The 115,343-nt window shown below is 44.3% G+C and carries 105 protein-coding genes, 16 pseudogenes, 1 riboswitch and 1 other annotated feature (2 of these 123 only partly in view); of the genes and pseudogenes, 81 read left to right on the forward strand and 40 right to left on the reverse strand.

Going from position 1 to position 115,343, the window contains the following annotated elements:
- Positions 1-176 carry the 5' portion of a type II toxin-antitoxin system HigB family toxin gene (locus PXH59_RS03810; protein ID WP_047767331.1) on the reverse strand. 127 nt of this gene lie to the left of the window's left edge, so 176 of the gene's 303 nt are visible here — the first part of the coding sequence; its start codon is at positions 174-176; its stop codon lies beyond the left edge, outside the window.
- An 89-nt stretch (positions 177-265) separates the two neighbouring features.
- Here PXH59_RS03810 and PXH59_RS03815 point away from each other — a divergent pair, with 89 nt between their 5' ends.
- The 9 genes and pseudogenes from PXH59_RS03815 (at position 266) to PXH59_RS03855 (ending at position 11,179) form a co-directional block, all read left to right on the forward strand.
- Entirely contained in the window at positions 266-3,544 is a 3,279-nt protein-coding gene (locus tag PXH59_RS03815) for a tape measure protein (RefSeq protein ID WP_285810426.1), read from the forward strand.
- Between the two features lie 35 nt (positions 3,545-3,579).
- On the forward strand, positions 3,580-4,020 hold the full coding sequence (locus PXH59_RS03820; protein WP_285810427.1) for a GvpU-like protein: 441 nt from the start codon (positions 3,580-3,582) through the stop codon (positions 4,018-4,020).
- A 54-nt stretch (positions 4,021-4,074) separates the two neighbouring features.
- Positions 4,075-4,410: a phage tail protein gene (locus tag PXH59_RS03825; RefSeq protein WP_285810428.1), complete on the forward strand. Its 336-nt coding sequence runs from the start codon at positions 4,075-4,077 to the stop codon at positions 4,408-4,410.
- Positions 4,407-5,111 carry a phage minor tail protein L gene (locus PXH59_RS03830; RefSeq protein ID WP_285810429.1) on the forward strand — a complete coding sequence of 235 codons (705 nt, stop codon included), beginning with the start codon at positions 4,407-4,409 and terminating at the stop codon, positions 5,109-5,111. Before PXH59_RS03825 ends, PXH59_RS03830 begins: the two co-directional genes overlap by 4 nt.
- Before the next feature lie 4 nt (positions 5,112-5,115).
- Positions 5,116-5,828, forward strand: a pseudogene (locus PXH59_RS03835) (C40 family peptidase).
- The gene (locus PXH59_RS03840; protein WP_285810430.1) at positions 5,771-6,343 is read left to right on the forward strand and encodes a tail assembly protein; all 573 of its coding nucleotides are present in this window, start codon (positions 5,771-5,773) and stop codon (positions 6,341-6,343) included. The pseudogene PXH59_RS03835 and the gene PXH59_RS03840 overlap by 58 nt, the downstream one beginning before the upstream one ends.
- The gene (locus PXH59_RS03845) at positions 6,343-9,606 is read left to right on the forward strand and encodes a TipJ family phage tail tip protein (RefSeq protein WP_285810431.1); all 3,264 of its coding nucleotides are present in this window, start codon (positions 6,343-6,345) and stop codon (positions 9,604-9,606) included. The genes PXH59_RS03840 and PXH59_RS03845 overlap by 1 nt, the downstream gene beginning before the upstream one ends.
- Positions 9,603-10,637, forward strand: coding sequence for a DUF6453 family protein (locus tag PXH59_RS03850; protein WP_285810432.1), 1,035 nt, complete (start codon positions 9,603-9,605; stop codon positions 10,635-10,637). Before PXH59_RS03845 ends, PXH59_RS03850 begins: the two co-directional genes overlap by 4 nt.
- 17 nt (positions 10,638-10,654) lie before the next feature.
- On the forward strand, positions 10,655-11,179 hold the full coding sequence (locus PXH59_RS03855; protein WP_285810433.1) for a hypothetical protein: 525 nt from the start codon (positions 10,655-10,657) through the stop codon (positions 11,177-11,179).
- Between the two features lie 10 nt (positions 11,180-11,189).
- On the opposite strand, the gene PXH59_RS03860 is transcribed toward PXH59_RS03855, so the two are convergent.
- A complete protein-coding gene (locus tag PXH59_RS03860; protein WP_285810434.1) occupies positions 11,190-12,512 on the reverse strand; it encodes an IS4 family transposase in 1,323 nt (440 codons plus the stop codon).
- 137 nt (positions 12,513-12,649) lie between these two features.
- Here PXH59_RS03860 and PXH59_RS03865 point away from each other — a divergent pair, with 137 nt between their 5' ends.
- From PXH59_RS03865 to rlmA, 6 genes are all read left to right on the forward strand, one after another.
- Positions 12,650-13,336 carry a phage tail fiber protein gene (locus tag PXH59_RS03865; protein WP_285810435.1) on the forward strand — a complete coding sequence of 229 codons (687 nt, stop codon included), beginning with the start codon at positions 12,650-12,652 and terminating at the stop codon, positions 13,334-13,336.
- 593 nt (positions 13,337-13,929) lie between these two features.
- Complete coding sequence (uhpT, locus tag PXH59_RS03870) at positions 13,930-15,306, forward strand: hexose-6-phosphate:phosphate antiporter UhpT (RefSeq protein WP_285810436.1); 1,377 nt, start codon at positions 13,930-13,932, stop codon at positions 15,304-15,306.
- A gap of 159 nt (positions 15,307-15,465) precedes the next feature.
- On the forward strand, positions 15,466-16,074 hold the full coding sequence (uhpA, locus tag PXH59_RS03875; RefSeq protein ID WP_285811624.1) for a response regulator transcription factor UhpA: 609 nt from the start codon (positions 15,466-15,468) through the stop codon (positions 16,072-16,074).
- Entirely contained in the window at positions 16,075-17,613 is a 1,539-nt protein-coding gene (uhpB, locus tag PXH59_RS03880) for a signal transduction histidine-protein kinase/phosphatase UhpB (protein WP_285810437.1), read from the forward strand. It begins immediately after the preceding gene.
- 9 nt (positions 17,614-17,622) lie between these two features.
- The gene (locus tag PXH59_RS03885; RefSeq protein WP_285810438.1) at positions 17,623-18,951 is read left to right on the forward strand and encodes an MFS transporter; all 1,329 of its coding nucleotides are present in this window, start codon (positions 17,623-17,625) and stop codon (positions 18,949-18,951) included.
- Positions 18,952-19,136: 185 nt separating this feature from the next.
- Positions 19,137-19,952, forward strand: a complete 816-nt coding sequence (rlmA, locus tag PXH59_RS03890; RefSeq protein WP_285810439.1) for a 23S rRNA (guanine(745)-N(1))-methyltransferase — start codon at positions 19,137-19,139, stop codon at positions 19,950-19,952.
- Between the two features lie 139 nt (positions 19,953-20,091).
- Here rlmA and mntP read toward each other — a convergent pair whose 3' ends face one another.
- The 8 genes and pseudogenes from mntP to pabB form a co-directional block, all read right to left on the reverse strand.
- The gene (gene mntP, locus PXH59_RS03895) at positions 20,092-20,676 is read right to left on the reverse strand and encodes a manganese efflux pump MntP (RefSeq protein ID WP_152669775.1); all 585 of its coding nucleotides are present in this window, start codon (positions 20,674-20,676) and stop codon (positions 20,092-20,094) included.
- A 129-nt stretch (positions 20,677-20,805) separates the two neighbouring features.
- A riboswitch (yybP-ykoY riboswitch) is annotated at positions 20,806-20,948 on the reverse strand.
- Positions 20,949-21,101: 153 nt separating this feature from the next.
- On the reverse strand, positions 21,102-21,560 hold the full coding sequence (locus PXH59_RS03900; RefSeq protein ID WP_285810440.1) for a DUF986 family protein: 459 nt from the start codon (positions 21,558-21,560) through the stop codon (positions 21,102-21,104).
- Between the two features lie 88 nt (positions 21,561-21,648).
- Positions 21,649-22,498: pseudogene (locus tag PXH59_RS03905) on the reverse strand (PTS mannose transporter subunit IID).
- A 13-nt stretch (positions 22,499-22,511) separates the two neighbouring features.
- On the reverse strand, positions 22,512-23,312 hold the full coding sequence (locus PXH59_RS03910) for a PTS mannose/fructose/sorbose transporter subunit IIC (protein WP_285810441.1): 801 nt from the start codon (positions 23,310-23,312) through the stop codon (positions 22,512-22,514).
- 84 nt (positions 23,313-23,396) lie between these two features.
- On the reverse strand, positions 23,397-24,365 hold the full coding sequence (gene manX, locus PXH59_RS03915; RefSeq protein ID WP_047767943.1) for a PTS mannose transporter subunit IIAB: 969 nt from the start codon (positions 24,363-24,365) through the stop codon (positions 23,397-23,399).
- A gap of 510 nt (positions 24,366-24,875) precedes the next feature.
- On the reverse strand, positions 24,876-26,240 hold the full coding sequence (locus PXH59_RS03920) for an L-serine ammonia-lyase (RefSeq protein ID WP_285810442.1): 1,365 nt from the start codon (positions 26,238-26,240) through the stop codon (positions 24,876-24,878).
- Between the two features lie 169 nt (positions 26,241-26,409).
- Entirely contained in the window at positions 26,410-26,979 is a 570-nt protein-coding gene (locus PXH59_RS03925; protein WP_285810443.1) for a CoA pyrophosphatase, read from the reverse strand.
- Positions 26,976-28,346 carry an aminodeoxychorismate synthase component 1 gene (gene pabB / locus PXH59_RS03930; RefSeq protein WP_285810444.1) on the reverse strand — a complete coding sequence of 457 codons (1,371 nt, stop codon included), beginning with the start codon at positions 28,344-28,346 and terminating at the stop codon, positions 26,976-26,978. The genes PXH59_RS03925 and pabB overlap by 4 nt, the downstream gene beginning before the upstream one ends.
- 149 nt (positions 28,347-28,495) lie before the next feature.
- On the opposite strand from pabB, the gene PXH59_RS03935 reads away from it, so the two are divergent.
- The 4 genes from PXH59_RS03935 to pip all read left to right on the forward strand — a co-directional run bounded on the left by PXH59_RS03935 (position 28,496) and on the right by pip (position 30,907).
- Positions 28,496-28,678 carry a YoaH family protein gene (locus tag PXH59_RS03935; protein WP_047767936.1) on the forward strand — a complete coding sequence of 61 codons (183 nt, stop codon included), beginning with the start codon at positions 28,496-28,498 and terminating at the stop codon, positions 28,676-28,678.
- A gap of 101 nt (positions 28,679-28,779) precedes the next feature.
- A complete protein-coding gene (gene yebF, locus PXH59_RS03940) occupies positions 28,780-29,145 on the forward strand; it encodes a protein YebF (protein ID WP_285810445.1) in 366 nt (121 codons plus the stop codon).
- A 215-nt stretch (positions 29,146-29,360) separates the two neighbouring features.
- Entirely contained in the window at positions 29,361-29,816 is a 456-nt protein-coding gene (tnpA, locus tag PXH59_RS03945) for an IS200/IS605 family transposase (protein WP_047767579.1), read from the forward strand.
- A 137-nt stretch (positions 29,817-29,953) separates the two neighbouring features.
- Entirely contained in the window at positions 29,954-30,907 is a 954-nt protein-coding gene (pip, locus tag PXH59_RS03950; protein ID WP_285810446.1) for a prolyl aminopeptidase, read from the forward strand.
- Between the two features lie 63 nt (positions 30,908-30,970).
- Here pip and PXH59_RS03955 read toward each other — a convergent pair whose 3' ends face one another.
- Positions 30,971-31,201, reverse strand: a complete 231-nt coding sequence (locus tag PXH59_RS03955; protein ID WP_047767930.1) for a DNA polymerase III subunit theta — start codon at positions 31,199-31,201, stop codon at positions 30,971-30,973.
- Positions 31,202-31,659: 458 nt separating this feature from the next.
- Here PXH59_RS03955 and ftnA point away from each other — a divergent pair, with 458 nt between their 5' ends.
- From ftnA to PXH59_RS03975, 4 genes are all read left to right on the forward strand, one after another.
- Positions 31,660-32,151 carry a non-heme ferritin gene (gene ftnA / locus PXH59_RS03960; protein ID WP_285810447.1) on the forward strand — a complete coding sequence of 164 codons (492 nt, stop codon included), beginning with the start codon at positions 31,660-31,662 and terminating at the stop codon, positions 32,149-32,151.
- A 236-nt stretch (positions 32,152-32,387) separates the two neighbouring features.
- Complete coding sequence (copC, locus tag PXH59_RS03965) at positions 32,388-32,774, forward strand: copper homeostasis periplasmic binding protein CopC (protein ID WP_285810448.1); 387 nt, start codon at positions 32,388-32,390, stop codon at positions 32,772-32,774.
- On the forward strand, positions 32,774-33,697 hold the full coding sequence (gene copD, locus PXH59_RS03970; RefSeq protein WP_285810449.1) for a copper homeostasis membrane protein CopD: 924 nt from the start codon (positions 32,774-32,776) through the stop codon (positions 33,695-33,697). The genes copC and copD overlap by 1 nt, the downstream gene beginning before the upstream one ends.
- 85 nt (positions 33,698-33,782) lie before the next feature.
- Positions 33,783-34,133, forward strand: coding sequence for a YebY family protein (locus tag PXH59_RS03975; RefSeq protein WP_047767919.1), 351 nt, complete (start codon positions 33,783-33,785; stop codon positions 34,131-34,133).
- A 169-nt stretch (positions 34,134-34,302) separates the two neighbouring features.
- Here the strand turns inward: PXH59_RS03975 and PXH59_RS03980 are convergent, their stop codons facing one another.
- Positions 34,303-34,851, reverse strand: a complete 549-nt coding sequence (locus PXH59_RS03980; RefSeq protein ID WP_285811610.1) for an IS630 family transposase — start codon at positions 34,849-34,851, stop codon at positions 34,303-34,305.
- Entirely contained in the window at positions 34,820-35,143 is a 324-nt protein-coding gene (locus PXH59_RS03985) for an IS630 transposase-related protein (RefSeq protein WP_285808283.1), read from the reverse strand. The genes PXH59_RS03980 and PXH59_RS03985 overlap by 32 nt, the downstream gene beginning before the upstream one ends.
- Before the next feature lie 295 nt (positions 35,144-35,438).
- Here PXH59_RS03985 and PXH59_RS03990 point away from each other — a divergent pair, with 295 nt between their 5' ends.
- The 5 genes and pseudogenes from PXH59_RS03990 to PXH59_RS20175 form a co-directional block, all read left to right on the forward strand.
- Positions 35,439-35,936, forward strand: a complete 498-nt coding sequence (locus PXH59_RS03990) for a GAF domain-containing protein (protein ID WP_285810450.1) — start codon at positions 35,439-35,441, stop codon at positions 35,934-35,936.
- A gap of 95 nt (positions 35,937-36,031) precedes the next feature.
- Positions 36,032-36,742, forward strand: coding sequence for an RNA chaperone ProQ (gene proQ / locus PXH59_RS03995; RefSeq protein WP_285810451.1), 711 nt, complete (start codon positions 36,032-36,034; stop codon positions 36,740-36,742).
- A gap of 19 nt (positions 36,743-36,761) precedes the next feature.
- Positions 36,762-38,862: pseudogene (gene prc, locus PXH59_RS04000) on the forward strand (carboxy terminal-processing peptidase).
- Between the two features lie 180 nt (positions 38,863-39,042).
- A complete protein-coding gene (gene htpX, locus PXH59_RS04005) occupies positions 39,043-39,927 on the forward strand; it encodes a protease HtpX (RefSeq protein WP_047767911.1) in 885 nt (294 codons plus the stop codon).
- Between the two features lie 262 nt (positions 39,928-40,189).
- Positions 40,190-40,654, forward strand: a pseudogene (locus PXH59_RS20175) (transposase family protein); the annotation flags it as partial.
- 9 nt (positions 40,655-40,663) lie between these two features.
- On the opposite strand, the gene PXH59_RS04010 reads toward PXH59_RS20175, so the two are convergent.
- Complete coding sequence (locus tag PXH59_RS04010) at positions 40,664-41,632, reverse strand: IS110 family RNA-guided transposase (protein ID WP_285808913.1); 969 nt, start codon at positions 41,630-41,632, stop codon at positions 40,664-40,666.
- Between the two features lie 104 nt (positions 41,633-41,736).
- Between PXH59_RS04010 and PXH59_RS04015 the strand changes: the two are divergent.
- The 5 genes and pseudogenes from PXH59_RS04015 to PXH59_RS04035 form a co-directional block, all read left to right on the forward strand.
- Positions 41,737-42,254: pseudogene (locus PXH59_RS04015) on the forward strand (transposase); the annotation flags it as partial.
- A gap of 365 nt (positions 42,255-42,619) precedes the next feature.
- The gene (locus tag PXH59_RS04020; protein ID WP_285810453.1) at positions 42,620-42,910 is read left to right on the forward strand and encodes a hypothetical protein; all 291 of its coding nucleotides are present in this window, start codon (positions 42,620-42,622) and stop codon (positions 42,908-42,910) included.
- 216 nt (positions 42,911-43,126) lie between these two features.
- Complete coding sequence (locus tag PXH59_RS04025) at positions 43,127-43,936, forward strand: zinc ribbon domain-containing protein (RefSeq protein WP_285810454.1); 810 nt, start codon at positions 43,127-43,129, stop codon at positions 43,934-43,936.
- Between the two features lie 136 nt (positions 43,937-44,072).
- Positions 44,073-44,549 carry a DUF2846 domain-containing protein gene (locus PXH59_RS04030; protein ID WP_285810455.1) on the forward strand — a complete coding sequence of 159 codons (477 nt, stop codon included), beginning with the start codon at positions 44,073-44,075 and terminating at the stop codon, positions 44,547-44,549.
- Between the two features lie 124 nt (positions 44,550-44,673).
- On the forward strand, positions 44,674-45,558 hold the full coding sequence (locus tag PXH59_RS04035) for an IS982 family transposase (protein ID WP_285808690.1): 885 nt from the start codon (positions 44,674-44,676) through the stop codon (positions 45,556-45,558).
- A 14-nt stretch (positions 45,559-45,572) separates the two neighbouring features.
- Here PXH59_RS04035 and PXH59_RS04040 read toward each other — a convergent pair whose 3' ends face one another.
- Together PXH59_RS04040 and PXH59_RS04045 are read right to left on the reverse strand one after the other, a co-directional pair.
- On the reverse strand, positions 45,573-45,947 hold the full coding sequence (locus PXH59_RS04040) for a helix-turn-helix domain-containing protein (protein ID WP_285810456.1): 375 nt from the start codon (positions 45,945-45,947) through the stop codon (positions 45,573-45,575).
- 2 nt (positions 45,948-45,949) lie between these two features.
- Complete coding sequence (locus tag PXH59_RS04045; RefSeq protein ID WP_285810457.1) at positions 45,950-46,252, reverse strand: type II toxin-antitoxin system HigB family toxin; 303 nt, start codon at positions 46,250-46,252, stop codon at positions 45,950-45,952.
- An 89-nt stretch (positions 46,253-46,341) separates the two neighbouring features.
- On the opposite strand from PXH59_RS04045, the gene PXH59_RS04050 reads away from it, so the two are divergent.
- From PXH59_RS04050 to PXH59_RS04070, 5 genes and pseudogenes are all read left to right on the forward strand, one after another.
- Entirely contained in the window at positions 46,342-46,611 is a 270-nt protein-coding gene (locus PXH59_RS04050; protein ID WP_285810458.1) for a hypothetical protein, read from the forward strand.
- A 25-nt stretch (positions 46,612-46,636) separates the two neighbouring features.
- Entirely contained in the window at positions 46,637-46,984 is a 348-nt protein-coding gene (locus PXH59_RS04055; RefSeq protein ID WP_285810459.1) for a phage tail protein, read from the forward strand.
- Positions 46,981-47,721 (forward strand): phage minor tail protein L, encoded by a 741-nt coding sequence (locus PXH59_RS04060; RefSeq protein ID WP_285810460.1) that lies wholly within the window; start codon positions 46,981-46,983, stop codon positions 47,719-47,721. Before PXH59_RS04055 ends, PXH59_RS04060 begins: the two co-directional genes overlap by 4 nt.
- 100 nt (positions 47,722-47,821) lie before the next feature.
- Complete coding sequence (locus PXH59_RS04065; protein WP_285810461.1) at positions 47,822-48,358, forward strand: Ail/Lom family outer membrane beta-barrel protein; 537 nt, start codon at positions 47,822-47,824, stop codon at positions 48,356-48,358.
- Between the two features lie 63 nt (positions 48,359-48,421).
- Positions 48,422-48,871, forward strand: a pseudogene (locus PXH59_RS04070) (C40 family peptidase); the annotation flags it as partial.
- A 20-nt stretch (positions 48,872-48,891) separates the two neighbouring features.
- On the opposite strand, the gene PXH59_RS04075 reads toward PXH59_RS04070, so the two are convergent.
- A protein-coding gene (locus PXH59_RS04075) for an IS1 family transposase (protein WP_285808308.1) occupies positions 48,892-49,598 on the reverse strand; the annotation gives its coding sequence in 2 pieces (ribosomal slippage) (positions 48,892-49,349 and positions 49,349-49,598; 708 coding nt in all).
- A gap of 69 nt (positions 49,599-49,667) precedes the next feature.
- On the opposite strand from PXH59_RS04075, the gene PXH59_RS04080 reads away from it, so the two are divergent.
- Positions 49,668-50,282: a phage tail tip fiber protein gene (locus PXH59_RS04080; RefSeq protein ID WP_434223360.1), complete on the forward strand. Its 615-nt coding sequence runs from the start codon at positions 49,668-49,670 to the stop codon at positions 50,280-50,282.
- Positions 50,283-50,292: 10 nt separating this feature from the next.
- Positions 50,293-51,705, forward strand: a complete 1,413-nt coding sequence (locus PXH59_RS04085) for a pyocin knob domain-containing protein (protein WP_285810463.1) — start codon at positions 50,293-50,295, stop codon at positions 51,703-51,705.
- On the opposite strand, the gene PXH59_RS04090 is transcribed toward PXH59_RS04085, so the two are convergent.
- The 4 genes and pseudogenes from PXH59_RS04090 to PXH59_RS04110 form a co-directional block, all read right to left on the reverse strand.
- On the reverse strand, positions 51,645-53,066 hold the full coding sequence (locus PXH59_RS04090; protein WP_285810464.1) for an IS4 family transposase: 1,422 nt from the start codon (positions 53,064-53,066) through the stop codon (positions 51,645-51,647). The genes PXH59_RS04085 and PXH59_RS04090 overlap by 61 nt on opposite strands.
- A 96-nt stretch (positions 53,067-53,162) precedes the next feature.
- Positions 53,163-53,663: a phage tail protein gene (locus PXH59_RS04095; protein ID WP_285810465.1), complete on the reverse strand. Its 501-nt coding sequence runs from the start codon at positions 53,661-53,663 to the stop codon at positions 53,163-53,165.
- 210 nt (positions 53,664-53,873) lie between these two features.
- Positions 53,874-54,762 (reverse strand): annotated as a pseudogene (locus PXH59_RS20180) (IS982 family transposase).
- Positions 54,763-55,845: 1,083 nt separating this feature from the next.
- Positions 55,846-56,940, reverse strand: a complete 1,095-nt coding sequence (locus tag PXH59_RS04110) for a site-specific integrase (RefSeq protein WP_285810468.1) — start codon at positions 56,938-56,940, stop codon at positions 55,846-55,848.
- A gap of 160 nt (positions 56,941-57,100) precedes the next feature.
- On the opposite strand from PXH59_RS04110, the gene PXH59_RS04115 reads away from it, so the two are divergent.
- Complete coding sequence (locus PXH59_RS04115) at positions 57,101-57,580, forward strand: C40 family peptidase (protein WP_285810469.1); 480 nt, start codon at positions 57,101-57,103, stop codon at positions 57,578-57,580.
- Between the two features lie 149 nt (positions 57,581-57,729).
- Here PXH59_RS04115 and PXH59_RS04120 read toward each other — a convergent pair whose 3' ends face one another.
- From PXH59_RS04120 to ppsR, 7 genes and pseudogenes are all read right to left on the reverse strand, one after another.
- Entirely contained in the window at positions 57,730-58,524 is a 795-nt protein-coding gene (locus PXH59_RS04120) for a heme ABC transporter ATP-binding protein (RefSeq protein ID WP_434223341.1), read from the reverse strand.
- The gene (locus tag PXH59_RS04125) at positions 58,524-59,525 is read right to left on the reverse strand and encodes a FecCD family ABC transporter permease (RefSeq protein WP_285810471.1); all 1,002 of its coding nucleotides are present in this window, start codon (positions 59,523-59,525) and stop codon (positions 58,524-58,526) included. The genes PXH59_RS04120 and PXH59_RS04125 overlap by 1 nt, the downstream gene beginning before the upstream one ends.
- Positions 59,522-60,340 (reverse strand): heme/hemin ABC transporter substrate-binding protein, encoded by an 819-nt coding sequence (locus PXH59_RS04130; protein ID WP_285810472.1) that lies wholly within the window; start codon positions 60,338-60,340, stop codon positions 59,522-59,524. Before PXH59_RS04130 ends, PXH59_RS04125 begins: the two co-directional genes overlap by 4 nt.
- A complete protein-coding gene (locus PXH59_RS04135) occupies positions 60,337-61,410 on the reverse strand; it encodes a hemin-degrading factor (protein ID WP_285810473.1) in 1,074 nt (357 codons plus the stop codon). Before PXH59_RS04135 ends, PXH59_RS04130 begins: the two co-directional genes overlap by 4 nt.
- Positions 61,411-61,551: 141 nt before the next feature.
- Positions 61,552-61,695: pseudogene (locus tag PXH59_RS20020) on the reverse strand (TonB-dependent receptor plug domain-containing protein); the annotation flags it as partial.
- Between the two features lie 280 nt (positions 61,696-61,975).
- Complete coding sequence (locus tag PXH59_RS04145) at positions 61,976-63,022, reverse strand: 3-deoxy-7-phosphoheptulonate synthase (RefSeq protein WP_285810474.1); 1,047 nt, start codon at positions 63,020-63,022, stop codon at positions 61,976-61,978.
- A gap of 157 nt (positions 63,023-63,179) precedes the next feature.
- Positions 63,180-64,001: a posphoenolpyruvate synthetase regulatory kinase/phosphorylase PpsR gene (gene ppsR, locus PXH59_RS04150; protein ID WP_285811625.1), complete on the reverse strand. Its 822-nt coding sequence runs from the start codon at positions 63,999-64,001 to the stop codon at positions 63,180-63,182.
- A 244-nt stretch (positions 64,002-64,245) separates the two neighbouring features.
- On the opposite strand from ppsR, the gene PXH59_RS04155 reads away from it, so the two are divergent.
- Positions 64,246-65,214 (forward strand): IS110 family RNA-guided transposase, encoded by a 969-nt coding sequence (locus tag PXH59_RS04155; protein WP_285808913.1) that lies wholly within the window; start codon positions 64,246-64,248, stop codon positions 65,212-65,214.
- Positions 65,215-65,222: 8 nt separating this feature from the next.
- Here the strand turns inward: PXH59_RS04155 and PXH59_RS04160 are convergent.
- A pseudogene (locus PXH59_RS04160) lies at positions 65,223-66,189 on the reverse strand (IS30 family transposase).
- A gap of 412 nt (positions 66,190-66,601) precedes the next feature.
- Positions 66,602-66,838: a hypothetical protein gene (locus tag PXH59_RS04165; RefSeq protein WP_285810475.1), complete on the reverse strand. Its 237-nt coding sequence runs from the start codon at positions 66,836-66,838 to the stop codon at positions 66,602-66,604.
- Positions 66,839-66,911: 73 nt separating this feature from the next.
- On the opposite strand from PXH59_RS04165, the pseudogene PXH59_RS04170 reads away from it, so the two are divergent.
- Positions 66,912-67,575 (forward strand): annotated as a pseudogene (locus tag PXH59_RS04170) (ISAs1 family transposase); the annotation flags it as partial.
- Positions 67,576-67,591: 16 nt separating this feature from the next.
- On the opposite strand, the pseudogene PXH59_RS20185 reads toward PXH59_RS04170, so the two are convergent.
- Positions 67,592-68,480 (reverse strand): annotated as a pseudogene (locus PXH59_RS20185) (IS982 family transposase).
- Positions 68,481-68,576: 96 nt separating this feature from the next.
- On the opposite strand from PXH59_RS20185, the pseudogene PXH59_RS04185 reads away from it, so the two are divergent.
- A pseudogene (locus tag PXH59_RS04185) lies at positions 68,577-69,028 on the forward strand (ISAs1 family transposase); the annotation flags it as partial.
- A 33-nt stretch (positions 69,029-69,061) separates the two neighbouring features.
- Here PXH59_RS04185 and PXH59_RS04190 read toward each other — a convergent pair.
- A pseudogene (locus PXH59_RS04190) lies at positions 69,062-69,433 on the reverse strand (IS1 family transposase); the annotation flags it as partial.
- A 277-nt stretch (positions 69,434-69,710) separates the two neighbouring features.
- Between PXH59_RS04190 and PXH59_RS04195 the strand changes: the two are divergent.
- From PXH59_RS04195 to PXH59_RS04315, 26 genes and pseudogenes are all read left to right on the forward strand, one after another.
- Positions 69,711-71,222: an inverse autotransporter beta domain-containing protein gene (locus PXH59_RS04195; RefSeq protein ID WP_285810476.1), complete on the forward strand. Its 1,512-nt coding sequence runs from the start codon at positions 69,711-69,713 to the stop codon at positions 71,220-71,222.
- A gap of 4 nt (positions 71,223-71,226) precedes the next feature.
- The gene (locus tag PXH59_RS04200) at positions 71,227-73,314 is read left to right on the forward strand and encodes an Ig-like domain-containing protein (RefSeq protein ID WP_285810477.1); all 2,088 of its coding nucleotides are present in this window, start codon (positions 71,227-71,229) and stop codon (positions 73,312-73,314) included.
- Positions 73,269-74,255, forward strand: a complete 987-nt coding sequence (locus PXH59_RS04205; protein WP_285810478.1) for a hypothetical protein — start codon at positions 73,269-73,271, stop codon at positions 74,253-74,255. Before PXH59_RS04200 ends, PXH59_RS04205 begins: the two co-directional genes overlap by 46 nt.
- A 468-nt stretch (positions 74,256-74,723) precedes the next feature.
- On the forward strand, positions 74,724-76,481 hold the full coding sequence (locus PXH59_RS04210; protein ID WP_285810479.1) for a hypothetical protein: 1,758 nt from the start codon (positions 74,724-74,726) through the stop codon (positions 76,479-76,481).
- Positions 76,482-76,601: 120 nt separating this feature from the next.
- Positions 76,602-78,308, forward strand: coding sequence for a hypothetical protein (locus tag PXH59_RS04215; RefSeq protein ID WP_285810480.1), 1,707 nt, complete (start codon positions 76,602-76,604; stop codon positions 78,306-78,308).
- Positions 78,309-78,365: 57 nt separating this feature from the next.
- Complete coding sequence (locus tag PXH59_RS04220) at positions 78,366-79,628, forward strand: hypothetical protein (protein ID WP_285810481.1); 1,263 nt, start codon at positions 78,366-78,368, stop codon at positions 79,626-79,628.
- Positions 79,629-79,699: 71 nt separating this feature from the next.
- On the forward strand, positions 79,700-81,325 hold the full coding sequence (locus PXH59_RS04225) for a hypothetical protein (RefSeq protein WP_285810482.1): 1,626 nt from the start codon (positions 79,700-79,702) through the stop codon (positions 81,323-81,325).
- 346 nt (positions 81,326-81,671) lie between these two features.
- The gene (gene thrS / locus PXH59_RS04230) at positions 81,672-83,600 is read left to right on the forward strand and encodes a threonine--tRNA ligase (RefSeq protein WP_047771719.1); all 1,929 of its coding nucleotides are present in this window, start codon (positions 81,672-81,674) and stop codon (positions 83,598-83,600) included.
- 3 nt (positions 83,601-83,603) lie between these two features.
- Positions 83,604-84,143: a translation initiation factor IF-3 gene (gene infC / locus PXH59_RS04235; protein WP_072059829.1), complete on the forward strand. Its 540-nt coding sequence runs from the start codon at positions 83,604-83,606 to the stop codon at positions 84,141-84,143.
- A 94-nt stretch (positions 84,144-84,237) separates the two neighbouring features.
- Positions 84,238-84,435, forward strand: a complete 198-nt coding sequence (gene rpmI / locus PXH59_RS04240) for a 50S ribosomal protein L35 (RefSeq protein ID WP_006118955.1) — start codon at positions 84,238-84,240, stop codon at positions 84,433-84,435.
- A 44-nt stretch (positions 84,436-84,479) separates the two neighbouring features.
- The gene (gene rplT / locus PXH59_RS04245) at positions 84,480-84,836 is read left to right on the forward strand and encodes a 50S ribosomal protein L20 (RefSeq protein WP_010847342.1); all 357 of its coding nucleotides are present in this window, start codon (positions 84,480-84,482) and stop codon (positions 84,834-84,836) included.
- A 129-nt stretch (positions 84,837-84,965) separates the two neighbouring features.
- Positions 84,966-85,090 (forward strand) — a sequence feature (Phe leader region).
- On the forward strand, positions 84,969-85,016 hold the full coding sequence (gene pheM, locus PXH59_RS20025; protein ID WP_152669842.1) for a pheST operon leader peptide PheM: 48 nt from the start codon (positions 84,969-84,971) through the stop codon (positions 85,014-85,016). (Overlaps the previous feature by 48 nt.)
- Before the next feature lie 81 nt (positions 85,091-85,171).
- Positions 85,172-86,155: a phenylalanine--tRNA ligase subunit alpha gene (pheS, locus tag PXH59_RS04250; RefSeq protein ID WP_047771720.1), complete on the forward strand. Its 984-nt coding sequence runs from the start codon at positions 85,172-85,174 to the stop codon at positions 86,153-86,155.
- 14 nt (positions 86,156-86,169) lie between these two features.
- Positions 86,170-88,558, forward strand: a pseudogene (gene pheT, locus PXH59_RS04255) (phenylalanine--tRNA ligase subunit beta).
- A 4-nt stretch (positions 88,559-88,562) separates the two neighbouring features.
- Entirely contained in the window at positions 88,563-88,859 is a 297-nt protein-coding gene (ihfA, locus tag PXH59_RS04260; protein WP_010847339.1) for an integration host factor subunit alpha, read from the forward strand.
- Between the two features lie 96 nt (positions 88,860-88,955).
- Positions 88,956-89,951, forward strand: a complete 996-nt coding sequence (gene btuC, locus PXH59_RS04265; protein WP_285810497.1) for a vitamin B12 ABC transporter permease BtuC — start codon at positions 88,956-88,958, stop codon at positions 89,949-89,951.
- 51 nt (positions 89,952-90,002) lie between these two features.
- A complete protein-coding gene (btuD, locus tag PXH59_RS04270; protein WP_285810499.1) occupies positions 90,003-90,770 on the forward strand; it encodes a vitamin B12 ABC transporter ATP-binding protein BtuD in 768 nt (255 codons plus the stop codon).
- Positions 90,771-90,926: 156 nt separating this feature from the next.
- Positions 90,927-92,072, forward strand: a complete 1,146-nt coding sequence (gene arnB / locus PXH59_RS04275) for a UDP-4-amino-4-deoxy-L-arabinose aminotransferase (RefSeq protein WP_047771726.1) — start codon at positions 90,927-90,929, stop codon at positions 92,070-92,072.
- Positions 92,073-93,050: an undecaprenyl-phosphate 4-deoxy-4-formamido-L-arabinose transferase gene (gene arnC / locus PXH59_RS04280; protein WP_047771728.1), complete on the forward strand. Its 978-nt coding sequence runs from the start codon at positions 92,073-92,075 to the stop codon at positions 93,048-93,050.
- Positions 93,050-95,035: a bifunctional UDP-4-amino-4-deoxy-L-arabinose formyltransferase/UDP-glucuronic acid oxidase ArnA gene (gene arnA / locus PXH59_RS04285; protein WP_285810501.1), complete on the forward strand. Its 1,986-nt coding sequence runs from the start codon at positions 93,050-93,052 to the stop codon at positions 95,033-95,035. Before arnC ends, arnA begins: the two co-directional genes overlap by 1 nt.
- Before the next feature lie 37 nt (positions 95,036-95,072).
- Positions 95,073-95,978 carry a 4-deoxy-4-formamido-L-arabinose-phosphoundecaprenol deformylase gene (gene arnD / locus PXH59_RS04290; protein ID WP_047771732.1) on the forward strand — a complete coding sequence of 302 codons (906 nt, stop codon included), beginning with the start codon at positions 95,073-95,075 and terminating at the stop codon, positions 95,976-95,978.
- A complete protein-coding gene (gene arnT / locus PXH59_RS04295) occupies positions 95,972-97,633 on the forward strand; it encodes a lipid IV(A) 4-amino-4-deoxy-L-arabinosyltransferase (RefSeq protein ID WP_285810504.1) in 1,662 nt (553 codons plus the stop codon). Before arnD ends, arnT begins: the two co-directional genes overlap by 7 nt.
- Complete coding sequence (gene arnE / locus PXH59_RS04300; protein WP_047771735.1) at positions 97,630-97,980, forward strand: 4-amino-4-deoxy-L-arabinose-phosphoundecaprenol flippase subunit ArnE; 351 nt, start codon at positions 97,630-97,632, stop codon at positions 97,978-97,980. Before arnT ends, arnE begins: the two co-directional genes overlap by 4 nt.
- Positions 97,977-98,363 (forward strand): 4-amino-4-deoxy-L-arabinose-phosphoundecaprenol flippase subunit ArnF, encoded by a 387-nt coding sequence (gene arnF / locus PXH59_RS04305; protein ID WP_285810507.1) that lies wholly within the window; start codon positions 97,977-97,979, stop codon positions 98,361-98,363. Before arnE ends, arnF begins: the two co-directional genes overlap by 4 nt.
- A gap of 135 nt (positions 98,364-98,498) precedes the next feature.
- Positions 98,499-99,609, forward strand: a pseudogene (locus PXH59_RS04310) (ISAs1 family transposase).
- A gap of 201 nt (positions 99,610-99,810) precedes the next feature.
- Positions 99,811-100,710 (forward strand): IS982 family transposase, encoded by a 900-nt coding sequence (locus PXH59_RS04315; protein WP_285810357.1) that lies wholly within the window; start codon positions 99,811-99,813, stop codon positions 100,708-100,710.
- A gap of 94 nt (positions 100,711-100,804) precedes the next feature.
- Here the strand turns inward: PXH59_RS04315 and PXH59_RS04320 are convergent, their stop codons facing one another.
- Together PXH59_RS04320 and PXH59_RS04325 are read right to left on the reverse strand one after the other, a co-directional pair.
- Entirely contained in the window at positions 100,805-101,125 is a 321-nt protein-coding gene (locus tag PXH59_RS04320) for a SymE family type I addiction module toxin (RefSeq protein ID WP_285810509.1), read from the reverse strand.
- A gap of 82 nt (positions 101,126-101,207) precedes the next feature.
- Complete coding sequence (locus PXH59_RS04325) at positions 101,208-101,618, reverse strand: helix-turn-helix domain-containing protein (protein WP_285810511.1); 411 nt, start codon at positions 101,616-101,618, stop codon at positions 101,208-101,210.
- A gap of 122 nt (positions 101,619-101,740) precedes the next feature.
- Between PXH59_RS04325 and PXH59_RS04330 the strand changes: the two genes are divergently transcribed.
- A complete protein-coding gene (locus PXH59_RS04330; protein ID WP_285810513.1) occupies positions 101,741-104,455 on the forward strand; it encodes a CHC2 zinc finger domain-containing protein in 2,715 nt (904 codons plus the stop codon).
- An 85-nt stretch (positions 104,456-104,540) separates the two neighbouring features.
- Here the strand turns inward: PXH59_RS04330 and PXH59_RS04335 are convergent, their stop codons facing one another.
- Positions 104,541-104,675 carry a hypothetical protein gene (locus PXH59_RS04335; RefSeq protein WP_285810514.1) on the reverse strand — a complete coding sequence of 45 codons (135 nt, stop codon included), beginning with the start codon at positions 104,673-104,675 and terminating at the stop codon, positions 104,541-104,543.
- Between PXH59_RS04335 and xerC (PXH59_RS04340) the strand changes: the two genes are divergently transcribed.
- Positions 104,674-105,747: a site-specific tyrosine recombinase XerC gene (gene xerC, locus PXH59_RS04340; protein WP_285810515.1), complete on the forward strand. Its 1,074-nt coding sequence runs from the start codon at positions 104,674-104,676 to the stop codon at positions 105,745-105,747. The genes PXH59_RS04335 and xerC (PXH59_RS04340) overlap by 2 nt on opposite strands.
- A complete protein-coding gene (locus PXH59_RS04345; RefSeq protein ID WP_285810517.1) occupies positions 105,735-105,968 on the forward strand; it encodes a hypothetical protein in 234 nt (77 codons plus the stop codon). The genes xerC (PXH59_RS04340) and PXH59_RS04345 overlap by 13 nt, the downstream gene beginning before the upstream one ends.
- Positions 105,969-106,319: 351 nt before the next feature.
- Here the strand turns inward: PXH59_RS04345 and PXH59_RS04350 are convergent, their stop codons facing one another.
- Positions 106,320-106,550, reverse strand: coding sequence for a hypothetical protein (locus PXH59_RS04350; protein ID WP_285810519.1), 231 nt, complete (start codon positions 106,548-106,550; stop codon positions 106,320-106,322).
- A 164-nt stretch (positions 106,551-106,714) separates the two neighbouring features.
- Between PXH59_RS04350 and PXH59_RS04355 the strand changes: the two genes are divergently transcribed.
- Positions 106,715-107,221, forward strand: coding sequence for a DNA/RNA non-specific endonuclease (locus PXH59_RS04355; protein ID WP_285809887.1), 507 nt, complete (start codon positions 106,715-106,717; stop codon positions 107,219-107,221).
- Between the two features lie 3 nt (positions 107,222-107,224).
- The gene (locus PXH59_RS04360; protein WP_285809883.1) at positions 107,225-107,752 is read left to right on the forward strand and encodes an SMI1/KNR4 family protein; all 528 of its coding nucleotides are present in this window, start codon (positions 107,225-107,227) and stop codon (positions 107,750-107,752) included.
- Between the two features lie 264 nt (positions 107,753-108,016).
- On the opposite strand, the gene PXH59_RS04365 is transcribed toward PXH59_RS04360, so the two are convergent.
- The 3 genes from PXH59_RS04365 to PXH59_RS04375 form a co-directional block, all read right to left on the reverse strand.
- Complete coding sequence (locus PXH59_RS04365; protein WP_133813210.1) at positions 108,017-108,214, reverse strand: DUF7706 family protein; 198 nt, start codon at positions 108,212-108,214, stop codon at positions 108,017-108,019.
- A 14-nt stretch (positions 108,215-108,228) separates the two neighbouring features.
- Positions 108,229-108,549, reverse strand: coding sequence for a SymE family type I addiction module toxin (locus tag PXH59_RS04370; protein WP_046397397.1), 321 nt, complete (start codon positions 108,547-108,549; stop codon positions 108,229-108,231).
- Positions 108,550-108,627: 78 nt separating this feature from the next.
- Entirely contained in the window at positions 108,628-108,960 is a 333-nt protein-coding gene (locus PXH59_RS04375) for a helix-turn-helix domain-containing protein (RefSeq protein ID WP_046397400.1), read from the reverse strand.
- Between the two features lie 136 nt (positions 108,961-109,096).
- On the opposite strand from PXH59_RS04375, the gene PXH59_RS04380 reads away from it, so the two are divergent.
- The 3 genes from PXH59_RS04380 (at position 109,097) to xerC (PXH59_RS04390) (ending at position 113,755) form a co-directional block, all read left to right on the forward strand.
- Positions 109,097-112,009: a CHC2 zinc finger domain-containing protein gene (locus PXH59_RS04380; protein ID WP_285809884.1), complete on the forward strand. Its 2,913-nt coding sequence runs from the start codon at positions 109,097-109,099 to the stop codon at positions 112,007-112,009.
- Positions 112,010-112,338: 329 nt separating this feature from the next.
- A complete protein-coding gene (locus PXH59_RS04385; RefSeq protein WP_285809885.1) occupies positions 112,339-112,851 on the forward strand; it encodes a site-specific integrase in 513 nt (170 codons plus the stop codon).
- Positions 112,754-113,755 (forward strand): site-specific tyrosine recombinase XerC, encoded by a 1,002-nt coding sequence (xerC, locus tag PXH59_RS04390; RefSeq protein WP_285811626.1) that lies wholly within the window; start codon positions 112,754-112,756, stop codon positions 113,753-113,755. Before PXH59_RS04385 ends, xerC (PXH59_RS04390) begins: the two co-directional genes overlap by 98 nt.
- A 455-nt stretch (positions 113,756-114,210) precedes the next feature.
- Here xerC (PXH59_RS04390) and PXH59_RS04395 read toward each other — a convergent pair whose 3' ends face one another.
- Complete coding sequence (locus PXH59_RS04395; RefSeq protein WP_285809886.1) at positions 114,211-114,345, reverse strand: hypothetical protein; 135 nt, start codon at positions 114,343-114,345, stop codon at positions 114,211-114,213.
- 330 nt (positions 114,346-114,675) lie between these two features.
- On the opposite strand from PXH59_RS04395, the pseudogene PXH59_RS20030 reads away from it, so the two are divergent.
- The 3 genes and pseudogenes from PXH59_RS20030 to PXH59_RS04410 form a co-directional block, all read left to right on the forward strand.
- A pseudogene (locus PXH59_RS20030) lies at positions 114,676-114,759 on the forward strand (RHS repeat-associated core domain-containing protein); the annotation flags it as partial.
- 85 nt (positions 114,760-114,844) lie between these two features.
- Entirely contained in the window at positions 114,845-115,195 is a 351-nt protein-coding gene (locus PXH59_RS04405; RefSeq protein ID WP_285811627.1) for an EndoU domain-containing protein, read from the forward strand.
- Positions 115,196-115,202: 7 nt separating this feature from the next.
- On the forward strand, positions 115,203-115,343 hold the 5' end (the start) of the coding sequence (locus tag PXH59_RS04410) for a hypothetical protein (protein WP_285810522.1). Its footprint extends 177 nt past the window's final position; 141 of the gene's 318 nt are visible here — the first part of the coding sequence; it begins with the start codon at positions 115,203-115,205; its stop codon lies beyond the right edge, outside the window.

A 115,343-nucleotide genomic window follows, 5' to 3' on the forward strand; every position in this document is an offset into this window, starting at 1 on the left:
TTAAATACCACTCGATTATTTTTCAGAATGCTTGCGTTGCGGTATTGAGCCTTAATGTCAGCAGGTGTTTTCCAAGAGGCTTTTTTAGCCTCATCAAACCAAGCTCTTAGTGGCTGCTCTGCATCCGGGTACTTTTCCCAGAACGCTTTCAGTGATGCAACGGATATTATTTTCATAACTTTTACTCTAGTCCCATTTCGGGACTATGGCAAGAATTTATTGTTCAAAAATGAGTCGCTTTAGCGATTTTTTCAGGGGCTAGAAAATGGTAGAACATCAAGTAGGCAACATTGTTTATCAGGTATCAATGGATGTAGCGCAATTGCTGACAGCGCAACGGCAATTAGATTCGCGCTTGGGACAGGTGGAGCAACGTTTTAACCAAACAGGACAGGCGGTTAATGGAGCAGAAAAGGCGATATTGAGTCTATCAAGAGCTGCCACTGCGGTAACAGCAGCGTTATCTGTTGAGAAAATAGCTGGCTATGCTGATGCGTGGGTTACGGTGAATAACAAGCTGGTCAACGCCACGAAAGCAAATGAATCACTGGCAGAAGTATCTGAGCGCGTATTCACTATTGCTCAAAACTCCCGTGCCAGTCTGGATTCTACCGCCGCGTTGTATGGTCGCCTTGAAAGAGCTACCCGTGCTTATGGTACATCGGCTGATGATGTCGCAAAACTAACCGAAACTGTAGCAAAAGGTCTGGTCGTTTCAGGTGCAACTGCGGCGGAATCATCGAGCGTCATGATTCAGTTCTCGCAAGCTATGGCCTCTGGCGTTCTGCGTGGTGAAGAATTTAACTCCATGTCTGAGAACGGAAGTCGCTTAATTGCAGCATTAAGCGATCACCTTGGCGTGAATATTGGTCAGCTAAGGAAGATGGCGGCGGAGGGGAAACTGACGTCCACGGTCGTAGCTCAGGCTTTTCTAGCTCAGGCTGGAACTATCGCTAAAGAATTCGATAAAACCTCAGCGACTATGAGCCAGTCAATGGAAATGGCAGCTAACAATATGACTCGGTTCTTTGGTCAATCAACCACAGTTCAAACAGCGCTTAAAGCATTTAATAGCACTCTGGTTACTGTTAGTGAAAACATGGATCTTGTTGCTGGTGCTGCGACTGCTTTAGCCGTTGTGATGGGTTCGAGGATGGTTAGTGCGATGACATTAGCGGCGAGCCAAAAGATAACAAATGCTAGGGCTGCTATAGCATTAGCGCAAGCTAATAAAGCAGAAGCGCAAAGTGTACTCTATGCCGCCGAAATGACGTTGAGAAAAGCAGCGCTGGATAAGGAAGCTGCATTATCTGCCCTGCGTGTTGCTGAGGCTGAATATGCAGCAGCGAAGGGAACTGATGCAGCTACAGCAGCACTTGCCAGATTAACCGCCGCTCGCGCCACAGCAACGACAGCAACAGTCGCATATGGAACCGCACAAAATGCAGTCACTGCCGCTCAAACAGGATTCGCAGCAGCCTCAAGAGGCGCTACTATTGCAGTGAATGGACTCAAAGCAGCTATGTCATTTTTAGGTGGCCCACTTGGTGTGGTTATGCTGGCAGCAGCAGCGCTTTATTATTTCCACCAGCGAGCAGAAGAAGCGAAGAACGAGGCCAAAGATCTATCTAATACGGTCGAGAGTCTGACCGGTAACTTAAAGGAGTTGAGTAAGGCCAAACTTGAATCGAATAAAGTCGAATTAGAAAGAAAGCTAATTGAACAGCGCGAGCAGGTAAAAAAACAGGAAACAAAAGTAAGTGGTCTTCAATGGGATGTAGATCATAATGGTGGTTTCATTTATTCGAAAAAATCCAAAGAAGATATGGATAAACTCAAGGGGGACTTAGCTATAGCTAATGGGCAACTTGAGGACATGAAAACAGTCGAAAGTAATTACGAAAAAGCCATAGATCTAACCAGTAAAGCCATCGCTGAAAACACTAAGCTAACCAATGAAAACACTGATGCTAATAAGAACAGAAATGGAGAAGTTGATCAGGCATCTGACAAAGCGGCGGATTTTATCACCAAGCTTAAGAATGAAAATGAATTACTTAAGACTCAAAAGGGACTCAAAAGAGACTTAAAAGCCGCAGAGTTCAAGGCTGACGAGATAGGGGCCAGTCCTAAGCAAAAAGGAATTATAGCGGAGGAAACTAAAGAAAACGTAAAACTCAAGGAAGCTGAAAAGCAACGGGAGGATGCCGCCAGAGAAGCAGAAAACGCAGCTAAAAAGGCAGCTGATGAAGCCAAACGGCGATCAGATGATATTACCGCAGCACTCAAACGTCAGCGTGACGAAATAGACCGCCTCAAAACAGGCTACGAGGAAGCTAGCCGAGAAATGGCTATGTACGATGCGGCTAAAGCCATGCCGGAAGGTTCTGGCGAGGAACAGATTGAAAAAGCCAGAAGAAATGCAGCAGAAAGATACGATCTGGAAAAAGCTTACGAAGCCAGAAAGTGGGCGCTTGAACAAGATTCTTTAGCGAAATCCAAAAAGGTAATGGATGAAGAGCTTGAGCATTTGAGGCACGTCAAGGTTCAGGGCTTGATTGAAATAGAAGAGTTTAATAAGCGCGAGCAAGAGATAAGAGAGCGTTATAAGAATAAGCAAACGGAAGATGAAATTAATAAGAAAGTTGATTCATCGGTGGGCTTTAATGAAGAAATGTTGGGTAAAGTAGACCCTATCCAGCAACTCCAGAATGAATACGCTCAGAAAATGGCAATGCTGGATGCTTATAATGCTCATGATATTGGCGAGCATGAACGAATCTTGCAACTCAAATCTGAACTGACCCGTAAATTCAATGATGATATGACTACCGCTCAATGGGAGCAATGGAAAGGCCAGAATGAGATGTATCAATTTCTGGGCGATGCCGTTGAAGCATTGGGCCAGCGTTCAGCCAATGCTATCACAGGGCTGCTAACTGGTACTCAGACCGCCAATGAAGCTATGAGAAATCTGGCGCTTACTATCACGAATGAGGCGGTATCTGCACTGGTTCAGATGGGTATTCAGCAAATAAAGAACATGATTATCGGTAAGGCCGTGAATACTGCGGCGGCGGCATCGGCAGTTGCCACAGGCGCGACGATTACTACGGCAATGGCTCCTGCTGCTGCGGCTACCAGCGTAGCAACAATGGGAACAGCGGCTACAGTCGGTATGATGGCAATGGCAACTGCTGTACCTGCGATGATTGCGTTGCTCGGTGCTCGTAAAAACGGTGGCCCAGTCAGTCCTAACGGCGCTTATCGAATTGGCGAGAATAACAGGCCTGAGATATTCAAGGCCAACAATGGTAATCAATATCTGGTGCCGGGTGATAGGGGTAAAGTGATCAGTAATCGAGATATGGGTAAAGGGGGTAATGGTGGCATAGTTGTTAACCAAATTAATAATTTCAATGTCAGCAATAGCGGTCAATTTACGACGGAAGATGCTAAAATGTTGTCTGGTTTTGTTAGGCGGGAAGTTTACGATATATTGGTAAATGAAATTGCCCGTGAAAGAGGCCTGCTTAATCAATAGGATAATAAATCTAATTTCGATTGCGAGAGTGTATAATGGAAGAGAAGAATAATAACCAGCAAGAATTAAAGAGTATTGATAAAGTTTTTGCTCATGAATTTAAACCCAAGGATATATATCTTACAACCGCTGCTTATATTGCAGAAAAAGGATTTGAGGTTGGTGTTACTTTATTTTTAAATGGAATTATTGTTTCAGGGATGCTTGTTAGTAATAAGCGTTACTCAACGTTAATCGCTGGAAAGGTTTTTATGGCGTCGAATCAAGAGGCAGGGCAAGCATTTTTAGATGTCATTCTTAATATTGGTGATAGGATTAACGAAAAAGATAAAGAAATTAATGAAATAGAATATTTATACTTATCCGATGTTGAAATAACAACCTCAAACGGCAATAAATTAAAAACTGATTCAGAAATGAGAGTTAAACTTGCAGAGGTTAACGGTTTTATATTTGGTAAGTTCGATGATCGTTAATTTCGACTGAATTATTAGATAACCCTCTTCGGAGGGTTTTTTAATGGAGTAAATATGACAAAACCAAAATTTAAATGGCGACCGCAAGATAACTATGAAGTCAGCCATGAACCGCGAGTTAAAGTGATTAAGTTTGGCGATGGCTACGAGCAGCGTATCAAGGACGGTATTAACAATCAGCTCAAAAAGTACCAACTCAGCTTCGTTGAGTTGGCGGAAACGGGGCGAGCCATTGATGAGTTTCTGCGAGCCAGAGGTGCCGTCGAATCATTCGCATGGCTAACCAGTGATGATCACCAGTTACGTACTTTTGTGTGCCGTTCATGGACAGTGAATCGACAGCGGTTAATGTGGTCTATTAGTTGCGTCTTTGAAGAGGTGGTTGCGTGAGGGATATTCCAAAAGAGATGCGGATTGAGGTTACCGAACTGGCTCAGAATGCCATTCTCAATCTGTATGAGATGGATTTAACAGCCTTTGGTGGCGACATCTACCGTTTTCATGATGGAATGAACGGAAAGTTACAGCCGGTTATCTGGCAGGGTATGCGCTATGAGGCGTATCCGGTTGAAGTGACAGGGTTTGAGATGAGTGGCAAGGGGCCAAGTTCTCGCCCTAAAATGGTTTTTGCCAATATTAACGGGTTCATTACGGCAATCAATCAGGATTTCAATGATGCGCTAGGTGCAGTAGTAACACGCCATCAAGTGCCTGAGATTTATCTGGATGCAGTGAACTTCCCGAACGGCAACCCACAGGCAGATCCAACACGAGAAGCGGTGAGCAAATATTTGATAGAACAGAAACAAGATTCTAATGCGGACTTTGTGACCTATGTACTTGCTCTGCCCAGTGAAACTGACGGCGCATTAATTCCGGCTCGGGTGATTCAGGCTGATATTTGTAGTTGGCAATACCGTTCTGCTGACTGCGGGTATGATGGCCCACCCGTGGCAGATGAAAAAGACCAGCCAACGACTGATGCACTCAAAGATCGGTGCTCGAAGAAATATAGTGGCTGCATTCTCCGATTCCCTCGCCCTTTATCCATGCCCTTTGGCGGCTTTCTGGGTGCCAATAAACTAGGTTAATACTATGCTTGAACAAGATATTATCGCCCACGCGAAAGCGGAAGGGGTGAGGGAATCGTGCGGCCTGATTTCAGGTGGGCGCTATTTCCCATGCCGAAATATTGCGGTAGATCCTGAGAACTACTTTGAAATTAACCCTGATGACTGGATAACGGCAGAATGTTTTGCCGATATTGAGGCGATTGTTCACAGTCACCCAAATGGGCGACCTCGATTGAGTACCGGAGATAGAGAGCAACAAATCAGAACCAATTTACCGTGGTGGTTGGCCTGTGGTGATCGGGTGCATAAATTCCGCCCTGTTCCACGGTTATTAGGTCGGGAATTTATTCACGGTGTACAGGATTGCTATTCGCTCATCCGGGATGCTTATCATCTTGCCGGTATTGAATTAATAGATGCCGAGCGTGAGGATGAGTGGTGGAACAAAGGGCAGAATCTTTATATCGATAACAGCGCTGGTCAGGGGTTTGAGCAGGTTGATGAGATTCAGCCCGGCGACACATTCTTATTTGCTTAGGTAGCCAGACACCCTGTCACGGGGCTATCTATATCGACAATCAGCAAATACTACACCATAGACCAGACCGTATCAGTAAACGTGATATCTACGACGGTTACTGGCTCAGATACACGCATTCAATATGGAGACATAGACAATGGTCAAGTTACAGCTGGGAGGCCATCTTAGAAGATTTGGCCGTCGCTACGAATTAGAAGTGCGTGATGCAGCAGAAGCGGTCAGATGCTTGTGTTACCAGTTAACCGGATTCCAGCAAGCGCTTTCTGGCGGGCATATACGCATTCGTATTGCCGGGCGGGACATGACAGAAAAGAGCATTCCCGGAGGCATGAATCACCCGCTCAATGATGGTGATACCGTTACTATTGTTCCGGTCGTTGGTGGTGCTGGTGGAAATGGGGTTGGCATGGTGATTTTGGGTGTTGTAGCTGTAGCCGCGGCGTTCTGGACAGGTGGTGCATCTATCGCAGCATGGGGGGCAATGTCTACTGGATTAGCCATTGCAGGCGTTGCATTAATCGGTGCAGGGTTGGCATCTATGTTAACTAAAATGCCTAACGGCCCAGAGATAGGTTCCAGCAAAACCAATGGTAATCAGTATTTCAATTCACTGGAAAATCGCATCGGTCAGGGATATCCGGTGCCGATTGCCTACGGTGAATTAGTGGTGGGTTCAAATGTGATTTCGCAAGGTTTGGAGACGGAATAATGGGTAAGGGCGGAGGTGGTGGCAGTACGCCAACATTGGTTGATGATAACCTAAAAAACAAACAGTTTTTGAGAATTGTTGATCTGGTCGGCGAAGGACAAATAGAAGGGCCAGTAGGCGGGCTGCATGGATTCAGGATTAATGGAACTCCTATTGTTGATAAAAATGGCAATCCTAATATTAACGGCGTTACTGTGCAATGGCGTGCTGGCACTCAATCCCAAGAGCCACTCAGTGATTATCCATTCGTTGAGAGTGAAATTCCTGTCAGTGTTGAAGTGAAAAAAGACACGCCTATTCTCAGGTCTGTATCCAACCGTGATGTAGATAGAGTCAGGTTTACACTGGGTGTTAGTCAGCTCATTCAAACAGATAGTAAAGGCAATCAAAGCAATAGTTCGGTGCAAATGGCTATTGATGTGAATGATGGTTCTGGTTGGCAGCATGTTAAGACCGTTCAGATAGGGCCAGGGAAAATCAGTGGACAGTATTTAGAATCTCATACCATTGATGCACCCAAGAAAAAGCCATTCCAAATCAGAGTGAGCCGCTTAACAGATGACAGCAAGAACGACCAGCTCCGCAACGGTACAGTCTGGGCCAGTTATACCGAAATTACCGATACTTTGATGAGTTACCCCAATAGCGCTGTGGTCGGTATGCGTATTGACCGATCACAGTTTGCCGACACACCCAAACGCACCTATCACATCAAAGGGATGATTATTCAGGTTCCTGATAACTACAATCCAGAAACCCGTGAGTATAAAGGCGTCTGGACAGGACGATTTAAACCCGCCTACAGTAATAATCCGGCATGGATTTTCTACGATTTAGTGACCAATACCCGCTATGGCATTGGAAAATTAATGGGGTCATTTGGTTGTGATAAATTCGCTCTATATGCCATCGCGCAATATTGTGATAAGCCCGTTCCTGATGGATTTGGGGGGACTGAACCCCGCTTTACTTGCAATGCCTACATAGCCACTCAACGCAAAGCGCGGGATGTACTGGATGATTTGGCGTCCGTATTCCGTGGTATGCAGGTATGGGACGGTTTGAAACTGACTGCGTTTCAGGATAGGCCATCTGATCCAGTATGGACATTTACTAATGCCAACGTGATTGAGGGGAAATTTAACTACAGTTCTGCCGCAAAGAAAGCCAGACACACCATGATTGAGGTCACATGGACTAACCCCGATAATGGCTGGAAAGACGAGCGGGAAATTATTCAGGATGATGAACTGGTAGCTCGTTTGGGGATCAATGTCAAAAAAGTGACTGCCTTTGGCTGCACCAGTCGTGGACAGGCTCACCGTGTCGGTAAATGGATCATCGAAACCGAAAAGCTCGAAACCGATTCTGTGACGTTCAGCACAGGTCGTGAGGGAATTAACTGCATACCGGGCGATATCGTTGAGATTGCCGATAACACATTTGCTGCTGCGCGTATTGGTGGACGCGTACTTTCATTTTCAGGTAAAACCGTTCGCATTGACGCCCCCGCAGAATTCTCAAAAGGGGAATCGGGTTATTTTTCCTACATGGGGAGTGAGGGTAAATTTGTTCGGGTTGATATTGAGTCCGTCAATAGTGATGTTGTCACACTGAAAGATGAGCCTAAAGGATTGCGTCAATGGGGTGTGTTCTCCATTTCCAAGCGATCACTCGTCACACGCCTATTCAGAGTCATGAGTATTGCCGAGGACAGCAAAGCGGGTAATTACAATTTTACCTGCATTCAGCATGAACCCCAAAAAGAGGCAATTGTTGATAATGGAGCCGATTTTAAGGGTAATCCAGCTACGCAAAACGTGATCCGGATTCCCAACATTGAACGCCTGAGCATTGCTTATGTTCTGGATAGTTCACAGGTACAGGCACGGGCGATGTGGGCGACTACCACTGTTAGCCGCAATATCACCTTTGATGTGACGGTTTATCGTGACAATAAAGTGGTTTCCAGCGGCAATACGAAAGAGCTTGAGTATTACTTTAATGGGTTGGGAGCAGGAAACTACATGGTGGGCGTTCGCGCCCGTGATGACAGTGGAATGTTAGGCGATGAATCTAAGGTTCAGATGGTAATTGGTGCCCCTGCCGCTCCTTCCGCCGTTAACATTGAGCCAGGATTTTTTGAGTTAAAAGTTATCCCTCATATCAGCGCACCAAAGACACTGGATACTCAGTTTGAATTCTGGTTTTCAGAAAAACAGATTATCAATATCAACGAAATTGAGGCACAGGCCGATTTTCTGGGTATTGCGAAATTTTGGATAAAGGGCCAATTAAAAGCGGGAACGCCATATTGGTTTTATGTTCGCAGTGTAAATGAGTTTGGTAAGTCGCATTTCGTTGAAGCAGTTGGAGAACCCAATGACAACGCAAAGGAAATTCTGGATGAATTAGGTAACCAGTTCTTTTCTGCCGAAGCCGGAAAACGGCTGCAATCCCAGATTGATTATCAGGCCGAGGCCGCCCTTATCAACGGTGCGGCGATTCGGCAGAACAGCTTTGAATTGATGGCAAGAGATGGGGAAAATAAGGCTGAAATCAAACGCCTTGACCGTGTCTTTGCGAACACAGAAGAGGCATGGGCGCAATCTTTCAGCGAAGTGAAAGCAGAGATAAACACTGTCGCCGGGGAAGTCAGAAACGAGATTAAAGCCAGCGTACAGGAAAACCAGAAAGCCATAGCGAAAACAGATCAGGTCGTGGCTGACAATGAACGACGCACTCAGGTTCAACTGGGTAAACAATCCGCCATTATCAGCGAGAAAGCGACGGCAGTTTTCAATATCGACGGCAACGGCTATGCCATCAAGGATATCGGGGCAGGCGTGAACTACAGGGGACAATATTATGGCGCGGGAATGGTCATTGGGGCTGAGGTAAAGAATGGCAGGGTCGAAACGCATTTCGGCGTCAGGGCGAACCAGTTTACCGTGGTGAATCCGTCCAATGGGAAAATGGAGCCGGTGTTCGTGATTAAGAATGGTCAGGTTTTTATCAAGGAAGCCTTTCTTGGTACAGCGGTCATTGACGGGGCGAAAATTAAAGATGCCTCCATCACAATGATAAAAATCGCTGACGGGATGCGCTCAGATAACTGGCCTTCCGGTGGTTGGAATTTGCCAAAAAGTGGGGCGTTTGAAATGCGAAGCTCGGCAAGCGGGGCGCGGGTAGCATTAGATCATACCGGACTAACGGTTTGGGATAGCAGCGGAACAATGCGGGTTAAGGTAGGAAAAATATGAGCTGGGGCATGATGATACATCCCGGTGACGGGGGTAAACCGTACCATCTGGATTCAGATCGGGCGCAGACATTAAGCCTGATACAAACAGTGTCGGTGGCGTTATACGACGATTACCGTAAATACGGATGGCGGCAGACACGCCATATACCTGAGGCGCGGGATTTTAACATCGTCCTGATACCGACAAAAACTGTCATGGTCGGGCAGCGGGGAATGATTTCTGCCATTATTGATCTCAGGATTGAGAATATCAGAATGGAGGGAGAATACCTGCATTTTGAATACAGTGATATTCCTATCGGACATCAAACCGTACTGGGGGCCTTAATCGACGCGTTTATGCCTTATTCCGATGATGATGACAGACACTTCTATATTCAGGTTTGCGGCTACCCTAAGAATACAGGTTCATTTGGTATCCAACTGGCGGGCATGAATGGGATATCGACGATTGCAGACCAGAATCGGTTAGGCTATTGCGTCTATCGTGGGAAATTCACGCTGGGGAAAAACGGGCAGTGGCGGGTGCCGGATACTACTCCCAACAGGACGCAGTGTCTGGTATTTGCCCGGACAGATACTGCCGGGGCAGCGATAGGCATGACGCACGATAAAGTCATTGTAAATAATGATGTTGCCTGTGAGGTGCATGTCGTCATTTTCTCCAGCGGATTTCCGTTGCAACAGCCTGAATGGGGTGTCGCAATTTACAACGTATCAGGACAAATAACCTATTCCTCCTATTATGCCCCCTTTTTTACGGGTGAAATGATATCGGTGAGAAATGGGCGTGGTACAACTAAGACCATTGCAAAACCAATGGTACAGGTTAACCAGCTGGCGAAACTGGTCAAAAATGTCGGCGGGAACTCATGGCGATTTGCAGATTCGGGTTTTGTATTCTCAGGGAATGCAATTTCTATTAGTGAGGCTGGGCGTATGGAATTTAACTATGTTCAGGTGAATAACTTTAGCTACAAACCCATCGACTACGACATCTACGCGATTAACTTCGACGATTACTTCTAACCTCCCAGGAACACACTATGTACTATTCACAAGGCACAGCCTCAACTGTGTCCGGCTCGGCTATTGTCCGCGGTACGGGCACGAAATTTAAATCCAATATCAACGGCGTTGCACCCGGGCAGATGATGTTAATCCGGTCTGGCAGCAACAACTTAATCCACCTGATTCAGGCGGTGAACTCCGATACCGAACTGGTACTGGCGGATAACGCCACGGTCACCCTGAATAACGCGAAATACCAGATTCAGACCACCCTCCCCGATTCCGTCTCGGATGGCGTCCGACATATTGTGGCCAACACCAGCTACATCACCCGGTTTCTCCAGAACATGGACAAATGGATGTCGCAGAATGGCGTGGTTGACGTGACATTGCCGAACGGTCAGACGGTATCGCTGCAATCGATACGGGCGTTGCAGGCGGCATTAGAAGGAAAAGCAGATAAAACAGAGTTTCAACAGTCGGTACGGGCGTTGCAGGCGACGATGGAGGGGAAGCTGGATAAGAACCAGAACGGCGCGGATATCCCGGATAAAGACTAATACCGCTCGCTTAAGCACGAGCGGTTCTTTTTTTATAAGGGTAACAGGGTGCTTTGCAGAGCACTTGCCTTGGAACCGATGGGCGTTTTCGCTTTTGAGGTAAAATAAGCCGTTTGCCACTTTCTCTGAGGGCTTTTAATTTTTGCGGGATCGTGCCGGGGCTGCGTCCTGAACACCATAAAAATTCATCCTGTATCAGTCGTAACGCATTGATAAAGCTGATCCGAAGCGGTTCAACACGATAGTCCTTTGCCATCCGGCTCATCTCCAGCCGAACCAGATTGTAGGCGATCAGGATGCCCCATAACTCCTGATAGATACCTGCCCGTGTCTGGCTTCTCAGGAGGGCGGTATTATTGAGCTGTCTTTGTTTCAGCTCACCATAGCCTTCTTCGGTTTCCCATCGTTCCCAGTACACAGTGAGGATCTCTTTGAGGGGATACGTCACGGGACATTCCATAGAGGTAATAAACCCTTTAATTTCTCCCTTCGGTTCCGGGATCAGAACGAGGCGCGCCCGCCAGGTTTTTTCAAGGTGAGGATGCAGTTGCCGGGCTTGGGGAGAAACCGGCATATCGATAAGTTTGTCATAAGGACTGTATTCCTGAATGACGTCATAACGCATTTTGCTTTTTATCGGAGTGAGCCAATGGGTATTTTTGCCGGTGCCTTGCCAGGCCTGAAATAACTCCGCAGAGAGAAAGCCCCGATCAAACAACGTCAGGGTATTTTCGGGGGCAGAGCCCACCAGTCGCTGAGCGTAGCTAATCTCACTTTGGGTGATGGGGCCAAACGCCACATCGGAGATAAGATGTGTCCGGGCGGACATCAGGGTCACCGCCAGCACAGAGGGAAAGGGGGCTTTGCCTGAGGCATAACCCAGCTGTTGATTATCAGCCGTTTCGGGCACCTTAAACTGGGTGCCATCCACGCAGAAGATTTTCAGTCCACAGGCAGAATAAGCCGTATCTTCTTTTTCCCATTCGGTGGCCGTGGTATGAAAAAGGTGTCGCAAGGGTTCAATACCAAGACGATGTCTGGCTTTTGAAAGACTGCTTGACGCTAATGGCGGCAGTTTCCCTTTCGCGTCAGGAAACGCCAGATCTAATTTGTCACAAACATCATTGATCGAACGATTTCTCATGAGCCCAATACCCAGCACTAACCAGACGGCTTGTTCGGCGGGAAATCGACGTTTTCGCACAGTGGCTCGCCCCGTTTCTTTAACCGCTTCAGTCACCCATGCCATCGGAATGTGTTGACTAAAGGCATCCATGGATCCCGGGTAATTTAAGGCCGCAGTGGCTTGGAGTTCACGAGAAAATTCAGACATAAAAAAATTGGCCTCAGATGCTTGTCTAAGACCAATTATGACTTATCTTAGTTTTCTTAAGCGAGCGGTATTAGGATAAAGACGGGTTTATTAACAACCTCGGCTTGCGGGATACGGTAAATAGAGCCTCAAATGCAGTGGCACGGGATTTATCTAACGGGGGAGTACAAACCATTCAGAGCAACATGGTGATAGAAAACCCGTTGAATGCTGCACATGAAATTTCCTGTTTTACTGATGGTACCCGTATTAACCTAAAAACCCATGGTAATGACCCACATATTGTTTTCAAATGGAATGACTCTCAATGGTATGAAATGCGGCTCCCCAGAGGAAACGGCCATGTATTATCGTTGGGCGCTAATTGCTGGCGTGATAACAATGGCTACATACGACAGGGTTCCCCCATCATCCAAATCTACCCCGATGGTACATTCATCACCAACGACGAATCCGAAGGGGCCACCGTCACTAAACTCGGCACCGGTCATTATCAAATCTCCGGCGTATTGGGTTATAACGCTGACGGAGCATGGGGTGTCCACGGCGGTATCTCCTCGCCGAAGAACAACAACGGGCTGGAACTTATTTACATTGATGACACAGTGAAAAAATGCGGCGGCATTATCATTCGCACATTCCACCGTCAGCATCCCCATTTACCTGAGCGGTTCCAGAACAGGCGGATAAAAGACATCGTGGATGGTGAAAAAGTCTACTATGCCGATGCCGAACCCTGCGACATTCCCGAAGGTTGTCGCTTAGATGTCCGTGTCCAGATGCCGGCAGATTCGGTGTGGAATGTGGGGCAGGGGGAGGGGTGAGCGAGCTGTTTTGGTATATAATAATCATCGACCATAGATTTACCTTGTGAAGCACTTCTTTCTGGTGACGGTATTTTTGACGGTATATTAAATTTGATGTTTTTTTATTTTCTTTAAAATCAAAGTAATAAATAAAATATAAACAATTGAGTGGGAATGATTTAAAGCTTCCCCAAGACTCACCAAATCATCATGATTTTCTAATTAACGCCCTGATTTCAGGGCTTTTTTTACTCGTGGCTGGCCGTTAACAATGTTGATGATCTTGTTCAGTTTTTACTGGCCTAAATATCGTTGGACATCAAACACCAAAAAATAGCCCTTATTTCTCCCTGTACTGAGCAAAGAGTGTGATTTCTTTCACGCTTTATGCTCGAATAAGGCAAAAATAGGAAATATTCTTAGTTAAACTAAGACCATAGCTCAAGCCAACCTGCCTTTAGTTTTCTAAACTGACCGGATAATAACTATATCTGCGAAACTATATTTACGAAAACTATAACCACGAAAACTTTTGCTTTCTTGCAATTTGCCTTTTTTATTTTCACCTGCTTCAAAAGGCGCTTTTTCTCGTGGTTATTTAAGGATTTCAAATGCTTAAAATTTTAGAACAAATTCGTAAACCAACACTGGATCTGCCAGTGGAAGTACGCCGCAAAATGTGGTTCAAACCCTTTATGCAGTCGTATTTGGTGGTTTTTATTGGCTATATGGCTATGTATTTGGTACGTAAAAACTTTAACATAGCCCAAAACGATATGATCTCGACTTATGGTCTGTCGATGACACAGCTTGGGTTGATAGGGTTAGGTTTTTCTATTACTTATGGGATTGGTAAAACCGTTGTTGCTTATTATGCCGATGGTAAAAATACCAAACAATTCCTGCCATTTATGTTGATCCTATCTGGCATTGCCATGTTAGGGTTTAGCATGAGTATGGGAAATTCCGGCATCAGCATTTTCCTGATGATGGCATTTTATGCGTTGAGTGGCTTTTTCCAAAGCATAGGAGGGCCTGCCAGCTATTCCACTATTACGAAATGGACTCCCCGTAACAAGCGTGGAACCTATCTGGGTTTGTGGAATATGTCACATAATGTCGGTGGCGCCGCGGCGGCTGGGGTTGCCCTCTTTGGTGCCAATTATTTCTTTGATGGTCATGTAATAGGGATGTTTATTTTCCCTTCTATTATCGCCCTGATCATTGGTTTCATTGGATTGCGTTATGGTAGCGATTCTCCAGAAAGTTATGGTTTGGGTAAGGTAGAAGAGTTATTTGATGAATCTGTCAGCGAAGAAGATATCGCGGCAGAAAAAAACCAAATGACCAAACGTGAGATCTTTGTTGAATATGTCTTAAAAAATAAAGTCATTTGGCTACTCTGTTTTGCCAATATCTTCCTTTACATCGTACGTATTGGTATTGACCAATGGTCAACCGTGTATGCCTATCAGGAATTGGGGCAATCAAAAGAAACGGCCATCACGGGTTTTACCATGTTCGAAATAGGGGCGCTGGTAGGTACCTTAATGTGGGGGTATTTGTCAGATTTGGCGAATGGCCGTCGTGCCCTGGTTGCCTGTGTCTCGTTAGGGTTGATTATTGTCTGCCTTGAATTCTATCAACATGCAACCAGTGAATATATGTATTTGAGTTCCCTGTTTGTGCTTGGTTTTCTGGTATTTGGTCCACAGTTGTTGATTGGTGTGGCTGCTGTAGGGTTTGTACCGAAAAAGGCGATCAGTGTGGCTGATGGTGTTAAAGGAACGTTTGCTTATTTAATCGGTGACAGCTTTGCCAAGCTCGGTTTGGGAATGATTGCTGATGGTGTACCTGTCTTTGGTTTAACGGGTTGGAAAGGGACATTTGTTGCTCTGGATACCTCAGCCTTCGCATGCCTTACCTTGCTTGCTTTCGTGGCTATTGCGGAAGAGAAAAAGATTCGAAAAGCGAAGAGAGCACATTAAGCTGTATTAAAAACTTACTGATGCTGCTGTATAACCGCAGTAGCATCTTTTCATCACTTTTTGCCCTAATATCCCCTATTTTCTATCGATGACGTACTGTTGCGAAGCGATATCAATAAGAGTAGTTTAATCCGATGCTTAATTCGGTAATAAATGATGATGATTAAAGTAGCATTAGTTGATGATCATGTTGTTGTACGTTCAGGATTCGCACAGTTGCTGAATTTAGAGCCTGATATTGAAATCGTGGGGGAATTCAGTTCATGTGCTGAAGCCAGGCAAGGATTACCGGGATCGGGTGCAACAGTTTGTATTCTTGATATTTCAATGAAAGATGAAAGCGGACTTTCACTACTGAAAGATCTTCCCTCAGGTATTACCTGTATTATGCTGAGTGTTCATGATTCTGCCACAATGGTAGAGAAGGCCTTGAAAGCGGGTGCGCGTGGTTATCTCAGTAAACGTTGCAGCCCGGATGAACTGATTCAAGCGGTGCGGACTACCGCCAATAATGGTTGTTATCTGACACCGGATATTGTCCTTAATTTAACGTCATCAAAAAGCAATCCGTCTTCATTGGAATATCTGACTAAACGGGAACGGCAAGTTGGCGAAATGTTGGCGAGTGGTATGGATGTTAAAGCCGTCGCGGCTGAATTAGGATTAAGCCATAAAACCGTACATGTTCATCGAGCCAATGCGATGAGTAAATTAGGGGTAACGAATAACGTGGGTTTGGCGAATTATTTTGCCACTAATGATCTTTAAATGCGTCAATATCTGATTAATTCATTTTGCGGTGGGTTACTGTTTTCTTGTTGGTGGTTCTGCTTATGGGTCATCGCTTACTATTTTGTCAATGACTCTGAACTGGCTATCCTGTTTTTTCCTTTTGCTTTGCGTCTCGGCATTACTCTCCATACCCCCAAGCGTTATTGGACGACTATTTACGGCGCAGAATGGGGGCTTACCATCTGTTTGACGCTCCTCATGGGGCAGCTACAATGGCTGACGGTATTAACTGCCAGCATGGCCAGTTTTCCTCTTGTTTGGTTTGTCAGTCGCTATTATTGTGGCAGCCAATGGCAGCGATTTGCTGTTATGGCTGGTATTATTCTGGCAACTTCCATGATTAATGTCGCGGCGATCAGTAATCATAATTCTGCTTTAAGTATTGCATTTTTGGTGAGTTTAACCGGGGGTGTCATGTTAGTCCCTTTGTGTTACTTAGTATGGCATTACCTGTTCCAAAATATTTGGCTTCCCCTGACTGCTAATCTTGTATCACATCGTATTCAGTTTCATCTGAAACAGATTATTCTTTATAGTTCATTGTTTATAATAAATATTTTTCTTCAAGTTGGTCTTCCGAATGAGTTGCGTTATTTTGCCCCGTTTTGTCTGGCGATCCCTATTATCTTGCTGGCTTTTCGCTACGGCTGGCAAGGCGCAGTGATCGGTACTTTGCTAAACAGCATTGCTTTGATTGCCGCGCGCAATGGTGTTTCGAATAATGGTGTTTCGCATATCGAGATCACAGATCTCTTGTTATCACTGTTGGCTCAAACGTTAACGGGGATCATGCTGGGAATGGCGGTGCAGCGTCAGCGTGACCTTAATGCACAGTTAAAGCGTCAACTTCATTGTAATCACAGTTTGTCCCGCCAATTGGTGAAAGCAGAAGAGTCGGTAAGGCGGGAAATTGCATGTGAACTGCATGATGAAATTGGTCAGAATATTACGGCTATTCGTACGCAGGCCAATATTATTCAGCGGGTAGAAGTCGCACCGATTAGTGCTAATTGTGCGAAAACTATCGAATCGTTATCCCTCAATGTTTATGATACAACTAAAGGGTTACTTAGCCGGCTACGGCCTAAAATTCTTGATGACCTCGGTTTGAAAGAGGCGATTGAGCAATTATTGCGGGATATGGAATTTGAGTCCCATGGCATATTGGTAGCAGTTTATTGGGAAACGGATTCAGCTATGACCATTGCGCAACTCAGTGACACCACCCAAATTACGTTATATCGCCTTTGTCAGGAAGCACTGAATAATGCCGTGAAATATGCTCAAGCGGATTGTATTGAATTACATTTTTCCATCAGCGGAATGATCCACTTATTGATCAGGGATAATGGTATTGGCTGTAAATTTGAAGATCATATGAAAGGGTTTGGCTTGCGTGGTATGCGGGAGCGTGTGCAGGCGCTGGGTGGGACGTTCTCAATTCACAGTGGAAAACGACAAGGTGATTCGACTCCTTCGGGGACGGATTTGTCTATCATCCTGCCTAAACTTTAAGATACGATCATGACAGCTTCTTCTCAATCCAAGTCGGTACATGACAAACAGTTATCTGATGAAGAAACCCGGCAACAGTATCGCTACTGGCGGTTGCATATCATGCTGAGTCTTTATGTGGGCTATGCGCTATTCTACTTTACCCGTAAAAGTTTCAATTATGCGATGCCTGCCATGATAACCGATCTCGGCCTTGATAAGGGGGAAATCGGTCTTATTGGCACGTTGTTTTATATCACTTATGGTTGTTCCAAATTTCTTTCCGGTATTATCTCTGATCGCTCCAATCCGCGTTATTTCATGGGGGGCGGGTTAATTGCCACCGGGATCATCAATATCTTTTTTGGTCTGTCCAGCTCGATTGTGATGTTTACCTTTTTGTGGATATTAAATGCGTGGTTTCAGGGTTGGGGTTCGCCGCCCTGTGCCAAACTGCTCACCAGTTGGTATTCTCGCTCAGAGCGTGGTTTTTGGTGGTCTATATGGAATACATCACACCATATAGGGAGTGCTTTGGTTGCGTTGTTTGTCAGTTTCTTAACATTACATTTTAGCTGGCGAGAAGGATTTATTGTGCCGGGCTGTTTAGGTATTTTGGCTGGGATATTTTTATGTTGGCGGCTACGTGATAAGCCTGCAACAATGGGATTACCAACCGTTGGTCAATTTCGTAATGATCATTTAGAAAAGATACAGGAAAATCAAGGACAAGAGCTAACCCCCAAAGAAATACTGAAAACCTATGTTTTTTGCAATAAATATATTTGGTTGCTTTCACTGAGTTACGTGTTGGTCTATCTCGTCCGTACGGTGATTAACGATTGGGGAAACCTCTATCTGACAGAATATCATCATTATGATTTAGTGAGTGCAAATGCGGTATTGTCACTGTTTGAAGTGGGGGGATTTACAGGCTCACTGGTGGCGGGCTGGGGATCAGATAAAGTGTTTGGCGGTAATCGTGGGCCGATGAACTTGCTATTTGCGATGGGTATTTTCTTATCGGTGGCGGCTTTATGGTTGATGCCGGTGACTGATTTGATTTTTCAGTCAATTGGCTTTTTCACGATTGGTTTTTTCGTTTTTGGTCCACAATTATTAATTGGTATGGCGGCTGCGGAATGTTCTCATAAAGATTCTGCGGGGGCGGCAACGGGGTTTGTTGGACTCTTTGCTTATACGGGCGCTGCACTTGCCGGTTACCCTTCTGCGATTATTTTGAAGTATTACCATTGGACCGGGTTATTTATTACCATTTCTGTCTGTGCAGTAATGATAGGTTTGTTATTATTGCCATTCCTGCAAGCCCAGTTTTCTAGCCAGAGGATGCAGGATTGATGGTTAAGTTAATTTAATGAAAAATATCCCGGAATTCGCAGTCATATTTTCCTGAAACATACTCTTTTTCTTCTACTTTCCCCCGCGCAGCGGGGAAATATAAGGCCTCGCGTCGTCTTGCGGATTGCAACTTGAAGTTTATCGAGTATAGTATGCCCCTGATTTTTCCTATTCGTTGAAATGTTATGTCTTATCAATGTCCTTTATGTCACTCATCCTTATTGTTTGCAAACCACCAATGGCGTTGTGAAAACAATCACCAGTTTGATTGTGCAAAAGAAGGGTACGTCAATTTACTGCCCGTTCAGCATAAACGCTCAAAAGAACCTGGGGATAGTGTGGAGATGATGCAGGCGAGAAGGGCGTTTTTGCATTCAGGTCATTATCAGGCTCTGCAACAAAAAACGGTGGAGTTACTTGGGGAATATTTACCAGAAAGTGCTGAAACTTTGCTGGATATTGGTTGCGGCGAAGGTTATTACACCGCCGCAGTTCAGGAACAGTTGAATCCGCACCGGAAACTGGCGGTGTATGGATTAGATGTGGCGAAAATCGCCGTTCGTTATGGTGCCAGGCGTTACCCTGATGTTCATTTCTGCGTAGCATCTAGCCATCGACTGCCATTTGCGAACCATTCATTGGATGGTATTTTGCGGATCTACGCCCCTTGCAAGGCAACAGAATTGGCTCGAGTGGTGAAAACGGGTGGTATTGTTCTGACGGTAACGCCAGGGCTTCGTCACTTGTATCAATTGAAAGCGCTTATTTATCAGGAAGTGCATTTACATCCTGAAAATCAGGAACAATGGGAAGAATTTGAATTAATTTCAACTGAAACACTGGCCTATACAATGTCATTAAATGGTGAACAAGCGCATAATTTATTGCAGATGACGCCTTTTGCCTGGCGGGCATCAGACGAAGTTAAAAGGGATTTAATAGCGAGAGAACAGCTTAATTGTGAAGCCGATTTTACGTTAAAAGTATATCGACGTATTTGATAATAAGATAATTGCTGTCATCTTATAAACCATAGAAGTATGATGACAAGGGAACAACTCTCCGGAATATAACGAACTATATATCCCGGAGTAAATTGAGTTAATAAAACTACAACGTAAAAAACGTTAAATAATAGTGTTAGTCCACATACCAAAATAATTTAAGATGCTCGAATAATATATTGAAGCCAATGGCAATTAAGATCAATCCCCCAACCAACTCGGCTTTTTTACCCAATAGCGGGCCAATATAACGACCAATTAACATGCCTAATGTGGCCATAATCATAGTCATCAGGCCAATTGTCATGGCTGTGTGGAGAATATCAACTTGTAAGAAGGCAAGGCCGACACCAATTGCCATCGCATCCAGACTGGTTGCGATGGCAGTGAGAACCAATGCCGCTGAACTATGGCGTTGAGGTGTAGCTTGATAAGAAGTTTCAGGTTCACGTTTGAAGCTATCAATTATCATGCGGCAGCCAAGGATCAGGAGCAAGAAAAAGGCAATCCAATGATCCCATTCCATTATATATTGGCTGGCATACAAGCCTAATGACCAACCAATTAAAGGCGTACAGGCTTCAACCAGACCAAAGATGATACCTGTGCGAATAGCTTCGCTAAAATGAGGTCGGTGAAGGGCGGCTCCTTTGCTTACAGCAGCGGCAAAAGCATCCATAGACAGGGCAAGCGCGAGAATAAGTGTTGCATAGAGATTCATCAAAATAGCCTCGGCTGGGTGATTCCATACACACACAACACACCCCCAACCAACGGCGCTGTTATGTGTCTATGGTCTTGCCAACCGATTTATTCCCGTATCTTTCAAGCTGCGATTTTGTTAATTGTCACTTGAAATATAACGGGAATATAAAAACCTGGACGTTATTAGGTTCTTTAGGTATTCGTACCACGTTTTATTTTAAACGAGCATGTTGATACGAATTTTCCAGAAATTTTCTGGAACAGGCTACTCCCCAATGACTGCGACGGACAATATCATATTAAGAATAAAAGGCAAAAAATATTTTGCCATAATTTTAAATATGAAAATGATAATGCTTATCGTTATCTATATCTGTTTTGGGAGGGAAATAAGACTAATATGAATTATTGATCTTATTTAGTCGAATCTGCCAAGTGCAATCATCTGTTGTTAACCAGAAATTGATAAATTTTTTCTAAGTCATCCAGCTTTGTGACGGATACATATATTTTGTTTTGCTCTAAATCCATCATAAGAATGCCATCTTCAGATAAATTCATTGCGTTAATGCTTTCATAAGAAAAGAAACGGTTGGCATAATAAAAACCCTGTTTTTTGAATGTTAATTTTGGTGAGCGAATATAACCTAAATATAATGTCACCAGGATGATAAATGTTAACAAGTAAGTCGTGAACTGACTGCCATGTAATGTGACATTATTGTAAATAATAATAGCAATCAAAATGATAAATATCAGCGCATCAATTCGTTGCTTTCTTTTGAGTTTGATATTTAACAGCGTTTTTCCTTTGAGCTGATTGATAATAAATTCATCATAAATCGCAAAAGCGAGCATGAATACAATTAAAACGATCAGAACAATATCATTCAAACTCATTTTTAATCCCTATTTAATTTATTGTCTTAACAAAGAAAAGGGGAGGTAAACCTCCCCCGAATATTCAAGCCATGCAGGAATATCAGACCTAGCCGAGGAAACCAAAATGGAAACCGACGATCCCCAGCACGAAAAAGCCGATGATAATCCATAACGGATTGACTTTTTTCCGCAGTAGCCACATACAGCCAAATGTTAACAACAAGGGCATTAAGCCAGGCATTAACTGGTCAAGGATGGTTTGAACTGTAGTCACTTTCATCTCACCCGTGATGGGATCAGGCACTTCAGAAACCACGAGCGGAATATTCACTTTGGTCCATTTATTGACGAGGGCACCCATGACAAACAAGCCGAGAATTGACGCGCCTTCGGTCATTTTCTGCAAGAAGCCCCCCCCCCATATCTTTAACGATATCCAATCCTTTTTTGTAGCCATAAGCGACCCCCAAGTAACGGGTAAGTAATCGCACTAAATTAAACAGGAAGAAAAACAGAATAGGGCCTAACAGACTGCCACTCATGGCAATACCTGCACCCAGAGCAGCGAATACCGGACGAACAGTGCCCCAGAAAATGGGATCACCGACACCCGCTAAAGGACCCATTAACCCCACTTTGATACCGTTGATAGCCCCGTCATCAATGTCAGCTCCATTGGCCCGTTGCTCTTCCATTGCCATAGTGACACCAAGGATAGGTGCCGCAACATAAGGATGGGTATTAAAAAATTCCATATGTCGTTTGAGAGCTTGCTTCCTTTCTTCGGTATTCTCCGGGTACAGACGACGAATGGCAGGTATCATTGAGAAGCAGAAACCGATTGCCTGCATACGTTCAAAGTTCCACGATCCTTGAAATAGGTTAGAACGGAGGAATACACCACGAATATCGCTTTGTGTCAGTTTTTTCTGACCCATATTTGTTGCTTCTGACATGTTGTTCATCCTCTTAATCTAATTCGTTATCAAGGTCGTTTGGAGTATTGCCAGCAGAAGCGGCTGCCTGTGATTGATTATATTTAGGGCTAAGCTGGATATACAGGATTGCCATAACAATACCAATCACACCTAATGCCACAAGGTTGAAGTTAGTGAAGGCTGCCGTAACGAAACCAAGGTAAAAGAACGGCATCAGATAACCTGCGCGCATCATGTTAATCACCATGGCATAACCGACAACCACGATCATACCCCCGGCGATATTCAGGCCGCTGGTGACCACTTGTGGAATGGAATTCAACATATGCTGAACTTCAGACGTTCCTACTGATATCGCAACAATCAGGGCAGGGATGGCGATCCGCATCGCCTGGAGCAGCAAAGCGGAAATGTGAATGACGCTAATGGCACGAAGATTACCGTTTTCTGCGGCTTTGTCGGCTGCGTGCTGGAAACCCACAGTTAAGGTACGGACGATGATAGTCAGAACCTGGCCTGCTGCTGCCAGTGGAATAGCCAGTGCGATACCGGCACCGACATCTTGTCCGCCGGCGATAACCAGGATGGTTGAAATGATGGAAGCCAATGCTGCATCGGGGGCGATTGCTGCACCGATATTCATCCAGCCAAGGGCAATCATTTCCAGTGTACCGCCGATGATAATGCCGGTTTTTATATCGCCGAGTACTAAGCCGATTAATGTACAAGCAACTAATGGACGGTGGAATTGAAATTCATCAAGAATTGACTCCATACCTGCGATACAGGCAACGATGAATATCAACACAAGTTGAACAACGGTAATTTCCATTGTTTTTCTCCTGTAACCAAATGTAATTTGGTAAGAATTTTGTTATTAAGTAATGGTGAGTAAAATGACATCTGTTTTTTATTGTTAAACTTTTTTCAGTAGATCCATCATGTTCAAACGGGTATCGCTGGCAACTTTACGCGCTTCAAGTTCTATGCCCCGAGAGTTCAGTTTTTCAAAAGATTCAATGTCAGTTTTATCAACGGAAATCGCGTTGTTGATTTGGGTTTTTCCTTGGCGGAAAGCCATGCCACCGATGTTTATGGATTCGATAGCGACGCCACCTTCGACAATACGCAGAACATCTGTTGGATTGGTGAAGAGCAACATGACGCGTTCGTTAGCATATTTGGGGTTGTTGTAAACCCGAACACACTTAGCAACGTCTATGACATGTGCGCTGACGCCGGGAGGTGCAACTTGTTTCAACAAGGTAGAACGAACAGTATCCTGGGCAACTTCATCACTGACGACAATGATACGCTTGACGTTAGTTTCCTTCGTCCAACGGGTAGCAACCTGGCCGTGGATAAGGCGATCATCAATACGTGCAAGGGCAATCTTCATATGGCCGCCGGCAGGGGGTGATGAAGCTGAAATGGCTGAAACCGGTGCAGCGGGTTTTACGGGTTCAGGTTTGGCAGGCTCTTCATCTTGTTTTGCTTTAAAGGCTCGGATCCCTTCTTTGCCGGTTTCCAATGCAACAGCAACCAGCTCTTCCATCGTTGGATCATCGTCACGACACATGAAAGCTTCAACCAACATCGGAACATTGACACCAGTAACGATTTCATAGTTGTCTTTATCAATCACAATACGGTTTGCAGCATTGAATGGACTGCCACCCCAGGTATCGACGAAAAACAGTACGCCTTGTTCTGTATCAAGCGATGCCAGTTTTTGGTTGTATTTCTCGAATAACGTATCAGCATTTTCACCGGGCACAAAGTCGATATAAGAAACATTTTCCTGTTCCCCAATCAACATCTCTGTGGTACGAAGCAGTTGTTCCGCCGCGGCTCCGTGTGTGCCAATCATAATGGCTATACTCACTTGTTTTCCCCTTTCTATAACAATTGAACTCAGACTACTGCACGCTCATACTCAATATTTCTAATGTATTTAACTTCCTATCAATCAATAGGATAGTCGTGAACATAAAACTGTCATGGTTTTATATTTTGTTACATAAGTAAATATATAGTTAGAATATCATTTGCAGGCTTCAAGAAAATTGCTATCAGTCAGAAAAATTAAGATAGACTATTTTGACAGGCTAAAACAATATTTTATTCTAAGAAATTATCTTTGTTTGTCGTTAAACTCCGGTCATTCATTATAATTTAGTGTTTAAATCCGTTCCCGGTAACATTTTCTTAAATTTATTATAAAAAAATTGTGATGTTTTTGGCGAAAATAGAAAAAAATATACTTTAGTAATTCGTTTCAGCCAAAAAAATATCCCTGCCAAATGGCAGGGATATTTTTTCAGTTACCATTCAATGGTAGAAAAAACAGGCATAAATATCGCTTATTGTAAAATAAATGAACGATATCTTACGACTAGTCACATTGAACTTTTATCGCCAAACCACCGCGTGAAGTTTCACGGTATTTTGAGTTCATATCTTTGCCGGTTTCATACATGGTCTCAATCACTTTATCGAGAGAAACACGTGGTTCACTGGTACGGCGAAGTGCCATACGAGCAGCATTGATCGCTTTAACGGAAGCAATCGCATTACGTTCAATACAAGGCACTTGCACCTGGCCCGCGACAGGGTCACAGGTCAGGCCGAGGTTATGTTCCATGCCAATTTCTGCTGCGATACAAACCTGCTCAGGGCTTGCACCCAGTAATTCTGCAATGCCGGCTGCGGCCATAGAACAAGCAACCCCAACTTCACCCTGGCAGCCAACTTCGGCACCAGAAATAGAGGCATTCATCTTATATAAGATACCGATTGCACCGGCAGCCAGAAAATAGCGGGTGTACAGTTCCGCCGTTACAGGTTCAATGCAATGGTTGTAATAGGCCAAAACAGCCGGGACAATACCACACGCGCCATTAGTTGGCGCTGTCACAACCCGGCCACCCGCCGCATTTTCTTCATTGACGGCCAATGCAAACATATTGATTAAATCAACAACATTCATTGGGTCATTCGACAATTTGTTTGATGATGTCAGCATACGCTGCAATGCGGCGGCACGGCGAGGAACCCGCAAGGGACCTGGTAAAATGCCTTCTGTATTCAGGCCACGCTCAATACAAGCTTGCATCGTTGCCCAGATATCGGCGAAATACTCAGCAATTTCTTCTTTGCTGTGTAAATCCAATTCATTTTTCATCATCAAGCCAGAAACAGACAAGCCGGTTTTATTACAGTTCATCAGCAGTTCTGCCGCAGAGCTATAAGGATAAGAAACAGGTTTGGAATCTTGGGATGGCTTGCCAAAATGTTCTTCATCAACAATAAAACCACCACCGATAGAGTAGTAGGTTTTGCTATAAACTTTTTCATCACCAGCGAACGCATGAATTTGCATGCCGTTTTCGTGCAGTGATAAGTTATCGCTACGGAAGTTCATACCGCCATTGCGAGGAAAATCGACTTCGTGTAAACCATTTGCCAGCGGCAAACGTTCAGTTTGCTCAACATCACGAATAAAACCTGGAATTGAATCAATATCAACAGTTGCGGGCATATTACCTGCCAGGCCCATGATGATAGCGATATCCGTATGGTGACCTTTCCCGGTTAATGAAAGTGAGCCGTATACATCAACAGCTACACGCGTGATAGAGGACATTACCCCTTGGTTTACAAGATCATCGACAAATTGTTTGCCTGCTTTCATAGGACCAACAGTATGAGAGCTGGATGGGCCAATACCCACCTTAAACATGTCGAAAACGCTAATCACGCCAGACTCCTTTAAAGAAGAAAGAGATATAGTTATTTATATAAAGCGCGCTACTTTACTGTTATTTGATAGTGTTGATAAAGGAGTTTACAGTTTTTTTTTAATTATAATAGCAATTGATATGATTATGGATAAGTAATGCACAGTTTTGTGGTGTTTTGCGCCCAATTCAGAACGTTTTTTGCACTTGCTGTGCTAAGTGATAAATAATGGCTGCGGTTAATCCCCAAATCATATGCTCTTGGTGCCAATAAAAATAGACTCGGCGTTGTTGATTACGGCGTTTTATATCCAGATACCGGTAATGGGGAAGAGAAAGAGCATCAAACAGTGGGATTTCAAAAATGCTTGCTACTTCTGCTGGGTTGGTTCGAAAAGAGATGGGTTCGGAAATAAGCCCAATTACCGGAGTGACACGATAACCGCCAATGCTATCCAGGGGGGCTAATTGCCCCAGTATTTGCACCTTATCTTGCGGTAGGCTGACTTCTTCTTCTGCCTCACGCAGGGCGGTGGCAATCAGGGATGTGTCTTCAGGATCTGCTGCTCCGCCGGGAAAAGCAATTTGCCCGGCATGGGAGCGGAGGCTTGCAGAGCGTTGAGTGAATAACAGCGTGGGTTCTGGCTTACATATAATCGGTAATAATACTGCCGCATTGCGCGAGTTGCTGGCTGAGTGTATTGGTCGTGCAGGAAGCTGCAATTGAAACCGATGAATGAAGTCAGAGAGCGATGTCATGATAGAGAGAGTTTCCCTAATTGAGGTAAGATCCGTCCGAGTTTATCAAATGTTTCCTGATACTCTTTTTCAGCAATGCTATCTGCAACGATACCACCACCGGCCCAACAGTAAATTTTTCCTTTTTCTGTCAATAAGGTACGAATAGTAATATTGCTGTCCATTGTGCCACAGAAACTAATATAGCCAACAGCGCCACAATATCCGTGTCTGCGATGTGGTTCCAACTCTTCAATGATTTCCATAGCCCGAATTTTAGGGGCACCCGTAATTGATCCACCGGGAAAACAGGCACGCAGTAAATCTGTGACATGATATGTATCGGGCAAGGTTGCAGTGATAGTACTGACCAGATGGTGTACGGCCGGAAAAGGTTCAACAACAAATAATTCAGGGACTTTGACCGAGCCTGGAATAGCAACCCGCCCAATATCATTTCTCAACAAGTCAACAATCATCAGGTTTTCCGCACGATCTTTGCGTGAGTTTGCTAATTTCTCTGCTTGTCTTTGATCCTCTGCGGGATCTTGCAATCGGGGCAGCGTTCCCTTTATTGGGCGTGTCTGAATGCGATGGTCTTTCAAAAGAATAAAACGTTCAGGTGAAACGCTGATGATGCAGTGCTCAGGCAAGCGAATAAAGGCAGAAAAAGGCGCTTGATTACTTTCATTGAGCTGGCTAAATGCCTGCCATTCATCTCCCTTGTAATCAGCCTGGAACCGTTGTGATAAATTGACTTGATAGCAATCCCCTTCTCGTAGGTAGCGATGGATATGAGCAATTTTTTCGTGGTATTGCTGCTCTGTCATATTGGATTGCCACGGACTTGTCAGGGAAAAAACGTCTTTCCTGTTTTCTCGCAGAGACTCTAACCATGTCAGCCGTTGGTCAATATTGTGGTAGCTTAGTAACGTCGCTTTCTGTAGCTGATGATCAATAACTAAGCCCCAATCGTAGATACCCACAGCCATATCAGGAAAGCTCAGTTCATTGGCAGCTAATTCAGGTAGCGTTTCAATACGTCGTCCGAGATCGTATCCCCATATCCCTAATGCGCCTCCTTGAAAAGGGAGATCTGGATCAAATTGAGTATCAATACCACAGGCGTGAAGATGGTCTTTTAATAGCTGGAAGGGATCTTCTTTGGAAAGAAAAACCTTACCATGACGATTAATTTCGGTAGAGGCTCTTTGAGTGACAAGCGTTGTCACTGGTTCGGCGACGATAATATCAAATCGATTATGCGGATGTTCGGCAGCGCCAGAATGTAACAGCATGGCCCAGGGTAATGCAGAAAGGGGCGCAAAATAGTGAATGGCGAGATCAGGAGAATACGGCAATTGTCGTTTTTGTAATGCAATTTTCATGACGGAATCAATATTGGTGTTTAGCAATCCACAAGGAATAACATATTAATCTGCGGAGATTATCATACAATCTTGCTCCTGACTTGAGGTAAAACAGGCTATAATCGCCGCTTGCCATTAACTGTTATGTTTTGTTTGAGGTTATAACGATGTTTTCAGGTATGCCAGCATTATCCCATGAAGAGCAGCAAGCTGCCGTAGAAAGGATCCATCAGCTTATTTCCGAAGGAATGAGCAGCGGAGAAGCCATTGCTATTATTGCTCGGAAATTGCGCGAAAAGCACCAGCACCATGAGCAGATCCATGTTTTATTTGAAGACGGTGAAAACTAATCGCAACGCATTTTTAACAAAAATCACATAATTACTTTCTATTACATGTTAATTTACCGCAACTTTTAATCCATACTATTTGGATGGTAATAGGAGGTAACATGAAGTCAAGTCAATTCATTCGTCGTATTGGTTTATTGAGTGTCGGTGTCCTGTTTTCTGTTTCATTTACTGCAATCGCTGCTGATAATGAGCGTGTGGCGAAGTTTATTTCTTGTAAAAATTTAACCAAAGATCAAGTGGCGGCACAGGTTAAACAAGATTTTTTACAAAATCGTATTAATCACTGGGATGAAGACAGAAAGCAATTAGGCACTGCAAAACTGATTGCGTGGGTAAATGTCAATGATATTACTGGTGATAAGGACGCATTGCAGGTTCCTCTGGTCGTCCGGGGCACGAAAAAAGATAAAAGTTACAATGTCATCATTGATTGTCAAAAAGAGACTATCAATTATAGTAAATAATTTGTCGCGCTATCTTTTCTTTAAATATGTACGGGATACTGAGAAAGTATCCCGTTTTGTTTAGGGCTTTAGCCAGTTTAAGAAGCCCTATGCTTCTTAAACATAAAACCACCCGCTATGCGGGTGGAGATCAGGGGGTTATACCAAGAAAAACACCTTTCCGTTACGATATAGATGTTCAAGCTAATATGCGTAACTAAGAAGGAAAGGTGTTTATGGGAATTAAAGCACAAAGCTTGGCCCACACAAAGTGGCTCTGCAAATACCATATCGTCTTTTCGCCGAAATACAGACGTAAAGTTATTTTTGCAAGTTTACGTTCAAGTATAGGTGAGATTTTAAAAAACCTTTGTAAGTACAAAGGGGTAGAAATAATAGAAGGACATTTGATGCCAGATCATGTGCATATGTTGGTGAGTATCCCGCCGAAAATCAGTGTATCGAGTTTCATGGGATATTTGAAAGGTAAAAGTTCACTGATGATATTTGATAAGCACGCGAATCTAAAATACAAATTTGGCAACAGGAAGTTTTGGTCAGAAGGATATTATGTGAGTACAGTAGGACTCAATGAAGCCACGATCCGTAAGTATATCCGAGAGCAGGAAAAGCAAGATTTCATACAGGATAAATTGAGTGCACGTGAGTATGAGGACCCCTTTAAGGGGTAAGCCAAAGAGACAATGACATTTAGCTTGAACAAAGAGAAAGCGGCGTCATTTTGGCGCAGTCGGTAACATGCCCTTATAGGGCGAGAGCAAACCACCCGCTATGCGGGTGGTTTTGATTTGAACAGTGAGAGGGCTTTATGACGGAACAACGGAAACTCTATCCCGCTTATAACGCGTATCAAACAGGGTATCTGGATACAGGTGATGGACACCAGGTTTATTGGGAATTGTGTGGCAACCCAAAAGGTAAGCCCGCCGTATTCATTCATGGTGGGCCTGGTGGTGGGATAGCAAACTATCATCGTCAGTTATTCGATCCCGAACGCTATCATATTATGTTATTTGATCAGCGTGGCTGTGGGCGTTCTAAGCCCCATGCGAGTCTGGAAAATAATACCACATGGCATTTGGTAGCCGATCTTGAACGGCTGCGTAATCTTATGGGCGTTGAGCAGTGGCTGGTTTTTGGGGGTTCATGGGGATCAACGCTGGCTTTAGCCTATGCTGAGAAACACCCGAATAGCGTGTCAGAATTAGTGCTAAGAGGGATTTTCCTGCTTCGCCCACAAGAATTGCATTGGTATTATCAAGAAGGCGCTTCTCATTTTTTCCCAGAAAAATGGGAGCGTACATTATCTATCCTGTCGGAAGAAGAGCGTAAAGATGTCATCGCTGCCTATAACAAACGGCTGACCAATGAAGATGTGCAAGTACAGTTGGAAGCAGCACGTTTATGGAGTCTCTGGGAAGGCGAAACGGTAACGTTGCTGCCTTCTGCAAGTTCAGCTTCTTTTGCAGAAGATAATTTTGCTTTGGCATTTGCACGTATTGAAAGCCATTACTTTATCAATAATGGTTTTATGGATGAAACCCAGCAATTACTGGATCATATTGATGTGATCAGACATATCCCAGCGGTGATTATCCATGGCCGCTACGATATGGCATGTCCGGTACAGAATGCGTGGGATTTGGCAAAAGCGTGGCCGGAAGCTGAATTGCACCTTGTGGAAGGTGCGGGTCACTCTTTTGATGAAGCCGGTATTTTACACCAACTCATTAAGGCGACTGATAAGTTTGTTGGAAAATAGATTTACCGAAAATAGTTAAGATAACCACCCGCAAAGTGGTGGTTATCCTTTCTTATCATTCCGTTAACGGCTTTTAGGCTCATAAGGCAGGCGCGACAGTAATCTTGATTGCTGGCGGTAGTGCTGTAAGCGTTGTTGGAAATATTTCCGCAGATGTGCTGGTTGTGATTGTTCAACAGTGTCAGGAATGACAGGCATGTTATAACGTTCTTTAAAAGCAACACCGGATGCGGCTAAATCAACATTGACCTCATTCATCTCATCTTTAGATAATTTGGCTAAGTTATGTTCCATTTTGGCCTCTCTGAAAACGCATTTTTAATTTATCTAACATAACAGAAAATTAATAGACTCTTTTTCGTTTAGCAAGTTGTTTAAAAAAGGGCAAAAATTCACCTGATATACGCGATAAACGTCAAGTTGCAATCCGCAAGACGACGCGGGATCTTATATTTTCCCGCTGTGCGGGGAAATATAACACACATCTTGACGTTGTATTGGTATAAATATAAATAATATCAATTCTCATTTTTATTAAAAATGTTTTTCTGAATAAAAATTTAATTAAATAAAATTGATTCTTATTTTCTCATATTTAATGAGATTTATTCTTGTTGGTTTTTATAAATAAATCTTTATTTATCATATTATTATGTATTTTTATTTTGTTTTTGTATTATGTGATTTTAATTGGCATAATACGCCAGGTTTAATGAGTTATTAGGAGGGTTGTCCGATGTTAAAAAAAAGAAATGATCAAAAAATTAAATGAGCAATTAAATCTGGAATTTTATTCTGCGAATTTATACCTGCAAATGAGTGCATGGTGCAGCGATAAGGGATATGAAGGCGCAGCAGCGTTTTTAAAGACGCATTCACAGGAAGAAATGCAACATATGCAACGCTTGTTTGATTATTTGGGTGATACGGGTTCAATGCCTGTTTTAGGCGCTATTCAGGCCCCGCCTGTTGAATTTAAATCTATCTCCGATGTATTCAATCAGACTTATGAGCATGAAAAATTGATCACAGAAGAGATCAATAAACTTGCCCATGTAGCGATGACGACACAAGACTATTCCACTTTTAATTTCTTGCAGTGGTATGTGGCTGAACAACACGAAGAAGAAAAACTGTTCAAATCTATTCTGGACAAACTGGATATGGTGGGTGAAACGGGAAATGCCTTGTTCTTACTAGATAAAGATCTTAAGGGATTGTCTATGGCACCGGCACACGCCTGATATCGCCTTCGTCTTTCAACTTGATCTGTTTTTCCACCGTAACTCCCGTTTCTTTACGTATTTTTTCATGCATTGTGAAACCGGGGTTACGGCCCACCCTCTTTTATTCCCATTTTTGCGTAGTGTCTCACAGGTCAGGACATTCCCCGTCATTTACCGCAGATTAAACAGATTTTTTGATATAGAATCTCCCTTCAGGCATAAAAAATTCATCAACATATTAAAGGGTTATCTATATGTTTATTCTTAACATCCGTTCATTCTGGACCAAATTATCGACTCTTGTGGTTCTGTTTGTCGGTATGTCTTGTCAGCAGGCTTTGGCCCATGCACATTTGAAAGATCAGACTCCCGCAGAAAATACAACGGTTGAAGCTATCCCACAAATTATCACCTTGAACTTCTCAGAACGTATTGAACTTGGATTCAGTAAGGTAAAATTGATTGGCCCAGAAAAAAACGTAGTTAAAACAGGTAAACTGGAACTCGATCCTGAAACCAAAACCAAGTTAATCCTGCCGGTTGAAGGCAAACTTACGGCGGGAAAATACAGTGTTGACTGGAGTGTACTCTCTGTCGATGGTCATAAAACAAAAGGCGTTTATAGCTTTACCGTAAGATAATGATCTCTCTAGAGGTGCTATACATATTCTGCCGTTTCTCTCATTTTGTGGTCGTCATGTTGATGTTCGGCCTTAGCTTATTCACCGTAATGCTTGTTTCTGGGCATTTCTCGATCCTAATGAGAGAATGGTTAAACGTTGGAGTTTTAATCAGCACCGTGCTGGCTTTGCTAACCTCAATCATCTGGTTTATTGTACAGGCTGGATTAATGGGGGATGGCTGGCACGATGTTTATGCTCCGGATATCTGGCTGGCTGTCTTGGGAACCTCTTTTGGGCAAGTATGGCGATGGCAGTTATTGATAGCTGTACTTGCTGCTGGTGGATTGTTCCTTTCCGATATTAAAGTCAGAAATTTCCTGTTGTTAGGTTGCTCGATTATTTTACTTTCCAGCCATGCTTTCATTGGGCATGCAGCGATGTATGAAGGAAGCATCGGGCTATTATTTCAAGCCAATCAGGTTATCCATTTACTCAGTGCAGGTTACTGGTTTGGTGGATTGTGGCCATTCTTAGTGTGTCTGCAATGCTTGCGATTACGGCAGCCAGCAGAAACAAGCTTATCTCCCAATGTGACTATCCTGTATGCAGAGAGCGTAACAGCCATGAGGAAATTCTCTCTTTATGGGCATGTTGCCGTGTTTCTGGTGATTGTGACAGGAATTGTGAGTAGTGTGATCCTCATTCCAGACTGGCCTGTCTTCAGTCGAGTTCTGTCTGAATACCAATCCATGTTATGGTTAAAAATAGTGCTGGTTATTGGAATGGTACTTTTGGCTTTGATTAACCGCTATATTTTAGTTCCCAAGTTAAAGCAGAAAAGGAGCTATCAGCAATTGATAATCAATAGTTGGCTGGAAATTATTCTGGGTACAACCGCATTGTTATGCGTAGCGATTTTTGCAACGCAACCGCCTGCGTGATTCTTAAATGATTGGTGTAAATCTGGCTATATCAACAGGAAAATTAGCGATAAAATCACGGCATGTATCTATCAGGGGAAAGATAATGAAACGACTATTTTGGGCTTTGCCTCTTTTGCTTCTCTCTTTTCAGGGAGTGGCTGCACCAATAAAAACCATTAGCAAGCTACAGTTTGGCAAACAGTGGGCATTTACTCGCGAAGAGGTTATGCTTGATTGTCGAGGAGATGGCGCGTTGTTTGTGATAAATCCCGGCACATTGATGCAGTATCCGTTGAATGATCGAGCAACACAACTTATGCAAGCCAATAAAGTGATTGCATCATCATTAGAGACAATCCTATTAAATGACCCCGAACATCCCAATCAAAAAATGAGTGTTGTGCCATTCCAGAAAGCGGCATTGGCTTTATGTGACCCTCCATCCAACCGATAATGGTTGAAATTTGGTAAATCATTGTATGTAAACTACGCTTTAAATCGTAAGTTGTTCTACGTCTCAATGGCAACTTTTAGCGCAAGGCTCTTTGATAGAGCTATTTTTCCCTGGGTCGAGTTGAGGAGTGAACTCGGCCTTTTTTTGCTTGTGCTTACATATAGCAGAATCAACATAACCTGACACACTCGATGTGCTCGGTGAACACCTCATCAACTGAACATCTTTTTTGTCTTCTTATCGCTTTTGCCCCACCCCATTTGTGTTCTATGGGATTCAAGTCCGGACTATAAGCGGGCAGCCACTCTAATTGATATTGACTCTCTGCTATCGCTTGTATCGTATCAAGTCGTTTATGAAAACGCGCATTATCCATGACTATCACGGCACCGTGTGGGAGTTTGGGCAATAAATCCTGCGTCACCCACGCATGAAAGACATCGGCGTTAATGTTGCCAGTAAATAAGCTTAAGGTGATGAACGTATTTTCGAGAATGGCTCCAATCACGTTAATACGGCCTTTCGCGTGCCAATCCTGTGTACCAAAACAACGCTGCCCTTTCTCTGAATACCCGTATATCCGTGGCATTGACTGCGCGAAACCACTTTCATCCAAATACACAATCGGTTTGCCTTCCTGTTTATAGCCGCTGATGCGCTCGACAAACGCCTGACGAAGCTGAGGATCAGCGCGAGGATGTTTTAAGGTTTTTTTTATGAGTGAGGCGAAGCCGTTTCAACGCGTAATGAATCGCCGATTGTGAGACCCCTAAGCGCTTTGCTCTTTCCCATTGATAGTCATCAGGAAAATTTTGGACATCCGCGATGAGCACCTCATCAGGAATTTTCATGGGAGGCTTATCACGCGTCATGCAAGGTTCTATTTTATGACTCCACCGGAACAGGGTACGAATAGAAATCTCAAAATGGGCACTCGTTTGTTCGAAAGTCAACGAATGCTTATCTTTGTATGCCAGTACTCTTTTTCGAAAATCTAGACTGTAACCCATTTCACTTTATGCCTTGTCATTTTGGATTTGGATATTATGACATATTAGTATGATTTTGCTATAACAAAACACGCTAGTTTTTAAATAAGCTGTGATATCTCCCTAGATTTTATAAGTGAATATGGGTAAAAATAATTAAAGAAAATTTAAATTCAGGAAGAGAGGCAGTATTCTGAACGAAAATTTAAATCATAGTGGCAGATTATGCTTAGAAATAGTCTGTTAAATATGGTAAAAATTTTATGTGAAATCATTATTTCTATTTTGTTAAAAATTGTCTATTGCGTAGGAGTTTATGAATAAGAATGAATTTTATCAAGAGCTAGCAGATAGTCTGATGGCACTGCTATCAGGGGAGTACGATCTTATTGCTTCTCTTGCTAACACAAGCGCATTGTTATACGAACGTTTGGATAATGTTAATTGGGTTGGTTTTTATTTAGTTGATGATGATACTCTGGTTTTAGGGCCATTTCAGGGTAAGATCGCTTGCGTTCGTATTCCTGTAGGAAAAGGTGTATGCGGAACGGCTGTTGCAAATAAGCGTATACAGCGTATTTCTGATGTACATGCTTTCCCTGGTCATATAGCCTGCGATGCCACCAGTAATGCTGAAATTGTACTTCCTTTAGAAATCAATGGACAAATTATTGGCATTTTGGATATTGATAGCACGGTTTTTGATCGGTTTGACGAGAATGATGAAAATGGCTTGAAAGCGCTGGTTATCAGGCTTTGTAACCATTTGGAACAATGTGTTATGTCAAAATATCTACAACAGAACGTAACTTAACATACGTATAACGTGGCATTTATCAGCAACGCTATTATAATGTCGCCTGTTCATGCCTGCGCTGGTTGGCAAAACCGTTGTAATCAGGAAATTTCATGGAAAATCAACCTAAGTTGAACAGTAGTAAAGAAGTCATTGCTTTCTTGGCTGAGCGCTTCCCGCTTTGCTTTGTAGCAGAAGGTGAAGCACGTCCTTTGAAGATTGGGATCTTCCAGGACATCGTTGAACGTATTCAGGACGAGGAGTGTTTGAGTAAAACACAGCTCCGTTCTGCTTTGCGCTTGTATACCTCCAGTTGGCGTTATCTCTATGGTGTAAAAGAAGGAGCCCAGCGTGTTGACCTTGACGGAAACATGTGTGGGGCGCTGGAAATTGAACATATTGAACATGCGCGTCAGCAACTGGCAGAAGCGAAAGCACGGGTACAGGCTCAACGATCTGAACAGCGTGCCAAGAAACGTGAAACTGAAAACGTATCTGACAAGAAAAATGAACGCCCTGTGAATAAAAAGCCGGCTCCTCGTCATCAAAAGAGATCAGGTGATGGTGAAAAACGTCCGGTGCGTTCGCAAAACCACCCGCCACAATCGCGTAAACCAGCAGATAAAACCATAAAAAAAATGGCACAATCTGAGTTAAACTCAGTCACTGACGTATCCGCTTTGAAAGTCGGCCAGACTATTAAAGTAAACGTAGGAAAAAGCTTAATGGATGCATCTGTGCTTGAAATTGCAAAAGATGGTGTCAGAGTGCAGTTACCTACTGGTTTGGCAATGATTGTACGCGCAGAACACTTAAAGTTCTGATACGGAGGCCAACTTGGGCATGAACAAACTCATTACATTGGCTTTCGTTTTAGGTCTACCATTTTCTAGTATAGGTTATGCAGATACGATTAATGACAATGTCGCGGGTGGTAGCCACGCGACTAACGCCAATGTCATTAATGGTCACAATACGGCTGTTATCAGCCTGAGCCAACTGCCAGATTTAAAACCGGAACCACAGCACCCCACAGTAAGTAAGCGGATTGTTTCCCGCTTTCTCCGTTCTCATTATCGCCAGTTTTATCTGGATGCAGATTTTTCAGGAAAAATTTTTGATCGTTACCTGAATCAACTGGATTATGGACACAATGTTTTTTTGGCATCTGATATTGCCCCCTTCGCGTCTCAAAAGGGAGGATTAGGAAAAGAGCTTGAAAATGGCGATCTAAAGCTTCCTTATGATCTATTTAATCTGATGCAGAAACGCCGCTTTGAACGTTATCAATATGTGCTCTCCCGTTTAGAACGACCTGTTGACTTAAATGGTCATGACACCATTGAAACCGACCGTATCAAAGCACCATGGCCAAAGAGTGTTGAAGAGTTGGACAGGCTTTGGGATGCCAAAATCAAATTTGATTGGATAAACCTTAAGTTATCCGGCAAAAAAAGATGATAAAGAAATTAAAGAAACCCTGACTAAGCGCTATCGGACGTTATTAAAACGCCTTACACAAACCAAGAGTGAGGATGTTTTTCAAAGCATTATGATGGCTTTTGCCCGTGAAATAGATCCGCATACCAGTTATCTCTCTCCTCGTGATACAGAACAGTTTAATTCAGAGATGAGCTTATCTCTTGAGGGCATCGGTGCTGTTTTACAATATGATGATGAGTATATTACCATTCGTTCATTACTTGCGGGCGGCCCGGCTGCCAAAAGCAATTTATTGAAAGTTGGAGATAAAATCATTGGTGTTGGGCAAGTAGGCAAGCCAATTGTCGATGTTGTTGGATGGCGTTTGGAAGATGTTGTTGCGCTTATTAAAGGGCCGAAGGGGAGTAAAGTCCGCCTTGAAATCACGCCGAGTACAAAAGGGGCAAAAAACCACATTGTTACCTTAACCCGCGAGAATATCCGCCTTGAAGATAATGCTGTCAAGATGTCGGTGAAAACGGTAGGGAAAGAGAAGGTGGGTGTTCTGGATATACCCAGTTTCTATGTCGGCTTGACTAACGATGTAAAAGTGCAGTTGCAAAAGCTCACTAAACAGGGGGTTGCTTCGGTTGTTATTGATTTGCGCGGCAATGGTGGTGGAGCGCTCACAGAAGCTGTATCGTTATCTGGCTTATTTATTCCCACGGGGCCCGTTGTCCAGATCCGGGACAATACCGGTAGAGTCAAAGTGGAGGCAGATACAGATGAGGCAAGATATTATAAAGGGTCTCTGGTCGTTCTGATTGACAACAGAAGTGCTTCTGCATCTGAAATTTTTGCAGCTGCGATGCAGGATTATGGCCGTGGATTAATTGTGGGAGATCCTTCTTTCGGTAAAGGTACCGTTCAGCAATATCGCCCTTTGAATCGTATTTATGATCAAATGTTACGGCCTGAGTGGCCTGAAATTGGCTCTGTGCAATACACTATCCAGAAATTCTACCGGATAAACGGGGGGAGCACCCAGCTTAAAGGGGTAACGCCTGATATCATTATGCCGACAGGAGAAGAACCGTCTGAAATAGGGGAAAGTCAAGAGGATAATGCGTTACCTTGGGACAGCATTCAGCCTGCGCATTATACTTCCTTGAAAGTGATTTCAGAGTTAACCCCGCTATTGACTAAGCTGCATAATCAACGGATTGCTAATGATCCTGAGTTTAAATATATCAGACAGGATATTGCTTACTATAAAGTCATGAAAGAACGTAAGGGCGTTTACTCCTTGAACTATGCTCAAAGAGAGAAAGAAAACAAGGAATACGAAACAAACAAATTGAATCATCTTAATGAACGCTTTAAACGGGCAGGTAAAAAACCGCTCAAATCGCTTGAGGATTTACCAAAAGATTATAAAGGGCCTGATCCTTACTTAGATGAATCTGTAAAAATTGCCCTGGATTTGGCGCATCAGCCTGCTGAAATGGCTGTAACGAGATAGTTTTAAAATTCGTTATAGATAAAAGGTCGGCTTGTTAGCCGGCCTTTTTTTATCATATTGTAAAGTTATGTTGTTTACATCGCTTAACATCTTAAAAAACTTGAATAATATGGGGTTAATCCCCATCTTATGGCTTAACGCTTAGTTGAACTGTTTGATAATTAAAGGAAGCAAATTTATATGATGAGAATTGCCTTGTTCCTTCTCACAAACCTTGCTGTCATGGTGGTGTTTGGAATAATACTTTCACTTACAGGAGTTCAGCGGAGCAGTGTTGCTGGTCTCATGATTATGGCTGGTTTGTTTGGTTTTGGTGGTGCATTCATTTCTTTGTTAATGTCGAAGTGGATGGCTTTACGTTCTGTTGGTGGTCAGGTTATTGAAAAACCGTCCGATGAAACTGAAGCCTGGTTGATGGAAACTGTCCGTCGTCAGGCGGATCAGGTTGGAATCACGATGCCACAAGTGGCTATCTATGATGCCCTGGATATTAACGCATTTGCTACAGGGGCACGCCGTAATGCTTCTCTGGTTGCTGTTAGTACAGGGCTACTGAACAATATGAGCCGTGACGAAGCCGAAGCCGTCATTGCACATGAAATTAGTCATATCGCTAATGGTGATATGGTGACGATGACATTGTTGCAGGGTATCGTGAATACATTCGTTATCTTTATTTCACGGATCATTGCACAGGCTGCTGCGAGTTTCCTTTCCAGCAGCGATGATGAAAGTGAAAGCAGCAGTAATGGTAATCCAATCGTCTACATGGTGATTTCCATGGTATTGGAGATCGTATTTGGTATTTTAGCCAGTATTATTACCATGTGGTTCTCCCGTTATCGTGAATTCCATGCGGATGCAGGATCAGCGAAATTGGTTGGCCGCGAAAAGATGATTGCTGCATTGCAACGTCTTAAGACCAGTTATGAACCTCAGGAAGAGGGGAGAATGATGGCATTCTGTATTAATGGCAAAGCTAAGAGCTTCAGTGAGTTGTTCTTATCTCATCCGCCGTTGGATAAGCGTATTGAAGCCCTTCGTCGTGGTGAATATCTAAAATAATGCGATAACCCGTAGCCTAAACAGAATATACTATACCAATCCAACTTCAAGATGCGTGTTATATTTCCCCGCGAAGCGGGGAAATATAAGGCCTCGCGTCGGTTTGCAGATTGCAACTTGAAGTTTATCGAATATAAATAAGTACATTATATTTAATATTAAATAAACGCGATGCTCAACTTTCATGGTGAGTTGAAATGACATAGCCAGTCCTTTATAACTTTAAGTCGCCAAACTGAGAGAAATAAAGGAACAAAAGGCTATGTCACAGCAAGATTTTATCATTTGGGTGTTTTGTTGGGTAGACGATAATTTAGCGGCGTTACAACAAAGCACTCGATTCAGAAGCCGGGGATATCCACCACAGCTGAGCGATGCGGAAGCAACCACGATGGAAGTGGTGGGTGAATTCTTAGGTTTTTCAACAGATAAAGGGATTTGGACGTATTTTCGTGATCACTGGCGCGAGTGGTTTCCGGGACTGGGTTCACGCGCCAATTTTGCTAAACAAGTTGCGAATCTTTGGGTTGTTAAACAAAAGTTGCAAGAAAAGCTGGCGAGGTTATTGGGTGCGTTCGACAGGCCGGTACATATTATCGACGGATTTCCGTTACCCATCTGTGGACTCAAAAGAGCGAAAGGCAGTGCCAACTTTAAAGAACAAGCCGATTATGGGTACTGCGCCGCCAAAAACGAAACTTACTACGGCTTTAAAGCAACTGTCTTGAACGCGATTTTATGGCGTTATCTGATGATACGAATTATTCCATTCTTCATTTTTTCTAATCATCGCATTCAAGATGGTCAGCAGCTTGCGCATACAAGCCACAAGAGCCACTTTTTTGGCCTTACCCGCCGCCAGCAGGCGGTTGTAAAACGTCTTGATTACCGGGTTAAAACGGGTTGCCACGAGTGTGGCCATATACAACGCTGTCCGAACCCCAGCGCGCCCGCCAAAGATGGTTCGTCGACCCCGCATAGTTCCCGAGTCACGGTTAACAGGAGCAACGCCAACAAGTGCACTGATTTCCCGACGCGAGAGCTTGCCCAGTTCAGGGACTTCTGCCAGCAGGGCTGCTGTTGTCATTGCCCCAATGCCCTTGATGGCGCTGAGCCGGTCAGCCAGTTCCTTAAAATGAATCTGGATATGTTTATTCATATCTTCATCGATCCGCGCCAGCTCAGCTTCCAGTGCTTTAATGACAGTGTTGATGCTCTTTCTGCTCTGAGGATGCGCAGGATGTAGGCGATTACGCTCAGCAACCAGCATCGTAATCAACTGCCGTCTGCGCACCACCATGGCAGAAAGAATCTGACGTTCCGCATCTGGCAGCGCCCGAATAAACCGTTCTCGTTCGGGATGACGGTTTATCACTTCTGCCATCTGAGTCAGGACCTTGGCGTCAATGCGGTCAGTCTTTGCCAGATATCCCATGGCCCGGGCAAAATCTCGCGCTTGCCTGGGATTAATAACAACGACATCAAACCCTTCGGCCTGAAGCGAGCAGGCAACAGCAGATTCCAGTCCACCGGTGGCTTCCATCAGAATCAGGGACACGAGATGTTGCTTCAGTACGGACACAATGGCATCAAAACCATCAGGATCATTACTGGCGGTGAATGCCTCTACGCCAGTACTCACGGCGATATCTAATGAGGCTTTGGAAACATCGATGCCCACACAAAGTGGATTTGGCTGACTCATATTACCCTGCCTTGCAAATACGTTATGGATGACGGACAACTGTTCGGGTTTCAGATGAGTGGCTCAGTGTATGCGTCAATAGCTTTAAAACGGGCTTAAAACCCCAGGGCAACTCAGACTGCGTACACTGTGCCAAATCTAATCGTATTTATTTTAACCTACTTTTAAGATACAAGGGCATCTCATGATAGATGAAAATGGCGTCGTGGCGGGGTTCACGTTGACGCCTGCCAATGTGAGTGAACGTGAAGCGGCTTGGGATTTGATTAGCCCAATAAAAGGCTGTTTGCTCGGCGATAAAGGCTATTTAGGCGTTGAATTTCAACAGGAAATGAAGCAGTCGGGTATTGAAATGATAACCCCGGTGCGTACCAATATGCATGACCCCGTCCCCAGAGAAACGAGAAAGCGCATTAATGCCAAACGGCGCTTAATTGAAACCGTCATTGGTCAACTCGCTGGACAATTTGCTATCGAGAAGTGCTGGGCACGGGATTTGTGGCATTTGAGTAATCGAATAGCCAGAAAACTGCTTTCTCATACACTGGGCATTTTTGCTAATTTTAAACAAGGTAAAAGTCAACGCGACTGGCTTCAACAAGCCCATGTCATAGGAGGCTAGTCCTGAACAGGAAAATATCAATATTCCTGTGGAGGTGTTTAAAGGCAATCCCAAAGATGATGGGTGCTTTATTACGGGGTTGAGTCCTGATGCTCATATCATCTATCACGCAGAATTCAATGCTGATAAGCCGCTATCGGTGTACTTCAAAGAGGCTGAGGAGTACGCCGCCAGAACGATTAAAGAGCTAAACGAATAACAGCCACCAATCCGGCTGGTTGCTTTGGGCTGAGATGTAACCATAAACCAAATGAGAATATCTACTTATGTGTAGATCACATTGTGGCTTGTATTTTCGCGTTTTGCTTCATTTCGCGCCATACTTTGATTAAGATTTATGTATCTGATTAAACGTGGGGAGTGTGATGAAAAGGTTGGCATGGGTGGTGCTACTATTACCAATAGTAGTTCAGGCTGAACAGATAGATAAAGATTTTATTATTGAAGCAACAAATAATGTCTGTTCTCAACATACCGATCCTGAATTTTGTCGATGGCAATTGGAAAACATTACTGCAATTTCAGGGATAATTTCACTGAGCTATGCTAGTTGCATTCGTAATGATGAACACACAAAGGATTGTAGTAAAACAGTAGAGGCATTTAACTATATACAAGGTCAGTATGATAAAAATATGACTGAAATGAAAAAATAGTCACTATAAGCAATCTCTTATGCATTGATATAACCCAGCTTTACTGGGCTTTAAGCTCGAGTGTGTTTATTAATAACCCATCATGAACTGCACACCAAAGCTGGATGCCAACAGACTGATAAGCATGAAACAGAATAGCCCCAGTGGGGCTTTCTTTTGCTCATTTAGCATCGTGTATTGGGTAATGTTAAAAAGTTGACTGTGACGAGGGGAAAAATGTATTTTTTATTTACAGCAGTGATTCTTGGCTTAATTCCTGCCTTAATAGCAAACAGCAAAGGCAGATCATTCATTCTATGGTGGATTTATGGATTTTTGTTGTTCATTGTTGCGTTGGTGCATTCACTTCTGATAAGCAAAAATAATGCTGGCATAGAGCGAAAACAAATGGAAGAAGGTCTTGTTAAATGCCCTTACTGTGCAGAAATGATTAAGGCGGAAGCGCTCAAATGCAAGCATTGCGGTAGTGATGTTCAGGAAAAAATAGAAGAAATAACCCTTAAGAAATTTAAGCCATCTAGTGTCCCTCCTGAGTTTTTTTATAAAAGAAGGAAGGATGGGATAGAGTTAATAGATGATAGGGTTAAGGAGCTATCAGAAACGTTGATAAAAGCAAACATAGACAAGGACACTCAAGAAATAGAGCTTCATTATCAATCGGAAATAGAGAGCCTTAATAAAAGGTTGCCAAAAGCAATTCAGAAACAATTTCAAGACAGGTATGCATACTGGCTTCACAACATTGATTTGACCAAAATAAGCTCTGCTGTGGAAGCCGCAAAAAAGGCTGTTAACACAGAGGATCTTCTTATAAGAAAAAAAGATGGCTTCATGATAAATGATGATGGCGTGAAAATATTAGTTGAATCATTTTTTATTCAATCTCCAGACTCGACGAACGTGTACCAAGACTTTGAAGATGAGATCTCCACAATAAAGCGCACTCTGCCCAGTGAAGTTCATGAATCATTTATCAGAAAAATAAAGTATTGGAATAATGCATTAACAGATAATAACAATAAGTGACAGCCCCGGACGGGGCTTTAAAACCGTCCGTGGCTTAAAGAGAGATTTTAACTGGACACCCATCACTCAAACTCTATCTAAGCAACCTCAGTTGCGAGGTTATTTTTTTACTTTTATACAAAAGGTTCTGTTTTTTATGATGAATACCAAAAAATTACTTTTATCAGCTTCTCTTTTAGGCGCTTTGTTTCTCAGTGGTTGTGCCAGTGTACCTCTTGCAACTGAACAAGAATCAGTAAAAGCTAAAAGCTTTTCTGCCCCAGAGGAAAGCAAATCTGGCTTATATATCTACCGCGACAGCTTTGTTGGTAAGGCTCTAAAAAAAGACATTTATGTTGATGGGAAGTGTATTGGAGAAACAGCAGATAAAACGTTTTTCTACACACAAGTATCAGGCGACCAAAACCACAAAATATCAACTGAATCAGAGTTCTCTCCTAATGACCTAGTAATTTTCACCGAATCTGGAAAAAATTATTTCATAAGACAATACATAAAAATGGGAGTTTTCGTTGGTGGCGCTGGTTTGAGTGCCTCAACAGAGGAAGAAGGAAAAAGGGTAATATCTAAGGCAGGTGTTCGTCTTGCAAAAGAAGGGCATTGTGATAACTGATTTTCTCTGAAAGCCATAAATAACCTGAACTTCGCTTAAGAAAGGAAAGAAAAAAAGGAACTAAGCGCCTGAGGCACGATCAAAGTTTTTGCTTAGAAAACAAAATCGTGGGGATCCTCAGGCTATGACTACTTTAGAAGAACTTTTTTGTTGCGTCGATGATTTTTGCCAAAAATTTATTCCCCTTTGGGAACAACAGCTCATTGAGAATAATCAGCTCAAGCGTCATCGTGCCACTTCCCTGTCTCTCAGTGAGATAATGACGATCCTCATTTTATTTCACATGAGCCATTATCGTCATTTTAAAGCGTTTTATACTGAGCATGTGCAGCAATATCTCAACGCAGATTTCCCGGGTCTGGTCAGCTACAATCGAATAATTACATTGAAGAAAAGAGCCCTTATTCCGTTATGCGCTTTCCTTTCTTCACGCAAACAAAAATCACACGGCATTGCCTTTATCGATTCCACTAAAATCGCGGTTTGCCATAATCTGCGTATTCCTCGCCATCAAGTTTTCGCGGGTGTCGCCCAGCGAGGAAAAACCCGTACAGGCTGGTTCTATGGCTTTAAACTCCATCTGATTATTGATGACTGTGGGGAGATTTTATCCGTTAAATTAACACCGGGAAATGTTGACGATCGTCAGCCGGTAAAGGAATTAGTACAAGGTTTAACCGGGCATCTCTATGGTGACAAAGGCTATTTATCGCAAGTGTTATGCGATGAACTGAAGGAGGAAGGAATTACGCTGATCACGAATGTTCGCCGTAATATGAAAGCCAAATTTTTATCGTTTTGGGACAAGGCCATGTTAAGAAAACGGTTTTTGATAGAAACGGTGAATGACCAATTGAAAAATATTTCTCAGATAGAGCACTCAAGGCACCGAAGCGTAGTCGGCTTTTTACTGGAAATAGTATCAGGACTGATTGCTTATACATTCCAGCCGAAAAAGCCGAGCTTAGGTTTACGTGACCATGAAATTGCGATGCTTAAACAAAGTTGAGGTTAAATAGCCCCTTACGGGGCTTTATTTGTTTGTTTTATCAGGACATCGGCAGGTATTCCGAACATGCCATGTAAATTGCGGATCATGGGCAGTGTTAGATTGCGCTTTCTGCTCAGAACCTCATAGACACGATTAGACTTACCAATGGCTGGCTCTAAATCTTTTACAGTCAGGCCAGATTGTTCCATTCTGAATTTAATAGCTTCAATCGGATCTGGCGGGTCAATGGGGTAATGTTTTTCTTCATAGGCTTCAATCAGTAATACCATAACTTCCATATAATCAAACTCAGGTGTGCCAGTTTCGGGTTGGTTATCGAATAGTGGCGCAATGGCTTTCAGTGCGTCCTGATAATCCTGTTCTGTTCTGATAGGTTTAATATTCATTTTTACTCCATATCTACGGTATTAGCATCTATGGCATCGTACTGTTTGTGAGTACCGATAAATTTAACGTATACCCATCCAGCGGGGTAAAAGATGGAGACGATTAATCGATAATCATTTCCCTTAATGTTAAATACCACTCGATTATTTTTCAGAATGCTTGCGTTGCGGTATTGAGCCTTAATATCAGCAGGCGTTTTCCAAGAGGCTTTTTTAGCCTCATCAAACCAAGCTATTAGTGGCTGCTCTGCATCCGGGTACTTTTCCCAGAACGCTTTCAGTGATGCAACGGATATTATTTTCATAACTTTTACTCTAGTCCCATTTCGGGACTATGGCAAGAATTTATTGTTCAAAAATGAGTCGCTTTAGCGATTTTTTCAGGGGCTAGAAAATGGCAGAACATCAAGTAGGCAACATTGTTTATCAGGTATCAATGGATGTAGCGCAATTGCTGACAGCACAACGGCAATTAGATTCGCGCTTGGGACAGGTGGAGCAACGTTTTAACCAAACAGGACAGGCGGTTAATGGAGCAGAAAAGGCGATATTGAGTCTATCAAGAGCTGCCACTGCGGTAACAGCAGCGCTATCTGTTGAGAAAATAGCTGGCTATGCTGATGCGTGGGTTACGGTGAATAACAAGCTGGTCAACGCCGCTTAACTGCGGTTTTTTTATAGGTACTCATATGGCTATTGATGTATTTAAATGGCGAACTCAAATTCAGGATTCGCCCAGTGGTGAATTTAAACACCGAATTAAAGTCGTTGAGTTTGGGGATGGCTATAAGCAGGTCTCGGCTGACGGAATTAACCCCGAAACCCAGTCTTGGCCCTACTCCTACACCGGATTTAAAGAAGAAGTAATGCCTATCTTCCAGTTTATCCGCAGGCACACCTTAAAGTCATTTATCTGGACGCCGCCGTTTGGTGAGAAAGGGCTGTATCGGGTCAAAGCAGACTCAATAACCATGCTCCCTATGGCAGGTGGTGTTATGAAAATATCAGCAACATTTGAACAGGCATTCAGCGCATGAAAATTAATGCAGATCTCCAACGCCTTGAGTCGGGGAATAAGATTCTTTTGTTTTCTGTTGATGGTTCCGCCTTTGGTGGGCCAGAACTGTACTTCCATAATTACCCCACTCCTTATACAGAAAAGGAATTGGAAGGTGATATAGACAGCTTACCGATTAAATCTATCTGGTGGCAGGGTGTGGAGTATAAGCCGTGGCCTGTCAGAATTGAGGGACTGGAGGTGAATAGCGATGGTCGTTCAACTTCGTCCACACTCACTGTGGCTAACCTTGATGGCACCATTAGTGCAATGTGTCTGGCTTATCAGAATATGGCTCAGGCTCGTGTCACTATTCGTATGACATTTGCACATTATCTGGATGCGCGTAATTTCCCGGAGGGTAATTCAGAAGCTGACCCCACACAGGAAAAAATCGACGTCTACTATATTGATAGCAAAACTCATGAGGACAATGAAAGCGTTCAGTTTGCGCTGTCTTCACCTGCTGACTTGCAGGGGATTCAAATTCCTACCAGACAGATACACAGCCTTTGCACGTGGTGTATGCGTGGATTATATCGTAAATCGCCATGTGGCTACACAGGGACTCAATATTTTGATGAGGACGGCAACCCGACCGACGACCCGTCAAAAGATGCCTGCGGTGGACTGATGAGTGATTGTAAGGCCAGATATGGAGAAGACGCTCAATTGCCCTTTGGTGGCTTTCCGGGATCGGCTTTGCTGAGGCGATGAAAAATCTACAGTGATTCACATCAAATTTCAGGAAACACAAAAGGACATAAAAAATGATTTTTGTATACTGTTTGTGTTTTTTAATTATTAAAGGTTTTTTATGAAAAAATTAGTTTTAGCAACGCTGGTTGCTGTGGGAATATCGACCCTATCTATGAGCGTATATGCCGCTGGTGAAAGCACAGTCTCAGTAGGATATGCGCAAAGCCATGTTAAGGTTACCGACGAGGAATTAAAAGAAAACCCGAAAGGTTTTAACGTCAAATATCGCTATGAATTTGATAATGACTGGAGTGTCATTGGTTCGTTTGTTTACACTCACCAAGGGTATGATTTTTATTACGGTGGGCACAAGGTGGCTAACGCTAACTTGGATTATTATTCGTTAACCGCCGGGCCAGCATATCGTATTAATGAGTACGTAAGTGTTTATGGTTTAATTGGTTCAGCTTACGGCAAAGCGGAAAGAAAAGCAGGCGGGTATTCACATAGCGAGAGTAAAACAGAGCTTGCCTATGGTGCTGGCTTGCAGGTTAACCCAATTCCTAATATGGCTATTGATGCATCATATGAATATTCAAAATTTGGTGAAGTCAAAGTAGGTACATGGGTGATCGGGGTTGGTTATCGATTCTAATAAATTAATTTGAATATAACTTAACCCGCTTCGGCAGGTTTTTTGTTATATGGAGAATTTTATATGCGCCCACACATTATGCAGGCCATCCTGGATCACGCTAAAACCGAATACCCCAATGAATGCTGTGGGCTGGTGGTTCAACATAGCCGCAAACAACAATATATCCCCTGTCGCAATACCGCACCTTCACCCACCGAGCAATTCAGTATTCACCCCGAAGACTACGCCAATGCCGAAGACACGGGGACTATTGTTGCTATCGTTCACAGTCACCCCGACGCCACAACCCAGCCGAGTCAGTTAGACATTGCCCAGTGTGACCTGTCACAACTCCCGTGGGTGATCGTCTCCTGGCCGGAGGGGGATATTCGTACGCTGATGCCGGCTGAGGGAATAAAACCGCTCATTGGCCGCCCGTTCGTGCATGGTATATGGGACTGTTACGCCATTGTGCGTGACTGGTATCGGCTGGAGCGCAATATTGAAATCCCCAATTTTGAACGCTCGGAGAGCGGTCATGCACCCAATAGTTAGATAACCTTTGGAAGATAGTATTCACGCTCAATGAAAGTGCCTATCACTTTGTCATGCATTTCTTCGGATTTGGAATAACAGATCGTTTTCCGATTCAGTCTCTTGATGCGAGTACGTAAGGTCAGATTGGTTCTTTCGATACGTTGAGTAAATTTCTTCCCTCTAAAGTGTTTTTCCTCAGAAAGGCAATCGTAAACGGCATAATTATCGGTACAGAAAAATTGAATTTCGAAAGGAGCCAGAAGTGCCAGCAATTTGCTCAGTGTTTTCCTGCTGCGATCCCCCAATACGTGCGCGATTATTTGCTTTTGCTCCGGTTCCCAGGCATACCAAAGCCAGCGCTGATTCTTCTTGTTACCGACAAAAGACCATTGTTCATCAATTTCGCAGATAATATGAATATTATTTGCGGCCAGCGGCAGTGTAGTTACCTGTCTGGGTTCGAGTTTTTTAGGGTACGAAGAACGGTGTTGATACCCACCTTCAGGACACGAGCGGTGTCTCTGATACCGCCATTATTCGCAGCCATATCCACAATCTGATCTTTCATTCCGGGTTTGCAGGCTTGGTAGGTGTAATTCAGTTGAAAGGTTTTACGGCAGGCATAACAGTGATAACGCTGATGTCCGCTGCTTCCTTTTCCATGCCCTTTGACCTCTTCCGCTTTGTGACAGTAACGACAAACCACATCAACTTTAGCCATATCTCACCAGTAATAAAAAGTGGGGAGTTTACTACAACAATCTAATGATTGGGAGCATGACCCGGCAGCATTACTAACGCCAAAATCGGCAACTTCATTCAGTCCAGAAATTATGTCGCAGGTCGGGCGGGGTGGAAAATTGATAAAGGTGGCTCGGCAGAATTCCACAATGTGACGGTTCGCGGCACTGTTCATGCAACCAGCGGCACGTTCACTGGTACAATAAATGGGACTGATGGTAATTTCAGCGGCACAATATATGCGAACAAAATTGTGGGTGATGTTGTGTCTGTAACATTGGGAAATGTCTCAAATGGGTCCACTCTAGGCAATTACGGCCGGGAGACGATTTACTTTCATAAGCGGTTACATGAACACATGCCGTATGATCGTATTTTTATTTACGGCCCGATAATGACACAGCTTTATGTTGGCTCTTTGAGTGGAACTGGGAACGCGACCGTTTGTGTCTATGTTGATAACGTGCTTGTAACCAAACAGGGCTTCGATATGAAGCATACTGATAAGGGGCCGCAATGCATTTCTGGTACGTTATTTACACCCCCGGTAGTTATTCGCGCTAATACGACACCAACCATTAAAGTGACTCTTGAAGCAAGGGGACTCGGAATAACATATCACAACCCGGGTATTGGCTTACTGTTTAAAGCCAGCAGTCAGTGACCAATTTTTATTGACCACTTCAACTGTGTCCGGCTCGGCTATTGTCCGCGGTACGGGCACGAAATTTATCTCCAATATCAACGGCGTTGCACCCGGGCAGTTGATGTTAATCCAGTCTGGCAGCAACAACTTAATCCACCTGATTCAGGCGGTGAACTCCGATACCGAACTGGTACTGGCGGATAACGCCTCGGCCACCCTGAATAACGCGAAATACCAGATTCAGACCACCCTCCCCGATTCCGTTTCGGATGGCGTCCGACATATTGTGGCCAACACCAGTTACATCACCCGGTTCCTCCAGAACATGGACAAATGGATGTCGCAGAATGGCGTGATTGATGTGACATTGCCGAATGGTCAGACGGTATCGCTGCAATCGGTACGGGCGTTACAGGCGGCATTAGAAGGAAAAGCAGATAAAACAGAGTTTCAACAGTCGATACGGGCGTTACAGGCGACGATGGAGGGGAAGCTGGATAAAACAGGCGGGATCGTTACGGGTGAACTGGGTGCGAGTAGGGTCTCGGCACGAGCAGGTGATAAACGCTATATGTTAGGTGTACGAGACGGCGAGGCATTTCTGGATTATTGGAATGGTAATAAATGGACAGGCGAAGTCTATCATCCGATGAAACCTGGCACGATGGCGTTGACAGAAAATACAATAACGTCAGCGGGAGTTCATTTAGGAACCAGTTCGATTAATATTTTCCAGTCACCGAATTATTATTATCAACCGGATGGTGTTAATGCAACGCCAGAGAGGGGGTATCCCATAAAACAATTTGGTGTATTGGAAGTCCTGCCCAGTGATGTTGGGGATGGATATGTTATTCAGCGATATACCGGTGGGCATGATGGCCAGACGTTTTTAAGAAAATACAGAAAAAATGGCCCATCTTCATGGTATTGCCTATTAAGAGCCCCCGCTTCTACCGGGCTGAGTACTGTAACCGTTGATGGGAGCGGGATTGTAAGAAAAGCGTCCCCCATCATCCAAATCTACCCCGATGGCACATTCATCACCAACGACGAATCCGAAGGCGCGACTGTCACTAAACTCGGCACCGGTCATTATCAAATCTCCGGTGTGCTGGGTTATAACGCTGACGGAGCATGGGGTGTCCACGGCGGTATCTCCTCCCCGAAGAACAACAACGGGCTGGAACTCATTTACATTGATGACACAGTGAAAAAATGCGGCGGCATTATCATTCGTACTTTCCACCGTCAGCATACCCATTTACCTGAACGGTTCCAGAACAGGCGGATAAAAGACATCGTGGATGGTGAAAAAGTCTACTATGCCGATGCCGAACCCTGCGACATTCCCGAAGGTTGTCGGTTAGATGTCCGCGTTCAGATGCCGGCGGATTCGGTGTGGAATGTGGGGCAGGGGGAGGTGAATTCGGAGCCTTGACGATATAAAAAGCCCTCGCGGGGGTAATACCGCTCGCTTAAGCACGAGCGGTTCTTTTTTTTATAAGGATAACGGGATGTTTTACAAAGCACTTGCCTTGGAACCGATTGCCGTTTTCGCTTTTGGGGTAAGATCAGCCGTTTACCACTTTCCCTGAGGGCTTTTAATTTTTGTGGTATCGTGCCCGGACTGCGTCCTGAACACCATAAAAATTCATCCTGTATCAACCGTAACGCGTTGATAAAGCTTATCCGAAGCGGTTCAACACAGTAGGCCTTTGCCATCCGACTCATCTCCAGCCGAACCAGATTGTAGGCAATCAGTATGCCCCATAATTCCTGATAGATCCCTACTCGTGTCTGGCTTCTCAGCAGAGCGATATTATTGAGTTGCCTTTGTTTCAGTTCACCATAGCCTTCTTCGGTTTCCCATCGTTCCCAGTACACGGTCAGGATCTCTTTAAGAGGATAGGTCACCGGACATTCCAGGGAGGTAATAAATCCTTTAATTTCACCGTTGGGTTCCGGGATCAGGATCAGGCGCGCTCGCCAGGTCTTTTCAAGGTGAGGATACCTTTTCCGGGCTTGGGGAGACACCGGCATCTCGATGAGTTTGTCATAAGCACTGTATTCCTGAATGACGTCATAACGCATTTTGCTTTTTATCGGGGTAAGCCAATGGGTATTTTTGCCGGTGCCCTGCCAGGCCTGAAATAACTCCGCAGAAAGAAAGCCCCGATCAAACAACGTCAGGGTATTTTCGGGGGCAGACCCCACTAATTGTTGGGCATAGCTAACCTCACTTTGGGTGATAGGGCCAAATGCCACATCAGAGATCAGGTGTGTCCGGGCGGACATCAGGGTCACCGCCAACACAGAGGGGAAGGTCGCTTTGCCGGAGGCATAACCCAGCAGTTGGTTATCGCCGGTGTCAGGCACTTTAAACTGAGTGCCATCCACGCATAAGATTTTCAGGCCACACGTCGCATAATTTGTCTCTTCTTTTTCCCATTCGGTGGCGGTGGTATGAAAAAGGTGTCGTAAGGGCTCAACCCCAATGCGATATCGGGCTTTTGAGATACTGCTTGACGCTAATAACGGCAGTTCCCCTTTTGCATCAGGAAACGCCAAATCTAATTTGTCGCAAACCTCATTGATAGAACGATTTCGCATGAGACCGATGCCCAGCACTAACCAGACGGCTTGTTCAGCCGGGAATCGACGTTTTCGCACGGTGGCTCGCCCTGTTTCTTTAACGGCTTCAGTCACCCATTCCATTGGAATGTTTTGACTAAACGCATCCAGGGAGACTGGGTAATTCAATGCCGCAGTGGCTTGGAGTTCACGAGAAAATTCAGACATAAAAAATCGGCCTTAGACAATCATCGAAGGCCGATTATGCTTATCTTAATTTACTTAAGCGAGCGGTATTACCTCGCGGGGGAGGACTGATAGCTACTAAGCGGCTCTTACTATATAGTTGAATGCTATGTTGCGGGGGCGTGTTTCGTCACCGCCTGTATTGTTAGCAATTGAGTTTTCAGTAGCGCGTCCTATTACATCTCTGCCAATTGGGTAGCGGAGTTTATCTGGGAGGCCTTGGTATAAGGCTAGATAATTGCCACCGTTACCTTCCGCCAGTTGTATCTTTTTTGTTCTGTCAGCTTGCCACGATAAAACTTGGCGATTCGAGTCTACTCCGCGCTCATCATCCCAACCACGAATAAATTCCCCCCTTAAATCAGGCAATCTGCCCGATGGATAGGCAAGGGCAAGTTTCGGATATCTTACTGTATCAAATACTTCACCATTACATTTAAGCCAACCGTCCGGTGGAATTTCTGACGGCCAAGGAATAGGAACTCCAACGGGTAAGGCAGTATAACCAAAGTTTTCATAGGATTGTTGTGTTGGTACTGTGTCTTTTAAATTTGATACGTCAGGTTTTTTATCTTGCATAGCTATTCCCTCATTTAATCAACAATACACATTGCTAAGTAACATGAAGGCGGTGGGATACTGCTCCGCCTGTGAACATCAATAAAATCGGTTCATCAATACTGGAGAGTACGGCTTGATTAACTTTAATGGGTGAGATACATGTTTTGATGACAGGATGACATAAAATGACAGGCAGGGAATTAATAGAATTTAACGCGATGCTCGACTTTAACATCCTATAACGTTGGCTTGTTGAAGCCAGTCGCGTTGACTTTTACCTTGTTTAAAATTGGCAAAAATACCCAATGTGTGAGAAAGCAGTTTTCTGGCAATTCGATTACTCAAATGCCACAAATCCCGTGCCCAGCACTTCTCGATAGCAAATTGCCCGGCAAGTTGACCAATGACGGTTTCAATTAAACGGCGTTTGGCGTTAATGACCCTTCTCGTTTTTCTGGGGATGGGATCATCCCTATTGGCACGCACTGGGGTAATCATTTCAATACCCTCTGCCTTCATTTCCTGTTTAAATTCAACGCCTAAATACCCTTTATCACCCAGCAAATAGCCTTTTATCGAACCGATCACATCCCAGGTTGCTTCACGCTCACTGACATTGGCGGGCGTCAGCGTAAACCCGGTTACCACGCCGATTTCATCTATCATGAGATGTCCTTTGAAGCCGTAGTAAGTTTCGTTTTTGGCGGCACAGTACCCATAATCGGCTGTTGGCACTACCTTTTGCTCTTTTGAATCCACAGACGGGCAGCGGAAATCCGTCGATAATATGTACCGGCCTGTCGGGCGCGCCCAATAACCTCGCCAGCTTTTCTTGCAGTTGTTGTTTAACAACCCAAAGATTCGAAATCTGTTTAGCGAAATTGGCGCGTGAACCCAGTCCCGGAAACCACTCGCGCCAGTGGTCACGAAAGTACGTCCAAATGCCTTTATCCGTTGAAAATTCTAAAAATTCGCCCACCACTTCCATCGTGATGGCTTCCGCATCGCTCAGCTTAGGTGGATATCCCCGGCTTCTGAACCGTGTGCCTTGCTGTAACACCGTTAGATTTTCATCTACCCAACAAAATACCCAAATGATAAAATCTTGCTGTGACATAGCCTTTTGTTCCTTTATTTCTCTATTTTTGACGACTTAAAGTTATAAAGGAGCGGCTATGTCATTTCAACTCACCATAAAAGTCGAGCATCGCGTTAGAATTTATCATATGACTGATAAAACTCAGCACAGTAAAAGCGGGATTTCCCGACTTTTAACCCCTTGATTTTACTTATTTCCGGCACAGGACCGGAAATAAGTAAAATCAATCACTTACGTAAATAGGATAATTATCCCCTTTTAACCCGTTGATTTAATTGAATTCCTGTCCTGAGCGGGAATTGAGAAAAATCAACGGCTTAGCTAAAGGTGGGATTTCTCACCTTTAATTCAGCATTCTTCCGTCACAAACGGAGCAGTGAAATTAACTCTAGGGACTCCTTGAGTTTAAGGGGTCCTGTTGTCGAGGTCATTAGCTCAGTGACCTCGAAGAATACCGTGGTCCTCACTTTGGCCTACCCGATAATTTCGGGTTGTTCCAATCAGCCGAACTTTCGTCCGGTTACTCAGCGAAACTTTTCGCTCAGTCATCGGCTGAAATTTTAGCTGATGTGTATGCGAAAAATTTCTCACACCTCAATAACTCATTGATTTATTCGAGGCCGTCACTTTGGCCTGTCACTCAGCGAAACTTTCCGCTAATGGGATTTAAAAGCCCATTAAGGTGATAATTCATGGAGAGGTACACAAACTTTGCGCGTATCATTTAGCGACTCGGTTCATTTGCGGTCATCATTTGGTGGAGCGCAAAAAGAAAAGGTGCTTCGGAAATCGAAATAGCCAAAGTGGGATAGTCCACTTTAAAGATGACGCAAATTTGCGTCATGGTAAAAATCAATACGTTATATTTATTTGTACTCACTACCGACGAAATTCGTCGTTAGTCACTCAGTTACATTAAGCAACCCTGTGAGGGTAAAAGGTGTAGAGGAAATCACCATACCTAAAGTGGGATATCACATTTTGAAGATGATTGGAATTTCAACCATGATTCAGATTTGAGCCATCTACGGCAACTATAGGGATTTCCTCTATAGTTGATTACCCTGAGAGTTAAAGGGCAGATTCCCGCCCTTTGGGGAATTATTCTTCTTTCTGCTGCATAAGTTTGTTGAATTTTTCATGCAGTGATTGCGGGTACAGCTCGGTGTATACCTGCCATAATACATTCAGCGAGCGATGTCCTGTTACCTGCGCGACTTCTTCAATTGAGAACCCAGCCTCAAACAAGCGACTTGCCCCTTCCCGGCGTAGATCATGGTAGCGGAGGTCTTCAATGCCTAGTTTGACGCATGCCCTGTGAAATCCTTGAGATATACTTAACGTATTGTAGGGAAATATAAGCCCACTATCAGACTTTGGTTGTCTTTGAATAATATCCCAGGCATCCCCAAGTAAAGGAACGAACATATGATTTCCTACTTTTTTTCTGGGGTCTTTTCTGTCTCTTACGATCACAGACTTTTGCTTCTCATCAATGTCATCCCACCTGATTTTACATACTTCTCCTATACGCATGCAGGTTAGTATAGAAAAATTCAGTATATCCTCATAAGGAATTTTACTTTTCCAGTGGCCGCTCCGTTTGTGTAGTGCTTCAATTAATCGATCTAACTCTTCTCGTTCTGGTCTTCTGCTGCGCCGCTGACCTTTTCCGATCAATCCCATTTGGGTTAAAATTGAACGGGCTTCATATGCGGGATTTGAAGTATAATTTATATCGTAGACAGGCTTAGCTGATTTTAATACCAGCGACAAATAGATGACATCATGATTGATGGTGGCGGGAGTGGTTCCTGTAGAATGCCGCTGCTTGCAGTGCTCAATAATATGGCTTACTGATAATTTGGATAGCAATAATTTCGATAATTCGCTACGTAATAGCGTATTTAAGACAGATTTTTTTGTTTTCCCTGCCTTTCCTCCAAGATTGGGATCATTGATATACTTGGATAATAAGTCACCAACTGTAAAATCATCTATATTGCCACGTGTTGGGATTCCATTTTGTTCAAGTTCCGCCACTCGTTTAGCACCCCACGTTTTAGCGTGAGAATGTTTTCCAAATGTGCGATTTTCTCGATATATATATTTACCTCCAGATTTAACTCCAACAGTGCACCTGTAACGTAAAGTGCCGTCTGCTCGGGGACGCTTCTCTATGCTATAGTAAGCCATAATTGATATTCTCCAGTTTAGTTCTGTAACTGTATGCGGGGTGCTGAATGGGGTGCCTTAAATAAGAAAATAGCTTAAAATAACCTTAAATGCACGAAAATGAGCAAGAAATATAACTCATTTAATCAATGTAATAGTGAGTACTGGCGGGGGATTAGCAATGAAATTGAGGTATTTGTTTCTTTTATTTAGCCTGTTTCTTATTGGTTGTACCAACCCTGCTTCCAACCCTAATTCGTCTCCGCTGAAGGCCGCTCTCTCTGATCCGATAATGGTCATTGCTCAGTTGAAGGATCAACTTGAGCAATGGCAGAATACGCCGTATCGCTATGGTGGCATGGATAGGCATGGTATTGACTGTTCCGGCTTTGTGTACCGGACTTTTTCTGATCGTTTTAATATTCAACTTCCCCGGACAACAAGTGAACAAACCCAAATAGGTACACGGATAAACCAAGATGATCTGATGCTAGGGGATCTGGTTTTTTTCAAAACCGGCAGTGGAAAGAGTGGGTTGCATGTAGGTATTTACGATACTAACAATGCGTTTATTCATGCATCCACAAGTAAAGGCGTAATCCGTTCTTCTCTTAATAATGGATATTGGCGTCGTGTTTTTTGGCAAGCTCGTAGGATGTAACGCCACTTTATTCTTCGGGTTGAGGATGTCATGCAATCGGATATTATTTATTTTTCACGCATTAATGATAGAGGGAGTCATCGGTTTACTCTTTTTGGATGTTAACTATCCTTCTCTATTCATTATTATTTACCGGGATAAACAACCTTTTATTGCCGAAGATAGATCTGTGGCTGGTGGGTTTCAGGATGTTGCATAACACCCAAATCGGCTTGATACCATTGCTTAAGAATATCGTCACGCAATACCTCTTGTGGCGTGCCGGAAGCCACTAATCGGCCTTTATGCAACAGGATAATTTTATCGGCATAAAGTGAAGCCAGGTTCAAATCATGCAGTACACAACAGGCCGCAATGGGCTGCTGTCGTGTCAGTCGGTGAACCAATCGCAATGTATGTTGTTGGTGATAAAGATCCAATGCTGACGTGGGTTCATCCAAAAACAGACAAGATTCGGTAGGTTCAGGATGCCAAAGTTGAGCTAAAACTCTTGCCAGTTGCACCCGTTGTTGTTCCCCCCCAGATAATTGCTGATAATTCCTGTTTCTCAGTTCTTCACACTCTGTCAAAGTAATCGCTTCATCAATGGCGGTTCTTTTGTGGGTATTTTCATGGGGAACACGTCCCATAGCGATGACTTCCTCTACACTAAATGGAAAGGAGAGGGCGCTATATTGCCGCATGACGGCACGAATGCGAGCCAGTTGCTGAGTTGGCCAGCGGGAAATGGGCATTCCTTTTAACAGACAGTCTCCCGAACTGGGTAGGATATAGCCGGTCAATAGACGTAACAGTGTTGATTTCCCCGCTCCGTTTGGGCCGATAATTGCGACAACTTCTCCCTGATGCAGGGAAAGGGAAACATCTTTGATTATCTGACGCTGCCCGATGAAATAATTTAAATTTTGTGCTTCAAGTAAATTATTTGACATGTTCGGTTCCATTATGAACGGTCTTTTGATGGCTTAAGAATGAGCCATAAAAAATAGGGGGCACCGATCAAACCAGTGATAAGGCCTACTGGCATTTCAGCAGGAGAAACTAATGTTCTGGCTAATGTGTCGGCTTTTAACAGAAGACAGGCACCACCCAGGGCAGATATCGGCAGTAGCCAGATATGATCCCCCCCGAATCGTTGTCTGACAAGGTGTGGGATAACTAAGCCGATGAAACCAATGACACCGGTCAAAGCAACGGCACATCCAACTAACAAGGCACTTAACAGCAATAATTGATATTTGGTGCGTTGGACATTAATGCCTAAATAGTGCGCTTCTTCATCACCCAGTTGCAGCAAATTGAGTTTACGTGACTGACTGATTGTCAGCATACAAACAGGGATAATGAGTGATGTAGCAATCGCCAGGGTTGGCCACTCTATTTGACTGAGTGAACCCATCATCCAAATGGAAAATTGGCGTAATTGTTGGTCGTTACTGATATAGCTCAATACACCAATAAATGACGAACACAGTGCATTAATGGCGATGCCTGCAAGGAGTAGCTTTGACAGGTTGCCGTGGTTATATTTGTTGAGAATGAATATCAGAGATGATACCAATAAACTGCCAATAAAAGCGGCAATAATATGTCCGTACAACGCAATGCTGGCAGGTAGGGCGAAAGGCAACACAATAAACATTGCGACGGTAAGTGCTGCACCACTACTGATCCCTAATAATCCAGGATCGGCCAGAGGGTTACGAAATAACCCTTGCATTACGGCACCAGATATCGCCAGTGCGCCTCCAACGAGGATTGCCAGCAAAATACGTGGAAGGCGAATGTTTAACCATATCTGCCACTGTGGGTCGTCCAAAGAGGACTCCCACAGTGTTTTAAAAGAGAGTGGCAATGCCCCCATATTTGCTGAACTAATAGCCAGAAGGAACAGCAACAAACTCAGTACTATCATACCGAGACTGGGGGAGCGGGAATGGCTCATTGCACCTTCTCCGCAGCATTACGGACTTGCTTCATCACAGCAGGCGTTTGCAGACCAAACCCGAGCAGACCCATTTCATCAACAATCACGACCTGTTTTTTCTTTCCTGCCGGTGTGAAACTTAACCCGGGAAGCTGCCAAACTTTATCCATCCCGCCCAACGTTTTTAGCCCTTCGGTGCTGAGCAATAGTAAGTCCGGCTTGCTGGCAATAACACCTTCTTGAGATAAAGGCCGATATCCCTGGAAGCCTTGCATCGCATTTTTTGCACCAATGGCCCGAATAATGTGATCGGCTGCTGTTTTCTGACCAGCCGCCATTGGCATGATGCCACCATGACTCATGACAAAGACGACTTTGGCGGAAATATCTGACGTAGCGATATCTGCGAGTTGTTGCCGGTATTGGGCAATCAATGCTTCACCACGTTTTTCCTGGTTGACCGCCCTGGCGACGGTCATGATTTTTGCAGGAACGGCTTCTAACGAGGTTTCGCTGGTCACTTTAATAACTTTTACACCGGAATCTTCGACTTGCTTGAGTGCCAGGGAAGGTTGAGCCGACTCACTTGCAATCACCAGTGAGGGGCGCATAGATAGAATCCCTTCTGAATTCAACATCCTCATATACCCAATATCGGGTAAGGAAAGCAGCTCTTTGGGATTTTGGCTGGTACTGTCCCTTGCGACAACGTGCTGTCCTTCACCAAGTGCAAAAACAATTTCAGACACATCGCCACCAATGGTAACAATGCGTTCAGCAGAGAACACATTGAAAGAGATGGCAAGCATAAATGTTAGAAGCCATTTTTTCATGCTACACAAGTTTCCTGTTCTGGTTGAAGTTTAGGTAAAGCAGCAATTTGTTCACGCCATTGGGCTTGCTCAGGAGTTCCTTCAGTGCGTTGGCCGTATAACTGTGCGATTTGGTTGCCATCGGCATCAAACAACTCAAGGCTGGTAACGAAACCACAATCGGTGGGTTTACGGGTAACCCAGCTTTCTGTGACGGCACTTTCAATCAGGTGCAGAGTGAAATTGCGGTTGAAAATATTGAGCCACTTCTGGGAAGAATTTTCTTCCTGATAAGGCATCAGACGTTCCAGTTTACCCGTGAAAATCTGGACACAACCCCGGTTTCCGACAAAGATCATGATTTCGTTTTGATCTTTATGAGCAACATCAACAAGTTGAGTGAGTGCTGAATTATCCACACGATAAGCTAAATCATCTTTCACTGCGTTGAAAATTTGCTGGCGGTTTAGATTGTGGCGTTTCATCATGATGAAGAACTGATGAACATCCGTCATGGCACGCCATTCTTCATCTAACTGTACTTTCAGTTGTTCCGTAACTTCTGCATGTTCAGGCACTTCTTCCGATTGAATTTCCAGCGCGGGGTTTTCACTGGTCTGATATTTTTCGATCAGTGCACCCCATGCAACCATATCGGTGTTACTGGTGGCATAGACTTTATGCAATGCATCGCCTTGACGGTCAAAGAATTGAATGCTGTGACGCACGCCATTCCTGGCGGGTTCAACCAAAGAGAAAATGCTGCTCCAGTGTTCGAAGAATAGACGCAAGTCAAGCTCACGTGGATTAAGGATCAAACCAATATGTGGGCTAAATTTGGTATTTTCGTAGCGGCCAATATGCTCATGAACGGCAAAATCATTACGGGTAATCGCCTTGGTTTCGCCAACTGCTGCCAGTTCCTGAAGCAGGATAGGAGCGTCAATATTCAAACGTTCTGCATCGATACCGACACGGCTATGCAATAACTCTCCTTCGCTAACGTTAAGGTAAGCCGCCAGATCGCGTGCATATTTAGCTTTGTTTTCTGCCTTGGCTTGTAGGTAACGTTCATAAAGTGACTGATTCACAGTTGCTGGCTCCTTAAAAAGCGGTGTTTAAAAACAATTTTGTTCTAAAATCGGGATAATAATTTGTTTATTCTTTTACCACTGGTAGCTTACAAACAGTTTGGCATTACGGCCATGCTGTGGTGCTCCCAGCAATGAGTAAGCGGGATCGAGGAATACACCATTGAGGTGCCCGGTGTCAGTGCCTTGCCGAAGACCATCAACAAGCGTCAAAACCCCTTTTTGGGTGTAACCCCGAATGCTGATATCTTGTCCATTGGCGCGGCCAATACCAGCAACATCAATGGTGAAATAGCGTGTTCCTGTGGACACAATTAACGGGTATATCACTGTTATTCAGCAGTGAGTTTGTTAGATTTTTTATTGCGCCAGAGTTGACCATCAATGCAATTGATTTTATTGAACAGCAATTATTCTGATATTGAGAATAATTATCGTTTCAATGATGGTTAACTTCAAGCTCTTTTTTCTATGCCTGAAACTTTTAGTTAACATTTTGGCTTTAAAATATTTTTTTCGGATTATTGGCTCCCGGGAGTTGGGGGAGCCAAAATAAGGAAAGGATTCAGGAACGATTTTTCATGGCTTCGTCAAGAATATTGATAAATTTTTCCGTATCTTGCCAGCCGAGGCATGGATCGGTAATAGATTGGCCGTATGTCAAAGTTCCGCCCTGGATAACTTTTTGAGTTCCTTCGACCAAAAAGCTTTCAGCCATAACACCAGCAATCGCTGTTGAGCCAGATTGGATCTGTTCACCAATATTTTTTGCTATATCCAATTGACGATGATGAATTTTCTGGCAATTAGCGTGGCTGCAATCCACAATCAGACGTTCAGGTAAGTGAAATTCACGTAATTTATGGCAGGTTGCTGCAATATCTTCAGCACTGTAATTCGGTTTTTTTCCACCACGCATAATAATATGTCCATAGGGGTTGCCACTGGTTTGATAAATAGTCATCTGACCGTTTTTATCTGGGGACAAAAACATATGCTTGGCTCGTACCGCACGTATTGCATCAATAGCGATAAGCGTATTACCATCCGTCCCGTTTTTAAAACCCACTGGGCATGACAAGGCAGAAGCCATTTCCCGGTGAATCTGGCTCTCTGTTGTTCTGGCGCCAATCGCTCCCCAACTGATTAAATCGGCAATGTATTGACCAGTGACCATATCCAGAAATTCTGTCGCCGTCGGGATACCTAATTCATTGATATCAATTAACAGCTTACGGGCAAGGGAGATCCCTTTATTAACCTGGCAAGAGCCGTCCAACATGGGATCTGAAATCAAGCCTTTCCAACCAACAACGGTTCTCGGTTTCTCGAAGTAAGTTCGCATCACGATTTCTAGATTTTGCTGGTATTTTTTGCTCAGGGCGCATAAGTGAGAGGCATAATCAAGGGCGGCATCAGCATCATGAATGGAGCAGGGACCAATAATGACCAATAGACGTTGATCCTCGCCTGTTAGGATCGATTCAATACGCTTTCGTGACAATGTCACATTTTGTAAGATTTTGTCTGAGATAGGATATTGTTCTGCAAGCGCTTTAGGTGTGATCAGGCTATTAATGCGGTGGGTTCTTAACTCATCTGTTTTGTACATATACTTTCTTTCTCGGATTCTACTTCATATTGTGACAAAGTCTGGAATAACTGGGGGATCACAATAACTCAACCCCCAGTAAATTCAACAGACAATCATGATATTTACGCGAGAAAGTGTCGTGAATAAATATTGTTAAACATGTGATGTTTTGAAATCAGAACATACGACGTTTTAATCCCATGCTGTCAATAATTTTGGCTGAAATCTCTTCGACAGAATAATTAGTGGTATTCAGGTAATTGATCTTATTTTTTCGAAATAAAGCCTCAACTTCAGCAATTTCAACCCGACATTGTCGTAATGAAGCATAACGGCTATTTTCAAGCCGCTCTCTACGGATAGCAGCAAGCCTTTCTGGGCTAATCGTCAGACCAAATAATTTATGCTGAAAGGATTTTAAAGCGGCGGGTAACTGCAAATTATCCATATCATCTGAGGTAAAAGGATAGTTTGCAGCCTGAATACCAAATTGCATGGCAAGATAGAGGCTGGTGGGGGTTTTTCCACACCGAGATACGCCAAGTATAATGACTTGAGCCTGATCAAGATTACGTAATGAAATACCATCATCATGAGCGAGAGTGTAATCAATAGCAGCAATACGTGCATCATATTGCCCCAGATTTTTTTTCGATAAGCCGTGAGTTCGGTGTAATTCGGGTTTGGGTTCCAGGCCAATTTCTTGCTGTAATGGTGCAACTAATGTTTGAACAATATCCTGACAAAATCCGTTACTGCGAGTAATAATGCTTTTCACTTCATCCGAAATGATGGAATAAAAAACTAATGGCTTGATTTGGGTTTGCTGATATATCGCGTTTATTTGATCTCTGACTTCTTCTGCTCTGGCTTTGCTCGTCACGAAAGGTAAGGTATAGGAAGTAATAGTAATTGGAAATTGGGATAACACGGCATGGCCTAATACTTCTGCGGTGATTGCCGTTCCATCAGAAATAAAAAATACGCTGCGTTCCAGTATTTCATTTTCCGCTGTTTGGGAAGGATGGATTTCTATCATTGTCTCTCTTCTTTTATCGTTATGCCCTTGTATCTTAAAAGTAGGTTAAAATAAATACGATTAGATTTGGCACAGTGTACGCAGTCTGAGTTGCCCTGGGGTTTTAAGCCCGTTTTAAAGCTATTGACGCATACACTGAGCCACTCATCTGAAACCCGAACAGTTGTCCGTCATCCATAACGTATTTGCAAGGCAGGGTAATATGAGTCAGCCAAATCCACTTTGTGTGGGCATCGATGTTTCCAAAGCCTCATTAGATATCGCCGTGAGTACTGGCGTAGAGGCATTCACCGCCAGTAATGATCCTGATGGTTTTGATGCCATTGTGTCCGTACTGAAGCAACATCTCGTGTCCCTGATTCTGATGGAAGCCACCGGTGGACTGGAATCTGCTGTTGCCTGCTCGCTTCAGGCCGAAGGGTTTGATGTCGTTGTTATTAATCCCAGGCAAGCGCGAGATTTTGCCCGGGCCATGGGATATCTGGCAAAGACTGACCGCATTGACGCCAAGGTCCTGACTCAGATGGCAGAAGTGATAAACCGTCATCCCGAACGAGAACGGTTTATTCGGGCGCTGCCAGATGCGGAACGTCAGATTCTTTCTGCCATGGTGGTGCGCAGACGGCAGTTGATTACGATGCTGGTTGCTGAGCGTAATCGCCTACATCCTGCGCATCCTCAGAGCAGAAAGAGCATCAACACTGTCATTAAAGCACTGGAAGCTGAGCTGGCGCGGATCGATGAAGATATGAATAAACATATCCAGATTCATTTTAAGGAACTGGCTGACCGGCTCAGCGCCATCAAGGGCATTGGGGCAATGACAACAGCAGCCCTGCTGGCAGAAGTCCCTGAACTGGGCAAGCTCTCGCGTCGGGAAATCAGTGCACTTGTTGGCGTTGCTCCTGTTAACCGTGACTCGGGAACTATGCGGGGTCGACGAACCATCTTTGGCGGGCGCGCTGGGGTTCGGACAGCGTTGTATATGGCCACACTCGTGGCAACCCGTTTTAACCCGGTAATCAAGACGTTTTACAACCGCCTGCTGGCGGCGGGTAAGGCCAAAAAAGTGGCTCTTGTGGCTTGTATGCGCAAGCTGCTGACCATCTTGAATGCGATGATTAGAAAAAATGAAGAATGGAATAATTCGTATCATCAGATAACGCCATAAAATCGCGTTCAAGACAGTTGCTTAAATATCTCCTCCGGTGTACTATAATCACGTGTTTTTCGTGGCCGCTTATTTAAGCTGTTTGCCGCGAGATTTATCTCCAACTCTGATACCTTATTAAAATCGGTTCCTTTTGGAAAGTATTCCCTGATTAATCCATTCGTATTCTCATTTATACCCCTCTCCCAAGGCGAGTAAGGATGAGCAAAATAAATTTTTGCCCCTAAATTTTTACTGATAAGTTCATGTTCGGCAAATTCGAGGCCATTGTCAAAGGTAATGGTTTTAACTTTCTGTTTTAAAAGTGATAAGTGTCTTGTTATCGCTTTTGTGACTGCTTCTGCTGTTTTATTCTCAAGCTTAATGATAATGGTAAATAGCGATTTTCGTTCAACTAAGGTCAGCAGTGCACTTTTATGATCTTTTCCAACGAGGGTATCTTCTTCCCAATCGCCAAGGCGTTGTCTTTTGTCCACGATTTTAGGGCGTTTCTCAATACTGACTCTGTTTTTGATTTTTCCTCTACGCTCATAGCTGCCATAGCGTTTACGATAAGGTTTTTTAGCAATTCTGAGGTGCTGCCATAAATCACCACCATGACATTTATCCTGATAAATCAATCGATAAACCATTTCATGATGCAAAGAAATGATATTTTCTTTTTTGAGATAACCTACCGTTTGTTCAGGACTCAACCCTTTCCAAATTAACTGCTTAATCAACGTCTTTATCTTCAATGTCACTTTGATGACTTTTACGGCGGAATGGCGGCGTTCCAATGCGTTACACTGAGCCTGTTGAGGGCAGTATCCCTGTGCTGCCTGATTTCGTCTCAGTTCCCGGCTAATCGTTGATGGATGACGTTTAAGTGATGTTGCAATAACACGATGTTGCAATAACACATTGTGTAAAACCGGCTTCTTTTAAGCTGAAAATCTGATATCTTTCTGATTCGGTCAGTTGTTTATAGGTCATAGTGCATTTTCCTTTGGCGAGAAAGATGCTAACTATAGCAACTGACCACCTTTTTCAGAAATTGCACTTATCATGCGAATCCAAGGCTCTTTAAAATTACCGCCTTGTTATCTTTTCTTATGCAACACAGCCTCTTAATTAATTCGGTGTTATGAACCACAAAGAATGAGAAACAAAGATAAATAGGGAATTGGCGAAATTAAACGGGATTTCGCGGGAATAATTCCAATAAATTTACGGAGTTGAGATGTGGGATATAGAATGGCCTCGACTTCTCGTGCAGACTTACCAAAATGAGAAAAATTTTGAATTAGACGTTTTTGATTCACTTGTTTTGGTAAATGTAGGGCGTGCACGATCATCTGTTTAAATCATCTTTAAATACCTTTTAGCTAATGGGCCAGGCAGCCCATTAGCTGGCTTTGCTCTTTCCGCTTAAATGGCGGTCAGTATCCTTTTGCTCTTCTTCTCGGATAGATTCCAAATATCTCTGGCGCTGTTCATCCGTCAATGAATCGTACATGTGAGCGACGAATAGAGTATGGTTAGATATAGACTGATCTTCAGGCAAGTCTCTTGGCGATTGTTCTTGTTTGCTGTCTGTCGGTGATACTTGTAGTAACGAAGCAAGACCCCAGGGCGCGAGCATACTTTTAACGCCTATTGAATGAACAGTAATTACGTGATCTAATTATTCTTATTTCTTCTTTGAATGCTCGCCCATGAATCCGAACCAGACCCTGATTGAATATTTAACCGTTGTGAAAGAAACCCGTTCTGATATCAATCGTCAATACGAGCTGGTTGATGTCATTTTTCTTGTCATCAGTGCCATTCTGGCCGGCGCCGAAGGCTGGCAAAATATTGAAACTTATGGTCGTGCTAAAATTAAATGGCTGAGAAAATATCGTTCTTTTCTCAGTGGAATACCCCGTCGACACATGATGGCCAGGATAGTGCGCGCTATTGAGCTCGATTCCCTGCTGGACGCTTTACTCAACTGGATCAACGAGCAACGTGAACAGGGAGGAAAACCGGTCATTGCTTTTGATGGAAAAGTTCTGCGACACGCCTACCGTAATGAAAGGAAAAATGCCGTTCAGCTGGTCACGGCGTATGATACGGAGCGGGGGGTTAGTTCTGAGCCAGAAAGCGACCGCTACGAAAAACGGTGAAATCAGTATCGTACGGCAGATGCTAGAGCTTCTTGACCTGAAAGGCAGCATAGTCACGCTAGATGCCTTGCATTGTCAGCGCCAAACACTGAAGAAAATCAGTGAAAAAAAAGCCCATGTTGTTGTTCAGGTGAAGAAAAATCAGCCCCATCTGTGGGAAGCCGTCCAATCTCAATTTCAGGCGGTGTTTGATGCGGGTAAAGAGAAAATTAACGCGATGCTCGACTTTAACATCCTATAACGTTGGCTTGTTGAAGCCAGTCGCGTTGACTTTTACCTTGTTTAAAATTGGCAAAAATACCCAATGTGTGAGAAAGCAGTTTTCTGGCAATTCGATTACTCAAATGCCACAAATCCCGTGCCCAGCACTTCTCGATAGCAAATTGCCCGGCAAGTTGACCAATGACGGTTTCAATTAAACGGCGTTTGGCGTTAATGACCCTTCTCGTTTTTCTGGGGATGGGATCATCCCTATTGGCACGCACTGGGGTAATCATTTCAATACCCTCTGCCTTCATTTCCTGTTTAAATTCAACGCCTAAATACCCTTTATCACCCAGCAAATAGCCTTTTATCGAACCGATCACATCCCAGGTTGCTTCACGCTCACTGACATTGGCGGGCGTCAGCGTAAACCCGGTTACCACGCCGATTTCATCTATCATGAGATGTCCTTTGAAGCCGTAGTAAGTTTCGTTTTTGGCGGCACAGTACCCATAATCGGCTGTTGGCACTACCTTTTGCTCTTTTGAATCCACAGACGGGCAGCGGAAATCCGTCGATAATATGTACCGGCCTGTCGGGCGCGCCCAATAACCTCGCCAGCTTTTCTTGCAGTTGTTGTTTAACAACCCAAAGATTCGAAATCTGTTTAGCGAAATTGGCGCGTGAACCCAGTCCCGGAAACCACTCGCGCCAGTGGTCACGAAAGTACGTCCAAATGCCTTTATCCGTTGAAAATTCTAAAAATTCGCCCACGACTTCCATCGTGATGGCTTCCGCATCGCTCAGCTTAGGTGGATATCCCCGGCTTCTGAACCGTGTGCCTTGCTGTAACACCGTTAGATTTTCATCTACCCAACAAAATACCCAAATGATAAAATCTTGCTGTGACATAGCCTTTTGTTCCTTTATTTCTCTATTTTTGACGACTTAAAGTTATAAAGGAGCGGCTATGTCATTTCAACTCACCATAAAAGTCGAGCATCGCGTAAAATTATCACGGAAGTTAAACAAGAAGCCCATGGCCGACGTGAAGAGCGCTATGTGTTTCAGTTAAAGGCAAAATTCGAGCCAGAACTGGCCGACAAGTGGCTAACGATCCGCAGTGTGATTGCGGTTGAACGTCACCGGACACAAAACGGCAAAGGAACGGTGGAGACTTCTTATTACGTGAGTTCTCTTTCACCCAAGCATAAGTTATTGGGGCACTATATTCGTCAACATTGGCGAATTGAGAATGGTCAGCACTATATCCTTGATGTAGTTTTTAAAGAAGAGATTCAAGAATTGTTCTGGATGGTGCGGTTGAGAATCTGGCATTATTTCGGCGAATTGTGTTGAATCTGGTCAAACAATGCGATTGTGGGGCACCCAGCCAAAGGAACAAACTTAAAAAAGCGGGTTGGTGTGATGATTATAGGGCAAGAGTTTTCTTTGGTTGAATATTCATCAAAGCATGCTCGCGCCCTGACATATAGCCCGCGTTGGCATTTTTTATTCCCGACAAACGACCACAGTTCGTCAACTTCACTGATGAGCTGAACGTTGACATTATCCAGGGGAAGTGTTGTTACGCATCGCGGTTTGAGTTTTTTAAAACACGGACAACGGCATTAATACTGATATGCAGTGCTCGGGCAGTATCACGAATCCCCGAGTTGTTCATAGCAAGGTCAACGACGTGTTCTTTTATACCCGCCTGGCATGCTCGATAGGCGTACTCAAGTTGAAAGGTTCGTTTACAGGATAAACAGCGATAGCGTTGGTGGCCAGCATCGGCTTTACCGTATTTTTTTGACGAATTCGGTTTGTTGACAAAATCGACATTTTACTTCAACCGTCGCCATTTAATTCCTCCGAAAAAAGGGAATTATATACCACTATCAACGGGTTGAATACGTGACCAAAATAGTTAAAGGTGATATTTAATGTTTAATCAAAACCATCATTATTTCAAGTGATTGCGTTATTAAAAATAGTTATCATGTGATAACTATTTTTAATAACGCAAAAACAAAATATGCAACTAATATCATATTAGAAGTGGGATTGAGTCATTTCATGGGTAAGTATGGGCATAACTATAAAGCTGAGTTAATATCAAAATTTATAAGGTGTTTGTATATGTTATCATATATTGGTAAGGGCATTATCTTCTTCCTTTTTCTTTGTACATTAGTGATACCCTATACGATAACGAACTCCTTTGCAGATAATCATCTAAAATCTGAAAAAATATACACGCAAAAAGCAGATGACAAGGATAATATAAATGTTCGAGTTAATGAATTAAGTAAAGAAAAATTGAATTTAAGTATTCATGAAAAAAATAGAGTTAAAAATAACGATCATTCCGCTGATTTTAATACTCCAAGTGTCATTGCTAAAAACATCCAGATGGCAGGCAATATCCTGTCATCTTCACCTTCAGAACTGGCAGAGCAAGCCAAATCCTACGCGATAGGGCAGTTTAATAACACGGTATCTTCCAGCGCACAAAAATGGTTATCACAGTTTGGTACTGTCAGAATTAATTTTGGACTGGATAAAAAGGGAACGCTAAAAAACAATTCGTTCGATCTGTTACTGCCGTTTTATGATAATAAAGCGGATTGGTTGTTCTTTTCCCAATTGGGTTATCGCAACAAAGATAGCCGGGATACCCTGAATGTTGGGTTAGGCGGGCGTTATTTTTATCAGAACTGGATGTACGGCCTGAATACCTTTTATGATTACGACCTGACAGGCAAAAATCAGCGTCTTGGGTTGGGCGGAGAAATTTGGGGCGATTACATTAAACTTTCCGCTAATACCTATTATCGTTTAACTGATTGGCAGAATTCACGGAATTTTGTCGGTTATTATGAACGTCCTGCCAACGGTTATGACGTTAATGGCGAGTTTTTCTTACCTGTATACCCCAATCTGGGAGCCAAACTGACCTATGAGCAGTATTTTGGCGATAACGTGACTTTATTCAATCGTGACATGAAACAGAAAAACCCTAACTTAGCTAAATTAGGGCTGACTTACACGCCATTTCCGTTATTTACTTTGGGGGTAGATTATAAACAAGGGGGAAGTGGGCACAGCGAAACGCAGTTTTTGGCGAATTTTAACTATAAGCTGGGAGTTCCCTTGAGTGTGCAGTTATTGTCAGAAAATGTGGCGGCAGCGAGAAAATTAGCGGGTAGCCGTTATGACCTGGTAGAAAGAAATAATCATATTGTGCTTGAGCACCAGAAAAAGCCGATTGCCCAATTGTCGTTACCGGAAACGATTATCGGATACAGTCAGGAGCAGCACGAGATTACCGTCAAATTATCTACTGATGCCTTTGTTAAGCAGATTCATTGGACAACGAACCCGGATTTTGAAAAAAACGGGGGAAAACTCTCTTCCCGCGTCGGTCACACCATAAAAATCACCCTGCCAACCTATTTATCCGGCGATAACCAAAATAACAATTATCCTATCTATGCCCTGGCTGAATTGGACGATGATTTAAAATCAGCGCCGGTTGCGATGCGCGTGATTGTCAGGCCCTTTATGCTAAAAAAACAGGAAGGGGCTTACTTTACCCCCGCGGGGCCATTGCCTGCGACGGGGGATAAAAAAAGATGGCTATACGTTTAACCCTGTGATTACCTTTGATACCGTCAATGGCGCACCGATAAAAAATGCCACGATTAACCACGTTCAGTGGAAAACCGATCCTAAAACCGGGCCGGATACGGGGTTGCAATGGATTGACTGGGAAACATCGGACTCTGTGGCACTTGATGAAAATGGGCATTTCAAACACAAACCTGTCTTGATCAGTACCCGGTCACATAAAGATGTCAAAGTGTACCTGCAACTGAATAGCCAGCCGCCACAGTTAGTGGGCGAGGTCAGCTTTGATGAAAATCCAGCCAGTTTCCACATCAATAAAGTTGAGGTTTCACCGCCAGTACCGTTACAGATAGCTAATGGTTCCCAGACGTACACCTACAGCGCTGTGGTATTAGATAGTGATAACAATCCGGTGAGAAACCAGAAAATCGCCAATGTGAATTGGAGCAAGGACAAGAACCAGAATGGGCTTATCTGGAATCCATCAAATGGTGAAGTCACAACGGATGGGGAAGGGAAATTAACGGCAACCCTGGCCAGTTCAGTGGAAATAAAAAATATCACGGTTTCGCTCGCTATTGGTAACCACAAACCTGTGGCAGCAGAACAGCCCGTCTCTTTTACTGCGGATACCTCGAAATATCATATTGATAGCAGTATTGTGAGTGTAGACCAAACTGGCTCTTTGATTGCGAACGGCAAAAAGTCCTATACCTATACGGCTGTCATCATTGATAGCCAGGGGAATAAAGCGAAGAACCAAAAAATCACCAATGTGAAGTGGAGCATTATGCGCAATGGTCAGGATGAAAGTCATAATAAGTATCTTATTTTTAATCATAGTGGGGATACAACGAACGGGGAGGGGCAATTAACGGCAACGTTAGCCAGTACAGTGGAAATCAAGGATGTCACGGTTTCACTGTCCATTGAAGACCAACAGCCTGTTTCTGCACAACCTCCGGTAACCTTTACTGAGGATAGCCAATATTATAAGGTTAAAGGGGATATTTGGATCAGTCCGTCAGGGACAGTCACGGCAGATAGTCACCAAAAATATACCTATATGGCGACAATCATAGGTACTGATGGTAACCCCGTTGTCAAGAAAAACATTTCGAATGCGACGTGGAAGATAGAGCACCCCGCCAACATGCCTGAACTCACGCTGGATCAATCAGATAAGACAACCGATGACAAAGGACAATTAACGGCAACCTTAACCAGTACCAAGGCAGTCAATGGGGTGGTCGTTTCACTCACGGTGGGAAAATACCCGCCGATTCTGGCAAAGCAGGGAGTAGATTTTAAACCGGAACAGGTGTCAATAACACCGACACCACAAAGCCCAATATTGGTGGGTAAAAATTATACCCTGACCGTTAACGTCAAGGATGCGACGGGTAACAATGCGGAGCCTAATAAGCAAGTTCACTGGACCCTAAAAAACCCCAATCAGGCAGGGGTAACACTGAATCCAACAATCAGTACCACTCAGGGTGATGGGAGTGCTTCCACAACATTGACCAGTACGCAGGCTCAAACAGTGACAGTAGAGGCTGCTGCCGAAGGCGTTGAAACAGCGAAGTCAGTGGATGTGGAGTTCAAATGGCCAACCATTCAGAAACCCTCTGTTGCCGAAAAAACCAACACAGTTCCTGCGGATGGGCAACACGCTTATCACTATACTGCCCATGTAGTTGATATTGATGGCACAACACCTTATACAGAGCAAGAGATTAAATTTAAGTGGCAGTTAAAATCACAGGCAGGTGGTGTTCCGCAAAATACCACCTGGCTATCAGAGACAGGGGAAGTGACCGCTCAAGCTGATGGTACATTAAAAGTTCAATTACTGAGCAACGAGAAAAATCCGGTAGTAGCAGGTGCCATCGTGTGTCTTGTCGTTGTTGATGAAAAGTCTGTTGAGATCTCTGAAACAGAACAATGTGCTGATGCTGTGGATTTTGAAGCGGAAAATTTGAAGATAGTCAGCCTTGATGTTGCGTTTGACCCTAGCCATCCCATAGAGGGGGGAGTGGTGGATATTATACCTATACGGCGAAAGTGGTTAAGGCTGATGGTACAGCACTATCCAATGGATATCAGGTAGATGCTAAATGGATTCTGGATCCTGAACCTGAAACCTATAACGGTCAGGCTGAATGGAAAATTGAACCTGATAATATAGTCAAAAATGGTCAAATTACGGCTAACCTAAGCAGTCAGGTGGGTATTGGTGATATTAATAATGGGAAAGTTACTGACGGCCTGACTGTAAAATTAGAAGTACCGGCAGGAAGGGGGAAAACGACGTCTAGTCCGGAAAATCAACAAGTTGCTTTTGATGTAGTATCGCAACCCGCGGGAGTTGCTGTCTATACCAAAGAAGTTGATAATGTAACAATTAAGAAGAGTAAAATATTTGAAGATCAACGCAGACCTAGTAATACATTTGGAAATATGTACGCACAATTGTATGACTTGTCGATAAAGAAAAAGATTCTGGATAAAGGAGGAGAAATAATTTCTACCGAAGGCTTTGGTGGTGGTATTAATAACGTCGGGCCTATAGATCTGACTACAGGAGAGATATCTCTGGGCACTATCAATAAGGTTAAGGTGGATACGTCTATAACGATTAAAAGAACCAATAAGGCTAAATATGCTTATAACTATTCTTTTTTTATTAAAAAATACATACAGCCTAGCACTAGGCACCCAGGAGTTATGAAACAGGATAGTGAGCAGGAGGATATTTCATGTCAGGATCCAGATATACCAACTTTGCGTAATATTAATGAAATTGATGTAGGTATCAAAGGAACTGACAGTTACTCCTTGCAAAATGAATTTGCAGACAGCTATTCTTGGGGGCTTCTTGATGATGTTACATCACCACCTCCGGTGACTCCAAACATCTTTGGGCGATATTCGAATAACAATCAGAACTATAGCGGAAATTTTATCTATAATACCAAAGAAAACAAACAGGTGATTGATAGTAATGATCTCCAGGGTTATGTGCTTTGTGTTGATAGTTATTTCCATTAATAACGTAAAGATGTAGGGTTTTTTGTTATATTCTAAAAATATTTTCCATATTAATGCTGGGATATTTTCAGATAACAGTATCTTCGATGCCCTGTAAATATATGTGGCCGCAATGTGCAGTTGCTGCTCGATTATCTTCTTTTTAATTGTCTTTTTTTGTTTTGCATTGTTTAAAATGTAATTCCTCTTTTTGTATTGGCATTAAATAATTCCATGAAGAAAAAGATTTTAATTTAAATATTTCCTTGGTCAATATAATTTGATTATCAGCTGATAACTATTTTTCATTATCTAAATTTTGACTGATTGCTTAATCTGTTTGCGGTTATTATTCGCTTGTTAAGCATAAAACAATACACTTAATTAAAATTACTCAATTAAACTAATTTTAGTTGATATTGTCAGTTGTCTTAGTGTTTTGTTGAAATAGTAACTCAATATAATAATTTTAATTAATGAGGTATCAAAATGAAAATTGAAGAAGACTTTATGGCAAAAGTTACCCCTCAGAAGGATTACTCTGTTACTGCAACAATACCTGATCAGTCTGATATTATTGTGGGGCAAACTAGCCATATAAAAATAATTGTATCAGGAGTGCTAAACAAAATAAGAAATATTAAACATGTAACAATTGAACTTGATCCAAGTATAGCTGGTTTAGTTACATGGAAGACAGAAGAACAATGGGAGTCAGGAGGTAGTGATGGAAATACAATGATCCGTTTGACGGTTGATAAAAAACTAAATGAACTACAGCATAAGGAGATTATTTATACTGTTAATCTTTGGGCTGACGAGAAAAAGACTCAAGCAGTATCGAATTACACACCGCAGAAATTCACATATAATGTAAAGAGAGTTGATCGTGATACTGTTATTGTATTAAATACTGATAATGAATATATTCAACCTCCGACAGAAGATAACCAGGTAGGAACAGGAAAGGAATATATTATATACTCTGGTTTACTTATTGATAATAAAAAAAAGATCCTTAAAAACACCCAAGTTATAGTCGTATCTTCATTATCGAATCAAATATATTCTGACAATCCGGATCAGACTCTTGTTAATATAGGAACAGTGCCAGATAGTAGTAACCCTACACCTGAACCAATATCAACTAGTAGAGGCAATGGAATAGACTATTTTGTTATTAATAGTGATGATGGTGGTAATATAAAATTTAGTGTATATCCCCAAAAAAATATAGCTGGCAGGATTGATTTTAAAACAGGAATATTAGGTGCAACTACTTTGAGTTATGCTGCATCTGTATATATCTTTAGTAACACGAATACGAGTGATGATCCACTTGGCCCAATATCACCAAATATATATAATGTAGATCAACTTGGAAAACTTCAAAAAATTCCAGGCTCGAAAGGTATGCAGGTCGGAATTTCTCCGTATATTGGACATCAAAAGACGGATGCTTTGATATTTTTTATGCAAGGGTATGAATCAAACGATGAAGCAATTCAACTGAAACCTATATATAAACTTGATAATATAGACAGTCTGGATGGAAATCCTTTTAATTTTACATATGACCAACTACCACTTGATAAGCCTATGCAGCTTTATTACCTGATAGCTCCTGCTAGTAAGGATTCTCTTTATTCCATGTCATCAAACTTTATGTATGTTGGTGAGCTATCCGGTGGTGATGATAACAATGGTGATGATGGGGTTTATACACCCGTTGAGGTATACTCCAGTTATTCACCATCACCGTTTGATCTCAAAAATAAACATGATAATGATCGTATGTATGACAATCGTCTGGTCACTCTAGATACGATAAATCAATATGTAAAAGAAAATAGTACTATAACAAAAACTGATCCAGTTGGTTTGTATGTCGTGATAAAAATAGCTAAAGATATGACTGAGTATGCGAAGGGACTTCCTATGTTAAACTCTATTTGTACTTTAACGATTAATATCAATTCTGCCACAAGACAGGAGAATAAATCTTATCCACCAATCACACTGACAGATAATACTAATTACTATCAAGTTGTGAAGATTCCATATTGTGATTTAACTCGTGCTCAGGGGTGGGAAGACGGTATGCTGGCAAAACTGTCGTTTGTCTACTCAATCAAATACGAAGGAGCAACAACGAAAAGCAAAGAATGGAAAGCTACAATAGGCACGGCAAATACGGGTTTTGATATAAATGATGATGGTTGTCCCTGCGACGATAAGGGCAATTAAAAAGTAAACTATCTCAATATATACTGATCAAAAACATTAATTTAACAGAGATATCTACATTATCCATTCATATAGATGATGTAGATATTATCTTTATTTAAAATATCAAGGTAGATAATAATGAGTATAATAAATAATATAGAATTAATAGATAATTCATGTGCATTTGGTGAACTTTGCGCATCTATACCAAACGGAGCTGATGTTATTATTGGACAAACCTGTTACTTAACCGTATCACTTACTGCTGATTCAAATTTGATTTCTAGTATTGATAGCATTTCAATCGAGGCTGACAAAAGTTATCTGACTGTAGAGAATAAGAATAATTGGATGGTATCAGAAAATAAAAATTTTGGCAGTGCTGTAATTTTATTAAATATAAACAATAACCTGTCATCAGATACATTAATTAAATATACAGTCCATGCAATGTCAAGTACTGGTTATATTAATGGAATTAAACCATTGGAAATAGAGTATACAACTAAGAGAGTGGATCCGACAAGCCTTATTGCATTAACTACTAATAATGAATATATTGAACCACCAACAGAAGATAACCCTGTTGGTACTGGGAGTTCATATGTTACATATTCAGGAAAATTATTAGATTGTAATAATAATCCATTAAGGAATACACAAGTTTTGGTATCATCTGAGCATCCAGATAAAATTTTTTCTCATGATAAAAGCAAGACACCTGTGCATATAGGTACAGAACCAAAAAATGGGGAACTGTCACAAAAAATCATGACACACAGTCAGAGTAGTTTTGATTTTTTTGCTGTTAATAGTGATATTCATGGAAATATAAAATTTCGCGTTTATCCAGTACGGGATACTTCGGTCAGAATTGATTTTGATACTCAAATATTGAATGTGACTCCTGTTAATTATGCAGCATCTATATATGTTTTTAATGCTATACGTAGTTCATCATTTGGTCCAAATGCCCCTAGAATATCAGGAATACAAAATGGAAAGGTTGAAAAAATACCAGGCGCTAAAGGCATAGAGGTACATGTAGCTTCTTATCCTGATGGTAAGGATACAGATTCTTTAATATTTTTTATGCAAGGATTTAATCAAAATGACAAACCAATTCAACTTAATCCTATATATAGGATTGATAACATAACCAGTCTAGATACAATCCCTTTTTACTTTACATATGACCAGTTACCACTTAATAAACCAATGAAACTTTATTATTTGGTTGCCCCTGAAAATCAAGAGTACAGTTATTCTATGACAGAAATGTTCACATATATTGGTGAACAAAATGCTCCTTCCAACGAAGAGGTCTACGATAAAGTCAAAGTATATACCAGCCACGCAACACCTCCTATTGATGTGTATAGTGAAGAAAATGAAACTTTTGAATGGCATGGTATCATCTTGAGCATGATAAATCGTAATAAAAAATCTGGTCAAAGCGCTAAGGGGGTGACAGGGCTATATGTGGTGATTATGGGAACTAATGATCAAAATAATAAAAATCTACCACAACTTGGTAGCAAGGGATATTTGAATGTCTATATTAAAACACCAACATCCAGAAATACGCATAAAAGTTATCAGTTCTCGTTACTACCTACTGTTGATTCGGGAAAACAAACAGACCATGCTGTAGTTAATATCCCATACTGTGACATTAACCGAGCTGGACCTTCATTCTCCAAAGGGTTAGGGACACTCTCTTTTGATTATTATATCGAAAATAGTGATGGTTCTAAAACATATAGCAAAAAATGGACTACCAAAATTAATACCGTCTTACCAAATCAGGCTAATGATAATAATGATGGATGTGATCCTTTATAAAATATCTGTCAATTATTATATCTTGACAAGATAAAAATATTAAAATAAGGGGATGATATGAAAAATAATTTATTAATAGATGAAGAATCTATATCAATATATTTTGAAAAAGAATTTTTCCAAGTGCTAGACTATGATAATGCTCCACCTCATGGTGATTGTATTAAGGCGGTTGCATTAATCAGAGATAAAGAAGGAAAGCCATTACCAAATGTTTCCGTTGATATTCTTGAAAAAGATAATGCTTATTTTGAGTTGGTTGGTATTTATCATTCCGATAAAGAAAAACCTGTCAAAATTAAAAAATTTTCTTCTGATCAGAAATACTTTTCTATTACTTCCGATAAAAATGGAAATTTGGTCTTTTATATTTACCCTAAAAAATCAACATCAGTAATATTTCAAGTTTATTCTATGATGGTGGGTGTAACAGATCGTATGTCTTCAAAAAATAAAGTGTATATTATAGATAACAATAAAGAAGACTTGAATCTTTCTCCACTTGGTATAGGCGAAGATAATGGCAGCTTACAGGTAGACCCTAACTTGAATGCCTTTAACGTTTTAATCCCAAATTATCCTGACGCCAAGAGAGATGACACAATACTATTTTTTATTAACAAGCAATATGTGAAAAAATCATTTCTTGTTCAAAAGGTGGATGAATTAGGCAATGATAGTTATATGACATTCCCTTATAATATATTTAAGGTGAATGAGATTGCTGATTTTTCTTATACTGTTGTAGACAACTTTGGGTCAGCACGATCTTCATATCCACAAGGCATAACATATCCTGGAGGAGGATATAATCAACCAATTGATGATTTAACAAGAATATATGATAGTTGTATAGTTTATAATAGTTATGGTTATAATGATGACAAAAATATTGTCCGTGATTCAATTCATGAAAAAGATATAGATAATAAATGCAATAATCCATACCATGAAGCATTATTCGTTAAGATGGTCGGAACGAGTGATTATAAAGATAAGACTAAAGTTCCACTTGGTGCTGAGGTTACATTAAACTTATATATTAATAATTATCCCAATACCATTTACCAATCTAAAGTAAGGGCAATGCCAACTCAACCAGATAATAATGGCAATACAGTACCATTACTGTTTGGTATTCCTTTTAGCAATGTTAGCCATATAGAAAATGGGGATATTTATCTTGATTTTCAAGTTAATTATTATGGAGATATTTCTTATGGCAAGATCTGGCGAGCCAATGTTTATACAGTACGGCCGGGAGGAGAAGTTGCCGGGGATGATTGCCCTGACGGTAAAACTTGGATTGATATAAGTTAACTTCATTATTTTAGATGGATTAATGATTTTTATAGAATTACTTTATTAAGGAATTATAAAAGGGGTGAAATATGTTGGAAAGTGATAAAGATCTGATCTTGTCAGATGATGATTTAAATTTATCTGTTAAAAATGGGGCTGATGTTATTATTGGTCAAAAATTTTACCTTGATATAGAAATACCCAAAGGAAAAATTTCTCAATCACTTAATATAGGAGTGAAGGATTTTAAAGGTTTTGAAAGTGTAAAAATAATCAAACCAATTAATATTGAACAGGATAGCAAATCATATAATATGGTGATTTCATGCACTGTTAAAGGAAGCGGTTCAATAACCGTGGGAGAAGAAATACATTTTACACTCACAGGTGTTGATAAGGTAATAACATATTATGCAAGGGATTTGGTTAACAGTTCAATCCAATTGAAGAAAAATAAAAGCATTTGTGCAACACCAAATAGCAACGATATAGATGATAATAAAGATCATTATATCAGTTATGATACAACACTATTCGATACTAATGGTCAATTACTTAAACACACTCCCGTCAATATTTACTCTGAAATTAATGAGGATATAGAAAGAAACATCATAATTACTTCTGAACCTGATGGGGTTGGTCAAAAACACCAAATTATCAAACCAAAGAATTATGAAGGAAAAACTCAACTCATTATTACCAGTGATGAAAATGGAAGAATAAAATTCCGTGTCTATCCAGTCATAAATACGCCTGCTATTATGGGTTTAATCAGTCAAGTCGAAGGCGTTGCTGAATATCATTCTGGTGACATATATATGATTTCTGTTGTTCCACCCAATGATGATAACTCACTTAATCCACCAGATATTCCTGAACTGGAAGGGGGTTCATTAGAAAGTGATGGACGTCAACGTTTCGAAGCAGAGATTGATTCCTATCCTAATGTATCCAAGACAGATAATGTTTTATTTTTCAATAAAAAAAAGGAAGATGATTCTTTTGATCCAGAAGGATTAATATTTCCGGTAAAAAAAATTTCCGATGTTTTAGGGAATATGGATTCAGCAAATTATAATTATACATTCTTAATGAGAAGAGATATTTTCCCATCAGGAAAAGACTCGATGCTTTATTATATAATAGCACCCGAGTTTGGCAATAGTATGTATTCATATGTTCGAGGTGTTACATATATAGGTGATGAGCTAACTTCACCTGATGATAGTGTGAAAAGAACATATAATATGCCTATGGTTTTCTCAAGTTTTGCTGATATAAAGCAAGATCCTAAACTTGAACATTCTGACGATGAAGAAAAACCAAACCATGAGAATATTACTCAAAGAGATGTATCTAATTATGCTGTCAGTGGGTGTCAATTATATGTAAAATTTTTGTGTACTAATGATGAAAATGATCCCTCTTATCCTCTTTGGGGTGAAAAAATATATTTAAGAATGTATATTAGTTCAGCAAATCAGAATTTTAATAAGATATTTCCAGTTGTTGCTCCTCATGCTCCAGATAAACCAGGAGGGAAATTGTCGACGGTCATCATTAAAATTGATTCACCAGAGCTTAATGATGTGAAGGGATATGTGACTGGAGGGGCAGGAAAGATTTACTTTGAATATTATATCATTGATCCAGTTACCCATGAAAAGATACATAGTAATTATTGGAGAAATAAAATAATGACAAGTGATTAATACCGACAATTATATTAGGCTGTCTCTATGTTAGTAATATTTGATACAATATATAGAAACAGCCATTTTACCTATTATTGTCATTTTACATTTCCGTTAAGTTGTGTACGTGCATGGAAATCGTTTAAATATATTCTCACAGAGCTATTTTAACACCTACTCTGTGTGCTAGTATGTTGGCCGAGTTAGGCAAATGTACCGGATACATTTTGAAAATGTGACCTTAAATCTGTACACATCTTGCGGAGTGAAGCAAGGATTTGTTTCTAACGTACTAATTAATATGAATTTGATATAATGCAAGTGATCTTTCGTGTGGGTCACCACTGTATATTAAGGATTTTAAATGCCTGTAATTACTCTTCCTGACGGTAGTCAACGTCAATTTGAGCATGCTGTTTCCGTAATGGATGTGGCTCGTGATATCGGTGCTGGTTTGGCAAAAGCGTGTATTGCTGGCCGTGTTAATGGTGAATTGGTTGATGCGTGTGAATTAATTGAGACCGATGCCAATCTTGCCATTATCACCAGCAAGAATGAAGAAGGTTTGGAAATTATCCGTCATTCATGCGCACATTTGTTGGGCCATGCAATTAAGCAGTTGTGGCCTGATACGAAAATGGCTATCGGTCCTGTTATTGATAATGGTTTCTACTATGACGTCGATTTAGATCGCGCTTTGACACAGGAAGATATCGAGCTGCTTGAAAAACGTATGCTGGAACTTGCCGTAAAAGATTACGATGTCATCAAAAAAAGAGTTGGCTGGCAAGAAGCGCGTGACACATTTGCAGCTCGCAGTGAAGAGTATAAAATCCAGATTTTGGACGAAAATATTAGTCGTGATGATCGTCCTGGTCTGTATCACCATGAAGAATACGTTGATATGTGCCGTGGGCCGCATGTTCCTAACATGCGTTTTTGCCATCACTTTAAACTGCAAAAAGTTGCAGGAGCGTACTGGCGCGGTAACAGTGACAACAAAATGTTGCAGCGTATTTATGGTACTGCATGGGCGGATAAGAAACAGCTTAATGCCTATTTACAGCGTTTGGAAGAAGCAGCAAAACGCGATCACCGTAAAATTGGTAAGCAGCTTGACCTGTATCATATGCAGGAAGAAGCACCAGGCATGGCATTTTGGCATAATGATGGCTGGACAATTTTCCGTGAATTAGAAACTTTCGTCCGTTCAAAGCTTAAAGATTACCAATATCAGGAAGTAAAAGGCCCATTCATGATGGATCGTGTCCTGTGGGAAAAAACCGGGCACTGGGAAAATTATAAAGAAAACATGTTCACTACTTCATCGGAAAACCGCGAATATTGCGTAAAACCGATGAATTGCCCAGGCCATGTTCAGATTTTCAACCAAGGGTTGAAATCTTATCGTGACTTGCCGTTGCGGATGGCTGAATTTGGTAGCTGTCATCGTAACGAACCCTCTGGCGCTTTACATGGTTTGATGCGTGTACGCGGTTTTACGCAAGATGATGCGCATATTTTCTGTACTGAAGATCAGATCCTTCAAGAAGTCAGTAGCTGTATCAAAATGATTTATGATGTGTACGGCACATTTGGCTTTGAGAAGATTGTTGTTAAATTATCAACACGCCCGGAAAAACGGATTGGTACGGAAAAACAGTGGGATGAAGCAGAAGCGGATCTTGCTGAAGCATTAATCCAAAATGGTATTGAATTTGAATACCAGCCGGGTGAAGGGGCATTTTATGGCCCTAAAATTGAATTTACTCTCTATGATTGTTTGGATCGTGCGTGGCAATGTGGTACTGTGCAACTCGATTTTTCACTGCCAGCACGCCTGAGTGCGTCATATGTAGGTGAAAATAATGAACGCAAGGTTCCTGTGATGATTCACCGTGCGGTTCTGGGATCACTGGAACGGTTTATTGGTATCCTGACAGAAGAGTATGCTGGGTTTTTCCCAACATGGTTGGCACCTCAGCAGGTCGTCGTTATGAATATTACTGATGGCCAGTCAGATTATGTACAGGAATTGGTTAAAAAACTTCAAGATGCAGGCATTCGTGCAAAAGCAGACTTGAGAAACGAGAAGATTGGTTTTAAAATCCGTGAACACACTCTGCGTCGTGTGCCTTACATGTTTGTTTGTGGTGACAAAGAAGTCGAATCAGGAAAAGCATCCGTTCGTACTCGCCGCGGCAAAGATTTAGGTAGCATTGAAATCAGTGAGTTTACAGAAAAACTGCTGACAGAAATACGCAGTCGTAATCTTCACCAATTGGAGGTATAAGGTATTAAAGGCGGAAAAAGAATTCAACCGGCGCGCCCAAATCGCATTAATGAAGAGATTCGCGCGTCTGAAGTTCGTTTAACTGGATTAGATGGCGAACAGATTGGTATTGTCAGTCTGAGGGAAGCTCTCGAAAAAGCTGAGGAAGCTGGTGTTGATTTAGTTGAAATCAGCCCAAATGCCGAACCGCCGGTTTGTCGTATTATGGATTACGGCAAGTTCCTCTATGAAAAGAGTAAGTCAGTCAAAGAACAGAAAAAGAAACAAAAAGTTATTCAGGTCAAGGAAATTAAATTCCGTCCTGGTACAGATGAAGGCGACTATCAGGTCAAACTACGCAACCTGATTCGTTTTCTGGAAGATGGCGATAAAGCCAAAATCACCCTGCGTTTCCGTGGGCGTGAAATGGCGCACCAACAGATTGGTATTGAGATGCTTAACCGTATCCGTGACGATCTGAATGAACTGGCTGTGGTCGAATCCTTCCCAACGAAGGTTGAAGGCCGCCAGATGATCATGGTGCTCGCTCCTAAGAAGAAATAGTCAGGCAAACAAGTAATGGACTCCAGTTAATTATGGCTGGAGTCCATTCGCCTTACTAGTTCGTTGTAATTAACAATGCGAAGTGGAAATTAAAATGCCAAAGATTAAAACAGTACGCGGCGCAGCTAAACGCTTCAAAAAAACTGCAAGTGGCGGTTTCAAGCGTAAGCACGCTAACCTTCGTCATATTCTGACTAAAAAATCAACCAAGCGTAAGCGTCACTTACGTCCAAAAGGCATGGTCTCCAAAGGTGATCTGGGCCTGGTTGTTGCTTGTCTGCCATACGCATAAGCAGATTTTTTTAGATTAGAACTCAGAGACGATAGGAGAAGTATATGGCTCGCGTAAAACGTGGTGTTATTGCCCGTGCACGTCACAAGAAAATTTTGAAACAAGCGAAAGGTTACTACGGTGCTCGTTCGCGCGTTTATCGTGTTGCTTTCCAGGCTGTTATCAAAGCTGGTCAGTACGCTTACCGTGACCGCCGTCAGCGTAAACGTCAATTCCGTCAATTGTGGATTGCACGTATCAACGCTGCTGCACGTCAGAACGGCATGTCTTACAGCCGTTTCATCAATGGCCTGAAAAAGGCTTCGATTGAAATCGACCGTAAGATCTTGGCTGACATCGCTGTATTCGACAAAGTAGCATTCGCTGCTTTGGTTGAAAAAGCGAAGGGCGCTCTGGCATAAGTCAGGTTAAAAGAGGGAGCTTGCTCCCTCTTTTACTTTTCTCCAAGAGATTAGATAATATCTGCGATCAGAGAGTATTGTGGTTAAGATTGCGATTAGTGAGTGCAAGAAGGTACAGGAGAAAGAACACAAATGATAAAGTTAGCCTTTTTTCGTTTCTTTTTTTACTTTAGCACCTGAAAGCAGGGGGCTTCGCGCGTAAGAAAAGAAATGAAAAATAGCGCTTGAGCCTCCAGTGTGGAGGCTTTTTTATTTTTATGGACTCATTAATTGATAACATGAGGACATAGTCGATAACAACTAAAGGGCCATCAGGCCAAAGGAAGAGGAAAACGATGTCACATCTTACTGAGCTGGTTGCAAAGGCAAAAACAGCCGTGGAAGAAGCCCAGGATGTTGCCGCGTTGGATTTGGTGCGAGTTGAATACCTGGGAAAAAAAGGCCATTTAACCCTCCAGATGTCATCACTGCGTGACTTACCAGCCGAGGAACGTCCAGCGGCAGGGGCTGTTATTAATCAGGCGAAACAAGAAGTTCAAGAAGCTTTGAATGTGCGTAAGGCAAAGCTGGAAGCTGATATTCTGAATGTGCGTTTGTCAGCAGAAAAAATTGATGTTTCATTGCCTGGTCGTCGTATGGAAAATGGTGGCTTGCACCCTGTTACCCGCACGATTGAACGTATTGAAACTTTCTTTGGCGAGTTGGGTTTTTCTGTTGAATCAGGCCCGGAAATCGAAGATGACTATCATAACTTTGATGCTCTGAACATTCCTGCACACCATCCTGCGCGTGCTGATCACGATACTTTCTGGTTTGATGCGACGCGTTTGCTACGTACCCAGACTTCTGGGGTACAGATCCGTACCATGAAAGAGCGTCAGCCACCCATCCGTATCATTGCACCAGGTCGTGTATACCGTAATGATTACGATCAGACACATACCCCGATGTTTCATCAGATAGAAGGGCTGATCGTTGATAAAAATATCAGTTTTACCAACCTGAAAGGTACATTGCATGACTTTTTGAATAACTTCTTTGAAGAGGATATGCAGATACGTTTCCGTCCTTCTTATTTTCCATTTACAGAACCTTCCGCAGAAGTTGATGTGATGGGCAAAAATGGGAAATGGTTAGAGGTTTTGGGTTGCGGTATGGTGCATCCTAACGTATTACGCAATGTGGGTATTGATCCTGAAATCTATTCTGGTTTTGCCTTTGGCATGGGAATGGAGCGTCTGACCATGCTGCGTTATGGTGTTACAGATTTGCGTGCATTCTTCGAAAATGATTTACGTTTCCTCAAACAATTTAAATAAGGCGGGTATATCTCATGAAATTCAGTGAACTCTGGTTACGCGAGTGGGCAAACCCAGCCATTAATAGTGAAGCATTGTCTGATCAAATCACCATGGCGGGTTTGGAAGTTGATGGTGTTGAAAAAGTGGCAGGTCAATTCCACGGTGTATTTGTTGGTGAAGTTGTTGAGTGTGGACAACATCCAAATGCAGATAAGTTACGTGTCACAAAAGTTAATGTCGGTGGTGAACGTCTGTTAGACATTGTCTGTGGCGCCCCGAATTGTCGTCAAGGGCTGCGTGTTGCTGTTGCGACAGTGGGTGCTGTGCTGCCCGGTGATTTCAAAATTAAGCCAGCGAAATTGCGGGGCGAGCCGTCAGAAGGCATGCTGTGTTCATTTGCTGAACTCGGTATTGCTGATGATCAGGATGGCATTATTGAACTGCCAGCAGAAGCTCCGATAGGTGTTGATCTGCGTGATTACATGAAATTGGACGATAATGCGATTGAAATCAGCATTACACCAAACCGTGCTGACTGCCTGAGTATCATGGGAGTTGCCCGTGACGTTGCGGTTATCAATAAACTGCCCATGACAGAGCCGAAAATCGAAGCGGTTAAACCCACTACAGATGCAACATTCCCTATTCGTGTTGATGCGCCTGAAGCTTGTCCACGCTATTTGGGGCGTGTGATCAAGAATGTGAACATCAAGGCAATCACCCCATTGTGGATGCGCGAAAAGCTGCGTCGTGGTGGTGTTCGTTCTATTGATCCGGTCGTTGATATTACCAACTATGTTTTACTCGAATTGGGCCAACCATTGCACGCGTTCGATTTAGAACGTTTGCATGGTTCAATTATTGTGCGTTTTGCAGAGCAAGGTGAAAAACTCACTCTGCTAGATGGTAATGAAGCCGAACTTTCTGCTGAAACACTCATTATTTCTGATGAAAAACAACCGGTTGCTATGGCAGGGATTTTCGGCGGGGAATATTCTGGTGTTAATGCAGAAACACAGCATATTATGCTAGAATGTGCATTCTTCGCACCACTGGCAATTACTGGCCGTGCTCGTCGTTATGGTTTGCATACTGATGCTTCCCACCGTTTTGAACGTGGTGTTGATCCACAGCTCCAGCATAAAGCGATGGAATATGCTACCCAGTTGTTGATCGACATCTGTGGTGGAGAAGCTGGGGAAATCGTTGATGTTACTAGCGAATCTCACTTACCAAAACCAGCAACGATTACGCTTAATCGCCATAAATTGGATCGCTTGATTGGTCATCATGTTGCAGATGAACAAGTAACCGATATCCTGACGCGTTTAGGTTGCAAGGTCACTGTCCAGAATGGAAGCTGGCAAGCGGTTGCCCCTGGCTGGCGTTTTGATATGCAAATCGAGGAAGATCTTGTTGAAGAGGTCGCCCGTATTTACGGTTATAACAACATTCCTGACGTTCCAGTGCGTGCAGATCTGATTATGACTTCACATCGTGAAGCTGATTTGCCATTGAAACGGGTTAAAACCATGCTGGTGGACAGAGGTTATCAAGAAGCGATTACTTATAGTTTCGTTGATCCTAAGATTCAGAAACATCTTCACCCGCAGGAAGAAGCGTTAATTTTGCCTAATCCAATTTCGGCGGATATGTCTGCAATGCGTTTGTCCTTGTTGACAGGATTACTGACAACTGTCGCCTATAATCAGAACCGTCAGCAAAACCGTGTCCGCTTATTCGAAACAGGGTTGCGTTTTGTGCCGGATGAAAATGCGGAACATGGCATCCGTCAGGAATTAATGCTTGGTGGTGTTATTGCGGGAAACCGTTTCGAAGAGCACTGGTCGATTGAAAAACAATCAGTTGATTTCTTTGATTTGAAGGGTGATTTAGAATCTGTTTTAGAACTGACAGGTAAAACTATCTGGTATTTCCTTTAAGGCAGAAGAACATCCTGCTTTACATCCCGGGCAAGGCGCTGGGATTTATCTGGAAAATAATTACATTGGCTATATCGGTGTTGTTCATCCAGAACTGGAGCGTAAACTTGACTTAAACGGCCGTACCGTGGTATTCGAGTTATTATGGACTGGTCTGGTAGACCGCGTGATCCCTGAGATAAAGGAAGTTTCTCGCTTCCCATCTAACCGTCGCGATATCGCCATCGTTGTGCCTGAAAATGTAGCCGCAGAAGATGTTCTGGCTGAATGTAAGAAAGTTGGCGTAAATCATATAGTTGGCATAAACTTATTTGACGTGTATTGTGGTAAAGGTGTCGCGGAAGGTTACAAGAGCCTTGCTATTAGCTTAATCTTGCAGGATACCATGCGTACACTGGAAGAAGAAGAAATTGCTGCGACCGTCAACACATGCGTTGCTGCACTAGAACAGCGATTCCAAGCATCCTTGAGGGACTGAACTTATGGCGCTTACTAAAGCTGAAATGTCAGAAAATCTGTTTGAGAAACTGGGTATTAGCAAGCGTGACGCTAAAGATCTGGTAGAAATATTCTTTGAAGAAGTTCGTCGTTCTTTGGAGAATGGGGAGCAAGTGAAATTATCTGGATTTGGCAACTTTGATTTGCGAGACAAAAATCAACGTCCAGGCCGTAATCCAAAAACAGGTGAAGATATTCCGATTACGGCTCGCCGTGTTGTCACTTTTCGCCCTGGTCAAAAACTGAAAAACAGAGTGGAAAAAGCGTTACCCAAAGAATAAATACATAAAAAGGCCGCATCTTGCGGTCTTTTTCTTATCTTCTCTATCTCATTGTACCCAATGAAAAACGTACTTATTTTCTAAATGGCCTCACAAATGCGCTCTGTTTATGAGTTGATCACCTATCAGAGAAAACGTAACCATCGAGTGATGGCGGTTTTGTCTGTTCTATTCGTTATTCTGTTTATCTTGTCATTATGTGCCGGTGAAATCTGGTTTTGGCCTGATCAATGGTTATCGGAGACTGCCCGGTTATTTATTTGGCAGTTGAGATTGCCCAGGGCGATTGCCGTTATGGTAGTTGGTGCAAGTTTAGCCCTGTCAGGAGCAATTATGCAGGCTCTGTTCGAAAACCCGTTAGCGGAGCCGGGATTGCTTGGGATCAGTAATGGTGCCGGTGTTGTCGTAGTAGGTTTAATACTGATTTTTCATGGTATTGCCCCATTGTGGTTATTAAGTGTGGGCGCAGTATTTGGGGCATTTTTCATGACCGCTATTTTGCTGGGATTTTCCAGAAAACATCAAGTGACCAATACCCGTCTGTTATTGATTGGGGTTGCTTTTGGGGTGGTCTTTGGTGCGTTGATGACATGGATGGTTTATTTCAGTACAAGTCTGGATCTCCGGCAATTGATGTATTGGATGATGGGAAGTTTCAGCGGTGTTGATTGGCGTCAAAAATGGCTGATTGTTGCATTGCTTCCTGCCATCTTATGGTTAAGCAGCAAAGGTAACATTTTGAATTACCTCTCTCTTGGGGAGTTACAGGCCCGGCAACTAGGGATTTCCCATCATCAATGGCGTAACGTATTTGTATCGGTCATTGGATTATTAGTTGGTTTGAGTGTTGCCCTTGCGGGCGCAATCAGTTTTATCGGTTTGGTTATTCCCCATATATTGAGATTGATTGGTTTGACCGATCATAAGGCATTACTTCCGGCCAGTGTATTGGCGGGAGGCAGTGGTTTACTGCTGGCAGATTTAATTTCCCGTCTGTCATTATCCCACGCAGAAGTGCCGATAGGCGTTGTCACCGTAACGTTAGGCTCCCCCATTTTTATATGGCTGTTATTAAGAACACGTCACTATTAAAACATACCAAACTAACCTGCTAATGCAAGATAAGGAAATGAGGGTAACAACATGATCGGTCAGCCGATTTTGGAATTGGATGGTGTTACTGTTAACAACAGATTGAGTTCATTGTCTGAGTCTGTTACGGCGGGGCAACAGATCCATTTGGTGGGGCTTAATGGTTCAGGAAAAAGTACGCTGCTTGCAGCAATTGCGGGAGTTTTATCCTATAGCGGCACTATTTGTTTGCATGGTCGAAACTTGCAGGATTACCGCCAGCACGAATTGTCAAAGCGTCGGGCCTGGTGCTCTCAATCTTCTTTTGTTCCTATCATGCCGGTTTTTCAGTATTTAGATATGTTCCGCCCTGAGTGTGCACCATTGGCTCAAAGTGAACATGTGTTGTATGCACTTTGCCAGCAAATGAAGCTTCTGCCATTGCTGACTTCATCAATTGGTCAACTCTCAGGCGGAGAGTGGCAGCGTGTCAGATTGGCGGGCACGTTTTTTCAGATATGGCCGGATCTGAATCCCGATGGGAGCTTACTCTTACTTGACGAGCCGACAAATAATCTTGATATCACCCAACAAGCCGTTTTAGATGAGTTAATAAAAAGATTCTGTGCATTGGGGGGAACGGTATTATTGAGTAGTCATGATCTTAACCACACGTATGAACAGGCAACAGAGGTATGGCTGCTCTCGCATGGAAAATTGTTAGTATCGGGTATACCAGAGAATGTAATGACAGAACGAAATTTATCAGAAGTTTTTGAGGCAAATATTGGACATATCAGAAATGCCAGCTATAAATTATGGAGGGTTAACCACGTATAATTTCTGTCAGTGAAATCCACTATAATCACTGCCTGCTATCTGTTTTTGGTGCCTGGTTGACCACAATTTGCTTTTTGTTTATGTTTCGTTCAAAAATCATCTCCTAGAATCGATTGATTATAAAACAATTTGGGATAGACAAGGCACAAGGCGGTTATGGATAATTTTTTGCCATTTTCTCGTCCTGCAATTGGCGGCGAAGAGATAGAAGCGATAGAGAAAGTTTTACACTCAGGTTGGATTACTACAGGCCCACAAAACCATCAGTTAGAGCAAGATTTTTCTCTCATGTTTGGCTGCAAACATGCAATTGCTCTGTGTTCTGCGACGGCGGGAATGCATTTGGCTTTGCTGGCTCTCGGCATAGGCCCAGGTGATGAAGTCATTACGCCTTCCCAAACCTGGGTTTCCACTATCAATATGATTTGTTTGCTGGGCGCTGAACCTGTCATGGTTGATGTTGACCGTGATACATTAATGGTCAGCGCAGAAACCATCAAAAAAGCGATTACCCCCAAAACCAAAGCAATTATTCCCGTCCATTATGCGGGAGCGCCTTGTGACCTTGACGCTCTCCGCGCTGTAGCTCAAAAAGCGAGTATTCCCCTGATTGAAGATGCCGCCCATGCTGTCGGCACCCGTTATAAAAATGAATGGGTCGGAGAGCGGGGTACTGCAATCTTTTCTTTCCATGCGATTAAAAACATGACCTGCGCTGAAGGTGGCATGTTGGTCACAGATGATGATGAACTTGCCCAACGGATCCGTTGCTTAAAATTTCATGGTTTAGCTGTTGACGCTTTTGACAGACAAATTCAGGGCAGGAAACCTCAGGCGGAAGTGATTGAGCCGGGTTTTAAATACAACCTATCGGATATTCATGCAGCGATGGCAGTTGTGCAACTGGGCAAACTGACATCAATGAATGCACGTCGTCGGGAGTTGGTGGCTCGCTATTTTGCCGCTCTTATCAACTCACCATTACAAATGCTGAAAGTTCCCGAATATGCGCATTTGCATTCTCATCATCTTTTTATGGTACGTGTTGACAAAGATCTCTGTGGCATTGACCGCGATACTTTTATGGCACGACTAAAGGATAGAAATATTGGCACAGGTTTGCATTTCAGGGCTGCGCATACACAAAAATATTATCGTGAGCGTTATCCACAACTCTCCCTGCCTGTATCTGAGTGGAATTCATCAACACTGTGTTCATTACCTCTTTTTCCAGATATGAGCAATGACGATGTAGATCGTGTCGTGAATGTGATAACTGAAATTCTTTCGGAGCATAAGTAAGTGACATTTGAGAAGATCAAAAAAGTTTCAGTCGTTATTCCTGTTTATAACGAAGAAGAAAGTTTACCCCAGTTATTGGAAAGAACGCTCGCAGCGTGCCAAAAATTAGAACAGAAATACGAATTAATCCTGGTCGATGATGGTAGCCATGATAGTTCTGTCGAGATCTTAACTCAGACGGCTGAATCTCCAGAAAATCATGTGATTGCGATTTTGCTTAACCGCAATTATGGGCAACATTCAGCCATTATGGCCGGTTTCCATCAAGCTGACGGTGATCTGATTATTACACTTGATGCTGATTTGCAAAACCCGCCAGAAGAAATTCCTCGTTTAGTTAAAACGGCGGAAGAGGGATATGACGTCGTGGGTACACGTCGTCTTCATCGGCAGGACTCTTGGTTCCGTAAAACCGCCTCTAAAATAATCAATGCGATGATAACTAAGGCGACGGGGCGTTCAATGGGAGATTATGGTTGCATGTTACGCGCCTATCGACGTCATATTGTACAAGCAATGCTTCAATGCCATGAACGCAGCACGTTTATTCCCATCCTTGCTAACACCTTTGCCCGCAGAACAATAGAAATTGACGTCGCCCATGCAGAGCGTGAGTTTGGGGATTCTAAGTACAATTTTATGAAACTGATAAACCTGATGTATGACCTTCTGACGTGCTTAACAACTGCACCATTGCGGTTACTGAGTGTCGCGGGAAGTATCATTGCCATAACAGGTTTCTTGTTGGCGGTATTATTGATTGTTCTACGCCTTATATTTGGCTCAATGTGGGCTGCTGAAGGGGTGTTTACCCTGTTTGCTATTCTTTTCATGTTCCTTGGAGCACAGTTCGTCGCCATGGGACTGTTGGGTGAATACATTGGTCGAATATATAACGATGTTCGTGCTCGCCCGCGCTATTTTATTCAAAAAGTGGTCGGAGTTAAGAAGACTAACGACAATCAGGAAGAAAGCTAATGAAAGCAGTTATTTTTGCCTATCACGATATTGGTTGTGTCGGACTTAATGCATTAGTTAAAGCGGGTTTTGATGTTCAGGCCGTATTCACTCACACTGATAATCCAAATGAAAATCACTTTTTCTCTTCTGTTGCCCGTATCGGTGCTGATTTGGGTTTACCCGTGTTTGCGCCAGAAAATGTGAATCACCCACTTTGGGTTGAACGCATTCGAGAGATGCAACCAGATGTTATTTTCTCTTTTTACTATCGCAACATGCTTAACCAGGAAATTCTGTCACTGGCTGAAAAAGGGGCATTTAACCTTCATGGCTCCTTGTTACCGAAATATCGTGGCCGTGCTCCCGTTAACTGGGTAGTACTCAATGGAGAGACCGAAACCGGTGTAACATTACATAAAATGCTGGAGAAGCCAGATGCGGGAGATATTGTCGCGCAACAGGCTGTACAGATTGCTGAAAATGATACTTCCTTGATAATTCATGGAAAAATACGTGAAGCGGCCGTTGAATTATTGGATAGTATTCTGCCTCAAATAAAATCCGGTCATTATCCATCAATTCCACAGGATGAAAGCCAGGCTACTTATTTTGGCCGTCGCACCGCTGAAGATGGTGAAATAGTATGGAACAAGTCTGCCAAAGAGATTAATAACTTAGTTAGGGCAGTGACAGAACCCTACCCGGGGGCATTTACTTTTCTCGGTGAACGTAAGATGACGATTTGGCGTTCACGGCCGCTTAATCAGTCCCACGGAAAACGCCCAGGAACCGTAATATCGACTGATCCCTTTGTGATTGCTTGCGGTGAAGGTACGCTGGAAATTATTAGCGGGCAAGGAGAGTCAGGGCTTTATGTTCAGGGTAATCGATTAGCTCTTGAAATGGGCGTAGTGGCTGGGGTTTATGTTGGCTCTAAAGCAACAGCGCAAATCAGTCGTCGTAAGCGCGTACTCATTTTAGGCGTCAATGGGTTCATTGGTAATCATCTGACTGAACGCTTGTTGAGTGATGGCAATTATGACATTTACGGGATGGATATTGGCTCTTCGGCGATTGAGCGATTTATTGGTAATCCTCGCTTTCACTTTATTGAAGGTGATATCAGCATTCATACTGAATGGATTGAATATCACATCAAAAAATGTGATGTCATCCTGCCATTAGTGGCAATCGCAACGCCGATTGAATATACCCGTAATCCGTTGCGAGTCTTTGAACTGGATTTTGAAGAGAACCTTAAAATTGTCCGATATTGTGTTAAATACAATAAACGGATTATTTTCCCATCCACATCCGAAGTTTATGGTATGTGTGATGATAAAGAATTTGATGAAGATACTTCGCGTCTGATTGTTGGGCCTATTAATAAACAGCGTTGGATCTATTCAGTTTCAAAACAACTACTTGATCGAGTTATTTGGGCATATGGCACACAACAGGGCCTGAAATTTACCTTATTCCGTCCATTTAACTGGATGGGACCAAGACTGGATAACTTAAACTCAGCGCGCATTGGTAGTTCAAGAGCAATTACCCAATTGATTTTGAACCTGGTGGAAGGCTCGCCAATTAAACTGGTGGATGGGGGAGAACAAAAACGCTGTTTCACTGATATCCATGATGGTATCGAAGCCCTGTTTAGGATCATTGAAAACCGTGGCGGGCTATGTGATAGCCAAATAATCAATATCGGTAATCCAATAAATGAAGCGAGCATTCGCCAGTTGGCTGAAATGTTATTAGACAGCTTCGAAAAACATGATTTGCGAGGCCACTTTCCCCCATTTGCAGGGTTTAAGAAGATCGAAAGCAGCAGCTATTATGGACGAGGCTATCAGGATGTCGCGCACCGTAAACCCAGTATTAAAAATGCAGCGCGTCTGTTAGGTTGGAAACCCACTATTGATATGCAGCAAACCATTGATGAAACATTGGATTTCTTTCTGCGTGGAGCAGTTGAAGAATCCAAAGGGAAACACTAAAAGTCAATGGGAAGAGGAAAAGAACGGAAATAGCGTAATGAAAAAAGTGGGTTTGAGAATTGATGTGGACACTTATCAAGGCACTAAGGAAGGTGTACCACGGTTGCTTGAAATTTTACAAAAGCACCATATTCAAGCCAGCTTTTTCTTCAGTGTTGGCCCGGACAATATGGGGCGTCATTTATGGCGCCTGTTGCGCCCGAAGTTTCTCTGGAAGATGCTGAGATCAAATGCGGTGTCTCTTTATGGCCTGGATATTTTATTGGCGGGTACAGCCTGGCCGGGGAAAAAAATCGCAAAAGATTTAGGGCATTTGATGAAGCAAACAATGGATGCAGGCCATGAAGTTGGTTTACATGCATGGGATCATCAAGGTTGGCAGGCAAAAGCAGGGCGTTGGTCGGAGAATGAATTAACAGAACAAGTGAAGTTAGGTATTGAGGCGTTGGAAAAGGCAACAGGAAAAGCCGTGACATGTTCAGCTGTCGCGGGTTGGCGAGCCGATGAACGTGTGCTGGCTGTTAAACAATATTTTGGCTTTAATTACAACAGTGATTGCCGTGGAACACACCCATTCAGGCCACTTTTGCCCGATGGCAACTTGGGAACCGTACAAATTCCTGTCACATTACCTACCTATGATGAAGTTGTTGGAACACAAGTCAGCGATGCAGATTTTAATCACTTTATCCTTGACGCGATTAAAAATGATCATGGGGTTCCTGTTTATACGATCCATACCGAAGTTGAAGGGATGTCGAAATCTTCACAATTTGAGACATTGCTGGACATGCTTCATCAACGCGATATTCAGTTCTGTAAATTAAGCCATCTGTTACCAGAAAATAGGGATACACTCCCTGTTGGAAAAATTGTTCGTTCGGATTTTCCTGGTCGTGAAGGTTGGTTAGGTTGCCAACAAGAGGTAAACATAAGATGTTGAACACCCGAACGAGTAAAACAGGAGCCGTTCTGATGGCTCTTTTTTTTATTCTTACTTACTTATTACCTCTGGATAGTCGTTTATTATGGCAGCCGGATGAAACGCGGTATGCTGAAATTAGCCGGGAAATGCTACAACGTGGGGATTGGATCGTACCTTACTTCTTGGATATCCGCTATTTTGAAAAACCAGTAGCAGGCTATTGGATCAACAATATTAGCCAGTGGATTTTTGGTGACAATAATTTTGCTGTCCGTTTTGGTTCCGTGCTGAGTATCCTAATCAGCGTATTGCTGCTTTATCGTTTGGCAATGATGATGTGGCAATGCCGCCAGACTGCTTTCGTTTCCGGCCTGATTTACATTTCCATGTTTATTGTTTTTTCCATTGGCACCTACAGTGTCCTTGATCCTATGTTTTCTTTATGGATTACAGCGGGGATCGTGAGCTGCTATTGGGCGCTTAAGGCGGTGGCTATCCGAGAACGAATTTTGGCATGGTCTGTTCTGGGGTTAACCTGTGGGATGGCTTTTATGACAAAAGGATTTCTGGCATTGGCACTACCCGTGATTGCCATGCTACCCATTACGATATACCAAAGACGCTTTTGGGAAATGGTTCGTTTTGGGCCTCTTGCCGTGATTTTTGCTGTTTTAATCAGCCTGCCGTGGGTGATTGCAATTGCTGTGCGTGAGCCGGATTACTGGCATTATTTCTTTTGGGTAGAGCATATACAGCGTTTTGCTTCAGATAAAGCCCAGCATATTGCCCCTGTTTGGTATTACTTGCCCGTATTGATCTTAGGCGTGATCCCGTGGCTAGGGTTACTACCAGGTGCTTTAATCAAAAGCTGGAAGGAGAAAAAAAGTCACCCAGAAATGTTTTTTTTGTTTTGCTGGTTTGTTGTTCCATTTTTATTTTTCAGCATCGCAAAAGGGAAACTACCCACTTACGTTTTACCCTTTATCGGTCCTTTAGCTTTGATGATGGCAAAATATGCTGTCGATTGTGTCAAAAATGGCAACATGAAGATTGTGAAAATAAATGGATTGGTAAATGTCTTCATTGGATTGCTTGCCATTTTGGTGCTTTTTATTCTGGAAACCTTAAAAAATTCCCCACTTTATCAACCCGACGAATGGCTAAAATGGATTATAGGAATTATTGCCTTTGGTGTTTGGAGTGGGATTGGTTATTTTTGTTTTATTTGCGATGGTAAATATTGGCTATGGGCTGCCGCTTGTTCAGCTATGCTCAACTTATCGATAGGTAGTGCTTTGCCTGATAAAACGATAAATTCGAAACTTCCCCAGCATTTCATTCAGCAAAACGAAAAAGAGTTGTCTGACAGTAAATATATTTTGACTCAATCTGTTGGCGTGGGAGCAGCCATTGCGTGGGAATTGAAACGTAGTGATATTTATATGTTTGATAGTCCTGGGGAGTTAGAATATGGCCTTGCTTACCCTGATAGCCAATATCGATATATCACGGAGCAAGAATTTCCTGCGTGGCTAGTGACAGCACGTAAAAAAGGTCAAGTCGCTATTGTTTTTCTATTACCCTCAGCAGGTGAATTGTCTGAATTACCGGAGCCAGATTTTGTGCGTCGAAATCATAGATTTGTGCTCGTGATTTATAAGAAACAGCCATGAGTAGCAAAATAATATTATTAATTTTGGTTAGTCTGCTTACTTGTGCGGGGCAATTATGCCAGAAGCAGGCGGTTATTTATTGGCAGAAAAAAGATACCCCGTATAACGTGCTATCGATGGCGATATGGCTGTCCAGTGCTATTCTTCTGTTGGGAATAGGGATGATATTTTGGTTGCGATTATTACAATTTTTTCCACTGAGCATTGCTTACCCTATGCTTAGTATAAATTTTGTCATAGTGACTTTAATTGGGCAATTTCTGTATCAGGAAAAGGTGGGGTTAAAGCACTGGATGGGGGTTTTTGCCATTATGTTCGGGATCTTATTGATGAGTTTGAGTCAATGAAAGGTTATCTGTGGGGGATGGCGAGTGTCTTGCTGATCACTGTAGCGCAATTGTTATTGAAATGGGGAGTTGCTCATCTGCCGGAACTTTCGTTATCAATGCATTGGCTGGATATCAACTGGCTTTGGGCAAATCACAATCCTTTGTTGATGATGACGGCCGGATTGGCGGGTTATATACTCTCCATGTTATGTTGGTTTTTTACATTAAAATATCTGCCATTGAATAAAGCGTACCCTATTATTAGCTTGAGTTATGCCTTTGTTTATTTAATGGTGGTTTTATTACCTTGGTTTAGTGAAACTACCTCACTGTTAAAAACGTTGGGAGTTTTTTTCATCTTATTGGGCGTTTGGTTAATCAGCAGACCGGAAACAAAATAGATAAAGTTTGTCGTTTCTACGTGGCGATTGAGGAAAAAGTGATGACTGCAGGGCGCGAGCATACTTTTAACGCCTATTGAATGAACAGTAATTACGTGATCTAATTATTCTTATTTCTTCTTTGAATGCTCACCCATGAATCCGAACCAGACCCTGATTGAATATTTAACCGTTGTGAAAGAAACCCGTTCTGATATCAATCGTCAATACGAGCTGGTTGATGTCATTTTTCTTGTCATCAGTGCCATTCTGGCCGGCGCCGAAGGCTGGCAAGATATTGAAACTTATGGTCGTGCTAAAATTAAATGGCTGAGAAAATATCGTTCTTTTCTCAGTGGAATACCCCGTCGACACACGATTGCCAGGATAGTGCGCGCTATTGAGCTCGATTCCCTGCTGGACGCTTTACTCAACTGGATCAACGAGCAACGTGAACAGGGAGGAAAACCGGTCATTGCCTTTGATGGAAAAGTTCTGCGACACGCCTACCGTAATGAAAGGAAAAATGCCGTTCAGCTGGTCACGGCGTATGATACGGAGCGGGGGTTAGTTCTGAGCCAGAAAGCGACCGCTACGAAAAACGGTGAAATCAGTATCGTACGGCAGATGCTAGAGCTTCTTGACCTGAAAGGCAGCATAGTCACGCTAGATGCCTTGCATTGTCAGCGCCAAACACTGGAGAAAATCAGTGAAAAAAAAAGCCCATGTTGTTGTTCAGGTGAAGAAAAATCAGCCCCATCTGTGGGAAGCCGTCCAATCTCAATTTCAGGCGGTGTTTGATGCGGGTAAAGAGAAAATTATCACGGAAGTTAAACAAGAAGCCCATGGCCGACGTGAAGAGCGCTATGTGTTTCAGTTAAAGGCAAAATTCGAGCCAGAACTGGCCGACAAGTGGCCAACGATCCGCAGTGTGATTGCGGTTGAACGTCACCGGACACAAAACGGCAAAGGAACGGTGGAGACTTCTTATTACGTGAGTTCTCTTTCACCCAAGCATAAGTTATTGGGGCACTATATTCGTCAACATTGGCGAATTGAGAATGGTCAGCCCTATATCCTTGATGTAGTTTTTAAAGAAGATGATTCAAGAATTGTTCTGGATGGTGCGGTTGAGAATCTGGCATTATTTCGGCGAATTGTGTTGAATCTGGTCAAACAATGCGATTGTGGGGCACCCAGCCAAAGGAACAAACTTAAAAAAGCGGGTTGGTGTGATGATTATAGGGCTAGAGTTTTCTTTGGTTGAATATTCATCAAAGCATGCTCGCGCCCTGGTGATGACTGAGGGAAAGCGGATGATAATAAAAGTAAGGTATTTATGCCTGATATTGAGTTTCTTTCTTATAGATTAACGCGATGCTCGACTTTTATGGTGAGTTGAAATGACATAGCCGCTCCTTTATAACTTTAAGTCGTCAAAAATAGAGAGATAAAGGAACAAAAGGCTATGTCACAGCAAGATTTTATCATTTGGGTGTTTTGTTGGGTAGATGACAATTTAACGCAGTTACAGCAAAGTATGCGATTCAGAAGCCGGGGATATCCGCCTAAACTGAGCGATGCAGAAGCCATCACGATGGAAGTGGTGGGTGAATTTTTAGGACTTTCAACAGATAAAGGCATTTGGACGTACTTTAATGACCACTGGCGCGAGTGGTTTCCGGGGCTAGGTTCGCGCGCCAATTTCGCTAAACAGATTTCTAATCTTTGGGTTGTTAAACAACAACTGCAAGAAAAGCTGGCGAGGTTATTGGGCGCGCCCGACAGGCCGGTACATATTATCGACGGATTTCCGCTGCCCGTCTGTGGATTCAAAAGAGCAAAAGGCAGTGCCAACTTCAAAGGACAAGCCGATTATGGGTACTGTGCCGCCAAAAACGAAACTTACTACGGCTTCAAAGGACATCTCATGATAGACGAAATCGGCGTGGTAACCGGGTTTACGCTGACGCCCGCCAATGTCGGTGAGCGTGAAGCAACCTGGGATGTGATCGGTTCGATAAAAGGCTATTTGCTGGGTGATAAAGGGTATTTAGGCGTTGAATTTAAACAGGAAATGAAGGCAGAGGGTATTGAAATGATTACCCCAGTGCGTGCCAATAGGGATGATCCCATCCCCAGAAAAACGAGAAGGGTCATTAACGCCAAACGCCGTTTAATTGAAACCGTCATTGGTCAACTTGCCGGGCAATTTGCTATCGAGAAGTGCTGGGCACGGGATTTGTGGCATTTGAGTAATCGAATTGCCAGGAAACTGCTTTCTCACACATTGGGTATTTTTGCCAATTTTAAACAAGGTAAAAGTCAACGCGACTGGCTTCAACAAGCCAACGTTATAGGATGTTAAAGTCGAGCATCGCGTTAAATTAATATATTAAAAGCCGGAAGATCCCCGTGATCTTCCGGCTTTCTTCTTTTTAACAGCCGCTCAGTCCCTGCCCTTAGTTGCTGTTGTAGTCGCCAAGCAGTTCCCGCATTCTCAGCTTAATTTCACTGAGCTGGTCTTGCTGGCGCTGGTACTGTTGCTTGATGTTGCGGGTGTCGTCACTGTCAGGAGTAAGCACCAGACAGCCATCCATAATCTTAACCGTGAGTGTGCAGCCTTTATCAAACCCGGCCGCCTTAAGCCACTGGCCTTTAAGATGGATCGCAGGCGGGGCGTTGGCCTTGTCATTTTGCGGCACGTATCCCACGGTGTAATAACGTTCTGTTTTTGTCGCTTTATTTACTGCACGGTTTTGCCTAGAATGCGCCTTAGCCATGTTCAACTCCTATTAGTTGCTTGTGGTTAGCAACTTCGGCGTGTTGCAAGCGCGCCGGAGCTGCGTTAAAAATGCGTTCTCTTTAGCTGCCTTTCTCCTGCTCAACCGGGCGCATCGCTGATTCAACCCGGCTCTTCATAATCACCGCATCAATCAGTTTAATCACGGTTTCCTGCTCTTCCGGCTGGCATTCTTCAAGGGCTTTAAGCCGCTCGATTAACCGCGTGTTACTCAGCGGCAATTGTTCGTCAGACGAACCTAATAACAAATAATCAATCGATGTAGTAAATAACTCAGCCAGTTGTATCAGCTTATCCGCAGGCGGAATGTGCATCCCGGATTCGTACTTGTTGTATTGCGAAAGCTGTAACCCAATCAGGCCAGCCACTTCTTTCTGTGTTCGCCGTTGCTGGTTACGCAATGCTTTCAGCCGTTGACCAAATGCCCGGCGCTGTTCTTCGGTCTGCATAATCTCTTCTGTCATATCAGCCATAAAGTGCTCCGAGTATAAGGGGTGTTATTAAAACGACTTGCTTTACTATCGTATTGCGATTATATAATATATCGCATAGCGAATCAAAATAAATCTTGACAGGTTTTTAAAGGAATATCGATATGGCTCGCATTCCCGAAGTAGAATTACAGCACCTGAAAACCGCCGTTCCCTTAGTTGCCATCATTGAGCAGCAAGGACGGCAGTTGTTTAAGCGCGGCAAAGATATGACGGTGTTGTGCCCGTTCCATGAGGAGAAAACGCCCTCGATGGTGATCACACCATCGAAGAATCTCTATCACTGCTTTGGCTGCGATGCGGGCGGATCGGTGCTGGACTGGGTGATGAAAACCGAAAATCTGAGCCTGCGCCATGCCGCCGAACGCTTAAAGGCGATGCTGGGGCACAATCCGGCGGTTGAGCCTCTGGTACAGCCGGAAGAGCTGGCCAATGATGCGATCGGCCAACAGGTGTTGCTGTCACGGGTCGTTGAGTTTTATCACCATACGCTGCTGAATGCGACAGAAGCACAGGCGTATCTGTCCAAACGGCGGCTCAATCATCCTGAGCTGGTCAGCCATTTTAAGCTGGGCTTTGCCAACCGAACGCTTGCTTACCGCCTGCCGCCCAGTAAATACAAGGCCGGAGCAGAGATCCGCCGCCGTCTGCAAGCAGTCGGTGTGCTGCGGGAGAACGGGCGGGAGCATCTGCGCGGTTCGCTGGTTGTGCCGGTGATGGGTACACAGGGGCAAATCCACGAACTGTACGGGCGCATGATCAGTGATGATCTGCGGGCGTCGGTTATCCGTCATCTGTACCTGCCGGGCGCACATCACGGCGTCTGGAATGAAGCCGCACCGGGTGCGTCCAGGACGCTTATCCTGTGTGAATCGCTCATTGATGCGATGTCGTTCTGGGTGACGGGGCAGCGCAATGTCACGGCGGCCTATGGGGTGCATGGTGTCACCGCTGACCACTGGCAGGTCTTTGAGCAGCACAACATTAAGCAGGTGCTGATCGCCTTTGATAACGATACCGCTGGCAATGAGGCGGCGGTGAAACTGGCGTCAGCACTGGTTGCCAAAGGGATCACGCCGCTGCGCGTGGTGTTCCCACCGGGCAGGGATGCCAACGAGTATCTGTGTCAGATGGCCGAACCCGAAACCGCCTTTGCTCTGCTGATTGAGAGTGCTGTACCGATGCAGGAGGCGGCGGATATGGTGGCTCTAGAGCGCCAGACACCTGAGCCGGACACAGCACCCGAACCCGCTTCCCCTTTCGCCGCCGAACCGGCGCCCCGCGTGACGCCGAATGTGGTCTGTGAGTCGGGTGAGCATGGCGAGCTGCTCGTGTCAGTCGGCACACTGCAATGGTGTCTGCGCGGCATGGGATCAGTAAAGGCAGGTTCCGCTGCGATGAAACTCAATGCGCAGGTGCTGGACAGGCAAAGCGGGGTGTTGTTCGCCGACGGGGTTGATCTGATGAGCGGCCGTTCACGTAACAGTTACTCCCGCATGGCCGCCACTGAGCTGGGACTGGGCGAAGCGGATCTGCGGCGGGCGCTGGGGCAGGTGTTGCTGGCTGCTGAACAATGGCAACAGCAAGGCGGCAAGGTATCAGTGGTCAATGTGCCGACAATGAGTGACACCGAACAAAAGGCAGCGCTGGCCTTGCTGCAAGATCCCTATCTGACTGCCCGTATTACCGCTGACTTAGCCGCCTGTGGCGTGGTCGGTGAATCCACTAACTTACTGGCCGGCTTTTTGGCTGCCGTGAGCCGTAAACTGCCCAACCCCTTAGCCGTCCTGATCCAAAGCAGCAGCGCGGCCGGAAAATCCTCCCTGATGGAGGCCGTACTGAACCTGATGCCGGAAGAAGAGCGCACCCAGTACAGCGCCATGACCGGGCAAAGTCTGTTCTATCTGGGAGAAACCCATCTCCAGCACAAGATTTTAGCGATAGCGGAAGAAGAAGGCGTGCGGCAGGCGGCTTACGCACTCAAGCTGTTGCAGTCAGATGGCGAGTTAACAATGGCAAGCACGGGCAAGGATGAAGCGACCGGAAACCTCGTTACCAAAAGCTACACGGTGAAAGGCCCGGTGATGCTGATGCTGACCACGACCGCCATTGATGTGGATGAAGAGCTGCTCAACCGCTGTCTGGTGCTGACGGTCAATGAATCCCGCGAACAGACCGAAGCGATCCATGCGTTGCAACGGCAGAAGCAGACGCTGGCAGGCTTGCTGGCTGAGAACGAGCGGGCGTATCTCACCGAACTGCACCAGAACGCCCAGCGGCTGCTGAAACCGTTGAATGTCGTTAATCCCTATGCCAGTCAGCTCACCTTCATGAGCGATAAAACCCGCACCCGCCGTGACCATATGAAATACCTGACGCTCATTCAGAGCATCGCCCTGTTGCACCAGTATCAGCGGGACATCAAGACGGCAGCGCACCGGGGGAAGACGTTGGAATATATCGAAGTCACGAAAGACGATATCCGGCTTGCCAATCAGCTCGCCCATGAAATCTTAGGCCGGACATTGGACGAGATGCCGCCGCAGACACGCAAGCTGTTATTACTGATCCAGCAGATGGCGCACGGGATGGCATCGGACAGGCAGCAAACGCTGCGAGAGGTGCGTTTTACCCGGCGGGATATCCGCGACTTCACCCAATGGAGTGACAATCAGCTTAAAGTGCATTGTCAGCGACTGGCTGAGATGGAATACCTGCTGATCCACGGTGGCAGTCGCGGGCATCTGTTGCAATACGAACTGCTGTGGGATGGCGAGGGCGACAGCGCCCACTTAAGCGGTTTGATCGTGCCCGTATGATCACCGCAAGTTGGACTGAAAACAACGCAAGTTGCCCACAAGTTGGGTTCAAGTTGGTATCAAGTTGGGGCAGACAAAACCGCTATCAGACCGCAGCCAGACAGGGCTGACAGCGCGCAAGTTGGACAAACTCAAAAATCACTGTTCCGGCAACACAATAAAAACTTCCCGTCATACCGTACTGCCGGATAGCTTCCATCACAAAAAGGACAATCCGCATGATAACTTCACACGACAACACCCTGATCACACTGCGCCAACAGCTCGAAGCGTGGTTCGACACGCTGCTGGCACAAGGCCGGGCTGACCGCACGCGGGAAACATACCGTAGTTACCTGCTGCCCTTTATCGACTGGTGCGAACAGCGTACGGTTCGTTACCCCGCACAGGTCACCCTGGTGTTACTGGAAAGCTGGCAGCGGTATCTGCGGGCTTACCGTAAAGCCGATGGTCAGCCTTACGGCAATAACGGTCAGCGGGAACGGCTGATCGCCCTGCGGCTGTGGTTCCGCTGGTTACTGCAACGCCATCACATCCTCTACAACCCGGCCGAGCAGATGGTGTTGCCGAAAGAAGAAAAGCGGCTGCCGGCGCAGATCCTGAGTGAACGGGAAACCACACAGGTGCTGGAGAGCCTTGACGATCAGGGTGTGCTGGGGTTCCGCAACCGGGTGATGCTGGAAATCCTCTGGAGCAGCGGCATCCGGCGCATGGAGTTACGCCAGCTTCAGCGGGGCGACATCGACTTCGAACGCGGTGCGGTCGTGGTGAATCAGGGCAAAGGGAATAAAGATCGGGTTGTGCCTGTCGGTGAGCGGGCGCTGGGCTGGCTGAAACGCTATCTGGTCAACGTCAGGCCACAACTGGCCGCGCACTATGACAGCGGTTATCTGTTTATCTCGCAAAAGGGCAGGCCGCTGAGTCTGGGACACCTGACGCAAATCGCAGGCAAAGCCATCCGGCAGCAGGCACAGCTGGACAAGCCGGGGGCGTGTCACCTGTTCCGGCACTCAATGGCCACGCAGATGCTGGATAACGGTGCCGATATCCGCCATATCCAGGCGATGCTGGGGCATGAAAAGCTGAATACAACACAAATCTATACCAAAGTGGCGATCAAACAGCTCAAGCAGGTACACAGCCGAACCCATCCGGCAGAGCGAGACTCTCAGGCCTTGCCGGATGCAGACAGCCAGACCGGACGCTCAGAGAACGGTTCAGACTGTGCCAGCGGAGAGCCAGACGCCAAACGGATACCACAACGCACCGGACAGCCTGAGTGTCCCCGTTGAGTTCGCTGGGTTCAGTGCAGGGGCAGACCGTGGCCGGACTGCCCGTTGGCCTCGGTGCCTGCGGGGGTACGTGGGCAATGGTCGGCCTGACCCCTGCCGCCCCCGTTCAGTCAGTGCAGGCCGCCCAAAGCCCACTCAACATAATGTTGGGGAATTATGCGAAACTCGCCGTTCAGCCACGTAGTCCCCCCCTGCGCCGGAGAGCGGCTCGCATCGCATAATACACATTATGTCTGGCGCCCCCGCTCATCGGCATCGCAAGGTGCCGCCGCACAAGGCTGGCGCCTTCTGCTCTAAACTTTTGAGCCGATCCCTGCCAAAGACCTGCGCCGACCCTGAGCACTGTGCCACGTTCCGGCAAAATCACGTCTTCTTTAGCTGCCTTGCGTTGTTCCGGCAAACTTCCCTGTAGGCAGGTCGGCCTGCGGCCTCCGCAAATTTACCTCCCCCGCCCCGACCCCGCTGCACTGGCTGCGCCCGGCTCGCAGTCGCTTCTCTCCTTGCTCTTTCCCGTGCTCGCCATCTTCGCCCCGTGCAGCCCCCGAAGGGGGCTTCCCTTGAGTAAAGTGCCATCAGCCAAACCGAGCACAATCTTCGGCTTCCGTGCCTGAGAGCGTCGCAATGCGCCGCTTGCGGGTTCTTTGCCACCCGCACCCGCAGAAAGTGCGCCCGCCGCCCAAACAAGTCGGGCCGCGTTCGCCCGTTGCCGAAAGTGAAAAACTGCACAAAATCAGGTTGATTACCCCATCAATCAGAAAAAGGGGCGCTATACTGCATAACGGCTTGCGGCGGTAGTCTGGCAAAAGTGCACCGGGGCAACATGGCAAAACAGCGCAAAAGTGCGTATCGGCGTTTTAAGTTCGTGGATGTGGGCTAAACGGGTAAAAACGGTTCTTTAATAAGCTGATATTCAAAGAAAAAATCACGTAAAAAAGTACGACCGCACCGGAATCACTCCTAAGATCCTTTGGGGCTAAATGGGGGTCTGAATCCGTATGCATACGTCCATAATCCGGCGAACTGGATTGATCCGCTCGGATTAACGGGATGTCCTAATAGTATTAAATATGGCGAATTAGATCATTTAGGACGCCCTACAGGAGTTCATGCCACTTTAGATAAAGGTCATATTAATATGGGTACGCACGCTAGCCCCGATATACAGCCGCCAGGATTTATTACAGGAAAAGGTTCTAACAGAGCTAGGGGCCATTTGCTCGGACGACAATTAGGTGGTTCTGGTGATGATGTTAGGAACCTGGTTACTCTTCAACAAAGACCTGCTAATACTCCTGTCATGAGTGGAGTCGAAGGTAGAATAAGAAAAGCCTTAGAGCAAGGAGAAGTTGTTGAAATGAGTTCTATTCCTATTTATAAGGGACCATCCAGAATACCAGCAGGTATTACAATGAAAGCTGAAGGTTCAGGGGGCTTCTTTGAATATGTCACCGTTCTTAACCCTCCAGGAATATAAATAATGAGTATAGAGAGCTTAAAGAATCTATTGCCCTTACCCGTTCATCCTAATGAAAATGGTGAAGGTAAAACGTGGCCGTTAATAGATGAACAGTATTCTTTTCCTAAGGACTATATTGATTTTATAACCCAATATGGAACAGGTAGGATTGCTGATTTTATCACTATATTTAACCCATTTAGCGAAGATGATGATTTAAATTTTTTTAGGCAAAAAGTATGGATTATTGAAGATTTTCAGTCCCTTGTTGAATCTGATCCAGATTATTATCCGTTTATTCTTTATCCCGATATTAATGGATTGCTTCCTATGGGAGTTACAGATAACGGCGATTATATATTTTGGGTTGTATCGTCAGATAATAGTGACTTATGGAATGTCGCTATTATTGCGGCAAGGGCACCAGAAGTTGAATATAGGCAAGAAAATTTCATTGATTTTTTAGAAGGTGTTTTATCAAGAAACGTCAAATGCATGTCATTCCCTGATGGTTTTCCTTCTAAAAATATAGAATTTAGTAGCATTTAAAAATAAGCCGGAAAGATCCCCGTGATCTTTCCGGCTTTATTATTTTTATACTTAAAATAAATATTTTACAGAGTTGATCTTATATATTAAATATATAAATTAAAATCACAAAAATATAAAATAAATAAGAAGGTAAACAAAGGAATAATATAGAAAAATATAAAATTAATGGTAAATATATACATAGGCTATATTTTGGATATTTTATTCTGTTTTTTCTCTGAAACAGCAAAAAGCCGGAATCGCTTCCGGCCTGCTTCTTTCTTACCGTGGCGAATACCCATGATACGCCAGTGCCGACTGGAGCCGCCCTATCGCGGCCTTGATAACCCAGGCTTCTGTGTCATCAACCGCACAGGCCCGTATCTCTGCCCAGCTCAACCGTTTAACCAGTTGCGCCAGTGCCATTGCTTCGTCATGGCTCAGGTGCACTTCCTTTAGCTGCTCAATCCCTGCTCTCATGCTACTCCCCTCCCTTAAATGGTTTTGTAATCGCCAATGAGTTCGCGCATGCGGAGCTTGATATCACTGAGTTGCTCCTGCTGACGCAGGTACTGTTGCCTGATGGTGTGGGTGTTGTCACTGTCCGGTATCAGCACCAGACAACCATTCATCACTTTCACCGTTAAAGTACCGCCAATATCAAAGCCTGCGGCCTTAAGCCATTGACCTTTCAGGTGTATCGCAGGTGGTGCTTTAGCCTTGTCGTTTTGCGGCACGTATCCCACGGTGTAATAACGTTCTGTTTTCGCTGCTTTATTTACAGCGACTTCTGCCTTAGAATGCGTCTTAGCCATAATTAACTACCTCGCATAGTTGCTTGTGGTTAGCGGCTATATCGTGTTGCAACCACGGTAGAGCCGCATTAAATCAGGTCAGCCCAATAACCGTTTTGCCTGATGTTTTAAAATCATTGCATCCAGAACCGAGGTCACAGAGCGTCGTTCTTCCTCATCCATCTGTTTAACCGCTTCAAACTTGAGCTTAAGTTCGTCCTGCGGCTCCCGCTCACCCTCCTCAAATATCAGCCAGTCAGCCGAAACATTAAACGTAACAGCAATACGTTTAAGAATGTCTAAAGAGGGTTGAGCCTCACCAGATTCATAGCGGCGAACTTGTGTCAGATGTATCCCCACCTTGTCAGCCATCTGTGGCTGAGTTAGTCCTTGTTGCTTACGCAGTTGCAGAAAACGGGCAGAAAAGCTCATCCAGAATGTTCCTTTATCAGTCGTGATGGCTTCCATTATCTCCCCCTGTTCTGAATAGACTTGACTAAACAACCTTTATGGGACATATAATAGTATCTATATAGAGCATTGACAAGGATTTAAAAGGAACATTTTTATGGCCCGCATTCCCGAAGCCGAATTACAGCACCTGAAAGCCGCCGTCTCCTTAGTCGCCGTGGTGGAGCAACAGGGGCGACAGCTCTTTAAACGCGGCAAAGATTACGTACTGCTGTGCCCGTTCCATCAGGAGAAAACCCCGTCAATGGTTATCTCACCGGCAAAAAATCTCTATCACTGTTTTGGCTGTGACGCCGGCGGCTCAGTGCTGGACTGGGTGATGAAAACCGAAGGCTTAAGCCTGCGCCATGCCGTGGAACGCCTGCGCGGGGAACTGGGCGAGAATCCGGCAATGGCCCCGCTGGTCCAGCCGGATGAACCCGCCGTGCTGGCCGAAGATGAAGCCGGACGGCAGGCGCTGCTCAACCGGGTGGTTGAGTTCTACCACCACACGTTGCTGAACGCCCCCGAAGCCCTGGCTTATCTGGAAAAACGCCGGTTAAATCACCCGGAATTAGTCGCCTGTTTTAAACCGGGCTTTGCCAACCGCACCCTCGGCTACCGGCTGCCCGCCAGTAAATACAAGGCCGGTTCCGCTATCCGGGCCCGGTTAATGGCGGCGGGTATCCTGCGGGACAACGGGCATGAACACTTCAGAGGGTCATTAGTGATACCGGTTATCGACCGGCACGGCCAGATACGCGAAATCTATGGCCGTAAAATCGGTGAAGACCTGCGCAAAAGCACACCGTGGCATCTGTATCTGCCCGGGGCGCATAGCGGTGTCTGGAATGAACCGGCCATAGCCGCGTCAGCCTCGCTTATCCTGTGTGAATCATTAATCGATGCGATGTCATTCTGGGTAGCGGGTTACCGTAATGTCACCGCCGCCTACGGGGTGAACGGGTTTACTCCCGACCACTGGCAGGCACTGAAACAGCATCAGGTCAGACAGGTGCTGATTGCCTTCGATAATGACCCCGCCGGGAATGATGCCGCGGTAAAACTGGCCGCCGAACTGACTGCCGCCGGTATCACCGTGTTCCGGGTGGTGTTCCCCGAGGGCATGGATGCCAACGGCTATCTGTGTCAGGTCGCCGAGCCGGAACGGGCCTTCGGGTTGCTGCTGGACAGTGCCGTGCCGATGCAGGACGCGGCAGAGATACAGGCCACCACCGCAACAGAGCGGGCCGCACTGGCTAAACATCAGCCGGTTCCGGTGCCGGAAACAGTCAGCACATTAGCCGCCGGTATAGCGTCGTTGCCGTCAGTGCCGAATGTGGTCTGGGAAACCGGCGCTAACGGCGAGATATCCCTGACGCTGGGCACACAACAGTGGGGTATCCGGGGCCTGTCACAGGTGAAAGCCGGAGCGGCAGTGATGAAAGTGAATGTTCAGGTCGTTGATACTGACAGCGGCGTGATGTTCGCCGACAGCGTGGACATGATGAGCGCCCGCAGCCGGGGCGGGTATGCGCGGCTGGCCGCCACCGAACTCGGGCTGGCCGAAGGTGACCTGCGCCGGGCACTGGGGCAGGTGTTGCTGGTACTGGAACAGTGTCAACAGGCCGGCGTCAGTGAACAAACCGAAACCCCGCCGGTTCCCGAACTGAGTGAGGACCAGCGGGCTGCGGCGCTGGCGCTGCTGCAAGACCCGCAACTGAGTGAACGCATCACCGCTGACTTAGCCGCCTGTGGCGTGGTGGGCGAATCCACTAACCTGCTGGCCGGTTACTTAGCCGCCGTCAGTCGCAAGCTGGACCGTCCGCTGGCCGTGCTGATACAGAGCAGTTCGGCGGCAGGGAAAAGCAGCTTAATGGATGCGGTCCTCAATCTGATACCGGAAGAAGAACGGCTGCAATACAGCGCCATGACCGGCCAGAGTCTGTTCTATCTGGGGGAAACCAATCTCCAGCATAAAATCTTAGCCATTGCCGAAGAGGAAGGGGTGCGGCAGGCCGCCTATGCGCTTAAGCTGTTGCAAAGCGACGGCGAACTGACCATTGCCAGCACCGGTAAAGACGATGCCAGCGGTAATCTGGTCACCAAACAGTACACAGTGAAAGGACCGGTGATGCTGATGCTCACCACCACCGCAATAGATGTCGATGAAGAGCTGTTAAACCGCTGTCTGGTGCTGACGGTGAACGAATCGCGGGAACAGACCGAAGCTATCCACGCCTTGCAGCGCCATAAACAAACCCTCGAAGGCTTACTGGCAGAGAATGAAAAGGCGTATATCACCGAACTGCATCAAAACGCCCAGCGGCTGTTGCGCCCGCTCAATGTGGTTAACCCTCATGCCTCACAGTTAACGTTCATGAGCGATAAAACCCGCACCCGACGCGACCACATGAAATATCTCACCCTGATACAAAGTATCGCCCTGCTGCATCAGCACCAGCGGACGGTGAAGACCGCGGAACACCGGGGCAAACGGCTTGAATATATCGAAGTCACCAAAGAAGATATCCGCCTGGCGAACCGGCTGGCCCACGAGATATTAGGCCGTACGCTGGATGAGATGCCGCCCCAGACCCGAAAACTGTTGCTGCTGATACAGCAAATGGTGAAAGACACGGCGGCAGCGCAACAACGCCCGGTGAAAGATATCCGCTTTACCCGCCGGGATATCCGCAGTTATACCCACTGGAGTGACAGCCAGCTTAAACTCCACTGTCAGCGCCTGAGTGACATGGAATACCTGCTGACACACGGCGGCAGTCGCGGCCATCTGTTGCAATATGAACTGCTCTGGAATGGCGATAAAGCGGAAGAAGCCCACCTGTGCGGTCTGATTGAACCGGAAAATCAGGCTGCCAATAGTGTATATGACTCGTGCAAGTCTGGCCCGGATGAAGGCAAGTCGGGGTCAAGTCTGCCCCAAGTCAGGGCCAAGTCTGGTTCGCCAAAACCGGCGGCAAGCCGCAGTGACAAAGGGCTGAACGGTTCGCAAGTCGGGACAGCCTGAAAAGGACTGTTCCGGCCCCCTAAAAATCAGGCCGTCGTACCGTACTGCCCCTTCATCAACGAACCCGAAAGCCAGAAAGGAAAGTGTGAATATGACGGGTGCAAGTCTGGCTCAAATGAAGGCAAGTCAGGGTCAAGTCTGCCCCAAGTCGGGGTCAAGTCGGGTTCGCCAAAACCGGCTGCAAGCCGCAGTAGCAAAGGGCTGAATGACTCGCAAGTCTGGGCAGACAGAAAAGGACTGTTCCGGCCACCTAAGAATCAAGCCATCGTACCGTAGTGACGTATCACACACCGATAACACTAACCGCTGTTCCCTACAGGAAATCCATCATGTCATCACCCGTTAAACATCAATCCAACTCCCGCCCGCTGACCCTGCGCCAGCATCTGGACGCGTATCTGGATAACCTGCTGTTGCAGGGGGCGAGTCAAAAGAGCCAGTCCGCCCGTCATGAACGGCTGTCACCGTTCGTCAACTGGTGTGAGGAACAGGGCGTAATATCCGCGGCTCAGGTCACCGAACCGTTACTGGAAAACTGGCAGCAGCATCTGGCCCGGTACCGCAAAGCCAACGGTCAGCCCTACCCGCCGGACAGTCAGCGCCGACGCCTGCGCGCCTTACGCCTGTGGTTCGACTGGTTGCAGCAACAGCACGCTATCCCGGCCAGCCCGGCGGCAACACTGGCCTCGCCAGACAGAAAAAAAACGTCCCTCGGTGACGGAGACCCACGGTCAACCCGACGCCATCCCGGCCCGCTTCGCCACCTTACGCCAGCATCTGGCCGCCTGGCTGGAAGCCGTGCGGGGACAGGGCTTAAGCGAACGGACTCAGGAGTCCTATGAAGAGCGGCTGTTGCCGTTCATCAGCTGGTGTGAAGCCCGTGGAGTCATGACCGCACCGCAGGTCAGCCTGCCGTTGCTGGAAAGTTACCAGCGCTGGCTGAGAAGCCACCGCAAAGCGGACGGCCAGCCCTACACGCCGGGCAGTCAGCGGGACCGCCTGAGTGTCTTACGTCAGTGGTTCCGCTGGCTGCTGCAACGTCACCATATCCTGTATAACCCGGTGGACAGTCTGGTGTTACCGAAAGAAGAAAAACGGCTGCCGGCACAGGTAATGAATGAAGACGAAACCCACACGGTATTAGCCGCAACGGATATCAACACCCCAACCGGGCTGAGAAATCGCGCTATCCTTGAAGTACTGTGGAGTACCGGTATCCGGCGGATGGAAATAGCCAACCTGCTGTTAAGCGAGGTGGACTTCGGGCGCGGCGTGGTGCTGGTCAGACAGGGCAAAGGCCGTAAAGATAGGGTGGTGCCCATCGGCGAACAGGCGCTGCACTGGTTAAGCCGCTGGCTCAGCGTCCGGCCCGAGTTAACGCGGCGGGGTGACAGTGGACACCTGTTTATCACCAGGAAAGGCCGGGGACTGGCAAAGGGCACATTAACCTGGATAGCCGCCGACAGCATCCGTAAACAGGCGCAACTGACTAAACCGGGGGCCTGTCATCTGTTCCGCCACTCAATGGCAACCCAGATGCTGGAGAACGGCGCGGACACCCGGCACATCCAGGCGATACTGGGGCATGAGAAGCTGGAAACCACCCAAATCTATACCCGGGTGGCTATCGGTCACTTAAAGGAAGTGCATGAGCAGACCCACCCGGCAGAACGGCAGTCAAAGCAGGCAACGCCAGACGATAAGCAGGCGGAGAGTAACAAGCCGGACAGCCCGAAGCCGGTCTGAACGCGCTGTGTTGCCGGACAATCTTAATGTTAGCCGGTTCCCTGTGAGCGCGTGGGGTGCAGTGAAAGGCAGACCGCGCGCGTCCCTGCGCACGGACTGCCTCCCTACCATCGGCGTGCCCGGCGGTAAATGCCGGCCGCCCGGCGCTGAACTTCGGCGTTCTCTATAACAATCGTTGCCGGTCAGCCGCCATTCAACATAATGTGACATTAAGCGAAATGGGCCTGAACGGCCCACCACGCTTAACAAAACATTATGTCGGCGCCGCCCACCCACGGGCGCTGCGCGGTCACCTCAACCCCGGTGAGCGGCTGGCCGCCGGGTGGAGCCTCTTAGCCCCAGAGGCGCGCAAGGCTGACGCCTTCCGCTGTCAGCCGCAGTGCTAAAACCGGCCGCCGCAGTCGCCGCCGTCCCTGGCGGCTCCGGTGCTAACATCCGCCTTAAACCGTTGCCGGTCAGTCCGTCAGGGTCAACGGCCCTGAAGGCAGGCCAGCAAGCTGGCCGCGGTTTATTGCCCCCGCCCAACCCCGCTGCACTGGCTGCGTCCGGCTCGCAGTCGCAGGCTCCTTGCTCGTTCCCGTACTCGCCATCTCCGCCCCGTCCGCCCCCGCGGGCGGGGGCTCCCCGCTGAAAAGCTTCACCTGCGGGCCTCGCCGGCCCGCACCCGGCCAACCCGCGTCAGCGGCGCAGACAAGCTGCCCCGCCGCCACGGGTTATCGAGAAAACCCGGTTCTGGCAGGCAAAGCGGGCCGAAACCCGGCACTGACATCGGGGAAAAAGTGAGCTAAAATCGGCAAAGTGCCCGTCGGGGCGAGTTGATATGTTCTTTAACAGGGTGGGAAAAAGCGGTGAAGAAAAAGGCTGCTAAATCAGGGGGAAAGGTCCGCTCAATCGTATGATGGCGTCGGGATAGTGCCTAAGACCCCATTGGGCTTGCGGGCGGGTTGAATCCTTATTCATACGTTCATAATCCGCTGTCTTGGGTTGATCCTTTGGGATTAGCAGGAGACGATTGCGATAAGCTGCTTAAGCAGTCTTCCAAAAAAAACTGTTCCTCCGATAAATGACGAGCATGTTTTCCACGGAGAGATCAATAAAAAAGGTAAGGCTGTTGGTTTTCATCACGAAGGTGCCCATCACGGAAAAGCGCGAATTGTCCAAATGACAAACCCACCTAATTCACAAGGTATTTATACAGGTAAAGTAGAAATTCGTGATGCCAACACAGGCGAATGGATAGCTAAAGCTCGTGAATCCTCGTTTTATCCAAAATCATGGAGTCCACAAAAGGTTATAGATGAGATTAAAGGAGCTTACCAAAATGCCACAATACACCCAAATGGAAAATGGTCAGGAACATCTCCTAATGGAATTAAAATAGAGGGATGGCTTGATGCTTCGGGCAAGATAAACACAGCATACCCCATATACATTAAATAGAGGTAATATGAGATTTTTTATTGATAAAGATGGATATCCAGGAGTGGATATTGAATATGATCGTCATGTATTAGCAGATTTTTTAAGTGGCGATATTCAGGGTAGTATGTATAGTGTGGACGAACTTATTGATTTATGTAAATCGGTC

Origin of the sequence: Xenorhabdus bakwenae (assembly GCF_030272115.1) — a bacterium.
Lineage (GTDB): Bacteria > Pseudomonadota > Gammaproteobacteria > Enterobacterales > Enterobacteriaceae > Xenorhabdus > Xenorhabdus bakwenae.

Bases quoted from the DNA above. Each gene is read 5' to 3' on its own strand.
- PXH59_RS03815 (WP_285810426.1), top strand. From the start codon at position 266: ATGGTAGAACATCAAGTAGGCAACATTGTTTATCAGGTATCAATGGAT.
- PXH59_RS03820 (WP_285810427.1), top strand. From the start codon at position 3,580: ATGGAAGAGAAGAATAATAACCAGCAAGAATTAAAGAGTATTGATAAA.
- PXH59_RS03825 (WP_285810428.1), top strand. From the start codon at position 4,075: ATGACAAAACCAAAATTTAAATGGCGACCGCAAGATAACTATGAAGTC.
- PXH59_RS03840 (WP_285810430.1), top strand. From the start codon at position 5,771: ATGGTCAAGTTACAGCTGGGAGGCCATCTTAGAAGATTTGGCCGTCGC.
- PXH59_RS03845 (WP_285810431.1), top strand. From the start codon at position 6,343: ATGGGTAAGGGCGGAGGTGGTGGCAGTACGCCAACATTGGTTGATGAT.
- PXH59_RS03850 (WP_285810432.1), top strand. From the start codon at position 9,603: ATGAGCTGGGGCATGATGATACATCCCGGTGACGGGGGTAAACCGTAC.
- PXH59_RS03855 (WP_285810433.1), top strand. From the start codon at position 10,655: ATGTACTATTCACAAGGCACAGCCTCAACTGTGTCCGGCTCGGCTATT.
- PXH59_RS03860 (WP_285810434.1), bottom strand. From the start codon at position 12,512: ATGTCTGAATTTTCTCGTGAACTCCAAGCCACTGCGGCCTTAAATTAC.
- uhpT (WP_285810436.1), top strand. From the start codon at position 13,930: ATGCTTAAAATTTTAGAACAAATTCGTAAACCAACACTGGATCTGCCA.
- uhpA (WP_285811624.1), top strand. From the start codon at position 15,466: ATGATTAAAGTAGCATTAGTTGATGATCATGTTGTTGTACGTTCAGGA.
- uhpB (WP_285810437.1), top strand. From the start codon at position 16,075: ATGCGTCAATATCTGATTAATTCATTTTGCGGTGGGTTACTGTTTTCT.
- PXH59_RS03885 (WP_285810438.1), top strand. From the start codon at position 17,623: ATGACAGCTTCTTCTCAATCCAAGTCGGTACATGACAAACAGTTATCT.
- rlmA (WP_285810439.1), top strand. From the start codon at position 19,137: ATGTCTTATCAATGTCCTTTATGTCACTCATCCTTATTGTTTGCAAAC.
- mntP (WP_152669775.1), bottom strand. From the start codon at position 20,676: ATGAATCTCTATGCAACACTTATTCTCGCGCTTGCCCTGTCTATGGAT.
- PXH59_RS03900 (WP_285810440.1), bottom strand. From the start codon at position 21,560: ATGAGTTTGAATGATATTGTTCTGATCGTTTTAATTGTATTCATGCTC.
- PXH59_RS03910 (WP_285810441.1), bottom strand. From the start codon at position 23,312: ATGGAAATTACCGTTGTTCAACTTGTGTTGATATTCATCGTTGCCTGT.
- PXH59_RS03925 (WP_285810443.1), bottom strand. From the start codon at position 26,979: ATGACATCGCTCTCTGACTTCATTCATCGGTTTCAATTGCAGCTTCCT.
- pabB (WP_285810444.1), bottom strand. From the start codon at position 28,346: ATGAAAATTGCATTACAAAAACGACAATTGCCGTATTCTCCTGATCTC.
- PXH59_RS03935 (WP_047767936.1), top strand. From the start codon at position 28,496: ATGTTTTCAGGTATGCCAGCATTATCCCATGAAGAGCAGCAAGCTGCC.
- yebF (WP_285810445.1), top strand. From the start codon at position 28,780: ATGAAGTCAAGTCAATTCATTCGTCGTATTGGTTTATTGAGTGTCGGT.
- tnpA (WP_047767579.1), top strand. From the start codon at position 29,361: ATGGGAATTAAAGCACAAAGCTTGGCCCACACAAAGTGGCTCTGCAAA.
- pip (WP_285810446.1), top strand. From the start codon at position 29,954: ATGACGGAACAACGGAAACTCTATCCCGCTTATAACGCGTATCAAACA.
- PXH59_RS03955 (WP_047767930.1), bottom strand. From the start codon at position 31,201: ATGGAACATAACTTAGCCAAATTATCTAAAGATGAGATGAATGAGGTC.
- ftnA (WP_285810447.1), top strand. From the start codon at position 31,660: ATGATCAAAAAATTAAATGAGCAATTAAATCTGGAATTTTATTCTGCG.
- copC (WP_285810448.1), top strand. From the start codon at position 32,388: ATGTTTATTCTTAACATCCGTTCATTCTGGACCAAATTATCGACTCTT.
- copD (WP_285810449.1), top strand. From the start codon at position 32,774: ATGATCTCTCTAGAGGTGCTATACATATTCTGCCGTTTCTCTCATTTT.
- PXH59_RS03975 (WP_047767919.1), top strand. From the start codon at position 33,783: ATGAAACGACTATTTTGGGCTTTGCCTCTTTTGCTTCTCTCTTTTCAG.
- PXH59_RS03985 (WP_285808283.1), bottom strand. From the start codon at position 35,143: ATGGGTTACAGTCTAGATTTTCGAAAAAGAGTACTGGCATACAAAGAT.
- PXH59_RS03990 (WP_285810450.1), top strand. From the start codon at position 35,439: ATGAATAAGAATGAATTTTATCAAGAGCTAGCAGATAGTCTGATGGCA.
- proQ (WP_285810451.1), top strand. From the start codon at position 36,032: ATGGAAAATCAACCTAAGTTGAACAGTAGTAAAGAAGTCATTGCTTTC.
- htpX (WP_047767911.1), top strand. From the start codon at position 39,043: ATGATGAGAATTGCCTTGTTCCTTCTCACAAACCTTGCTGTCATGGTG.
- PXH59_RS04010 (WP_285808913.1), bottom strand. From the start codon at position 41,632: ATGAGTCAGCCAAATCCACTTTGTGTGGGCATCGATGTTTCCAAAGCC.
- PXH59_RS04020 (WP_285810453.1), top strand. From the start codon at position 42,620: ATGAAAAGGTTGGCATGGGTGGTGCTACTATTACCAATAGTAGTTCAG.
- PXH59_RS04025 (WP_285810454.1), top strand. From the start codon at position 43,127: ATGTATTTTTTATTTACAGCAGTGATTCTTGGCTTAATTCCTGCCTTA.
- PXH59_RS04030 (WP_285810455.1), top strand. From the start codon at position 44,073: ATGATGAATACCAAAAAATTACTTTTATCAGCTTCTCTTTTAGGCGCT.
- PXH59_RS04035 (WP_285808690.1), top strand. From the start codon at position 44,674: ATGACTACTTTAGAAGAACTTTTTTGTTGCGTCGATGATTTTTGCCAA.
- PXH59_RS04040 (WP_285810456.1), bottom strand. From the start codon at position 45,947: ATGAATATTAAACCTATCAGAACAGAACAGGATTATCAGGACGCACTG.
- PXH59_RS04045 (WP_285810457.1), bottom strand. From the start codon at position 46,252: ATGAAAATAATATCCGTTGCATCACTGAAAGCGTTCTGGGAAAAGTAC.
- PXH59_RS04050 (WP_285810458.1), top strand. From the start codon at position 46,342: ATGGCAGAACATCAAGTAGGCAACATTGTTTATCAGGTATCAATGGAT.
- PXH59_RS04055 (WP_285810459.1), top strand. From the start codon at position 46,637: ATGGCTATTGATGTATTTAAATGGCGAACTCAAATTCAGGATTCGCCC.
- PXH59_RS04060 (WP_285810460.1), top strand. From the start codon at position 46,981: ATGAAAATTAATGCAGATCTCCAACGCCTTGAGTCGGGGAATAAGATT.
- PXH59_RS04065 (WP_285810461.1), top strand. From the start codon at position 47,822: ATGAAAAAATTAGTTTTAGCAACGCTGGTTGCTGTGGGAATATCGACC.
- PXH59_RS04090 (WP_285810464.1), bottom strand. From the start codon at position 53,066: ATGTCTGAATTTTCTCGTGAACTCCAAGCCACTGCGGCATTGAATTAC.
- PXH59_RS04095 (WP_285810465.1), bottom strand. From the start codon at position 53,663: ATGCAAGATAAAAAACCTGACGTATCAAATTTAAAAGACACAGTACCA.
- PXH59_RS04110 (WP_285810468.1), bottom strand. From the start codon at position 56,940: ATGGCTTACTATAGCATAGAGAAGCGTCCCCGAGCAGACGGCACTTTA.
- PXH59_RS04115 (WP_285810469.1), top strand. From the start codon at position 57,101: ATGAAATTGAGGTATTTGTTTCTTTTATTTAGCCTGTTTCTTATTGGT.
- PXH59_RS04120 (WP_434223341.1), bottom strand. From the start codon at position 58,524: ATGGAACCGAACATGTCAAATAATTTACTTGAAGCACAAAATTTAAAT.
- PXH59_RS04125 (WP_285810471.1), bottom strand. From the start codon at position 59,525: ATGAGCCATTCCCGCTCCCCCAGTCTCGGTATGATAGTACTGAGTTTG.
- PXH59_RS04130 (WP_285810472.1), bottom strand. From the start codon at position 60,340: ATGAAAAAATGGCTTCTAACATTTATGCTTGCCATCTCTTTCAATGTG.
- PXH59_RS04145 (WP_285810474.1), bottom strand. From the start codon at position 63,022: ATGTACAAAACAGATGAGTTAAGAACCCACCGCATTAATAGCCTGATC.
- PXH59_RS04155 (WP_285808913.1), top strand. From the start codon at position 64,246: ATGAGTCAGCCAAATCCACTTTGTGTGGGCATCGATGTTTCCAAAGCC.
- PXH59_RS04165 (WP_285810475.1), bottom strand. From the start codon at position 66,838: ATGCTCGCGCCCTGGGGTCTTGCTTCGTTACTACAAGTATCACCGACA.
- PXH59_RS04195 (WP_285810476.1), top strand. From the start codon at position 69,711: ATGTTATCATATATTGGTAAGGGCATTATCTTCTTCCTTTTTCTTTGT.
- PXH59_RS04210 (WP_285810479.1), top strand. From the start codon at position 74,724: ATGAAAATTGAAGAAGACTTTATGGCAAAAGTTACCCCTCAGAAGGAT.
- PXH59_RS04215 (WP_285810480.1), top strand. From the start codon at position 76,602: ATGAGTATAATAAATAATATAGAATTAATAGATAATTCATGTGCATTT.
- PXH59_RS04220 (WP_285810481.1), top strand. From the start codon at position 78,366: ATGAAAAATAATTTATTAATAGATGAAGAATCTATATCAATATATTTT.
- PXH59_RS04225 (WP_285810482.1), top strand. From the start codon at position 79,700: ATGTTGGAAAGTGATAAAGATCTGATCTTGTCAGATGATGATTTAAAT.
- thrS (WP_047771719.1), top strand. From the start codon at position 81,672: ATGCCTGTAATTACTCTTCCTGACGGTAGTCAACGTCAATTTGAGCAT.
- rpmI (WP_006118955.1), top strand. From the start codon at position 84,238: ATGCCAAAGATTAAAACAGTACGCGGCGCAGCTAAACGCTTCAAAAAA.
- rplT (WP_010847342.1), top strand. From the start codon at position 84,480: ATGGCTCGCGTAAAACGTGGTGTTATTGCCCGTGCACGTCACAAGAAA.
- pheS (WP_047771720.1), top strand. From the start codon at position 85,172: ATGTCACATCTTACTGAGCTGGTTGCAAAGGCAAAAACAGCCGTGGAA.
- ihfA (WP_010847339.1), top strand. From the start codon at position 88,563: ATGGCGCTTACTAAAGCTGAAATGTCAGAAAATCTGTTTGAGAAACTG.
- btuC (WP_285810497.1), top strand. From the start codon at position 88,956: ATGCGCTCTGTTTATGAGTTGATCACCTATCAGAGAAAACGTAACCAT.
- btuD (WP_285810499.1), top strand. From the start codon at position 90,003: ATGATCGGTCAGCCGATTTTGGAATTGGATGGTGTTACTGTTAACAAC.
- arnB (WP_047771726.1), top strand. From the start codon at position 90,927: ATGGATAATTTTTTGCCATTTTCTCGTCCTGCAATTGGCGGCGAAGAG.
- arnA (WP_285810501.1), top strand. From the start codon at position 93,050: ATGAAAGCAGTTATTTTTGCCTATCACGATATTGGTTGTGTCGGACTT.
- arnD (WP_047771732.1), top strand. From the start codon at position 95,073: ATGAAAAAAGTGGGTTTGAGAATTGATGTGGACACTTATCAAGGCACT.
- arnT (WP_285810504.1), top strand. From the start codon at position 95,972: ATGTTGAACACCCGAACGAGTAAAACAGGAGCCGTTCTGATGGCTCTT.
- arnE (WP_047771735.1), top strand. From the start codon at position 97,630: ATGAGTAGCAAAATAATATTATTAATTTTGGTTAGTCTGCTTACTTGT.
- arnF (WP_285810507.1), top strand. From the start codon at position 97,977: ATGAAAGGTTATCTGTGGGGGATGGCGAGTGTCTTGCTGATCACTGTA.
- PXH59_RS04315 (WP_285810357.1), top strand. From the start codon at position 99,811: ATGTCACAGCAAGATTTTATCATTTGGGTGTTTTGTTGGGTAGATGAC.
- PXH59_RS04320 (WP_285810509.1), bottom strand. From the start codon at position 101,125: ATGGCTAAGGCGCATTCTAGGCAAAACCGTGCAGTAAATAAAGCGACA.
- PXH59_RS04325 (WP_285810511.1), bottom strand. From the start codon at position 101,618: ATGGCTGATATGACAGAAGAGATTATGCAGACCGAAGAACAGCGCCGG.
- PXH59_RS04330 (WP_285810513.1), top strand. From the start codon at position 101,741: ATGGCTCGCATTCCCGAAGTAGAATTACAGCACCTGAAAACCGCCGTT.
- xerC (WP_285810515.1), top strand. From the start codon at position 104,674: ATGATAACTTCACACGACAACACCCTGATCACACTGCGCCAACAGCTC.
- PXH59_RS04335 (WP_285810514.1), bottom strand. From the start codon at position 104,675: ATGCGGATTGTCCTTTTTGTGATGGAAGCTATCCGGCAGTACGGTATG.
- PXH59_RS04360 (WP_285809883.1), top strand. From the start codon at position 107,225: ATGAGTATAGAGAGCTTAAAGAATCTATTGCCCTTACCCGTTCATCCT.
- PXH59_RS04365 (WP_133813210.1), bottom strand. From the start codon at position 108,214: ATGAGAGCAGGGATTGAGCAGCTAAAGGAAGTGCACCTGAGCCATGAC.
- PXH59_RS04370 (WP_046397397.1), bottom strand. From the start codon at position 108,549: ATGGCTAAGACGCATTCTAAGGCAGAAGTCGCTGTAAATAAAGCAGCG.
- PXH59_RS04375 (WP_046397400.1), bottom strand. From the start codon at position 108,960: ATGAGCTTTTCTGCCCGTTTTCTGCAACTGCGTAAGCAACAAGGACTA.
- PXH59_RS04380 (WP_285809884.1), top strand. From the start codon at position 109,097: ATGGCCCGCATTCCCGAAGCCGAATTACAGCACCTGAAAGCCGCCGTC.
- PXH59_RS04385 (WP_285809885.1), top strand. From the start codon at position 112,339: ATGTCATCACCCGTTAAACATCAATCCAACTCCCGCCCGCTGACCCTG.
- PXH59_RS04395 (WP_285809886.1), bottom strand. From the start codon at position 114,345: ATGGCGAGTACGGGAACGAGCAAGGAGCCTGCGACTGCGAGCCGGACG.